The sequence below is a fragment of the Cryobacterium sandaracinum genome (assembly GCF_004403415.1).
Lineage (GTDB): Bacteria > Actinomycetota > Actinomycetes > Actinomycetales > Microbacteriaceae > Cryobacterium > Cryobacterium sandaracinum.
This window is the reverse complement of record NZ_SOGO01000016.1, coordinates 1-114614: the sequence shown is the minus strand read 5'-3', so window position 1 is coordinate 114614 and position 114614 is coordinate 1. Positions and strand designations below refer to the sequence as shown.

Sequence of the window (114614 nt, the reverse complement as noted above, 5' to 3'; positions counted from 1 at the left end):
GTCAGAGCACGCCGCACGCGAGCGCGGCGGACGCCGACCTCACCACCAACACCACCTGGCACCTCGTGTCCGACCTCGAGAAACTGCGCGAGCACCTCGGGATCGAGCGTTGGCTGGTCTGCGGCGGGTCCTGGGGCAGCACCCTCAGCCTCGCGTACGCCGAGACACACCCGGACCGGGTCACCGAACTCGTGTTGCGGGGCATTTTCACGCTGCGCCCGATGGAACTCGACTGGTTCTACGAGGGCGGCGCGTCGGCGATCTACCCGGACCTCTGGGAGAGCTTCATCGCCCCGGTTCCGGTGGAGGAGCGCGGCCACCTGATCAGGGCCTACAAGCGCCTGCTGCACGACCCCGACCAGTACGTGCGCGAGCGGGCCGGCGTGGCCTGGTCCACCTGGGAGTCCTCGACCATCACGCTGCTGCAGCAACCCGACACGATCGCGCGTTTCACCGAGCCGGCGTTCGCGGTGGCCTTCGCCCGGATCGAGAACCACTACTTCACCAACTCCGGCTGGTTCGAACCGAACCAGCTGATCCGCGACGCGGACCGTCTGAAGGACATCCCCGGCGTCATCGTGCAGGGCCGCTATGACATGTGCACCCCCGCCTTCACAGCCTGGGAGCTGCACCAGAACTGGCCGGAGGCCGATTTCAGGCTGATCCCGGATGCCGGTCACTCCTTCGACGAGCCCGGCAACCTGGACGCGATCATCGAGGCCACGGACCGCTTCGCGACCTGAGGCCGGCCGGGAGAATCCCGGCGACAGCAGGCCCAGACCGGTCGGACGGCGGTCCTGAATATGTGCTCGCTCCCGTCGAAATAATCCCTGCCGGTGGTCTGTCCAGGCCCTTGACACTCTCGTCTTATTTGGTAATCGCACTACCCTTCGATAGCATTCGAATATTGCTCAGGTGGCCCCTCTTCGGGGGTCACATCCCTCGCGCTCTCGATCGCGCACAATCTTGAGATGTTGTATGTCTGCTCTTTATGCTGGCCAAAAATCCCCGATCAAATTCCTGAACCGGCACCCCAATGGCAAGCCACGTCTCGCCAAGCTATGGCAACTCACGGCCGTCCTTGCGGCGACAGTGCTGGCCCTATCGGCTGTCGTTCCGTCGCCCGCGTCGGCGGTGACCTCTCCCCAGGCTGTCGCCGCTGCCCCGATCGCAGTGAAAGCGGGGGAGGCCACCTGGACCACTATCCGCGAACCCAGCACACCCCAGAACGCCACGCCGTACGTCAGCGCCACGTCGCTGGCTGACAAGACCTTCCTCAAATTCGACACGGCACAGTACACGGGCATGAGCGTCGTGTCGGCGACATTGGACTTGAAAGTCGCCAGCACCACCTCTACCGCACCTGGCGTGCAGGTCTATCCGGTCTCCTCGGACTGGAGCGCGTCGTCTCTGACTGAGTCGAACCGCCCGGCCCACATCGACACGGAACTGAGTGGGGCATCGGTTCGGGCTCTGACCGGACAGACAATTTCTGTGCCGCTCTCGGGTCTGAACGGTACAGCGTTGTCCGGGTCGACTGCGTTCGAGGTGCGCTTCGCCCAGAAGTTTGTCAGCACCTCGTTCGTAGGCAAAGGGGAGGCGCGCCCCACGCTGAAGCTCGTCCTCGCGGCAACCGGCTCGGCGACCGGCGCGGCGACCGGCTCGGCGACCGGCTCGGCCACCGGCTCGGCGACTGGATCCGACAGCCTGTCATTCGCGGTTCCCGGGTCGAACACCACCGGCAAAAAGGTCTTTGCACACTACTTTCCGCCGTACCCCATCTCCATCGAGAACAAGGCACCCGCATCGGATTACTATGCGATCAACTACCTCACCTCGCAGGGCGAGGGAGGCATCCACGCCAACTACGGCGGATTGCTGCGCGACCGCCCTGAGGCTCGCGCTCCGCGTTCGGGGGATTGGAAACTCACTGATATGAAAGAGGAAGTCACCGACGCGGCAGATGCCGGTATCGATGGCTTCACCGTCGACATCATGAGTCTGTCCGGCCTCAACTGGGAGCGAACACTCGATTTGGTGCAGGGCGCGGAGCAGTCCGGCAGAAACTTCACCATTGTCCCGAACCTGGATATGACGGCCAGCGCCGGAAAGGCCAGCATCGCGACCATCGCGGCGAAACTTGCCGAATTATACAAGTCCCCGGCCACCTATCGTCTGAGTACAGGCGAATTCGTTCTCTCCTCCTTCGCCGCCGAGCGTCAGAACGCGGTCTGGTGGGGGCAGTTGAAGTCGACGTTGGCTTCGCAGTATGGAATCAAGACGGCGTTCATCGCCGTATTCCTTAATGCCAGTGACGAGAACCTGAAGAGTTTTGCACCGATCAGTTATGCGTTGAGCAACTGGGGAACCCGGACGCCGGTGACCATCGAGAACGGTCCCGACTACGCGGCGAAGGCACGAGCACTCGGCGTGAAGTGGATGTCTCCCGTTGTCGTCCAGGACGTCCGGCCCCGAAGCTACCTCTATGACGAAGCCGGCAATACGGAAACCCTGAAGGCGTCCTGGAAACGGGCGCTGTCGAACGGTTCTGAATTGGTGCAACTGGTCACGTGGAACGACTACTCCGAGGGGACGTCGTTTGCTCCTTCGGCAGCGCACGGCGAGGCCTTCCTGGATATCAACGCGTACTACCTGAGCCAGTTCAAGAAGGGCTCGGCGCCGGCTATCGTCAACGACTCGATCTACTTGACGCACCGGATTCAGCCCTATGCAGCGACGCCGACCACGCCGCAGCAGCTCATGTCGCCCACGTTGAGCGGAACAGCCATGAAGCCTCGGGATACCGTCGGAGTGCTCACATTCCTCACGGCACCGGCGACGGTCACGGTCTCAATCGGAGGAAAAAAGACATCGTTCGAGGCGCCGGCAGGAGAATCAAGCAGGACGTTCCCGCTGGCGCTGGGCACGGTCGGTGCGAGTGCAGACCGGAACGGGGCGCAGATCGCCGCGGTCACCTCTCCGTACACAGTCGTTGCGCGCCCTGTCGTGCAGGATCTGCAGTATTACGCCGCAAGCAGCAGGACCCAGTAACCAGGATCACCGGAACATAGCCGGGTGCTGCCGAACTGCCTGCGGGTCGGCAGCACCCTTTTGTGTCGAGTAGATCGTGTGACATCGCTACCGTTTGCGGAGTGCGACTTCTTCCTCGTGGCTGCGGACGGGTTGTTCCTGACGTGACGGCTCCTGCTCCGCCGCCGTGTGCGGCATGTAATACCTGCCTCGATTTCGACCGAGAAGCCGAGCGGGTGCCAGGTTCAGGATCGCGCCGAGCACCGGAGTCCCTGCCGTTTTGAGGCTCTCGACGGCTTTCCGGAGTTCCCGCGTTTCGACCTTTCCCGACCCGACGACGAGAACTGCCCCGCCGAAATACCTTCCGAGGATAGCTGCGTCAGTCACGGGCAGGAGAGGCGGGCAGTCGATGACGACGACGTTGAACCGGTCGCGCAGCGAGGCGAAAACCTGTTGGGCGTGTGTGGAGGAAAGCAGTTCGCTCGGGTTCGGGGGAACCTGCCCTGACAACAGGATCTGGAGGCCGTCCGGCCCCCAGGGTTGGAGGACATCATCCACGTCGGCGTCGTGGGCCAGAATAGTCGAAAGACCGACCGATCCCTCGAGGCCGAAATAGTCGGCCAGGGACGGTCTCCGCAGGTCCGCTTCGACCAGACACACCAGGCTGCCGGAGGCCGCGAGTGTGATGGCGAGGTTCGCCGCCGTGACGGATTTTCCTTCGCCGGGAATGGACGAGGTGACGACGAACACCTTGTGGCGCTCATTCGCCTGGAGGAAATGCAGGTTCGTTCTGACCTGCTTGAATTCCTCGGCCCGAATGGGGCTGAAGCCTCGTTGCGGGACCAGCGGGTTGTTGACACTCCCGCGGTCGTACACAATCGTCCCGAGAAGTGTCAGACCGAACTGCCTGAGCTGTTCCGCGGTTCTCACTTTTGCGCTCGTCAGCTCCCGCAGGAGAATGAAGCCGAGCCCGGCAACGAAGCCGCCCAGCAATCCGGATGCCAGTGCGATCGACGGGCTGGGGGCGGAAGGCGCGGTGGGTGTCGTCGCACTCTGCACGGACTCGAGGCGTAGTGGTGTAGTGCCGTCGCTCCTTTTCGGGACCAGACGGATCACCGTATTGACCAGACTCGTCGCCACCGCGTCGGCAGTGGCGGCGGCGCGGTCCGGCGAGGTATCCGTGACAGCGATCGAAATGAGAGACGTGTTCAGTGGCACCGAGGCAGATACCCGATCACCAAGTTCACCGACAGTGGTTTTCAATCCAAGCGCGGTTATCACAGGGTCCAAGACGATCTGGCGGGTCGCCATGATGCTGTAATTGCGGGCCTGCTGTTGTGAATAATTGCTGCCCTGCGCGAGGTCACTGGTGCTATCGCTACCGATTGCCGAAACGAATAACTCCGCTTCCGCGGAGTACTCAGGCTCGGTGGTCAGCACGTAAACCGAAGCGGCGATGACGCCAAGAATGGTGAATGTGACGAGCGCAACCCATCGAGATCGCAAGAGGTTCCAGAATCCACGTTGATCCACGCGTTCGCCCTTCACCGTGTCGAGCGGCACCGGATTGACCAGCCAATACTGAGACTCTATCAAGAACCTCATTATCACAGCGACCCACGTAGGGGGGGCATATGCGTGCCACTATGAGCACATGATAGCCCGACGTCTCATGCGGCCTCGGTGGTGGAAATTTCTCGTCGTCGCCGTGCTTTTCGTGGGTGCCATCGGGCTTGCACTCCTCGCGCTGCAACCGGTCGGCACGGAAGACGCAGGAGCGCCGAAAGACCCATACCCCACCATCACCGCCGTTCCACGTGCTCCTACGGCCGTGTTCCTCGGTGGGGCATCAACCTCGGGAGCCGGAGTCAGCGGCCAGGCCACCCGTTGGTCGACTGGGCTCGCTGCAGACAAGGGCTGGCAAGAGGTCAATCTCGCGACAAAAGAAGGTGACATCGCGTTTGGAGTCACACCCGGAACCTGTGGGCCCTCGACGTGTCCGAGCTACCAGGACTTGGTGGCCAAGACCGTCGGCCTGAATCCCTCCGTCGTCGTGGTGGCGGCGGAGCGGGCCGGCACGAATGTGGATCTGCCTGAAGCAGTGGCAACCATCAATGCCGCACTTGCCGCCCTGCGCGTCGGAGTGCCCGATGCTACTCTGGTCGTAGTCGGCCCGGCGGCGCTCAACGGTATGGACGATAGTCGGGCAGCCGAATTGGACAGTGAGGTTCGCGCCGCCGCGGCGCGCGTCGGCGCCACGTACGTTAGTCTGCTCGAACCGAATGTTCTCGATCCATCGATGGTCGCAAGTGACGGTGTCAGTGTGAACGAAGCAGGTCATGCCGCAATTGCAGTTCGTGTGAAAACTGCGCTTTCGTGACGGAACCTGGACCCGGCGCAACCGTCGGGACGTCGGGGTCGGCAACGACTTTTCGCACCGTCCTCGGGGTCACCGTTCTCGGTGCAATCCTTGCCGCTGTCGTGCCGCTGGCTCTCCTGGTACAGGTGCCAGACGTCGGCAGAGGACAGGCGTGGATTCTGACTCTGATCCTCGTCGTGTGGGCGGGTCTGCGACTCGCCCTCATCATCGTTGTCGGCCGTCCGATGCTGTTCGACTTCTTCTTCTGGATGTTCGTCTACGTCTTCATGGGGATTGCTCCAACCGTCCAGATCCGAAGTGGTCTCATCTCGCGGACGACGCAAGGTATCGACGAGTCGCTCGAGCTCCCCACGGCCGCCTTGGTCTGTCTCGGCGTCGCCTGCTATGAAATCGGGCGATTGGGTGCCTACGGGCATGAGCGCAGCAAGCTGACGACCGGGATTCGAGAACGGGGGAGTGCCCCCGTTCGGGTGGTGACCCAGGTGCGAACCTGGCCGACCCTGGTGCTCGTCGGCGCGGGCATCGTACTCAGCTTGTATTTCATCTCCAGGGTCGGTGCGGGATCGCTTTTCGGTAGCAGGGATCAAGCCTTTGCCGCGCGTTCAGCGGCGTGGACGGACCCCGCGGTGCGCTCGATCATGTACGCCGGTGCTATCTATCCGTTGTTGGTGGGCATCGGTGCGCTCGTGCAGCTGAGGCGGAGGACGACGGGGCCGCTGTCGATGGCCTATCGCGGCCTGATCGTTGTCGGGATTGCACTCCTTCTCACCGTCGTGAATCCGGTCAGCAGCGCACGCTACAGCCTGGGCACTGTCCTCTTCGCCCTCGCCGTTTTCGCGGGAGCCCTGCTCACCGTCGCGCGTGTTCGAGCGACCCTGACTGCAGCACTCGTCGGATTGATTTTTCTGTTCCCTCTGGCGGATGCCTTCCGGCGCCCGGAAGTCAACTTGGTGCGCAACGGTTTCTTCGGGGAGTACGAGGGGAACCCTGACTATGACGCATTCTGGCAAGTCGCCAACGCATTTTCGTACGGTCTTGACGGGCTGATTGAGCCGGGGCGCCAGGCGCTCGGCAGTGTTCTCTTCTGGGTGCCCCGAGGCGTCTGGCCGGACAAGCCTGTGGACACGGGAATTCTGCTCGCCCAATATCGCGGCTACAGTTTTCAGAACCTCTCTGCCCCGCTCTGGGCGGAATTCCTGGTCAATGGAGGTATCGGCGTCCTTATCGTGGGTTTTCTCCTGCTGGGCTACTCCCTGCGTGTCATGGACAGTCGACTTCTCCCCGCGTTCAATGCCGCGGGCTATTGGGCCATTGTCGGCGCGATCTTTCCGGTCTATATGACAATTCTCTTGCGCGGTTCACTGCTCCAGGCGACGGGAGTGGTGGCGGTCGCGTTGGCGTGTCTGCTTTTCGTCCGACAGTCGGGCAGGCCCCCCGGAAGTGACTCGCTCAGCGGTACGAAGTGGCCAGAGCTTCAGCGATCGCCTGCATCCCGAACCGGTTCCGGCTAGCCAGCGCGCCGGCGCGGCCCATGCTGTGAGTCAGAACGTCGTCGCGTAGAACCGTTGCAACGGCGCCGACGAGAGCCTCGAGAGTGTCATCCACCACAATTCCGCATCCGATCTCAGTGACCGCCGGAGCGAGTCCGCAGCTATCCGTGATGACCACCGGCACGCCGAGTGACATGGCTTCGAGAACTGACATCGGATACGGTTCATCGATGGAAGGCAGAACGTATACGGCGGCCCGCGACAACCGTTCGTTGGTTGCACCCGGGGCCAGGGGTCCCTCCCAGGACAGTATGCCTTTACTATCGGCCGCGTCGATGAGGCGCTGTACCGCTGGCCCCTCTCCCTCATCGGGACCGACCAGGGTGAACGACACCGTCGGGAATTCATCAGCGAGTGCGAGCGCCATTTTCACGAAGAGCTGCGGGCGTTTCCGGCGGGCGAGTCGGGCTAGATAGAGAACTTCCGTGCCCGCAGCGGGACCGTTCGCGCTCCCCGGCGCCGGTACGCCATTGGCGAGATGCTTCAGATTGAGCGCCGTGCCCGCAACGGCACTGAGATCATTCCGTTCCTGGTCGGTGAGGTAGAACACCACCTTCGCCCCCCTCAGAGCCGGTCGGGTGACGAACGCGTCCAGAGGAATCGCCAATGGACTGTCTGAAGGGTCGATCATTCCGTGAGTCTGCACCACGTACGGTATCCCGGCCTTGCGCAACCAGCGCGCCGCAGGGAGCGTGACGAGGTCACGGGCGGCATGAATGTGCACAACGTCGAACGAGCGCGCGGCCTGCTTGAGCCAGTGCTGCAGGGCGGGTGCGCACAGGCCGGCGAAACCGATACCTGGGATGATCGTTCGGGCGGGGAACAGACGGAGCGGCACCCCGTCGAATTCATGGGGGGCCGCTTCGCCGAATCCGCGGGCGCCGCCGGCTACCACTACGTCGTGGCCTGCTTCACGGAGGGCTTTGGCCTGGTTCAACGCGACGCGAACGGGACCTCCATACTCACCGTTGGGACTGACGAGCGTCACGATGGAGAGCACACGCATTCAGGTCTGGTCCCGGTCCTGAGAGAGTGCTGGTCGTTCCGCGCGCGGAGCTCGCAGAAGTGCCCGGGCGGGCACGGTCCCGGAGACGAGAGCCGTCGCGCCGATAACGCTGTCGTGGCCGATCCGGCTTCCTCGGAGAACTGTTGCCCTGGCCGCGATCCAGGCGCCGTCTTCCACGATAATCGGCGCATTGTCGAATTCGAATGTCTGCGAGGTGCGGTCATGGCTGCCCGTGCACAGCATGACACCCTGGGAAATGCACACGTCACTGCCAATGATCACCGGCTCGAGATTCAGAATCCAGACCTCTTCACCGATCCACGAGTTGTCACCGACGACCAGTTTCCATGGCCAGTGGATGCGCACGCGATGGCGGATCAAAACATTGTCACCGATCGTGGCGCCGAAAAGCCGAAGGAGCGCCACGCGGAGACGGGGCGGGCACCACCACCGGACAACAACGAGTCCGGAGAGGAGAAGCCAGGCGATCTGCCAGAGCGAATTCCGCCCCCGTTCGTAGCCTGCGCCGGAGAATCCGGCCAGGTTCCGGCGAGGGAGACCTGACGGTTGGGCCATCGGTGGTCTCGCGTCGCTGACTGACATGACGGTCAGTGTACGCAGACAACCGATCAGCGGCTAGATATCCCGTTGAACCATGTTGCTGCTAGCTTGTTCGCATGCAACCCCGTCGAACTGAGCGTGGGCAGGCGAGATGAGGGTCCGATGAAGGCAGGTGCGCCGAGGGGTAGACGGCTGAGGCGCGTTCGCGCCAGCATGAACACCATCGTCGGATACTCGATTTCGATGGTGCTCCTGGCTGTCGTCTCGCTTGCGGTCATCCCCTCAATGGTCATGGCAAGCGGCGCGGCAGCGTGGGGAATGATTGCGGCAGGCCAGTCCATCGGCGGCGTGGGTGCGGTTATCGTGGCTTACGGCTGGGGTCTCTCCGGGCCGGCCTCCGTGGCGAGGGCAGACGCGAACATGCGACTCACCGCATATGCGGAGTCGGTTATCTGCAAGCTGCTGATCATTGTGCCCGTCGGCCTTCTTGTTTTTTCGGTGGCCTGGGGTGTCGGTCGCGACTACGCCATCTTCGCCGGAGTCGGTGCCCTGTCCACGGCGACCGTGGGACTGACCGCGAACTGGTGGTTCGTCGGTCTCATGCAACCGTACCGACTCTTGGTTTTCGAAACCGTCCCGCGGGTTCTCGGGACCGGCATCGGCATTTTCTACATGACTCACGGGTCGAGTGCTCTCGTGGGTGTGCTCTGGCAGCTGATCGGTATGGTGACGGCATTCGTGGCCTCAACCATATGGATCCTGCAACCGTGGAGACTCCGTCGACTCCGGTCGCTTCCGCGCAGGCGGATAGGGATGGTGCTTTCTTCGCAGCGGCTGGGTGTCACCTCGACCGTGCTTTCCTCGCTGTATACCTCGACCCCGATTGTCATTGTGTCGTTGATCGCCCCGGGCGCGCAGCCGGTTTACGCCGTTGTCGAGAAGGTGCAGCGCCAGGTGATCGTGGGACTCGGCCCATTCGTCACGATCCTCCAGGGCTGGGTGCCCAAAGCTCGAAGGCAGGACCTCGTCCGCCGAGTCAGGACGGGGCTGGTCGCCGCCGTGGTGTTCGCGGTTGCGCTCGCCGGTCTCATGCTGGCCGTAGCCCCGGAACTGGTGCGTTGGCTCGGCGGCGGCCAGATCAAACCGTCCTTTGTCACCTTGATACTGATGGCGCTGATCACCGGAGTGAGCCTGATCGAGGCGGTCGTCAGCAAGGCCTGCCTGGCGGCATTGCGCAGACTCGATGTGGTGACCGGGGCGACGGCCATCGGAACTCTGGTCGGTCTACCCTGCGTCGCGATCGGAGCCGTGTCCTGGGGGGCAGAGGGGGCGCTCTGTGGTATCTTCGCTGGGCTTTCGCTCAGGCTTCTGCTTGAACTCATGGGCATGCGCCGCGCAATCGCCCAGCACAGCGAGGATGCGCTCGACGTGACAATGGTTCCGGAAATCGGGGTGAGCGGCTCTTGAGTCAGATCAAAGACGCGATGAGGGCGCTGGCTTGGGCGCTGCCGGCGAGCACGGCTAAGAACCGGCTCCTTCGCTCGATCGGCCACGACATTCATCCGACCGCAATGGCGCGATCCTGTCTCGTCCTTCGGGTCACACAGGTCTCGATGGGAGCGAACAGCCGGATAGGCCGATGGAACCTGCTCAAGAACATGCGCCGGGTGTCAATCGGTGATCACGCAACCATCGGCCGCTTGAACGTTTTTTCATCCCACCCCGTGTACAAGCGGCTCTACCCGGACGGCGCGGCACTGGAAATGGGGCCTCATTCAAAAATTACGAGCCGGCATCAGTTCGATTGCTCCGGCTCCATAGTGATCGGCGAGTACTCCAGTGTCGCCGGGCACGAAACCAAGATTGTGACGCACAGCATCGACGTTCGACGAAATGCTCAGGCGGCATATCCGGTGCGAATTGGAGCCCGGAGTTTCGTCGGAGCGCGCTGTCTGCTCTTCGGCGGCGCTATCTTGCCGGATCGGTCGGTCCTGGCGGGAGGATCGGTGCTCGCCCGTGCGAGATCGGGCGGGTTGCCCGGACTATGGGCGGGTGTTCCGGCCGCGCTCCGCGGGCCGATCGACGGTGAGTGGTTCGAGCGTTCGACCACGGGAACCAGTCGGGTCTTCATCCCGGCTACGGGAGAAACGGTGGAAGACGCGCTTTAGCCGCGGGCAGACAGTGCCCGGAACCATTTGCCGAGCAGTAACGCCATGATCAGCGCGTTGGCGGCCAAGAGAAGGCTGTAGACCACCACGAAAGCACCGGGCCAGCCAGTGAGGATGAAGCTGAGCGAGAGGATCCCGTAGTCGGCCGGCAGCAGAGCAATGGCCCTGGCTCTCGAGGGGCGACGAGCCCCGCCCTCGCCGATGGCCGAGGTCGTGGAGGTTGCGTTGGCTGAACGGCGCAGGAGCAGCTCAGTCAGCAGGCCACCCACGAAGGTGACAACGGACACGACCTGGAATGCGAGGGGCACGAGATACCAGATCGGCTCCGTGGACCAGAAGCGGTACGCCGTGATGAGGATCGCTGCGTGGACGGCGACGATCTTGCCGGCGTCCACGACGTGGTCGAGCCACTCGCCAGCGGGGGAACCGCGGCCGGTCAGGCGCGCGACCTGACCGTCTGCCGAATCCAGCGCAAAGCCGAGAACGAGGAGGACCGCAACGCCGACGGCTCGGATCGGGCTTGGTTCTCCGCTGACCAGGAGAACAAGACCCGCCCCGGTCGCAAGGGCCGACAGCCCGGTCACCTGATTGGGCGTCATCCTGAGCCCAAAACACACCGAGGCCAGCACGCGCCCCAACGGTCGATTGACGTATCGCGTGTACAGCGACACCCCGGTCTGTGCCTTCTGCGCACTCGCAAGCTGTGCGTGAGCTTCACGAAACTGTGTCATCACGGGCCATCCTCGGATTGATTGAGCGTGGGCAGCGTGCCCCGTCCTCGGCACATGTTAGCCCCTCGTCGGACGTCACTCCTCCGGGGCATTGCGGGTGTGGCGCACAGGGCGTACGTTTCCGCCGATCCCACTTTTCGCTAAACGTGAGCAATGCTTTCTTACCCAAAGCGCTCCAAGGCCGCGTGAGGCTGGATTCCATAGTTCATTCGCGGTCATCAGAGCTTTTCGGCGATGAGGCTGTTCACCCGAGGGATAGGTAGCTATGCGTAAGCTTGCCGCAATTTTCACGACCGTGGCTGTCGTGGCCGGACTCGTCATAGCGAGTCCCGTGCCACAACCGGCGTCGGCGCTCTCCGGCGGCGTCGCCTTCAGTGCGGACAACCTGTCGACCTGGCAGACGAACGGCGTTGTCTACGGAGTCGGAACGGTGCACGGAAAAGTCGTGGCGGGCGGAACATTTTCTCAGATCAGGCCGCCCAGCGGCGGTGCGGGAGTGCCGAGGAACCAGGGAACGCTTGCGATTTTCAACGCGGAGACAGGAGCCCCTGACAGCTGTCAGTTCGCCATGACCCTTAATGGGGCCACGCCGACCGTGCGGTCGGTGGTTGCCTCACCCGACGGCAACACCATCTACATCGGGGGCAATTTCTCCTCCGTCGGCGGGGTGAACGCCGCGCGGGTAGCCGCGATCGACCCGGTCGCCTGCACCGTCAAGCCGTTCCGGGTGGCGGGGGTGTCTTCCCTCGTCCGCGGCATGGCTGCCACCTCGTCCACCCTGTACCTGGCTGGGGAGTTCCAGACCGTCGGCGGCCAGGCGCGCAAGCGCTTTGCAGCGGTGGACGCGACGTCGGGCGCGCTTCTGCCCTGGGCCCCGGCGGCTGACACTGTCGGGCGGGCCGTGGCCGTCTCTCCCGACCGCAGCAGGGTAGCCATCGGTGGGGACTTTTTCACGGTCAATGACCAGGATTCCCACTCCATCGCGGTCGTCGATGCGACCACCGGCGCAAACGTGCGTAATTACCCCCTCGGCTTCATCCCGCGTACCTCGGTGACCAAGACCCTGTGGTCGGACGGCACGGCGTTCTACGGGGGCAACGAAGGAACGGGGGGCGGAGTCTTCGACGGTCGCTTCGCCGTCAATTGGAGCACACTCGACCAGACTTGGCGGGACAACTGCCTGGGCGCAACGCAGGCGGTGCTCGAATACCAGGGCACCCTGTATTCCGCGAGTCACGCGCACGACTGCTCATCGAACAACGCCTTTCCTGACGGGAGACGGATGTTTTTGATGGCACAGAACACCTCGGACGCGGCTTTGCTGGGCTGGTTCCCGACTTCCAATGACGGTACGGGCGAAGGAATCGGCCCGCGTGCTCTCACCATTGCCACCGGCGCCACAACGGGAAAGAAGTACCTCTGGTACGGCGGTGAGTTCACTGTCATCAACGGCGTCGTCCAACAGGGACTCACACGCTTCGGTCCGGATGACGTCGGTGCGCCGCCCACCCCGGTCGTTGCAGCCGAGGCGCTCACTTCGGGCGCCAATCAGATTCGCTTCCGCACCGTGGTCGACCCTGACGACAGTGCCTTGACGTACAACGTCTACCGGAACGGCGGAGCGACCCCAATCTGGACCGGCTCTGCCAGTTCCCTGTGGTGGACCCGTCCCCAGGTGACCGTCGTTGACACGAATGTCGCCGCGGGCACGAATTACACCTACCGGGTGACGGCGAATGACGGGGTCAACACCAGTCCGCTGTCGGCGTCAGTAGCAGCCCGCGCCGTCACCAAGGGGGTTGACTATCCCACTCAGGTGATCCAGGACGGAGCCAGGCTGTATTGGCGTCTGGATGAGGTTTCCGGTCCCTGGGCACAGGACAAGTCCGGTGCGACGGTCACCGGCCTGAACGGCCTATACAAGAACGGCGTCACCTACCGGGCGCCTGGCGCGATCGTCGGTGACACCAACACCTCCGCTACGTTCAATGGGACTGATGGCTACATCTGGAGCGACCAGCAGAAACCGGCACCCACCACTTACTCGATCGAAACCTGGATCAAGACGACATCCACCCAAGGGGGGAAGATCATCGGATTCGGGGATGGTCGGCCGAGCACCGGGACTGGCAACACGAACCTGAGCGGGAATTACGATAAACACATCTACATGGATAACCAGGGTCGCCTGACCTTCGGTGTCTACATCGGTCGCACCGAAACGATCAAGACGGCCTCGTCGTACAATGATGATAAGTGGCACCACATCGTGGCAACCCAGAGCGGGTCCGGAATGAAGTTGTTCGTGGACGGCGTCCGGGTGGGCCAGAACGCCACCAGCACCAGCCAGCAATACAGCGGTAACTGGCATGTCGGTGGCGACAACCTGAATGGCTGGCCCAGCCAGCCGTCTAGCGCTTTCTTCGGCGGCCAGATAGACGACACCGCGGTCTATGCATCCGCCCTGAGCGCCGCGCAGATCGCCCAGCACTACACTCTCGCTGGGGGAACCCTCGCCGTTCCGCCGACCCCGACAGACGCGTATGGAGCCAGGATCTACACGGACGAGCCTGATGTGTACTGGCGCCTCGACGAAACCTCTGGAAGCACGGCGAAAGACTCATCGTCCGACGCCCAGAGCGAAGGAGATTACGGCGCTGCAGTCCAGCTGCAGCAGCCGAAGGCGATCAAGGTCGGGACTGCCGTGCAGACCAGCGGAACTCAGGACGGCGGCATTGCGACCAAGACCGCACGCTCATCGGTTGCCCAGTTCTCCACGGAAGCTTGGTTCAAGACGGACACGACATCCGGCGGGAAGATCGTCGGCTTTGAGAACGTCGCGACCGGGCAGGGTTCGAATTACGACAAGCAGATCTACATGACCAATTCCGGGAGCATCATCTTCGGCGTGTACGTCGGGGGCTTCCAACTCATCGAATCGCCGGCGGGATTCAACAACAACGCCTGGCATCACGTAGTGGGCACGCAGGGACCCGATGGGATGAAGCTCTACCTGGATGGCACAGAGGTCGGCTCGAACCCTACCAACTTCAACCAGGCGTTTGACGGCTACTGGCGTGCCGGTGGTGGCAACCTCAACAGCTGGCCCTCGCAGCCCGCGAGTCCCTACTTTGCGGGCACGCTCGACGAGATGGCGGTCTATCCGTCGGCCCTGAGCGCGGCGGCCGTCGCGGCTCACTATGAGCTGGGCTCCAACACCGCTCCCGACGTCATGGCGCCGAGCGCTCCCTCCGGCCTGACGTCAACCGTCTCAAACGGCTCCGTCGCGTTGGCCTGGATTCCGTCAACAGACAATGTCGGCGTCACCGGCTACGCGGTGCACCGCGGGTCTGCATCCGGCTTCGTCGCTGACGCCACCAACAAGATCGCCGACGTGACAGCTTCGTCCTATACGGATCCTGGGCTCGCCGACGGTACGTATCATTACGTCGTGATCGCCTACGACGCCAGAGGCAACGCCAGTCCGGCTTCCGCGTCGGTTCCCGCGACGGTGGCGACCCCCGACACTGTCGCACCAAGCGTTCCGACTGGTCTGACGGCGTCGGTGTCGGGGAGTGCGGTTTCGGTGGCCTGGACGGCGTCGACAGACAATGTCACGGTGACGGGTTACTCGGTGTACCGAGGGACTACGGCCGAGCTCGTCGCTGATGCGTCAAGCAAGATCGCGGATGTCTCGGGTGCGTCGTATTCGGATCCCGGTCTGGCTGCGGGGGTTTACTTCTACAAGGTGGTGGCGCGTGATGCCGCCGGCAATGTGAGTGCCGCCTCTGGTGCCGCGGAGGCGACGGTTCAGGCTGCCCCTGTGGGACCGGTGGTCCTTACGACCGGTGCCAGCGAAGACTCGACGACGTACCAGGTGCTTCCCACGACCAACTTCGGGTCCAGTAACCAGTTGTCGTCCCGGGGGGCGGGCACGTCGCTGATCGAGTCGTACCTAAAGTTTGCAGTCCCGGCTGCGCCGGTGGGCACTGTGCTCAGCGGGGCGACCCTGCGGATTCGAACCTCGACCGACTCGACCGCCGCCTCGGTGGATGCCCAGACATTTAAGCTGCTGAGTGGGAATTGGACAGAGGGCACGGTGAACTGGAACAACCGACCCACCGGTCTGGGAGCGGATCTGGGGAGTCTCACCGGCGCATCGGCGACGAACACGGCTTACTCGGTCCCGCTCGATGCGGGGCAGCTGAGCGCTCTCTCTGGTTCTACGGTGTCCGTCGCGCTGGTCAGTGCCGGCCCGGACAACCTCCGGCTGTGGTCGACCAACAGCACCAACGTCACCTATCGCCCGCTGCTCACCCTGACCTACACAGCGAGCTGAATGTCCAGCGGTACCGACGTGCAGAGCACGGCTGACATCAGCCGCGCTCCGTTCCTGCCGCCAATAAACCGAAGACAGTTCCTCCTGGCCGGCGCCTCAACACTGCTGCTGTCGGCTTGCCAAGCCACGCCCGCTCCCCCGGTCTCCGTACTCCCGACTGCTGCGGCACGATATGCAATCGGAGATCTCCTCGGAACGACACCGTTCTACATAGCTCACCGTGGCTCCGGAGACAACTGGGTCGAGCACAGCTTCGATTCGTACAGCCGCGTGATCGACAGCGGGGCCAAAGCGATCGAAGTCTCGGTCAGCGCCACCTCAGACGGCGTGTTGGTGTGCCATCACGATCTGACGACCAAGCGGATGACGGGTGTCGACCTCCCGATCGCGGAAGTCACCTGGGAGGAACTGTCGCAACTTCGCAGCGACGCGAGAGCCTGGCTCGGCCCTGCGGCAGAACGGGAGCCGCTGCCGTTGCTCGCCGACGTACTGGATGCCTTCGCCACAACGCACGTGATCTTTCTCGAAGACAAGCAAGGCACGAATACGGAAGCCCTGCTCAAGGTCATGGACAGCTACTCGCACTCCACGGAGCATTTCGTCTGGAAACAATGGGCAGGTGCAACGCAATACACACTGGTCGACGGGCACGGTTACACAACCTGGGGATACTTCACTCCGGAACTTTTCGAGCGTGCAAATGAACTCGCGCCTCGTTTCGATTTGCTCGGGGTGTCACACAGGGCGACGGATGTGCAGGTGGCCGTGTTGGTGGGCTTCGGCAAACCGGTTATCGCGTGGGAGGTGCACTATCGCTCGATGCGTGACCGGATGAGCGACCTCGGCGTGGCCGGGATGATGTGCTCTAATCTGCCCTACGTGACCGGGACGACCGCTGGGAGTCAGGGTGACGCCTTCGGAACCGGGCTGCGGGCCGCCGGCGACCTGCCCTGGACCATTGACGAGGGCACTCTGGTGCAGCCCCTGATCGACGCGGGCGCCGCATCCGTGGCACTGGACCACCGGGACGTGCAGAGCTACTTGATGGGCTCAATGTGCCCGGTGGGTCCCGGATCATACCGGATCACGTGCGAGCTCCGTTGGCCGGAATCGCTTCCAAGGGAGGAGCAGCACGCCGGGCTCGCCTTCGGTGCCGCCGACGACCGCCCTTACCGAGTCAGGGTGGCCAGCGATGTGTCCGGGTACCACATGATTCTCCGGGCGAACGGCTCCCTTGAATTATTCAGCCGGGTCGCGGGGACGACCGAGGGCACGCGATTGAGAGCGGTGCTGACCGCCCCACCACGGGCTTCGGAGTGGGTGCGTCTCCAGATCGAAGTCCTCGCAAACAGTATTCGGATCCTGCGACTTGACGGTGACGGCTGGTCGATGGACATCGATGATGCGAGCTACCGGGGAGGCTATTTCTGGCTATGCAAGAACTACCAGGATGGACCGCCGGTCGAATTCAGGTCAATCCTCGTCAGTTGATGTCCATTCGTTCCGGGCTGTCCATTTCCGCTTCACTTCGGTTCGATTGCATCCGTCGCCCCGGTCAGAATCGGCCTCGCCAACCGATTTCTCTCGACACCGCCGTCAACGGCTCCCTTCTCCAGAATTCGCCGAATCCGGCCGATTGCAGCGTCTGAGGACAGGAAGTCGGCCGAGAACTTCCGCCCGGCCGCCCCGTACGCGGCCGAAGACTCCGCATCGCCACCGAGCATCTCGGCCGCGTCCACAAGGTCGCCGGGGACCGCGGCGTTGATTCTGATTCCGCCGCCGGCCAACGCCAGCTCATCGGCGGTGACACTGGATTCATCAGTTGCCGCGATGACGGGTAACCCCGTGTTGAAGTACGTCGTGAGTTTGCTCGGTACGCACATTTCCGTCAAGCCAGGCCGCTCATTGACGAGCAGGATGTCTGCGGCTGAGAGGGTCGCCTGGAACGCTTCTTCGGGTAGGGGATCGATGAATTCGAGACGGCGGTTTCCGCCCATGGCTTCGAGTTGATGCCGCTTGTTTCCGTCGCCGAGGAGAACGAATCTCACTCTCGATCCCCGCTTCTCTGCGATCTCTGAAGCGTGGACAACGTTCTCGAGAGCCTGTTTGGCACCCATGTTCCCCGCGTGGAGAACGACGATATCATCCGATTTCCAGCCTCGAGTGGTGCGCACATCTTCCCGACGGTGGCCGTTCGGGTAGTCGGTGTGACACCAATTGCGAATGACCTCTACGGAGTCGGCGTCGATGGCCAGCTCCTCAACCAGATAGCGCTTGAACCGCTCGTGGATCACGACGACTGTGTTCGCACTGCGGAGGATGGACCGCTCGATCCCGCGGAGCAACCAGGTGGCCAGGCGGCCCCCTGTTCCACTCTCGGACACTCCGAGGCTATAAATGTCCTGCACCCAAATACAGGTGTTGGTATGGACCAGGCGCGCGCGCAGCATTGCCGCGCCCACGGAGAATAAGGCTGGTGTAACCAGCACGGCGACGTCGGGCTTGTCCCACTTGCTGAACACTGCCCGAATCCCGAAGCTGAGTTCCATACCCAGGCGGTTCCACAGGCGCGGTTTCGACGGCACACCGTGAGGGGCCCTGGTGACATTGACACCTCTGATTCTTTCGTGCGCATGCTCGCGCCCGTGTACGCGGTTGTGGCCGTCGTAGCCGTCGTAGATCCGCCATTGCGGGTAATGCGGATTGCCGGTGATCACAGTGACCGGGTGACCGGTCGCGGCCAGTGCTTCCGAGAGCCCAGCGGTGTAGACGGCGATGCCGGTCGGCTCGGGGGAATAGTTGAGTCCAATGATGGTGACCCTCATCTGCCCGCTCACCGCCCGCGAAAATCTGCTTGATGGGAAACAAACCAGGCGTAAGCGTCTTCGAGGCCGTCCTCGAGATCGATCGTCGGCTTCCAGCCCAGCGCCTGGATGCGGGTAACGTCCATCAACTTGCGAGGAGCACCATCGGGCTTGCTGTTGTCGAAGGTCAGACGGCCGGTGAAGCGGGTGACTTTGGCGACCGCCGATGCCAGGTCGTTGATGCTGCAGTCAGAGCCGGTCCCGACGTTGACGTGCGACAGCATCGGCGTAGTGCTGGCCTGGTACACCTCCCGGTCCAGTTCCATGATGTGCACGCTGGCCGCCGCCATATCGTCTACATGAAGGAATTCCCGTCGCGGGCTGCCGCTGCCCCAGATGACGACCTTATCCTCCCCGCCTTCTCGTGCGTCGTGGAAACGCCTGAGTAAACCGGGGATGACATGGCTGAAGGATGCGTGATAGTTGTCTCCGGGACCATAGAGATTCGTGGGCATCACGCTTCGGTAGTCCCGCCCGTACTGGCGATTGAAGCTCTCGCACAGTTTGATTCCGGCGATCTTGGCGATGGCGTACGGTTCGTTGGTGGCTTCGAGCGTGCCGGTCAGGAGCGCGTCTTCGGCCATCGGTTGGTGGGCAAACTTGGGATAGATGCAGGACGAGCCGAGGAATAGGAGCCTCGGAACGCCGAAGTCGTGCGCGGACTTGATGATGTTGGCCTCGATCAGGAGGTTGTCGTAGATGAAATCCGCCGGCGAGGAGTCGTTGGCTTCAATCCCGCCGACTTTCGCGGCAGCGAGATAGGCCTGATCGATGTGATTGCCCTCGAAGAAGGCCCGAACGGCTCGCTGGTCGACGAGGTCGAGTTCCGAATGACTGGCGGTCACGATGTTGACGTAACCCAACGACGTGAGTCTGCGCACGATCGCCGAGCCCACCATCCCGTTGTGTCCCGCGACGTAGACAGCAGCGCCGGTGTTGCGGTTCACCAGCTTTCCAGGGACACGAGGGAGGGAAAACCGTGACTTTTCAGGAGGGCGGTTTTCTGCGCGATCATCAGGTCGGAGGCGACCATCTCCGCGCACATCTCCCGCACGCTGATCTCCGGCAGCCAGCCAAGCTTCAGGCGCGCGCGTGTCGAGTCGCCGAGCAGAGTGTCGACTTCGGCTGGCCTGAAGTACCGGGGATCGACTCGCACGATGACGTCTCCCGGGCGAACGGCAGGGGAGAGTTCTCCGACGACGCTGTCGACGATGCCGATCTCATTCAGGCCCTCACCCTCGAATCTCAAGGTGATGCCGAGCTCGCTCGCCGACCATTCGACGAATTCGCGCACAGAATATTGGACTCCCGTGGCGATCACGAAGTCTTCCGGTGCGTCCTGCTGGAGCATCATCCATTGGAGCCGAACGTAGTCGCGTGCATGGCCCCAGTCGCGGAGAGAGTTTAGGTTTCCGAGGAACAGGCCGGACTCGAGACCCTGGGCGATGTTAGCGAGGGCCCGAGTGATTTTCCTAGTCACGAACGTCTCACCGCGACGCGGGGATTCGTGATTGAAAAGAATCCCGTTGCAGGCGTACATCCCGTAAGACTCTCGGTAATTCACGGTCATCCAGTAGGCGTACAGCTTGGCGACCGCATACGGAGAACGGGGATGGAAGGGCGTGATCTCACTCTGGGGTGTCTCCCTGACCAGTCCGTACAGTTCAGATGTCGAGGCCTGGTAGAACCTCACCCGGTCCGTCATTCCCAGCAATCGCACCGCCTCAAGCAGGCGCAGGGTGCCTAGGGCATCGATGTCAGCGGTGTATTCGGGCATTTCGAAGCTCACGGCCACATGGGATTGTGCACCCAGGTTGTAGATCTCGTCCGGCTGCACCTCCTGAATGATGCGGGTGAGGTTCGATGAGTCGGAGAGATCCCCGAAATGGAGGAAGAAGCGCGCGTTGCGCTCGTGCGGATCCTGATAAATGTGATCGATTCGCTGTGTGTTGAGCTGCGATGAGCGGCGTTTGAGTCCGTGCACCTCGTAGCCCATCGACAGGAGGAACTCGGCCAGGTAGGAGCCGTCCTGGCCGGTTACACCGGTGATGAGTGCCCGTTTCGGAATCATGGTTGTCCTATCGCTCGCTGTTGCTGAAGTCATGAACCGGTTGGTTGTCGGGCGCGTTGGTGGACATGGCCGTCAGCGCAAGGCGAAGGGCCGTGCTCGAGGTCGAGATGGTGTACGGGAAAAAGATGACTTCTACGCCCACCTCGGCGAATTGGCGCTCAAGACGGCGACCTTTCTCGGTGCCCTTCCAGTCGTCGCCTTTGAAATAGACGTCAAAGCGAAGAGAGCGCCAGGTATCCATCTTGTTGTCGGCGATTTCAGCTACCGCTTCATTGACAAAGGCGATGTGGCGAACGATCTCAAGCCTCTCGGCCAACGGCACGACGGGTAGTGAACCCTTGGTCACCAGGAGCATCTCGTCAGACATCACGCCGGCGATCAAATAGTCGCATTGGCTCTTCGCGTTTCTAAGGATGTTGAGGTGACCGATGTGGAAGAGGTCGAAAGCCCCGCCAGCGTAGCCGACTGTCCTTGTCACGGTGATTCCTCCGTTGATCGGTTTTTCGCATTCTTCATCAGTACGCACCCACCGGGCGCATGACGGTTTTGAAGGTGCGCCAGATGATGATCAGGTCACCGGCCAGCGACCAGTTCTCGACGTAGTAGAGGTCGAGCCGCACGCTGTCCTCCCAGCTCAGATTCGACCGGCCGTTGATCTGCCACATCCCCGTCAGACCCGGCTTGATATATAGACGCCGGTGCACGTGGATCTCGTAGGCTTCGACCTCCACCGGAAGCGGCGGTCGCGGACCCACGAGGCTCATGTTCCCGACCAGGATGTTCCAGAGCTGGGGAAGCTCGTCGAGCGAGTACTTGCGGAGCACACGTCCCACCCGGGTGATGCGCGGATCATTGCGAATCTTGAAGAGCGCTCCGGATGCCTCGTTCTGATCGAGCAGGCCTGCCAGGTCGTCCTCGGCCGTCTGCACCATGGAGCGGAATTTGACCATTTGAAAGGTGCGCTCATTGCGCCCGCACCGCTCCTGGTGGAAGAGGACGGGACCCGGGGAGTCGAGCTTCACCGCAATCGCGATGGCCACCAGGAGCGGCCAGAAGACAAGGAGTGCGATCCCGGACACGCCGATGTCCAGGAAGCGTTTGAGGACGTGCTTTGTCCCCTCGAATTGTGGGATCTCAACGTGGATCAGGGGCAAGCCTTCGACCGGCCGGAAATGGATGCGCGGACCGGCGACATCCGTGAGTTGGTTGGACAGCACCAGGTCTGCGGATGTCCCCTCCAACTGCCAGCCGAGGGTGCGGATGTACTCGCTCCCCCAGCTGGGCTGGCCGGCGACGATCACGGTATCGACGGCAAGATCGGCGGCCGCGATGGCGACGTGTGCCGGGTCGGAAACCACCGGAATCGTTCGGCTTTCGGTTTTCACCGGGGACTTCGAGTCGCTCGCGAGTGCCACCCCCACCACGTAGTAGGTGGCGCCGGCATTCTCAATCTGGCCGACCACGTATTCGACGTCGGCTCGATTTCCGACCACGATGACTCGCGCGAGGTAGTGGCCGAAAAGCCTCTGGCGCAGCAACCACCGGCGCCAGAGCCAGCGTTCCAGCACAAGGCCGCACATGCCGAGGGGGAGTGCGAGCACGAAGAAGCCGCGTGCGACGTCGACCTGGAATGCCAGGAAACCGATTGCGAGGAGGCCAAACGTGATCGCGCTCGCGTTGATCACCTGTTTGTACTCGGTGGCCCCGATCCCGATGACGCGGGAGTCCCGAGTGTGGAAGACCCCCAGGGTCGCGATCCAGCTGAGCATGATGAGCAGGGCGACCAACCAGTAGTCGGCCCGATATCCGCCGACGGATGCTTGGGCACCCTCACCGCCGAACCTGACGATCAGGGCCGTCGCGACCGCGGTCGTGACGATGCCCACGTCGCTCATCAGGAGTTTCATCCGAAACTGTTTGGCCCAGACCAGGCCGGACGACTTCGCGTCGACGCTGACTGGGTTCTTCAGCGCCGGTGCCGGCACCAGGGCGAGCTTCGGCTGGGCGGTGGGAAGGCGCCCCGCGAAGGGCAGGCGCGGTTGAGGGTCCGTCACCGTCTGCTCACCCCGCCAGCAAGGGGCGGTGGAGCGCTCGGCGCTCGGCCTGGGTGGGGCCGGTGAATATTGGTCGACGAATAGGTCGACACGTCGCGGACGTCTTCACGTGAATCCTCTGCATTTCGGGTGTACAGAGCGGGATGGGATTCGCCCGGGAAAGCCTGTCTAGGGAACGAGACAACCCGACCAAACAAACAAGTGATAAATCTTCAACTGCTTGCGAGCTGACCATACCCCCGAACGCCCAAGTCGGCTCGGACCCCGAATGGGGGACGGGCGGAGCTCACTCATCTCGGTGGGCGGGCACATCGTGCGCAGGGCACCTAATGTTCCATTAGCGAGCTCGACAACCCGGACGCCATCATCGCGGCAGCGGACCACTTCGACGGGTAGCTTTTTCTCATGACATTCAACGACAACGCGAACATCGGCGGCGGCCGGGTCAGCAAAAGGGGCCGCACCGCGGGAATCGCAGTGGGCGGCGGCGTGGGTGCGATCGCCCTCTTTCTGCTCTCACAGCTCCTGGGTGTCGACCTGAGCAGCCTGGCCGGCGGCGGCACGCAGCCCGTCGACAGCGGCAGCGTGTCGAATCTGTCCGAGTGCACGACCGGCGCCCAGGCGAACGAAGACGTCGAGTGCCGGATCAAGGGCGCGGCGGCGTCTCTCGACGTATTCTGGGCTGAGGAGCTGCCCGCCCGCGGAGCCGAATACCAGCGGCCGCCGGTTGCGCTGTTCACCGACAGCGTCGGAACCGGGTGCGGCGGGGCCACCAGCGCCACCGGGCCATTCTACTGCCCGCCGGATGCGACCATCTACATCGACACCGCGTTCTTCGGCGACCTGCGCACCCGCTTTGGCTCGTCGGGCGGCCCGCTCGCCGAAATGTACGTCGTGGCGCACGAATGGGGCCACCACATCCAGAATCTCGATGGAACCCTCGCGGCCTCCCAGGATGGACAGACCGGGGCCGGCTCCAACGCGGTGCGCGTCGAACTTCAGGCCGATTGTTTCGCCGGCGCCTGGGCCGGGGCCGCCTCCGACACCCGCGACACCGGCGGAGTGCCCTTCCTGAAGCCCATCACCCCGGCACAGATTCAAGATGCGCTCAGTGCGGCATCCGCAATCGGCGACGACCGCATCCAGGAGTCCATGCAGGGCCAGGTCAACCCGGAGGCCTGGACCCACGGCTCCAGCGAACAGCGCCAGCGGTGGTTCCAGACCGGCTTCGACGACGGCGCCGGTAGCTGCGACACGTTCGCGCCGGCCGACGCGGTGCTGTAGAGCGGGCGGGTCAGTTGCGCGTGAGTATGCCGTCGTGTTCGGTGTAATCTTCGCCGGTGACCGGACACACAAAGCGGTTGTCTCCCTCGGCCCGCAGGGGCAGGCCGCTGCGTCCGACCCAGCCGGTGCGCCGAGCCGGCACGCCGACCACCAGGGCGTAGTCGGGGACATTCTCGGTGACGACCGCACCGGCTGCCACCATGGCCCACCGTCCGATCGTGAGCGGGGCGATGCAGACCGCGTGGGCGCCGATCGACGCGCCGGTACGCACGGTCACCCCCACGAGGTCGCGGTCGTCGGTGGCCCTGAGCGTTCCGTCGGGATTCACGGCCCGAGGATGCGTGTCATTGGTGAAGACCGCCGCGGCGCCCACGAAAACCCCGTCCTCCAATAGGGAAGGCTCGTAGATGACCGCGTAGTCCTGGATCGTACAGTGCCGCCCAACCACGACGCCGGGTCCGATATAGGCGCCGCGGGCGAGAACGCACTCGGGGCCGAGCCGCGCGTATTCGCGCACCTGCACGAGCGGGCGGATCGTGCAACCGGGGCCGATGACGGCGCTTGGATCGATCTCGGCCGACGCCGCGACTCCCATCACGGCCCCTCGGGTGGCAGGAAAAGGGTCGGGTGCTCCGCGAGGGGGCGGAGGAATCGACGATAAAGAAGCGTATTCACGGTGATTCCCTGCAGTTCGGGTTACAGGTCGGAGAAGTCCTGCCGCGGTGGTTGCCGCGTGCGCCGCTGCCGGGAATCCTCGCACGACATCTGCGAACAATCTGACGTTTTCTCAGCGTGTCACAGCACGGAATGTACCCCCGTTCGGACGCGAGCTACTAGGACCTCTTCGGGGGGGGGGGGGGCTTGGTTCGGGAGGTGAACGCGCTGCGAGCCGGAGTCTTCCCCGGGCGGCCTACGGATACCGGGCTGCGAGGCAAAAAAAAAAAGAAGGCCACCCCAGTAGAAGCCTGGGAATGACCTTCAGTGGCCCCGACCGGCGTCGATCCGGTGACCTTTCGATTTTCAGTCGAACGCTCTACCAACTGAGCTACAGGGCCAGAAGTGGCTTCGAGAAGCCGCTTCAAGGAAAAAAACCCTCTCTGTCGAAAGGGCTTGTTGCCTGTGCGACCCTGACCGGACTTGAACCGGCGACCTCCGCCGTGACAGGGCGGCGCGCTAACCAACTGCGCTACAGGGCCTCGTAAGAAGAACTAACGAGAGTCGAACTTTGTCTAGCTGTTTTCGTACTTGCTTATTCTTGCACATCCCAGACCTGCAGGATGCGTAGCCCCAACGGGATTCGAACCCGTGTTAACGCCGTGAAAGGGCGCCGTCCTAGGCCGCTAAACGATGGGGCCGAGACGCCATAAACCTCATGGCTTCCGACGCATAAGCATACGGTCTACCGCCCGGGAATCTCAAATCGAGAGCAAAAAGTGTTCCTTCCGGGGGTGTCGCAGGCATTGAGCCCGTGAATTTCCCAGGTTTCGCTTGACGGGCCGCTAGATTCAAGGGGGGTGTTTTTACCCTGTTGTTGTTACTCTGAGCCGGTCTCAAGCAGTAGCAGATGTGTGTAACGAGCCCGATCGGGGAGTAATGAAGCGCACGGCAGTTCTCTTCAGCCGGGAAGCACGAGCGGAAAAGGGGGGTGACGGATCCGCGGGCAGCAGGCGCAGTCGCCGCCACCGTGTCAGCCTGGCGACCGGTTTCGTCGCTGCGCTCTCCCTCTTTGTTTCCCTCATCGGTCCGGCCGGCCCGGCCCAGGCCATCGACTATCCAACGTGGCAGGACGTGCAGAACGCCAAGTCCAACACGGCCGCCGCCTCGGCGCAGGTCAGCCAGATCCAGGGTCTGATCGCCGACCTGCAGACCCAGGTGGAGCAGACCCAAGCCGAATCCGAGGCACGCGGAGCGGAACTGCAGGCGGCGCAAGAGAAGTTCGACGAGGCCAGCCGGCGCGCCGCCGACCTCGAGGCGCAGTCCGCCGCGAGCTCCGCGGTGGCGGCGACCGCGACTCGCCAGGCCGGCCAACTTGCCGCCCAGCTCTACCGCACCGGCGGCACCGACCTGAGCGTGAACCTCTTTCTCGACGGCGAGGGGCGCGGCGAAGACGCCGATGCGCTCCTGTCCAAGCTGGGCAGCATGAGTAAGCTCGTCGAACGCAGCAGCAGCGTCTACGAGCAGGCGCAGACCGCCACCAACGTGGCCGAGTCTCTGGGTGACCAGGCCAAGGTCGCCCAAGCCGAGCGCGAGAAGCTCCGCATCGCGGCCGAGGAAGCGCTCGTCGCTGCGCAGGCCGCCGCGCAGGCGGCCGCCAGTGCCCTAGCCGAGTCGGAGGCGAAGAGAGTCGAACTCGACGCCCAGCTGGCGTTCATGCAGGATGCGCAGGCCACTACGTCGGCCGGCTACGAGGCCGGAGTGGCCGAGCGGGCGCGACTGGCCGCCATCGAAGCGGAACGGGTGCGCGTCGAGCGCGCTGCGGCCAGCGCGCGGGCGGCCGCAGCGGCCGCAGCTGCAGCGGCCGCGAGGCCGAGCAACGGGGGAGGCTCGTCCAGCAGCTCCGGCAGCTCCGGCGGCTCAGTCGGCGGCGGTGGCTGGGCGGTTCCATCCGGCGGGCGCATCACGGACGGCTACGGCCCGCGTGCGCAGATCTGCGGCAACGAGGGCTGCAGCAAGGGCTTCCACAGCGGCACGGACCTCGGCGCCGGCTGCGGCTCGGGAATCTACGCGGCCAGCAGCGGCACCGTCGTCTACGCCGGTCTCTACGGAACCTACGGCAACTTCGTTTTGATCCAGCACGCCAACGGCATCTCCACCGGGTATGCCCACATCCGCTCGGGCGGCATCTTCGTCTCCAACGGCGAGAGCGTCTCCGCGGGGGAGAACATCGCCAGCGTTGGGGAGACCGGTGCGGCCAGCGGCTGCCACCTCCACTTCGAGGTGCGCACCAACGGCAGCCAGATCAACCCGGTTCCGTTCATGTCGGACCGGGGCGCTTCCCTTGGCTAGGGACACCGACCGACGGGGGTGGCGCAAGAAGCCCTCCCGTCTGTTCGCGGCGGTCGCCCTCGGAGCTGTCTCGGCATCCGTGGGCGTCGCGGCGCCGGCGGCGTTCGCCGTGCCCGGCTACCCCAGTTGGGACGACGTGGCGAAGGCCAAGCTCAGCGAGGCCACCAAGCAGGCCGAGATCGAATCGATTACCGAGCTGCTCCAGGGCCTGCAGATCTCGGCGGCGGCGGCCACCAAAGCCTCGCTGATCGTGGCGGAGGCCTACCGGGTCGCGCTGGACGACCTCGAAGCGGCCACGGCCCGTGAAGCGAGCCTGGCGAGGCAGGCCCAGACGGCGGAGGCCCGTGCCGCGACCTCGAAGCTGCGGGCTGGCCTGATCGCAGCCCACCTGGCGAAGACCGGCGCCCAGGATCTGTCGCTGAGCCTGTTTCTCAACGGCGACAACTCCGATGAGTTGCTTGGACGGCTCGGCACCGCGAGCAAGCTGAGTGAGCAGTCGGACACGATCTACCGCGAAGCACTGCAGGATAAGAACACCTCCGAGTCGCTCGGGAAGCAGGCGGCATCCGCTGCCGAGGAACGCACCCGGCTCAGCGCGGAATCGCTGGCCAGGTACGAGGCGGCGAATGTGGCCGCGCAGGCCGCCGAGACGGCCTACGAGACCGAGCAGCGGCGCTCCACTGAGCTGTTCGCGCAGCTGGCCCTGTTGAAGGACACCACGGCCGAGGCCGAACGCGCCTACCAAGCCGGTCAAGATGCCGAGGCGGCGACGGCGGCCCTCGCCCGGGCGCAGGCGGCGGCCGCCCAAAAGACCGCAGCCGACGCCCAGAAGGCCGCGGGCGGCAAGAGCACGCCCCGGCAGCCGGCGGCCCAGCCCGCGCCCCAGCCCGCAGCACAGCAGCCCGCTTCACGGCCGGTCACCCCGGCCCAGGCGGCCCAGCCCGCTGCCGCGGCAGCTCCTGCGGCTCCGGCCCCGGCAGCTCCTGCGGCTCCTGCGACTCCGGCCCCGGCGGCTCCGACCACCGCGGCCCGGGCCCCGAGCGCCGGAGCGGTCGACACGGCGCTGTCATTCGCCACCCAGCAGCTCGGCGACCGCTACGTGCTCGGCGGCTCCGGGCCGAACGTCTGGGACTGCTCGGGGCTGACCAAGGCCGCCTACGCGGCGGCGGGCATCTACATTGGCTCGCACTCGGCCACCAACCAGTACCGCACCATGGCCAACGAGGGTCGCCTGGTGCCCTTCAATCAAGCTCAGCGCGGCGACCTCGTATTCTGGGGCGGGGGTGGCGACTACTACCATGTGGCTATCTACGTGGGCGGCGGCAAAATCCTCGAGGCTCCGAACCCGTCCTCGCCCGTGCGCATCCACGGCATCTGGTCTGCGGGCGACGTGGCTCCCTACGTGGGACGACCCGGCTGACCGGCGAAACGGATCACCGGGTTGTCGGGTGCGCGGGCATCCGGGGCGTGTCTGCGAATTCGTGTCACCACACCACGATGGCGCTCAGGACGGCCCCGCCCCGGTAAGTGAGGGCGGGTTTGTCGTGGCGAGTGGCAAGTCCGCGCCACAGCTTGCGGGTGTGGCAACCCGGCGTCGCCGCTCGGGGAGCGCGGGGACGAACGAGGCGGCAGCACGTGTGGGGTCGCCACTTCACTGGTTGCAGTAGTCGCACCATTCTGGGGCTGCCAGTGCGTGATTTCGTGGTGGTCGGATCTGGTGAGTGCACCGGCCGCAACCGTGGATATCGGCTGTGATGGCCTGGGTTGCCGATCCGCAGAAGGAGCAGGGCAGGCCGTGTTCGACGTTGACGTGGCCAAACCCGGGCGCCCGGGAGGCCGGACACTCGGTTGAGAGACGCTGGGCCATTTTCTCGCACAGTGCTCGGATGGCTGCGGCGCGGGATGGTGTCTTGTGGGCGCGGTAGTCCGGAAGTATCGCAACGGATTGGTGCTGTTTCAGAAGTGCTTCAGCGGTGTCGCCGAGGATCTCGAATTGGGTGATGTTTTTGTGGATGACCGTGTAGTTCTTCTGTGTGCCGTGCAGGATCACGCCTTGGTTCAGGAAGCCGATAGCCGACGCGAACGTGATGGCTTCGCTGGCGCGAATGATGTGTCGTCTTCCGGCCACTGGCGAGGAGCTGACGCTGCCTTCGGCGATCTTCAGGCCCAAGGTGGTTCATGTCCCGCCGGGCAACTGCTTCCCGGCGGGTACGCGGGCCCGGTATGGCTGGACATCGGCGGGATCATTCCTGGTCTGCGCGTGATCCAGGCCCGGGACGAGCCCCGGCAGCCTGACCTCACTCACGCCCGCCCTCACAGCAGTACGAGTCACGAATCGATTCTGCCGACAATCCTCACCGGACTGCAGGAGACGCGTCCTAGTGGCCCTCTTCCGCCAGTTTCGTGAGGCCGTCGCGCACGATCTGGTCGGCCTCCGCGGCGTCGCCCCAGCCCTCGGTCTTGACCCATTTGCCGGGTTCGAGGTCCTTGTAGTGCTCGAAGAAGTGCTCGATCTCCTTGCGGGTGTACTCCGGGATGTCGGTGACGTCCTGGATATAGTCCCAGCGCGGGTCGCCCGCGGGAACCGCGATGACCTTTGCGTCTGAGCCGCCGTCATCCGTCATATTGAACACGCCGACCGGGCGAACCGACAGGCCGACCCCTGGGAAAAGGGGAAACTCGATCAGGACCAGGACGTCGACCGGGTCGCCGTCGAGTCCCAGGGTGTTCTCGAAGAAGCCGTAGTCGGTCGGGTACACGAAGCTCGTGTAGAGAACCCGGTCCAGGTACACCCGCCCGGTCTCATGATCGACTTCGTACTTGTTGCGGCTCCCGCGAGGGATTTCGATTACTGCGTCGTATGCGGCCATGGCCTGGTCTCTCCCTTGTTCACAGTCTGTCGATAACGTTACTGGATGGAGTCCCCACGCCGCCCGAGGCTCACCCCGGCGATCGCCGATGTGCGCCGCCATGTACGCACCCTGCTCACCGAGGCCGGCCCGGCCCGCGGCGGCGGCCTGGTGCTGGTCGGCCTCAGCGGGGGAGCCGACTCGCTCGCCCTGGCCGCAGCCACCGCTTTCGAGGCGCCGCGCGCGGGCCTGCGCGCCGGGGCGGTCATCGTCGACCACGCCCTGCAAGCCGGCTCGGCCGGCGTCGCGGCGGCCGCGGCCGGGCAGGCGCGGGAACTCGGCCTCGACCCGGTTCTCGTTCTTCGGGTCACGGTCGACCACGGCACGGATGCCGGCGGTCCGGAGGCCTCCGCCCGCACCGCTCGGTACGCGGCCTTCGACCAGGCGCGGCGGGAGACCGGCGCGAGCCACATCCTCCTCGGGCACACACTCGACGATCAGGCCGAGACCGTGCTACTCGGCCTTGCCCGGGGATCGGGCCCAACAAGCCTGCAGGGAATGAAGCCGGTCGGCGGGCCAATTCTGCGGCCGCTGCTGGGCATCCGTCGCGCCCGGACCCGGCAATTCTGCGTGGATGCCGGCCTGCACCCCTGGCAGGACCCGCACAACGACGACCCCCGCTTCCAGCGGGTGCGGGTACGCCAGACCGTGCTCCCCGTACTCGAGCGGGAGCTGGGGCCCGGCGTGGCCGAAGCACTCGTGCGCACGGCCGGGCAGCTGCGCGAGGACTCGAGCGCGCTCGACGACCTGGCCCGTGGTCTCAGCGAGCAGCTGAGTGAACCGCTCAGCGACTCTGCCGACGGCGCCGGAATCCGGCTGGACGCGAGCCGGCTCGAGACGAATCCGCCCGCGGTGCGCCAGCGGATCATCCGATTCTCGGTCGAACGGGAGTTCGGGGTGTCCCTGGAACGCGTGCACACGCTGGCCGTGCTGCGCCTGGTCACCGACTGGCACGGGCAGAAGCCGCTTGACCTGCCAGGCGTTAGGGTTATACGGCAGGACGGCTGGCTGATATTGACCGCGCCTGGACACGCCCCGAGTAAAGGACCCTCCCGCTCCCATGGAACCCCGCGACATTGAAGGCGACCTCACCGAGATTCTGATCGAGGAGGAGCAGATCCGCACCCGGCTCGCAGAGCTGTGCCGCCTGATTGAGACGGACTATGCCGGCAGGGACCTGTTGCTGGTCGGCGTGCTCAAAGGAGCGGTCATGGTCATGGCCGATCTGGCGCGCGAACTCGTGCACCCGATCACGATGGACTGGATGGCGGTCAGCTCCTACGGGTCCGGCACGCAGTCCAGCGGCGTCGTGCGCATCCTGAAGGATCTCGACACCGACCTGCTCGGCCGCAACGTGCTCATCGTCGAGGACATCATCGACTCCGGTCTGACGCTCTCGTGGCTGCTGTCCAACCTGAAGTCTCGCGGCCCGGAATCCGTTGAAATCTGCGCCCTGCTGCGCAAGCCGGATGCCGCTCGCGTCGACATCGACGTGAAATACCTCGGTTTCGACATTCCGAACCAGTTTGTCGTGGGCTACGGTCTCGACTTCGACGAACGCTACCGCAACCTGCGCTCGGTGGGCGTTCTCGCCCCGCACATCTACAGCTGAGCCTGGTAGCGCTTTGGGCGAACACACGGTCTTCGTCCAGCGCGGTCACGGTAGCCTGTCACCACGATGAACGTCAAGAAGCTACTGCGCGGGCCGCTCCTCTACATTCTCCTGGCGATTGTTGCTGTGTGGGTAGGGTCGAGTCTCATTACCATGTCGGGATTCAAAGAGATTCCGACCCAACAGGGACTGGAGTTCCTGAAAGACGGGAAGGTTTCCGAGGCCACGATCGTCGACGGCGAGCAGCGCGTCGACCTCACCCTGACCAAGGCGGATAAAGACCTCGGTAGCGAGGTCCAGTTCTACTACGTCGCCCCGCGTGGCGAAGAGGTCATCACGGCCGTCACCACTGCCAATCCGGCCGACGGCTTCACCGACGAGGTGCCGAAGTCCAGCTGGATCCTGTCGCTGCTCGGCATCATGCTGCCCCTGCTCCTGATCGGCGCTTTCTTCTGGTTCATGCTCGCCGGCATGCAGGGTGGCGGCAACAAGGTGATGCAGTTCGGCAAGTCGAAGGCCAAGCTGGTATCCAAGGAGAGCCCCCAGGTGACGTTCGCGGATGTCGCGGGCGCCGACGAGGCCATCGAGGAGCTCGAGGAGATCAAAGATTTCCTCAAGGAGCCGGCGAAGTTCCAGGCCGTCGGGGCGCGCATCCCCAAGGGCGTTCTGCTCTACGGCCCTCCCGGAACCGGTAAGACCCTCCTCGCCCGGGCCGTGGCCGGCGAGGCCAACGTGCCGTTCTACGCGATCTCGGGCTCCGACTTCGTGGAAATGTTCGTCGGCGTCGGCGCGAGCCGCGTGCGCGACCTGTTCCAGCAGGCCAAGGAAAACGCCCCGGCCATCATCTTCATCGATGAGATCGACGCCGTTGGCCGTCACCGCGGCGCCGGCATGGGCGGCGGGCACGACGAGCGCGAGCAGACCCTCAACCAGCTGCTGGTCGAGATGGACGGCTTCGACGTCAAGGCGAACGTCATTCTCATCGCGGCCACCAACCGGCCCGACATCCTCGACCCGGCGCTGCTACGCCCCGGTCGCTTCGACCGTCAGATCGGCGTGGACGCGCCCGACATGCTCGGTCGCAAGCGCATCCTGGAGGTGCACTCCAAGGGCAAGCCGATGGCTCCCGGCGTCGACCTCGAGGTGCTGGCGCGCAAGACGCCCGGCTTCACCGGCGCCGATTTGGCCAACGTTCTCAACGAGGCCGCGCTGCTCACCGCGCGTTCCAACGCGCAGCTGATCGACAACCGCGCCCTCGACGAGGCAGTCGACCGCGTGATGGCCGGTCCGCAGCGCCGCAGCCGTGTCATGCGTGACAAAGAGAAGCTGATCACCGCGTACCACGAGGGCGGCCACGCGCTCGTGGCGACCGCAATGCGCAACACCGACCCGGTCACCAAGATCACGATCCTGCCCCGCGGCCGCGCCCTCGGCTACACGATGGTTATGCCGGTCGAAGACCGCTACTCCGTCACCCGCAACGAACTACTCGACCAGCTCGCCTACGCAATGGGCGGTCGGGTGGCCGAGGAGATCATCTTCCACGACCCGACCACCGGCGCCTCGAACGACATCGAGAAGGCCACCTCGACCGCGCGCAAGATGGTGACCGAGTTCGGCATGAGCTCGGCTGTCGGCCCGCTCAAGCTCGGGCAGGGTTCCGGTGAGGTTTTCCTCGGCCGCGACATGGGCCACCAGCGGGACTACTCCGAGCGGGTCGCCGAAAGCGTCGACGCCGAAGTGCGCCAGCTGCTTGAAGACGCGCACGACGAGGCTTACCAGGTGCTGATCACGAACCGGGCCATCCTCGATGAACTGGCCGCCGAGCTGCTCGAGCACGAGACGCTCGACCAGCACGCGCTGGCCGGGCTCTTCACGGGCGTCGTCAAGCTGCCCCCGCGGCCGCAGTGGCTGTCCAGTGACAAGCGTCCGGTCTCCGACCTGCCGCCCATCGCGATGCCGACCCCCAAGGCCCTCATCGAGAGCGGAGTCGCCGATGGCAGTACCGCTGGCGAGACCGCCGCGCGCACTCCGGCCCGCGCGCCGGCCCGTACCCCTCGTCCTGCCACCGCGTAGGCCCCCGGGTGGCAGTGGACAGGGTTCGGATCGAAGCCGCGGTCGCCGAGATCCTCGCCGCAATCGGTGAAGATCCCGCCCGTCCGGGCCTCAGGGCGACCCCTCGCCGGGTGGCCGAATCCTACGGTGAGCTCTTCGCCGGGCTGGCGGTGGACCCGGTCGACCACCTGCGTGACACGATCCCGGTGGGCCCGCACACGGGTGAACTGGTGCTCCTGCGCGACATCGCCTTCCGCTCCGTCTGCGAACATCACCTGCTGCCCTTCCTCGGCATCGCCCACCTTGCCTACGTGCCGAACGAACGGGTCGTGGGTCTGGGCAAGCTGCCGGCTGTCGTCGACACGATCGCCGCCCGGCCCCAGATGCAGGAACGCCTCACCGAGGAGATCGCCGAGGCGCTCCAAATCGGGCTCGCACCGCTCGGCGTACTGGTCGTGCTCGACGCCGTGCACGGCTGCGTGACCGCCCGCGGTTCGCGCCAGACCGCCAGCTCGACCGTCACGATGGCCAGCCGCGGGTCCCTCGCCGAACCCGTGAAGCGCGCCGAGATCATGGCCCTGATCGGCTCCGGCCGGTGACCCGGCCGCGCACCCTGATCATGGGGGTGCTCAACGTCACACCGGATTCCTTCAGCGACGGCGGCCGGTGGGCGTCGACGGATGCCGCGATCATCCACGCTCTCGACCTGCAGTCCCAGGGAGCCGACCTGATCGACGTGGGCGGCGAGTCCACGCGCCCCGGCGCCGGCCGGGTCGCGCCCGCCGAGGAGCAGTCCCGGGTGATCCCGGTGATCAGCGAACTCGCCCGGCAGGGGCTTTCGATCAGTGTCGACACCCTCAATTCGAGCACCGCGGCCGCCGCGGCCGCCGCCGGGGCGCAGATCATCAACGACGTCTCCGGCGGCCTGGCGGACCCGCAGATGGCATCCATCGCCGCACGCAGTGGGCTGACCTACGTCGCCATGCACTGGCGGGCGCACGCCCCGAAGATGGACGACCTCGCTGTCTATGGCGACGTCGTCGCCGAGGTGCGGGCCGAGCTGGTTTCGCGGGTCGACATGCTCACCGCGGCTGGCCTGCCGCCGGAGAAGATCGTGCTCGACCCAGGGCTCGGCTTCTCGAAGCTGCCCGATCACAACTGGCGTTTGCTGGCCCACCTGGACGCCTTCGCCGACCTGGGGTTCCCGGTCATGGTCGGTGCCTCTCGCAAGCGGTTCCTCGCCGGGGTGCTCCCGGCCGACGCGGGCGTGCTGGAACGCGATCTGCCGACCGCCGTGGTCAGCGTGCTGGCCGCGCAGGCCGGCGCCTGGGCGGTGCGCGTGCACGACGTCGCGGCGACGCGAACGGCGCTGAATGTGCTGGCACTGGCGGATTCCGCCAGAATGGGACCATGAGAAGCGACTCCATCACGCTCACCGGCCTGCGGGTCAACGCGCACCACGGCGTCTACGACTTCGAGCGGGAAAACGGACAGGACTTCGTCATCGACGTAACGGTTTGGCTCGACCTGCGGCGTGCCGCCGCGAGCGACGATGTGACGCAGACCATCCACTACGGCGAGCTCGCCGTGGAAGTGACGGATGCTGCCCGGCACAACCCGGTCGACCTGATCGAAACCGTCGCCGAGCGCATCGCCGTTGCGGTGCTGGCGCACGACGCCGCCGACACGGTGCAGGTGACGGTGCACAAACCACAGGCACCGATCTCCGTACCGTTCACGGATGTCGCGGTGCAGATCGTGCGGACGCGCGCATGACCGACGCGACCCCGGCGCTGCTCGCCCTGGGCAGCAATCTCGGCGACCGCATGGCCACCCTCACCGCGGCGATCGACGCGCTGGAGCAGGTGCCCGGGCTCGAGCTGACCGGCGTCTCCCCGGTCTACGAGTCCGCCGCGGTGAAGGTCGGCGGCGTCGACGACGAGGCACCGCGCTATCTGAACCTGGTGGTCGGCATCCGTTACACCGGGCACCCGCACACCCTGCTCGACGCGGTGAACGCCATCGAGAACGACCACGGTCGGGTGCGGGTCGAACGCTGGGGCGACCGCACCCTCGACATCGATATCATCGTCTTCGGAACGGCCTCGCTGCACGACGAGCGCCTGACCATCCCGCACCAGCGGGCCGCCGAGCGCGACTTCGTGCTGGCCCCGTGGTTGGACCTCGACCCGGCCGCAGTGCTGCCGGGCCGCGGCCCGGTGCGCGCGCTGCTCGGCGCGATCAACACCACCGTGCAGCGGTACCCCGCACTGCCGTCCGCGGGCGGCAACCGGTGAAACGTACGCAGCCGTCGGCGCTGATCGCCCTGGGTCTGGCCGGCCTGGTCGTCGTGTTCCTGCTCGAGCTGGCCGCCGCGGCCGGCGGCTCGGCGATGTTCCTGCCCCCGGCCACCCTGCCGATCGCGTTGATCGCGATCGGGATCGGCGTCCTGGCGCTGGCCTGGCCGATCCGTCAGGCCATTCGCGGCACGGTGCGGAAACACGTCAACCCGTTCCTGGCCATCCGGGTGGCGCTGCTGGCGAAGGCGTCGGCGCTGAGCGGGGCGCTGCTTCTCGGCGGCGGACTGGGAATCGTGCTCTACATCCTGACCCGCTCGGTCGTGCCGGCGGTAACATCGTTATGGCCTGCAATCGGGACGGCGGTAGGCGCCGGGATCCTTCTGACCCTGGGGCTCGTGGCCGAGCACTTCTGCACGCTTCCCCCCGATGACGACGATCAAGAGCAGGGAGAAGTGCGTGCCTGACGCGGCTGTAGGACTGGACCTCCCCGACGTGGAGGAGTGGAAGCGCGTCTCCCCGCGTTATGTGGTGGTGGAGACGGTCGGCACGATCGTCTTCGGACTGGTGCTCACGGCCATGGCCGCGGCGGTGTGGCTGCTTCTCGACGTGCAGTGGGCGCTCTACGTGATCGGCGCGATCGTGTTGATCACCGGGGCCAGTGTCGCCTTCGAACCGCGCCGGGTGCGGGCCATCGGCTATCAACTGCGACGCGACGACCTGCTCTTCCGCCGGGGCATCATGTTCACCCGGTTCGTGTCCGTCCCTTACGGGCGGATGCAGCTGGTCGATATCACGCGCGGCCCGATCGCGCGCTGGCTGGGTCTGGCCGACCTCAAATTCGTGACCGCGGCGGCCTCGTCGGGGGTGCTCATCCCGGGGCTCGCCGAGGCCGACGCGGAGAGCCTGCGCGACCGGCTCGTGGAGCTGGCCGAGAGTCGCCGGGCCGGGCTGTGACCACGCTCGCCGACGGGGAATGGCACCGGCTGCATCCGGCCAGCCCACTGCTGCGCGGCGGCATCTTCATCGTCGCCGTGCTCGGCTTCATCATCGCCAACCTCCGCGAGCGGTTGATCGACGTCTTCTTCGGGGTGCCGAGATACGGCGGCGACCCGATCGACGCGATCCTCGAGCGCGGCGTCGTCGGCTGGGCGCTGCTCGCGGTCGCGGTCGTGCTTGTGCTGATCCTGGCGGTCTTCTACCTGTCCTGGCGCATGCACACCTTCCGGGTCACCGGGGAGGTCGTCGAGGTGCGTAGCGGAATGCTCTTCCGCAGCAACCGCCGGGCCCGCCTCGACCGCATCCAGGGTGTCAACATCGTGCGCCCGTTCATCCCTCGCCTGATCGGCGCCGCGAAGCTCGAAGTCAGCGTGGCCGGTCAGGACGCCAATGTGCAACTGGCCTACCTGGGTTCGACCCTGGCCGACCAGCTGCGACGGGACATCCTTCGCCTCGCGTCCGGACTGCGGCATCAGGCCGTTCCCGCCCCGGATGCCGCGCTGGCCCAGACCTCCCGTCTCGGTCTCGCTCCCGCGTCACCCCTCTCTCCCGCGACCGCCGCCGCCGACCGGGCCCGGGATCTCTTCGCGCCCGAGCTGGACCCCGACGCCGCCCCGCCGGAATCGGTGGTGCGGATTCCGCCCGGGCGGCTGATCGGATCCGTCGTGTTCAGCGGCTTCACGGTTTTCGTCGTGCTCGCCGGAATCGCCCTGATCGTCGGCGTGACCGCCGGCGGCAGCGACTGGCTGCTCGTAGCCTTCATCCCTACCCTGATCGCCAGCGTCAGCTTCTATTTCACCAGGGTCATCAAGTCGCTGCGCTACAGCATCGCCGGCACCCCCGACGGCGTGCGGGTCGGCTTCGGGCTGCTCACTACTAGCAACGAGACCCTGCCGCCAGGCCGGGTCCACGCGATCGGCGTCTCGCAGCCGTTGCTCTGGCGCCCGTTCGGCTGGTGGCAGGTGCGCATCAACACGGCCGGCCACTCCAGCACCCAGGGTGCCGCCGGCGAGGCCAACACCACAACCCTCCCGGTGGGCACGCTCGCCGACGTCGCCCGGGTGCTCGAATTGATCCTGCCCGGGTTCGACTCGGCGGAGCAGCAGGCCCTGATCGAACGGGGCCTCCGCTCGAAGGGCGGCGACGACGGCTTCACGAACGCGCCGCGCCGGGCGGCCTGGCTGCATCCGTTCTCGTGGCGCCGCACCGGCTACACCGTCGTGGGCGGCATCGCTCTGCTCCGGCGCGGCGTGATCTCGCGGGAGCTGGTGCTGGTGCCGCTGGCCCGGTTGCAGAGCGTCGCCATCTCGCAGGGCCCCGTGACTCGGATGCTGCGCCTCGCCTCCGCCCGGCTGCACACCGTCGCCGGGCCGGTCTCCGCCTACCTCGGGGTGGTGGCCGCCGCAGAGGCCCTGGTTTTCTTTGACCGGATCGCCTCCGGGGCCATCTCGTCGGCCCAGTCCGACACCAGCCACCACTGGAACCAGCCGATCCAGGACCAGCCGACCGCGGCCCAACCCACCTGGAAGCAACCGAACGGAGTCATCGAATGACGCCGCGTCCCGGACGCCTCGGAATCGGCATCATCGGTGCCGGCCGGGTCGGCCCCATCCTCGGCGCCGCCCTCGCCGGCGCGGGCCACGCGATCGTCGGGATCTCCGCCATCTCGCAGTCCAGCCGCGACCGGGCCGAGGCGATTCTTCCGGGCGCGCCCATCCTCACCGTTCCCGAGATCGTCGAGCGCAGCGAACTGGTCATCATCGCCGTGCCCGACGCCCAGCTCGAGAGCCTCGTCAGCGGGCTCGCGGCCGCCGGAACCTGGCAGGCCGGCCAGCTTGTGTTGCACACCTCGGCCCGGTATGGCACCTCGGTGCTGGCCCCGGCGCTGGCCGGTGGCGCAATCCCGCTGGCCATCCACCCGGCCATGAGCTTCACCGGCACCAGCATCGACCTGGCCCGCCTCGCCGACAGCTACTTCGCGGTGACGGCGCCCACGCCAGTGCTGCCGATCGGGCAGGCGCTGGTCGTGGAGATGGGCGGCGAGCCCGTGATCGTCGCGGAGGCCGACCGGGCTGCCTATGCCGAGGCCGTTGACACCGCCACGGCGTTCTCCACCTCGATCGTGGAGCAGGCCACCGGGCTGCTGGCCGGCATCGGCATCGAGCACCCCGGAGCGGTGATCGCGCCGCTGATGCGGTCCGCCATGGAGAACGCGCTGGCCCGAACCAGCCCCGACCGTCTCGACCTCTCCCAGCTCGACGCGCTGGACGCGCTCGACACCCGCGACCAGGACGGTTTCGACGAATGACACAACCGCAACACACCGGAGGACGAGTGAACGTGCTCACCAAACCAGCAGTCATCGGCAGCATCGAGGAACTGCGGAGCCGCCTGACCGACGCGCAGAGCCGCATCGAGAGCGCGCGCGCCGGGCGCGGCGAGGCCGGGCTCGGGCGACCACGCATCGTGCTGGTCCCGACCATGGGGGCCCTGCACGCCGGGCACCTGACCCTGGTTCGCCGGGCCCGCAGCCTCGGCGACATCGTCGTGGTGTCGATCTTCGTCAACCCGCTGCAATTCGGGGTCGGGGAAGATCTCGGCAGCTACCCGCGCATGCTCGAGGCCGATGTCGCGGCTCTGGCCGCGGAGGGCGTGCCGTTCGTATTCGCGCCAACCAGCCAGCTGATGTACCCGGACGGCGCCGCTTCCACCCGGGTTGTCGCCGGCGCGGTCGGCAGCCTCTTCGAGGGCGCTGCGCGCCCCGGGCATTTCGACGGCATGCTGACGGTGGTTGCGAAGCTGTTCAACATCGTCGGCCCCGACGTGGCCGTGTTCGGCCAGAAAGACGCGCAGCAGGTCTTCCTGGTCGAACGGATGCTGGCCGACCTCAACTTCCGCACCCGCATCGAGGTCGTCCCGATCGTGCGCGAAGACGGCGGCCTCGCCCTCTCCAGCCGCAACCGCGCGCTCGAACCGGCGCAGCGCGCCGCCGCCCGGGCGCTGTCCGCGGGGCTCGAGGCCGCAGCATCCGTCGCCGCCCAGGGGGTCGGCGCCGCACTGCAGGCCGCCCACGCGCGGATCGACGTGCAGCCGCTGGTTAAACTGGACTATCTCGTTGTCGTCGACCCGCGGACCTTCCTTCCGGTCGGGGGCGAGCATCACGGCCCGGCCCGCATGCTGGTCGCCGCGCTGGTCGGTCACACCCGGCTGATCGACAACGTGGCCCTGGACCTTCCCTAGGCCGCACCACCCGCACGACCGTCACCAGCCAGACCCTCACCAGCCCGACCTTTCATCAACACGTCGTCACATCAATGAGCACGCGCGGGAGCGCCGGGCATCGCCCGGCCGCCACCTGCCACGGAGAACCGCATGAGCGAGCAGAACCCAGCACCGACCGAGGCTGAAATCGTGGCCGCCGCAGCGGCGGAGGCCGAGACCAACGAGCAGAAGGTCGTGCGCCTGGCCAAGCGTGACCGGTTGAACGCCGCCGCGACCAGTCCCGCCGGCGGCGCCTACCCGGTGTCCGTGCCCGTCACCGACACGATCCCCGCCGTGCGTGCGCAGTTCGGCGACCTCGAAGCGGATGCCGTCACCGGCGTCATCGTCGGCCTCGCCGGCCGCGTCGTGCACCTGCGCAATACCGGCAAGCTCTGTTTCGCGAGCCTGCAGTCCGGGGACGGCAGCCGCATCCAGGCCATGATCTCCCTGGGGGCGGTGGGGGAGGAATCCCTCGCCGATTGGAAAGACCTCGTCGACCTCGGCGACCACCTCTTCGTCTCCGGCGAGGTCATCTCCTCCCGCCGCGGCGAGCTCTCCGTCATGGCGTCGGAGTGGCAGGTCGCCGCCAAGGCGCTGCTGCCGCTGCCGAACCTGCACACCGCGCTCAGCGAGGAGACCCGCGTGCGCAGTCGGTACCTCGACCTGATCATTCGCGAGCAGGCCCGCCGCAGCGTGATCCAGCGCTCGCAGACCGTCGCTAGCCTGCGCCGCACCTTCACGGAGCTGGGCTTCATCGAGATTGAGACGCCGATGCTGCAGGTCATGCACGGTGGCGCATCCGCTCGCCCGTTCACGACCCACAGCAATGCGTTCGACACCGACCTCTTCCTGCGGATCGCGCCGGAGCTGTTCCTCAAGCGCGCCGTGGTCGGCGGCATCGACCGGGTCTACGAGATCAACCGCAACTTCCGCAACGAGGGCGCCGACTCCACCCACTCGCCGGAGTTCGCGATGCTGGAGGCCTACGAGGCTTACGGCGACTACAACTCGATCGCCGACCTCACCCAGAAACTGATTCAGGATGCCGCGTTCGCCATCGCCGGCTCGCACGTGGTGACCTGGGCCGACGGCACCGAATTCGACCTGGGCGGCGACTGGGACCGCATCGGCATGTACGACAGCCTGTCCGCGGCCGTGGGCTACGTGATCTCGCCGGCCACCCCGCTCGCCGACTTGAAGGTGCTCGCCGACACGGAGGGGCTCGATATCGACCACCCCATCCACGGCAAGTACGTCGAGGAGCTGTGGGAGCACTTCGTGAAGGGCGGCCTGACCCGCCCCACGTTCGTGCTGGACTTCCCGATCGACACCAGCCCGCTCGTGCGCGGCCACCGCGGTGTGGCCGGGGTGGTCGAGAAGTGGGACCTGTACGTGCGCGGCTTCGAGCTGGCCACCGGCTACTCCGAGCTCGTCGACCCGGTCGTGCAGCGTGAGCGCTTCGTCGAACAGGCGCGCCTCGCCGCCGGCGGCGACCCCGAGGCCATGCGCCTCGACGAGGAATTCCTGCGGGCCCTCGAGCACGGGATGCCGCCGACCGGCGGCATGGGCATGGGCATCGACCGTTTGCTGATGGCGCTGTCCGGGCTGGGAATCCGGGAGACCATCCTGTTCCCACTGGTGAAATGATCATCCGATGAGGTCGAATCCGCCTCGCGAGCCTGTGCCCGGCGAGCCTGTGCCCGGCCAACCGATCCCGCGCGTCCGTCGTCGTCCGTCCCTGCTCGAAATCTCGATCTGGGTCGGCGTCGGGGGAACCGGGATCTACGCAATCGGAACCGGTATCGCAGGGCTGCTGAACACGTAAACGCCGCGCGCCTGCCCGCCGTTTTCCCGTATCGTTGGAGACATCATGGATAACTTCTGGGTCAGCGCTTTCTGGGCGCTCCTGCCCACCGTCGCCGTCGGGCTGATCTTTTGGATCGTGATGCGTTCCATCGTGCGGGCGGACCGCACGGAGCGTAAGGTCTACGCCCGGATCGAGGCGGAAGAGCGCGCCAAGCTCGGGCTCGATAAACCGGTTACGTAGCACCGAATGTTCGGCATCGACATCTCGACCATCATCCTCGTGATCGCCCTGGTGGTCGATTTCTCCATTCGCGTGGTGGCAATCGTCGTCGTTCCTCGCAACCGTCGGCCGACATCGGGCATGGCGTGGCTGCTAACGATCTTCTTCCTGCCCTTCATCGGCGCCTTACTCTTCCTGCTCATCGGCTACCGAACCCTGCCGAAAAAGCGACTGGAAATGCAGGAGGAGATCAACCAGTTCATCCTCGACAGCACCGAGGGAATCGATCAGGTGCGTCGCGATCATCCGTGGCCGCTCTGGCTCGACTCGGTCGTCGAACTCAACCGCAATCTGGGGGCGATGCCGCTGGTCGGCGGCAACGAGGCCCGCCTGCTCGGCGACTATGAGGGCACGTTCGCCGAGATGGTCACGGACATCGATCGGGCCCTTAATTTCGTGCACGTCGAGTTCTACATTCTTTCCCTGGATCCGACCACGGCACCATTCTTCGACGCCCTCGAAAACGCCGTCAAGCGCGGCGTGACCGTGCGCGTGTTGATGGATCATATCCAGTCGATGCGCAAGCTCGGCTACCGCGAGACGCTGCGCCGGCTCACCGACTCCGGCGTGAAGTGGGAGCTCCTGCTGCCGCTGCAGCCGCTCAAGGGAAAGTGGCAACGGCCGGATCTGCGCAACCACCGTAAGGTGCTGATCATCGACGGCACGGTCGGTTACATGGGGTCGCAGAACGTCATCGACCGCACGTACAACATGCCGGGGAACATCCGTCGCGGCCTGAAGTGGAAAGACCTGATGACGCGGGTCGAGGGACCGATCGTGTCGGGTCTCAACGCGATTTTCATCACCGACTGGTACAGCGAGACCAACGACCTTCTGACCCGGGACATCCAGCCGGTGTCAACCGAGGTTGTGCCGCACTCCCTGGACTGCCAGATCGTGCCCAGCGGACCCGGCTTCGAGGGCGAGAACAACCTGCGTCTGTTCCTCGCTCTGCTCTACTATGCACAGGAGCGCATCATCATCACGAGCCCGTACTTCGTGCCAGACGAGTCGATCATGTACGCCATCACGACGGCCACTCAGCGCGGGCTGCGGGTGGAGCTGTTCGTTTCCGAGGTCGGCGACCAGGCCCTCGTCTACCACGCGCAGCGCTCCTACTATGAGGAGCTGCTTCGGGCGGGCGTGAAGATCTACCTGTACAAGGCTCCCTACGTGCTGCACGCCAAGCATTTCACGATCGACGACGAGGTGGCCGTGATCGGGTCGAGCAACATGGACATGCGCTCGTTCAGCCTCAACTTCGAGGTATCGATGATGGTGCGCGGACGCTCCTTCGTGCAGCAGTTGCGGGCGGTGGAAGACGGCTACCGGGAGGACAGCCGTGAACTCACCCTGGCGGAATGGATGAAGCAGCCGCTGCGCTCCACGGTGCTCGACAATCTCGCCCGGCTGACCTCCGCGGTGCAGTAGCGGCGTCCGGCTCGGCTCCGAGCCCCGGCACCTCGCCTCACCCAATTCGGCGGTGGTCGAGGGGGCACTCCCTCGACGATGCGCGACGTGCCCAACAGGCGTTCACGAGCCGGAGACCGCACGACCAGGAGCTCGGTTCGGTGGTGAACCAATTCGACGGAGATTTTGGGAAAGAGGGAAATTTTTCAAGCTAACCTAACCGCTTTTGCCAAAATCTCCGTCGAATTCGTTCGGGGGCGCGGGTGAAACGTGTTTTTGGCCGGTGCCCGTGCAGAGGCGTGTGTGCATAGTACGCTTGCGCTCATTCTCGCCACGTTCATGTTCTTGCTCACGGTGCTGCGGAGCATCCGTTCTGACGGCGTGATCGCTCTGGTTTTCTTCCTGGCTCACCTGGCGACGCAGATCCGGGTCGAGGTGATCGCACAAATCTTTCTCCCGCACAGGGGTTTTATGCCGGTCGACTTGGCTGGTTCCGAACCCGGGGCGCGCGGTTCGAAAGCGCCGTCTCCGGGTTCCTGCTGGACATCGTCGCCACGGCCGCCTGTGCGGCCGTCGTCGGACTCGCTGAAGCTCGAGCAGAGGCACAACTCCACGCCCGATCTCAATACCTGCGTGCACTCACTGAGACCGAGTGCGTGGAGCCGGTCGCAGGTGTCCTCAGCCGGTGGCTGGGTGCAGGCTCGACGCAGCGACCCGCGCCACCCGGGGAAGGGGTGCGTTCTCCCCGGATACGATGCTGCGAATGACGGCGATCGGCAGTTTGGGCTCCCGGTTCGCGTCGGTCAGGCCGTTGGTCTCCTGCATTGTGTCCGTCAGCTGGGTGTAACAAAAGCCCGAGAGGATCGGGTTGTCCCGAAGGCTTCCCACGAGACCTGATACACGATTTTCGAAGTCCTCATGGCTTGTCGCTGTCGTGTAGCCCCACGAGTCATCGGCAGCATCGGGCGCGAAGCTGACCCCGCCGAATTCAGTGACCATGATCGACTGGCCATCGACCTCGCGGGGGATGAGCTGCAGGCGACGCCCTGCCGGACCCATACCCGCAACGAGGGATCGGATGGCGTCGATGTCCTTGTAATTGGCGTCGAGCTGCTCGGCCGTGCCCGCATAGTCGTGGATTGTGAGGATGTCAGATATGGCGTGTTCCCAGCCGTCATTGGAGATGACGGGGCGGCTCGGATCGAGCGCGCGAGTCAGGTGGTAGAGCGACTGGGCGAAGCTCAACTGGGCGTCGTCGTGTGCGATCTGTTGAACACCCCAACTCTCGTTGAGGGGAACCCAGGTGACGATTGACGGATGCGATCGGTCGCGGCGCACTACTTCGGTCCATTCGCGGGTGACTCGCGATACTGCCTCCGAAGAGAACTCGTAGGTGCTGCCCATTTCACCCCAAATGAGCAAGCCGAGCCGGTCCGCCCAATAGAGGAATCGAGGGTCCTCGACCTTTTCATGGATTCTCGCGGCGTTGAACCCGAGGGCCTTGATGAGTTCCACTTCGGCTCGCAGAGCTTCGGCCGAGGGCGCAGCGAGGTGCGACTGCGGCCAGTAGCCCTGCTCCAGCACCGATCGTACGAAGTACGGTCGGTCATTGAGCAGGAACCTGCCGCCCGCGACACCGACGCTGCGAAGCCCGAAATAGGAGAAGGACTCGTCGAGAATGCTTCCGTCGTCAGCAATGATCGAGACATGCGCGTCAATCAGTCGTGGGTTTTCCGGTGACCAGAGGAGAGCTTCACAGGCCTGACCGTTCGCCTGCCGAGAAATCTGAATGGTTGCCTGTGATCGCGGCTCAACGGCCAAGAAAGACTGCCGGGCGAGAATTTCGCCCGCGACGGACAGTTCCACCTGAACAGTAACGCTCGGCGCCGGTCGCCGCGTCAGCTCCACCTCGATCGCGACGTCCCCAGCCGGCACGTTTGGAATCCAACGCAGTGCCGTGATGCGCTGATCCGGCACAGACTCGAGCCAGACCGGTTGCCAAATCCCCGTAGTGCGGTGGTACCAAATGACGTGCGCATCCTCAAGCCAATCCTGTTTGCCCCGCGGCTGAGCTACGTCGTGGGGGTCATCCTCGGCACGAACCACGAGCACGCAGTCCTCTTGGGGCGACAGAGCTTCGGTGATGTCAAAGGAGAATGGCGTCTGGCCGCCCTCGTGAGACCCGATGAACTGGCCATCGATCCACACAGATGCGCGGTAGTCGACCGCCCCAAAATGCAACACCACTCGGTCTTGCCCGCGGGACAGTCCGCTCGCGGCCACGTCTTCGGGGCTGATGATGCGGGAATACCAGACAACGGGATGGAAGCCCGGCTCGGCGATTCCTGACATCTCCGACTCAGGCGGAAACGGAACAGTGATGACCCGGCCAAGGTGTGCAGGGTTTGCGAACCACTTCTCGCTTCTGCCGATGTCGTGATCGTCGTGTTCGAATGCCCACTCGCCGGCGAGATCGTGCCAATTCGGGCGGACAAGTTGCGGGCGGGGATACACGCCACCCTGGGCACTGGCAGAAATCGGGAGAGAACGCGACATACCGCAATCATGCCGCCAAATTACAGCGCTGTAAAGTCTGAGTGTCGGTCGAGGCGTCAAGGAGCAAATGGAGCGCTCTCGCGCACCTCGAGTGAATGCCCCACGATCCTGTGGCGGCCAACCCCCCGGTATCCAGCGATTCGTTCCTCGAGGAGATCGAAAGCAGCCGCGGCGATAGCGGTCTTCCTCGGCGCCACGGAGGTGAGTGTCGGGGACGTGTACGCGGCCAGGAAGGTGTTGTCCCAACCGACCACGGCCACATCTGCGGGTACCGATCGCCCGGAATCATGGAGGGCTTTCAATGCTCCGATCGCAAACCGGTCGTCGCGGCTGACCACGCCGTCAAAACACACCCCGCGCTCAATCGCCTCGGCAACCGAACGAAGGCCTGCTTCAGCCGTGAATTCCAAGGCCGTGAATACCAGCTCAGGATCCAGCTGGACCCCGGCCTCCAGGAGACCCTGTTGGTAGCCGAGAAGGCGCTGATTCGTCGAACCAGTGATGTCCGCCGCTATGACACCGAGAAAAGCGATGCGTCGACATCCTCTCGCTAAGAGGTGCCGCGTGGCATCGAGAGCGGCCGAGATGTTGTCGATCATCACGTGGTCTGTCATGACAGGCATGGCCGCCTCGCCGAGCAAGACCAGCGGAGTGCCAGGATCGAGCTTCGCAATGTCGAGCGATTCCATGCGGACGGGGTGAAAGATCACGCCGTCGACCAGCCCAGCCTCCCGATCGCTGAGTACCGCCCGTTCCGCGACGGGATCGCTCAAGGTCTGCTCGATGATGACTCGGTATCCTCGTCGAGTTGCTTCTTCGGCAATGTGACGGGAGAGTTCCGAAAAGTACGGGTGGTCGATTTCGGGGATTGCCAGGGCGATCATTCCGGTTCTTCCGGTAGCCAGACGCCGCGCCGTAAGGTTGGGTCGGTAGCCGAGCTGGTCAATTGCCGCTTGCACCTTCTCGCGGAGCGCCGGGGCCACGTGAGGATAGTTGTGAACGACGTTTGAGACGGTCTTCATGGATACGCCCGCGAGCTCCGCGACGTCTATTAGTCGAACCCTTGCCATGTTTGTCCCGTCCCGTCCGGTCCATCCTAAGGCGACTGTGGCCAGGCGCTGGAAACGGCGTTTGTCGCGGATCCCCGCAGACTAGACAAACATCTTTCTAGCGCTGTACATTGACGGAAGGCGCTCGTCTGCCGCTCCGATTGGTGTGGGGAATGGGCGGCCCGCTTCGCGCATGAGTCGCGGAGCGATGTTTTCGATGAGGAGGACGAACGATCATGAAGCAGAAAGACTTCCTGGGGCGGCGAGTGATTGGGGCCACAGCTCTCGGTGCCGCACTCATGCTGGTACTGGCCGGATGCTCTGCGGGCGGAACCGGGCAGGCGGCGAGTGAGCCCTTCACCGGTGAATACACCGGACCTGAAGTGGAGCTGTCCTACTGGAACGGCTTCACCGGCGGGGACGGTCCGTTCATGGAGAAGATGGTGTCCGACTTCAATGCTGAGCATGACAACATCACGGTTGTCTCGAACACGATGCAGTGGACCGACTTCTACCAGAGACTGCCCGCAGCGGTGACCGCCGGCGAGGGTCCCGACGTCGGCGTGATGCACCTGGACCAGCTCGCGTCGAATGCCGCGCGAAACGTCATAGTACCGATCGACGATCTCGCTGAGGACTTGGGTCTCACGTCAGATGACTTCAGCGACGAAGTCTGGAATGCCGGCGTCTATAAGGACGCCCGATACGGCATTCCGCTCGATGTGCATTCACTGGCCATGTACTACAACACCGAACATTTCGCCGCCGCTGGGATCGAAGGGGCCCCGACCGACGCGGCTTCCTTCCAGGAGGCGCTCGACAAGCTCAAAGCAGCTGGGTACGAAACTCCATTCTGGATGCCGACGCGGTGGCCGAGCCACCTCATGAACCTCTCCGTGCTGTGGCAGAACGACGGTGAACCATATGGTGACGACGGGGCAACGTTTGATTCAGCAGCCGGGGTAGAGGCACTTGAGTGGCAGCGCTCCATCGTGGACGACGGTTACAGCCCGAGTGACGTCGCCATCGACTCTCAGTACGTCGCCTTCAAGAATGGTGAGACCTCGATCACATGGGACGGCATCTGGCAGATCAACGATCTCGCCGAGTCCGGTCTGCCTTACGCGGTCGCCCCGGTCCCCACAATTGGTGACACGGATGCCGTATGGGCCAACTCCCATAACTTCTTCCTTCCCCGCCAGGCAAACGCGGACCAGAACAAGGTCAACGCATCGAAGGTGTTCATCGCCTGGATGAGCGAGCAGTCCGCCGAGTGGGCAGGCTCGGGCATGATCCCCGCTCGCCAGTCGGTGCGTGATGCGGGTGCCCTCGACGGCCTGCCGCAGGAAGCAATCGCGGCAACGATCGATTCGATGCGTTTCTTGCCGCCCATTCCCGGGATCGGTGGGGTTCAGGCCGAGACCCTCGAAATCGCAGTCGCCGACGGGGTTCAGGGAACGACGACGCCGAGTGACGCGCTCAAAAAAGCCGCCGGCACGGCGACGAAACTCATGGCCGACAACAAAGCCTCGTTCGGGGACTGACCAGTGTCGACGAAGGTCGGTGAGCGCGCCCTCCCCATGGGGAGGGCGCGCCGCCCCTCGGCCTCCGACCCGGAGTCGCAGAAAAATCGTGGAGTGCGAGCGGGCACTCGGCGGCAGGGGATAGCCACCCCCTGGCTATTCCTTGCCCCCTACCTGCTTCTGTTTGGCAGCTTCGTCGTCCTCCCGGCAGTTTTAGGGGTGTGGATCAGTCTTCATTCCTGGGACTACACGTTGCCGAACAAACCCTTTGTCGGCCTCGACAACTACGTCGCCTTGTTCTCACCCGGATCGACGGTTTTTGGCCCGTTCTGGGGGTCCATGCGGGCCACCGGCATCTTCACGGTACTCAGCGTGCCATTGCTCCTGATCGTCCCGCTCGCCGTTGCCTTACTCATGAGCAGGAAGTTTCCCGGACGGGACTTTCTCCGAGCAATCTACTTCGCCCCCTACGTACTCGGCGTCGCCGTCATCTCGGTGCTGTGGCGATACCTGCTCGACAACAACATCGGGCTGGTGAACCACTATCTGGGACTCCTAGGACTTCCGGATGACACCGCTTGGACAACAACGACGCCCGCGGCCTGGGTCGCGCTCGTGGGAGTGACCGTCTGGTGGACGCTCGGATTCAACGCCGTCATTTACCTTGCCGGCCTTCAGGACATCCCGATCGAACTCTACGAAGCCGCACGTGTTGATGGGGCCGGACCGTGGATGCAGTTCCTGCACGTGACGATCCCCGGGCTCAAGCCCATCCTCTCGTTCATCACGATCATCACCCTTCTTGCATCCGCCAATATGTTTGGCCAGTCCTATCTCATGACTCAGGGCGGCCCCGGACGTGAAACGCGCACGGCCATATATCAGATCGCCGACGCGGGTCTGCGCAACTTTCAGATGGGCAGCGCCGCAGCGATGAGTTATGTACTGACCGTATTCCTCATGGCGATCAGTGCTTTTGTCTTCTACATCTTTCGCGAGAAACAGCCCAAGAAGCTCAAGAAGGAGGTGCGCTCGTGAACGCTCTCACGACCAGGATCAGTGCAGGTTCCCGTGCACGCAGTGCACGTCGACGGAGTGGCACAATCACTCGGGTCGTCGTTCTCGGCGCGATCGCAATCGCGTTCATCAGCCCGATCATCTTCATGATCGTGACCAGCTTCAAGACCCGGGCTGACGCAACGGCTATTCCACCGGCGTGGATTCCCAATCCAATTTCCGTACAAGCTTTCGCGTCTATCCTCGCTCCCGGGACTGCGACTCCGGTGCTGCAATGGTTCGCAAACAGCATGGTCGCAGCCGCCCTCAATGCCACGCTCGTCGTCGTCACGGCGTCATTGGCGGCGTATCCGCTCGCACGAATGCAGTTTCGCGGCAAGAATTTCGTCTTCGTCATCATCGTCGCGACATTGCTGGTGCCGCCGGTAATCCTGGTGATTCCCAACTACCTCATCGTGAGCGAACTGGGGTGGCTCAACTCGCTCGTCGCGATCATCATTCCCACGGCGGCGTCCGCATTCGGAGTGTTCTTCATGCGACAGTTCTTCGTCGGCCTGCCGATCGAGTTAGAGGAGGCCGCCCGGCTCGATGGGGCGAACCGATTCGTCATCTTCATGCAAGTGGTTCTGCCGCTCGCCAAACCCGCACTTGCAACACTCGCGCTGCTCGCCTTCCTCGGCAACTGGAACGACTTCCTCTGGCCCGTCTACGTCTTGTTCAGCCCGGAGATACAAACACTGCCAGCTGGACTGTCCACGCTTCAGTCCGCAAATGCGGTGCGCTACGACCTTTTGATGGCCGGCGCGGTTGTCGCGAGCGTGCCCGTGCTGGCGCTGTTCATCTTCCTTCAGCGCTTTATCATCGAGGGCGTTTCTCGCTCCGGAGTGAAGGGATAGCACGTGTTGACCTCTGCTCGCCGCGCAGCGGTAGCGTGTGTGGCTGGAGCCATCATGACCGCCTTCGCGGTGAGTGGCTGCACGGCGGCTCCGGAGCACTCGGCACCTCCGGCGTCTGCCGCAGCAGGCGCTGCGGTACTCAACACGAATTTCGCAGACCCCGACGTGGTGGAGGTCGACGGCACTTATTTCGCGTATGCCACCAACGACAACAACCGCAACGTGCAGGTCGCCTCCTCCACCGATCTCCTCGATTGGGAGGTGTTACCGGACGCGTTGCCGGATCTCCCAAGCTGGATTATTCCGGGAAAGACCTGGGCGCCTGAGGTGACGAGACTCGCCGATGATTCATTCGTCATGTACTTCACGGCGACGAATTTTGCGCCAACGCTGCAGTGCATTGGTGTAGCCACTGCCAGCGACCCGGCCGGACCGTTCATCGTTCAGAGCGACGCCATGATCATCTGTCCAGAAGACGAAGGCGGCGCGATCGATGCAAGCACCGTGCTCATCGACGACGCCTTGTACCTCGTCTGGAAAAATGACGGTAACTGTTGCGACCTCGACACCTGGATTCAGGCGGCCACGCTCTCTCCCGACGGGCTCAGCATCACGGGCGATCCCATCAGGATCCTGAAGCAAACCGAGGAATGGGAGGACAACCTTATCGAGGCTCCCACCATTGTGGTCCGAGGTACAGGACTCCTGATGCTCTACTCCGCTAACTCTTACGGAGACGACCGATATGCGGTCGGTGCTGCAACGGCTGCCTCAATCGATGGCCCGTGGACGAAGGAAACGGGTCCGATCCTCTCGACCGAAGGGTCGGGGGGCCTATATCGCGGCCCTGGTGGCCAAGACCTGGTCTTTGGTCTGAATGGCAAGGACTATCTCGTCTTCCACGGGTGGGACACGGACTACACGTACCGCGCACTTCACGTTGCCGAGACCGAATGGGACGCCGACATTCCTCGGGTCCTGACCCCCGAGTAACCCAATTGGGGTGCGACCTTTCTTTCGCGGCGCCATCCTGGCGCCGTGGCCGAACCGAGTCGTGGATGGAAAGTACACATTCGGTGGTGTCGAGCAACAGCTCAGCATCACCGAGCCGTCGAGGGGTCACGCTCTCCATGGACTCGTGTCCTGGTTGAACTTTGCAGTGGTCAGGCAGGCGGCCGATCGGCTCGTCCTCGCGGCAACCGTCGAAGCGCAGCCTGGATACCCCCACCGGGTGACGCTGGAGGTGGATTTTGCGCTTGACGCCGGTTGCCTTCGAACGGCAGTTACGGCAGTGAATGCCGGTCCAAATGCCGCCCCTTTTGGCGTCGCTCCGCACCCGTACCTTGTTGCCGGCGATGGCCGCGTCAACGACTGGACGCTGGAGCTCGCAGCCCAGCGAATCCTGACCGTGACTCATGACCGCCTCATTCCCCTTCACCTCTGTGATCTCGATGCTGGTGATCTTGCCGTGTTTGACTTCCGCACGCCGCGGACTATCGATGACACCTTCATCGACCATGCATTCACTGGCTTCGACCGGGACGATGAAGGCATGGCGACACTTCGATTGACGACGACCGCGGGCAGTGGAGTGGAAATGATCTGGGGTCCCGAATGCCCGTGGGTTCAGGTGCATACGGCTGATCAATTAGTACCCTCGATCGACAGAATTGGACTCGCCGTCGAACCAATGACCTGTCCGCCGGATGCGTTCAACTCTGGAATGAACCTGAACGTCCTTGAGCCATCCGGCTCAACGCGCGCCTCCTGGACGGTTCGTGCAATCGACCAGCTATGCAGACCGCTCCGGAATTGACGCGACTCGCGTCGCCGAATGACCAAACCGGCACAATAGCGCTTGACCGACGATTTCACATACGTTCTGACGCGGTGGTCGCTGAACGCCCGATAGCCGAACGGCTAGCGGCCGTTCCGTCGTAAGAGAGAATGCCTCGGTACCCACCTCGGTGCCCACCTCGTGGTGTCGACGAGGCACCCCTGGCGCTGGCAGGGGGCAACGCGCAACCCGAATTCGGTCGCATCCTCGCAGTGGCGGGTCATGTGCGATCGTGATAGATCTGGGACATGCACATTTTCCGCGCAGCCTGAGACTCTGCCCGGACATTCACCGTAAATGCACCGCCGAAAGTGAGGGCGGATCTTCCGTCTTTCATGGTCAAAATTTAGGGAGTGAAAGAAATGAAAGCAGTCGTTTATAAAGGCCCCAACGCGGTCAACGTTGAAGACGTTCCGGATGCCAAGATCGAACGCCCCACTGACGTTCTTGTTCGCATCACAGCGACAAATATTTGCGGTTCCGATTTGCACATGTACGAGGGACGCACCGATTTCGAGGTCGGGCGCACCTTTGGTCACGAGAACATGGGTGAGGTCATCGAGATCGGGAACGGCGTCGACGCCGTCAAGGTCGGCGATCGGGTCGTGCTGCCATTCAATATTTCCTGCGGGTTTTGCAAGAATTGCGAACGCGGTTTCACGAACTACTGCATGACCACTCAACCAAACCCGGTCGGCGCGGGCGCCGCCTACGGCTTCGCTGGCATGGGTCCGTATCCCGGCGGGCAGGCCCAAATGCTGCGTGTGCCCTACGGCGATAACAACTGCTTGCGCCTGGGTGAAGACGCGGTAGAAAAGCAAAACGATTACGTGATGCTGTCGGACATTTTCCCTACCGGTTACCACGCTACCGAGATGGCCGGAGTGATCCCCGGTGACACGGTCGTGATTTACGGTGCGGGTCCAGTCGGACTGATGGCCGCCCTGTCCGCCACGATCAAGGGCGCGAGTAAAGTTTGGGTCGTGGATCGACGCCCTGACCGGCTGGCCCTCGCCGAGCAGATCGGTGCGATCGCCATTGATGACTCGAAGACGGACCCGGTTGAGTTCGTTTTGGACCAGACCAAGGGTATCGGCGCGGACCGGGGATGTGAATGCGTGGGTTATCAGGCCCACGACCCCCAGGGCACCGAAGATCCCGCCATGACTCTGAATCGGCTGATCCAGTCCGTGCGCATCACCGGGGGAATCGGCGTTGTCGGAGTCTTCCTTCCGGCAGATCCCGGCGGCTTCGACGATAACGCCAAGCAGGGCAAACTTGCCATTGATTATGGCCTGCAGTGGCTTAAGGGTCAAAGCATAGGCAGCGGACAATGCCCGGTGAAGAAGTACAATCGGCAGTTGCGCGACCTGATCGCCGCGGGCAAAGCCAAGCCATCCTGGATCGTTTCCCACGAGATCCCCCTCAGCAAAGCCGCGGATGCCTACAAGAACTTTGGCGAACGCACCAACGGTTGGACCAAAGTCATCCTCAAGCCGGAGTAGGCCAACCGATCCTTCGTTGGGTATCCGCGCGTGCGCCGCCGCACGGCTACCCGGGATGAGGGCAGCAGCGCGTTCCGCGATGGCGACGACGGCGGCATCCGTGTTGCCGGACATTGCCGAGGGCATAATCGAGGCGTCTGCGACACGCAGTCCGACGATTCCGTGCACCCGCAATTCCGGGGGGCAGCAGCCCGACCGTCATCGGACCGTCGGTGCCCCGGATCACGGCCCTCCGTCGTCTCACCGCGCCGATCGTGCTTCCATGCTCGGCAACATGGTGCTGATTTGCTCGGCGGTGGACCGGCCGCGGTCATCGACCACGCGACCATCGGCCAGGAGGATGATGCGGTCGGCATAGCTGGCGGCCTGCAGCGCGGCGATGACCTGCGTCTGGCTGAGCCGCAGCGCCTCTTCCCAGGCGGTTGCGATCGGATCCGAGGTCACCACCTGTTCGGCCGACGAGGCCGCCACGTGCGGTCGAGATCGCCCGCCACGTGCGGTCGAGATCGCCCGCCACACCTTCCGAAATCGGCCGAAGGTGACGAGGTCGGAGCCGGTGCGCGACGACATCCGTCACGCCTGCGGCGAACAGAGGCACTCATTTCAGGGTTCGCTCGTTACTCTCGATGTATCGGCGCCACAACTGCCCTGGCGCCAAGGGAGCGATCACATGTTTGAGAGATTTACCGACCGAGCTCGACGCGTCGTTGTTTTGGCCCAGGAAGAGGCCAAAATGCTCAACCACAACTACATCGGTACTGAGCACATCCTGCTCGGCCTGATCCACGAAGGCGAGGGAGTTGCGGCCAAAGCCCTCGAGAGCCTGGGTATTTCCCTCGACGCCGTGCGTGAGCAGGTGCAGGACATCATCGGTCAGGGCCAGCAGCAGCCGACGGGGCACATCCCGTTCACGCCGCGCGCCAAGAAGGTTCTCGAACTGAGCCTGCGCGAAGCACTGCAGCTCGGCCACAACTACATCGGCACCGAGCACATTCTGCTCGGCCTCATCCGCGAGGGTGAAGGCGTTGCCGCCCAGGTGCTCGTCAAGCTCGGCGCCGACCTCAACCGGGTGCGCCAGCAGGTCATCCAGCTCCTCTCTGGTTACCAGGGCAAGGAGCAGGTGCAGGTCGGCGCGAACGAGCAGGCGAGCGGTCCGGCGGGCAGCCAGATTCTCGACCAGTTCGGGCGCAACCTCACGCAGGCCGCCCGCGACAACAAACTCGACCCGGTCATCGGGCGCGAGAAGGAGATCGAGCGGGTCATGCAGATCCTGTCCCGCCGGTCCAAGAACAACCCGGTTCTGATCGGTGAGCCCGGAGTCGGCAAGACCGCCGTCGTCGAGGGTCTCGCCCAGGCCATCGTCAAGGGCGATGTACCCGAGACGCTGAAAGACAAACAGCTCTACTCGCTCGACCTCGGCTCGCTCATCGCCGGAAGCCGCTATCGCGGTGACTTCGAGGAGCGGCTGAAGAAGGTCACCAAGGAGATCCGCACCCGCGGCGACATCATCATCTTCATCGACGAGATCCACACCCTCGTCGGTGCCGGTGCCGCTGAGGGCGCCATCGACGCGGCCAGCATCCTGAAGCCTCTCCTCGCCCGAGGCGAGCTGCAGACCATCGGTGCCACCACGATCGACGAGTACCGCAAGCACTTCGAGAAGGATGCCGCGCTCGAGCGACGCTTCCAGCCGATCCAGGTGGCCGAGCCGTCTCTGCCCCACACCATCAATATCCTCAAGGGGCTGCGCGACCGGTACGAGGCGCACCACAAGGTCTCGATCACCGACGGCGCTCTCGTGGCCGCGGCGAACCTGGCCGACCGCTACGTCTCCGACCGGTTCCTGCCGGACAAGGCCATCGACCTGATCGACGAGGCCGGCGCCCGCCTGCGCCTGTCGATCCTGTCCAGCCCGCCCGAGCTGCGCGAATTCGACGAGAAGATCGCCGTGGTGCGCGCCGCCAAGGAGACCGCCATCGAGGAGCAGGACTTCGAGAAGGCCGCCGGCCTGCGCGACGAGGAGAAGAACCTCCTCGGCGAGCGTTTGCGCCTCGAGAAGAAGTGGAAGTCGGGCGACGTCAAGACGACCGCCGTCGTCGACGAGGGCCTGATCGCCGAGGTTCTGGCCCAGGCCACCGGCATCCCCGTCTTCAAACTCACCGAGGAGGAGTCCTCGCGGCTCGTCTTCATGGAGAAGGCGCTGCACCAGCGCGTCATCGGTCAGGAAGAGGCCATCTCGGCGCTCGCCAAAACCATCCGTCGCACCCGTGCCGGACTGAAGGACCCGAAGCGCCCGAGCGGTTCGTTCATCTTCGCGGGCCCCACCGGCGTCGGAAAGACCGAGCTGGCCAAGGCGCTCGCCGAGTTCCTCTTCGACGACGAGGCCGCCATGATCTCCCTCGACATGAGTGAGTACGGCGAGAAGCACACCGTGTCCCGACTGTTCGGCGCCCCTCCCGGGTTCGTCGGCTTCGAAGAGGGCGGCCAGCTCACCGAGAAGGTGCGCCGCAAGCCGTTCTCCGTGGTGCTGTTCGACGAGATCGAGAAGGCCCACCCTGACATCTTCAACTCGCTCCTGCAGATTCTTGAAGAGGGCCGATTGACGGATGGCCAGGGTCGCGTCGTCGACTTCAAGAACACCGTGATCATCATGACCACGAACCTCGGCACCAAGGACATCAGCGGCGCGCCCGTCGGTTTCCAACTCGAGGGTGACACGTCCACCGGTTACGACCGGATGAGCGGCAAGGTGAAAGAGGAGCTGAAGAAGCACTTCAAGCCCGAGTTCCTCAACCGCGTGGACGAGATCATCGTCTTCCCGCAGCTGACCAAGCCGGAACTGCTCCAGATCGTGGACCTGTTCATCAAGCGCTTGAGCGAGCGCCTGCTCGACCGCGACATGACCGTGGACCTGACCCTCGCCGTGAAGGAGCACTTGATCGAGGTCGGCTTCGACCCCGCACTCGGTGCCCGTCCGTTGCGCCGTGCGATCCAGCGCGAGGTGGAGGACCGCCTGTCGGAAAAGATCCTGCAGGGCGAGCTCAACGCCGGCGACCACGTGCACGTGGATTACGTGGGTGGGGAGTACATCTTCACCACGACGGTGCGCGCCTCCGCCGTAGCCGTCGGCGTCAACACCACGGCCGCAATCGGCACGGGGCCGGGCTCACCCGACCTCGCGGTGACCAGCGAGTAGCGGTAACCCGTTGGACAGGGCCCGGCGGAAACATCCGCCGGGCCCTGTCTCGTGCTCGCCCGGCCCCGACTCCCTGACGAATTCGGCGGAGATTTTGCTCCTGCGGGCCTGTTTCAGGCTCAAAACGGGCAGGTTCGGCAAAATCTCCGTCGAATTCGCTCCCCCCACAGCTGCCTAGACTGAGCTGGTTGGTTCGCGTGAGTGAACCGAGAGAGATCGGTGGACAGCGAATGCAGGAGTTTTTGGTGCGCCGGGCACGCACCACCGATGTGCCCCGAATCCAGGCGCTCGTGGCGCCGCTGGTGCAGGAGCGCATTCTGCTCGGCAAGGAAAGCGTCGTCTTCTATGAGGCGGTGCAGGAATTCCGGGTGGTCGAGGATGCCGACGGCACTCTGATCGGCTGCGGCGCCCTGCACGTGATGTGGGAGGACCTGGGCGAGGTGCGCACCCTCGCCGTGACCGCCGACCGGCTCGGCCACGGCGTCGGCCACGCGCTGATGGACCGGCTCGAAGCGGATGCTCGCGAGCTCGGGCTCAGCCGCCTCTTCTGCCTGACCTTCGAGGTGCCATTTTTCGCCCGGCACGGCTTCACCGACATGGGCTCCGAAACGGTCGACCCGCAAGTGTACGCCGAGCTCGTGCGCTCGCACGATGAGGGTGTCGCCGAGTTCCTCGACCTGGCCCGGGTCAAGCCGAACACGCTCGGCAACACCCGGATGGTCAAGCGGCTCGACTGACCGTCTGAAAGCTGACCGCAGTGGGCAGAAGACAGCGAGAGACTACCCGTTCAGGTGCCGCTCAGGTGAGGGTAGTTCTGGAGATTTCTGCTCATCCGAGCGAAACGCTCAAATTCACTGATTGTTACTTCGCAGGTAGCGCACTGGCAACACCGCGTCCGTAGCATGGCGATCACTGTCGATCGTTAATAGCTGAGGAAAACTATGTCGCCTGCACCGAACAGCCGTCTGAAACTGGCTTTTTCTGCTCTACTCGGAGTGGGGCTGGTCGCCAGCCCCCTGGTGGCCCTGCCCGCCTTCGCCGACGTCGGCGGCACCGGGGTCGTGATCAACGAGGCCTACCTGAACGGCGGCAGCACGGGAGCGACCTACCTCAACAAGTTCGTCGAGCTCTACAACCCCACGGACGCTGCCGTCTCCCTCGACGGCACCTCGCTGCAGTATCGGTCGGCCACAGGCGCGGCGAACCCGTCCGGCACGCTTGCACTGAGCGGCTCGATCCCCGCCAAGGGGTACTACCTGGTGCAGGGAACGGCCAACTCGACCAGCGGCGCGGCGCTGCCCACCCCCAACGCCACCCTCGGCTTCTCTTTCGGCGGCGGAGGCGGAACCCTCTTCCTCGCCAGCCAGGCCACGCAGCTGACGGCCCCGGCCACGGGATCCCTCCTCAATGCCCCGGGCGTCATCGACCTACTCGGCTACGGCACGTCGCTCACGTTCGAGACCACGGTGGCGTCCGCCGCATCCGTCACCACCGCGCTCACCCGCGCCACGGGCCTCGACACTGACGTCAACTCGGCCGACTTCATCGTCGCGGCTCCCACCCCGACGAACGCCGCAGGCGAGGCCGCGGCGACCCCGGTCGACCCGACCGCGACGCCCACCCCGACGCCCACCGCGACGACTCCGCCCGTGCCTGCCGCCGCCCTTGCGATCAACGAGATCCAGGGCTCCACGGATGCCGGCGCCCAGACCGGCAAGGTCGTCACGACGACCGGCGTCGTCACCGCCACATATCCCACGGGCGGTTTCAAAGGCTTTTACTTGCAGACCCCCGGCACCGGTGGCGCGGTCGACCTGACCACGCACACCGCGTCCGACGGCCTCTTCGTCTACACGAACGCACTGGCCGCCCCGGTCACGGCAGGCGACTACGTCTCCGTCACCGGCACCGCGAGCGAGTTCTTCGGCCTCACCCAGATCACGATCACCGCGCTCAGCGACGTGACCGCGTTGGACAAGGCCGGGATCGTCGGCCCGGTGCCGGCCACGGTCGGCCTCCCGTCAACGGATGCCGCACGTGAGTCTCTCGAGGGCATGCTCGTCTCCCCGCAGGGCGACTTCACCGTCACCAACAACTACGCGACCAACCAGTACGGCGAGATCGGCCTCGCGGCCGGAACCACCCCGCTCGTCGGCCCGACCGTCACCGCCCGCCCGGGAACGGACGCGTACACCGCGGCCGTCGCCGGCAATAAGGCGCGCGCGGTCACCCTCGACGACGGCGCCACCACCAACTTCTTGTCCAGCATCAACAAGGACAAGCCCGTCCCCTACCTTTCGACGACCAGCCCGGTGCGCATCGGCGCGGCCGTCACGTTCGCGACGCCGGTCATCCTCGACTTCCGCAACAGTGCCTGGAAGTTCCAGCCGACCACCGAACTGGTGCCTGCGACCGCCGCAGCCGTGCAGCCCGCAACCTTCGCCGACACCCGCACCGCGGCACCTCGATCGGTGGGCGGCGACATCCGTCTGGCCACCTTCAACGTGCTCAACTACTTCGCCACCACCGGGGACTCGATCACCGGCTGCAGCTACTACACCGACCGGGCCGGCACGCCGATCACGGTCAACAGCGGATGCGACGCCCGCGGCGCGGCCACCCAGGTCAGCTTCGAGCGCCAGCAGGCAAAGATCGTCTCGGCGATCAACGCCCTCGACGCCCACGTCATCACGCTGGAAGAGATCGAGAACTCGGCCCGCTTCGGCAAGGACCGCGACTTCGCCCTCGCCAACCTCGTCACCGCCCTGAACACCGACGCGGGCAGCCCGGTTTGGGCGTTCGTACCCTCACCGGCCGCCCTCCCCGCCAGCGAAGATGTCATCCGCACCGCATTCATCTACAAGACCGCCGCGGTCGAAACCGTCGGCGGATCGACCATCTTCGACGACGCCGCGTTCGTGAACGCCCGCCAGCCGCTCGCCCAGGCGTTCCAGTTGGTCGGCGACGCCGGCAGCAGCTTCCTCGCGATCGTCAACCACTTCAAGTCGAAGGGTTCCGGAACCGGCGCCGACGCCAACACCGGCGACGGCCAGGGAGCCTCGAACCTGTCCCGCGTGAACCAGGCGACCGCGCTCGTCAAGTTCGCCGACACGCTGAAGACCAGTACCGGCATCGCGCGCGTCTTCCTCACCGGTGACTTCAACGCCTACGACCAGGAAGACCCGATCAAGGTCATCACCGACGCGGGCTACCTCAGCCAGGAGGCCAAGACCGGCGAGTACACCTACGCGTTCGGTGGCACCGTCGGCTCGCTCGACCACGTGTTCGCGTCACCCGAGGCAAATGCCGCGGTCACCGATGTGGACGTCTGGAACATCAACTCGGTCGAGTCCGTTGCGCTCGAGTACAGCCGCTACAACAACAACGTCACCGACTTCTACGTGGCCGACGCGTTCCGCTCGTCGGACCACGACCCGGCGATCGTCGGGTTGGACCTCGCCAGCCCCACCGACGTCGACATCAACCTGCTCAACATCAACGACTTCCACGGGCGCATCGACGGCAACACGGTGAAGTTCGCCGGAACGATCGAGCAGCTCCGCGCGGAATACGGAGACGCGTCCACTTTGTTCCTCTCCGACGGTGACAACATCGGCGCCTCCCTGTTCGCCTCGGCGTCGCAGGGCGACAGGCCCACCATAGACGTGCTGAACGCGCTCGGCCTCAAGACCTCGGCCGTGGGCAACCACGAGTTCGACCAGGGCTTCGCCGACCTCACCGGGCGCGTCGCCGACGCCGCCGACTTCGACTACCTCGGCGCGAACGTCTACCTGCTCGGAACGACGACCCCGGCGATGCAGGAATATGCGATCTTCGACGTCGACGGCGTCTCGGTCGGTGTGATCGGCGCCGTCACCAAGGAGACCCCGGCGCTGGTGTCGCCGAACGGGATCGCCAGCCTGAGCTTCGGTGACCCGGTAGCCGCGGTCAACCGGGTCTCGGCCCAGCTCACCGACGGTGACCCGGCCAACGGCGAAGCCGACGTGCTGATCGCCGAGTACCACGAGGGTGCCAGCGCCGGAACGCCGGACAACGCGACCCTCGAGCAGGAACTCGCCCTCACCGACAGTGCGTTCGCAGTGATCGTCACGCAGACCTCAGCCGAAGTCGACGCGATCTTCACCGGCCACACGCACAAGCAATACGCGTGGAACGCACAGCTGCCCGGTGCGCCCGCCGGCATCACCCGCCCGGTGCTTCAGACCGGCAACTACGGTGAGAACATCGGCCAGGTCGTGCTGAACTACGACATTGCCTCCGGTGACACCACGACCGTGAAGAACCAGAACGTCAAGCGCTCGGTCACCGCCGACGCCACCCTGGTCGCCGCCTACCCGCGGGTCGCCTTGGTGAAGACAATCACGGATGCCGCGCTCGCCCAGGCGGCCGTCATCGGCAACCAGCCGATCGGCTCCGTCACCGCCGACATCACCCGCGCCTGCCTCGGTGGCACCGCACCGTGCGCGGAGAACCGGGCCGCACCATCGGCGATGGGCACCTTGGTGGCCAACTCGCTGCGCGAATCGCTGGCTGACCCGCTCAAGGGCGGCGCCGAAATCGGCGTGGTCAACCCCGGCGGCATGCGCGCCGAGCTGCTACTCGCACCGGACGGCGTCGTCACCTACGCCGAGGCCAACGCGGTGCTGCCGTTCCTGAACAACCTGTGGACGACCAGCCTCACCGGGGCCCAGTTCAAGACGGTTCTGGAGCAGCAGTGGCAGCGTGACGCGGCCGGCAACATTCCGAGCCGTCCATACCTGCAGCTGGGCCTCTCCGACAACGTCAACTACACGTTCGACGCGAGCCGGACCGAGGGTGACCGCATTACGGGCATCTGGATCAACGGCTCGGCAATCGACCCGGCGCGCTCCTACCGGGTGGGCTCGTTCAACTTCTTGCTCACCGGAGGCGACAACTTTCGGGAGTTCAAGAACGGAACGGGCACGCGCGACTCCGGTCTCGTCGACCGGGACGCGTGGATCTCCTACATCACGGCCAAGAGCCCGCTGACGCCGTCGTTCGCCACCCGCCAGGCCAGTGTCACGGGTGTCCCGACCGTGGCGGTCGAGCGCGGCGCCTCGGTCACGTTCACCGTGGGCAACCTGAACCTGAGCTCGCTCGGCGCGCCGAAGAACACGGCAATGTCGTTGGTCTGGGCCGGCAGCAGTGCCGGACTGGGAACGGCAGCCGTTGACGCAACGGGTGCGGCGACGGTCACCGTCACGGTGCCGCAGGATGCCGCGGCGAACAGCGTGCTCGAACTCACCACCACGGAGTCAGGCACGATCGTGCGGGTGCCGATCACGGTCGTTGTGCCGGTTCCGCCGACGACTGAACCGGTCGCCGCCAGCCCGAAGGCGCTGACCAAGGCACTCAAGAACGCGATCGTCACGGACGCGGCCACGTATGCCGCGGGTGCCCCGGTCACGGTCGACGTCGGAGTGGCGCGTGCCGGTGAGTTCGTCTCCGTATCGCTGCAGTCCAAGCCAGTGGAGAACCTGGGCGGCTGGCTGCTGGTGAACGCGCAGGGTGAGGTCAGAACGACCCTGCCGGCCGACACCCGTGCGGGCAAGTACAAGCTGGTCGTGCAGGACGAGAATGATAACGTGCTCGGCTGGACCGAGATCAGGGTCGACAAGGCGCCGCGCGGCCGGTAGTACCGCCCGGAGCAAACCGGACCGGCGCGGAACCGAGCCTCTCGAGGTCGGCCGCGCCGGTTCGGCGTTTCCCGCCCGACACGCGCATGACACGCACAGCATTGCCGGCGGCGCCGGTATACCTCGCTAGCCTTGGGTAATGTCGACGATCAAACATCCGGTCGGCCCCCAGTCCAGCAAGGTGTACTGGCGCCGTCGTCTCGTGGTGGGCCTCGGCCTGCTCATCGTGCTCGCCCTCCTCATCCTGGTCATCTCGTCCATCGTGCGCCCGGCCGCCGGCACCGGTGTGCCCGACAGCACTCCGGCGCCCGCGGCCGAGGCGGCCGGAGCGGAGGTCTCCGCCTCCGACCCGGCGGCCGACCCGGCCGCGTGCGACCCCGCATCCGTGCAGATCGAAGCGACCACCGACGCGGTCAGCTACGAACCGGGGGCGCAGCCGATGCTCTCGCTCAGCGTCACCAACATCGGCGACGTGCCGTGCGTGCTGAACGCGGGCACGGCGACGCAGGTGTTCACGGTGTCGAGCGGCACGGATGTCTACTGGACGTCGACCGACTGCCAGCAGGAGCCAGGCGACGCCGACGTCAGCCTGCAGCCGGGTGAACCCGTGAGTTCCGGCGAAGCGATCGCCTGGGACCGCACCCGTTCGAACCCGGACACCTGCGGCGAAGCCAGCCGCGATGCCGCGCCGGCCGGCGGAGCGGCCTACAACCTGACCGTGAGCGTCGACGGCATCGAGTCGGTGAACCCGAAGCAGTTCTTCCTCTCCTGATACCGGCCCGGCCGCCGTTCGCTCGTGGCGTGCCCCCCAAGGGTCGGATTCGGCGTGTCACTACCGCGCCAACTGGTTGAATGGAAGCCGTGACTGACGCTACTCCACCGACGCATTCCCCTGCCCTCGCTGCCGCTCTGGCCGCCCAGGATGTGGTCGCTGTGGCCTATGCCCTGCGCAACGATGTGATGATCGTGCCGCAGCTGGTCGTCAACGGGCAGGCGGAACAGGTGCGGGTCTTCGGCCGTGAAGGCACCGACCGCCGGATGCTGCTGCTCTTCTCCTCCGCCGAGAACTACGCCCGCATGGTTCCCGACGAGATCGATCCGCAGATCATGGTCGGTGACGCACAGTGGCTTCGCGAATTCCTCACCGTGCACCAGCAGGTGCTCGAGATGGTGTTCTTCGACGTCGCCGGTCCCCATGTCATGCAGGCCGCACCGGCGGACCTGATGCGCGCCCTCGGCCCGCTGCCCGGCGAGGAAGAAACCGGCACGAGCGAACCCGGCGGGTAGCGCCCGACTGACCCCCTCAGGCTGGGGGTCCCCAGACCCCCGGCCGCGGAGTCGGCCCGCGCTAGGCTGGCGCTAGACAGTGTTCGGCCCGCTCCCGAAGCGGAATCCGACGGACTTTTCACGGTCAGCATTCAGCCTGTCAGGGAGCAGGTCAATGTGGTGGGGACCGAACAGGGTCTGACCGACGCCCGCCTCGCGGGCGTCGAGCGACAGTACTGGATCGACCGCAATGTCGCCCTCCAGGACGCCGAGGCCTGGCTCGCCGAGTTCGGCGACGGGGAGCACGGAGCGACTGCGCGACGGCTGCAGGTTGTCGTCGCGGCTGTGCGCATCCGTCGCGGCGACCCGAGTCAGAGCGCCGTTGACGTGCAACAGATCCTGAGCTGGGCGGAGCAGCACGGCGAGCTCGCCCTGCAGTCGCGCTGTCACGACGTGCTCGGTTCCGTGTTCGAGATGGTGGGCGACCGCGCCCTGGCCCTGGAACACGCCGTCGCCGCGAACGACCTGCTCGAGGAGTCGGAGGTTCCACTCATGCGTGCAGCCGCCCGCAAGTGCCTGGCCGACGCGCTCGGCTCGGCCGGGTCCCTCGACGAGGCGCGCCGCCGCTACGACGATGCCCTCCGCCTCGTGATCGATGACCCCGAGACCATCATCCGCTACAACATCCTGAACAATCTCGCCTACACCGAATACCTGGCCCACAACCAGGTCGAGGCCCTCGCGGCCGTGGAACAGCTGATCGGCCTGTCCGAGGTGGGCGACCGACAGATCGGCATGTACGCCCTCGACACGGTCGCGCGCGTCTACCTGACGGCGGGGCGGCTGGACGAGGCGGAAGCGAAGCTGCTGCCGGCTATGGACCCGGCCGTGGGCAACCTGCATCCCGACGGGTCCGCAGTGGCCCTGGTCACGCTGGCCGAGATCTATCGCACGCAGGGCAATCTGGCCCGAGCGCAGACCGTCATCGACCGGTGCCGCGAGCTGTCCCAGCGGTTCGGGCTCACCCGCTGGTCGACGGAAGCGGCAAGGGAGCAGGCCGAGATCCATGCGGCCAACGGCGATTTTCGCGCCGCGTTCGAGGCGTACCGGCACTTCCACGAACAGTCCGAGGCGCTCGGTGCGAGCGAGAACGAGTCGCGCGGGCGCATCCTCGAGGCCATGTTCCAGACCGCGGAGTCCCGCCGAGAGAGCGAGCGGTACCGAGAGCTGGCTGAGCGCGATCCGCTCACCGGGCTGCACAACCGCCGGTTCGTCGACGAACACCTCAGCGCCGCGCTGATGCGCCTGCGCGAGGGTGGGCCGAGCGTGGCCATCGCCATGGTCGACCTCGATCACTTCAAGCGCATCAACGACACGCTGTCGCATGAGGTCGGCGACACTGTGCTCCGCGAGGTGGGCAGCATCCTGATCGCCGCTGCGGCATCCGCGGCCGACGGCATCGCCGCACGCCTGGGCGGCGAGGAATTCCTGCTGATCATGCCGGGGATTGACGCCACCGAGGCGCACCGGCGTTTCGAGGCGGTCTGCCGCTCGATCGCTGATCACGACTGGTCGCCGATCACCGGCGCCCTGCCGGTGACCGCGAGTCTCGGGATTGCCCTGGCGCCTGCCGACGGCCAGCAGAGCTCGGACCTGCTGCGCGCCGCCGATGTGCGTCTGTACGTGGCCAAACGCGACGGTCGCAATCGGGTCGTTCACGCCGCCATCGTCTCCACGTCGACCCCGGAGGCGGAACTGCTCGAGGCCCGATGATCACGGTGGGTCGGGCTTCCCGCTGGTCGAGCGCCCGGTGGTTGAGCTTGTCGAGACCCCGGTGACCCGAACCTGCCGCTCGCCCGGGACATCCGTGGCGGTCCGCGCCGGATGCTCCCTGCTAGAACGCGCGGTCGAGCTCGGCGTCCCGTGCGGACTGGCCGGTCGCGATCGCCGCAGCGACCGCGGTGCCGATCGCGCCGGCCTCGGCATCGAGTCGGATGGTGAAGCCGAGCCGGGCGGCCTCGGCTGCGCGCAGCTTGGCCGCTGACACCGGTCGCACCTCGCCGGCGAGGCTGATCTCGCCGAACGCCACGGCCCCTTGAGCGATCGGCTTGTCCTTGAACGCGGACGCGATGGCGAGGGCGATGGCGAGGTCGGCGGCCGGTTCGGTGAGACGGATGCCGCCTACGGTCGACACGTAGACATCCATGCTGCCCAGCCCCGACAGGCTCGCCCGGCGCTCGAGCACCGCGAGGAGCATCGCCACCCGTGAGGAGTCCACCCCGTTGGTGACGCGGCGGGGGTTCGGGGCCTGGGTCTTGATCACCAGAGCCTGCACTTCGACCGGCATCGCCCGGCGGCCCTCGAGTGCCACCGTGACGCAGGTGCCGGACACGGGGGTGGAGCCGCGGCTGAGGAACAGCGCGCTCGGGTCGGGCACCTCGGCGATGCCGTCGCCGGTCATCTCGAAGCAGCCCACCTCGTCGGTCGAGCCGAACCGGTTCTTGAGCGCCCGCACGAAGCGCAGCGCGCTCTGCCGGTCGCCCTCGAACTGGCACACTACGTCGACAAGGTGTTCGAGCAGGCGGGGACCGGCGATCGAGCCGTCTTTGGTGACGTGCCCGACGAGCAGGATGGGCAGGTTGCGGTCTTTGGCCACCCGGATCAGCGTGGAGGCCACCTCCCGCACCTGGCTGGGCATGCCCGCGAGGCCGTCGGAGAGCGAGCTGGCCACCGTCTGCACCGAGTCGACGATGACGAGGTTGGGTTGAATGGCGTCGATCTGGCCGAGGATGGTGGCCAGGTCGGTCTCGGCGGCGATGTACAGCTCGGGTTGCAGCGCCCCGGTGCGCTCGGCGCGCAACCGCACCTGGCTGACCGATTCCTCGGCGCTGACGTAGAGCACGCGGGACTTGGCGGCCGCTGCCTTGGAGGCCACCTCGAGCAGCAGTGTCGACTTGCCGACGCCGGGCTCGCCGCTGAGCAGGATGACCGAGCCAGGCACGATGCCGCCACCCAGCACCCGGTCGAACTCGGCGATGCCGGTAGGCCAGTGCGAGACGGCCGTGGTGTCGACGTGAGTGATCGGGCGGGCGACGCCCGCGCCGGTGACGCTGGCCGGCTTGAGCGCGCGGGCCAGGCTCGCCTTCTCGGTGGTGTCCACCACGGTGCCCCACTGCTGGCATTCGCCGCAGCGGCCTGCCCACTTCAGGGTGGTCCAGCCACACTCGGTGCAACGGAAGGAGGAAACGGGTCTGGCCATTCTGCGAGCCTAGCTCGGGCCGCTGACACCACCCGATTCCGAAGTGTTCGCCACCGGAGTCGACGCGGGTTCCGGCGTGGGGGAGGGCCGGCTGGCCGGCACGGCCGAGGGCAGGCCGGCAGGCGCGTTGGGGGCATTCGGCCCGGCCAGGTCGGCAGGCCGGATGCCCCGCACCAGATGAGCGCTCAGCGCCGGAACGAACGCCTCGGCCCAGGCCCGGTAGCCGCGGTTATTGGGGTGGAACAGGTCGCCCGCGACGTGCGTGGCGACGCTGCGCAGCCCGAGCCGCTTCGTCGTGGCGTGGAGCGGCACCACGCGTAGCTGGTACTCCGCGGCCACCTGGCGGATGATGCGGTTGGCGACGGCGACCATCCGTTCGTTGCGGGGCAGGTGGAAGCAGGGCAGGTCGGCGACCAGGGCGTGCGGGGGCAGCGCCGCGCAGACCTGCCGGATGCCGGCCTCGAAGACGGCGGTGTCCCAGAGGGCGATGTCGTTGGCGCCGATCGCGACCGTGACGATGTCCGGGGTGAGCTTCGCGAACGTGGGCAGCTGGTCGCGCACAGCCATTTCGACGGTGGCGCCCGACACGCTCAGGTTCACCACGCGCACCGAGCGGCCGGTGGAGAGACGGATGTGGTCGGTCAGGATTCCGACATAGCCGCGGTGCGGGGAACTCGCCCCGATCCCCTGCGCGGCACTGTCTCCGATGACGGCGTAGATCAGCTCGCCCTTGTCTTTCGCGCGGGCGCGCCACCAGAGAGAGTGCACCGGCAGGGTCTCATTGAGAATCACCGAGCTCTCGGCGATGCGACGCTGGAAGCCCCGGTAATTGACCACGGCGGCGGCGCCGAGGCCGGCCGCTGTGGCCAGGGTTCCGGCAGTGAGGGCAAGGGAACGGAGCCTGTGGTTCACGGTGATCACCCGGTGAGAATACCGCTTCGTGCTGGGTTCTCGTCGTTCAGGGCCGTTCGGGGCCGTTCAGGGCCGTTCAGACACGGATGTTCGCCGCCGCGATTCGCGCAAGGCCCCCGATTTCAACTAAACTCTCCCTCGGTACCGTGTCCGAGCGGCCGAAGGTGCAACTCTCGAAAAGTTGTGTGGGGGAGACTCCACCGTGGGTTCAAATCCCACCGGTACCGCCACAGGGGTTATTCTTGGAACTGGTTGATTCTGTTCCTAGAACTCGTCCCAAAACGAATGGCCTCCGAGATTTCGGAGGTCATTTGTCGTTTCCGGCGTGGGTGGCGCGTGGTTTCCCGCTCATGCGGGCTGGTGGGCGCGGATTAAATGACAACGCACGGCCAGGGATGCCCGAGAGGCCGTTTTTCGGCGCTGCGGATTGTCCTGGTCGTGCGGTGGAGTGATGAGTGGCGGCGTCGGTGTGCGCGGTTAGGTTCGGAGCGGCGGGTCGAGTTCCTCGCCGGCCGGGGCGCCGGGGAGCACCTTGAGTGGCCACTTCGCTTTGTAGTTGGATATGCCTTCGCGGTCACGGCGGCGCGTCTTCCGCAGGGGCCCCAAGTTCTGACCGGTCGTGTTGCTCTTGGACGTTCGGGTTTCGCGGTCAGTGAGGAAGGTAACGATTTTTCTGATGTTGGCCGACACGAGCAGCATGGTCGCCATGATCTGGTGTGCGGCGAATCCGCGGATTCGGCGGCGTGCTGGAGTGTCAACTGCTTCGTGTCCGACGTCTTTCACGTAGGCGTGGTAGCTCTCGTCGGTGTTGCGGCCGATGCGGTACGCGTCGCTCCATTCCTTCGACTGGTACCGGAAGAGTTGTGCGTCGCGGATGCCGTCTTCGGGTCCAAAGTCCACCGAGGTCTGCGTGCAGATTAAATCGGGGGCCTCTGGAACATTGCCCTTAAGAACGGCGATGCGGATTTTATCGGTCGCGTTGCGGTGGAGTTCGCGTAGGGGGCATTCCAAGGTCGCGTTCGGACCGACGGCGGGGCACATCATCGGTGTGTGCCCCCGTGCGTCAGGTTTCTCCTTGGGGCGGAGCTCGAAGGCCGTTCGTTCGTCGAGCCGTTTCCGGTAGGTGTCGTCGTCTATCGTGTGGGCTTCTGCATCGACCGAGGCGTTGAGGAGATCCTCTGGGGTCCCGGCGCAGTAGTGGCGGCCTTCGACCTGCTTGGCACCGGCTTTGCCTCCCTTGACTCCCAACCCGGTCTTCTTGTAGTCGGTGATGACAGACCACCCCATTTCCTTGACTGGGATGTGCAGGGATTCGGGTGAGAGGGTCGCGAAGTAGAGGCGGTCGGCGACGACGGTTCCGGGGGTGTGGCCACGGTCAGCAATGGACTGGAGGACCCGCACGGTTTCACTGGCGACGTGCTGAGTGCCCGGCAGACTCATTGAGAATCCGAGGGCGATGTTGGGGAATTCGGCCTGGTTGACGGGGCGATTGGGTACCAGAACGGCGATGCTGGCAGCCCGACCCCACACGAAGTCCTTGTCTGGTTTGCTTGCCGGACCTGACTCCTCGCGTCTTTCCGCGTTAATCGGGTACCAGCCGGAGTCCTGTTCGAGGACGAGCTTGTCCGAGTAGTTCTTGCCGGTTTTTGGGTTGACCCTCAGCTCCAGGCCGGTTTCCTTGTCGACAGGGGAGCGCCCCCGCGGGCTGGCTGCGACCATGGGAGTCTGGTCAATTCCGACAGTGGTGTGCTGATTGATGAGCCTCCGCACATCGCGCGGTAGGAGCCGAAACGTCATTTCCAGGAGCGAGTCGGAAAACCAGTTGAGCCGTTCCCGTCCCTGCGCGACGACCTCCGGGTCGCGCAGCTCGACGATTCGGTCACGCTGAGATCGGTTGGTGAGTCTGTAGAGCGGGGTATCGGGGTAAGGGTCCATGAGAGCTTTCATGCGGTGGAATGCGTTCCACGCGGTGTTGTACCAGCGCCTCGCCTCCGTGCGTCCTCTCGCCGTCCCGGACAAGTTGGCGGGGAGACCAAGGAAGACACGCGCTTCCTTGGTCAGGCGACGATGCAGGACGGCTCCCATCTCCGTGGCCCAAAGGGGGGTGTGCTCGCGTGCGAGGAGGAGCAGGACGATGAGGATGACGCGGTCATCAATCTTCGGGGGGCGTCCGCCGGGATGCCTGCCTTGGCGGGCTTCCTGACGCCACGTGGCGAGTTGCTCCAGCATCTTGGAACCGTCGATCATCGTGGCGGCTCGGCGTACGTCATCGAGGTCAAACTTGGATGTCCGGCCCGAGGTGGTCCCAATGGCGTCGTCGAGGAGATGCTCGAACGCGGTGCTCTCCTGCACCTCGTCGTGCACCTCGAGGGCGCCGTCCGTGATGCCGCTCATCGAGTCGGCTCCGCTCCGGAGATGAGGTGGCGGACTTCGACCATGTCATCTGGAGTCATGGCCCGCACGTAGGGCGCGAGCGAGGTTGGACTTGCCAGTCCGGCTAGCTCCAGCAGGATGTCTAGTCTGAGGCCGGCGTTGAGGTGCCGCACAATCCAGGTGGCGCGGAGCCTGGTCGCTGATGGCGTGGGTTCATCTGGGGCATCGATGCCGAACTGGTGGATCACGCGGGCCGGGTATTCGGGCAGACGGTAGCCGGCGAACAGCCACTCGCCGGGCTCGCGGCCATTGATGCCCGTAGCGAGGGCGCGGCGCCACTCGACGCGGAGCGGGACCGTGCGAGGGTGGTTGCCGCGCACGCTGACCAAAAGGTCGTCGCCGTCGGTGCTGACGTCGCTGACGCGTGCGAGGGCGATCTCTTCGGCACGCATGCCGGCTCCGGCGCCGAGCGCGAGGAGGACGTGTGCGTTCATTCGTCGCTCCTCGTTCGTGCGTCGCGCGGCAGAGCTTCGGAAGGTGATGAGATCCCGGTTGGCGTAGGGGCGCACCGAGGCTGGGTGCTTCCGGGTCTGACGGTCGGGCGTGGCGGCGGTGAAGTGCGTGACGAGGCTGTTGAGACGTTGCGCGGTCTGCTGCTGGTAGGTCTCGGCACGGGCAGGCATGACCTCGTGCACGAATCGGCGAATGAGCGCGGGCCGGAAGGCGGCTGCGGGATCCAGGTTCGCTGCCGCTGTCTGCCACAGCCAGTGGGCAAACTTCGCGGTCGCTGCAAGATAGTTCCGTGCAACACCACGAGTTTGGAGCCCGAGGCTCGTCACACTGTCGCGAACGAAGGATTCAATCGCCGTCCAGTGCGCGGCCGGCATCACGGCCACGTAATTGTCGATGACGCGCTGCACCGCCGGCGGGCTGACGGCGTTCATGCTTGGCCACCGCAGGGCTGAGCGCTGGACGGGAGGCCGCCGGATGGTCGGGTGACGGGGAATGTGTGCTGGGGGATGCTCATACAGGTTGGACATGCGGAGAATCTGGGCCGTCTCACCAGTGGATGCCCTTTTAGGGCACGGCGCCCGGTAGCGTAGACGTCCGTGACCAACCCACGTTTTCTCCCGCGAGCCTCCTGTGAGCCGACGACGAACTTCGGCACAGCGCGCCCCTTGAAGTGGAAGAGTCCTCGAGGGATGTCGGAGAGTGCGCTTGACCAGCTGGGGACGGCCATACGTCAGCACGCGCATGCCCTGCAGGTCCGAGCCGCCCTCGCAGCGGACGGTGTGACCATCGCGTCCTATGCGAAAGAGAACGGCCTCGACGAAACCCGCTTGGGGCGGATCCTTCGAGGCGACGTGATCATGAGGGTTGAAGACATGGTCAACGCGGAACGCAACCTCAAGCTGCGGGAACGACGCGCTGGCGCCGGAGAAAGTCCGGCCCAGCGCTGACGCGTCAACGCGGCGTGGCGACCGCATCTCGGAGCACGTTCCGGCAGTACCGGACCTCGGGTTCCCGGACAAACTTGAAGAACCGGTCCAGGGCTTCGGGCGAGTGCAGCCCGGCTGCTCGCATCAACGGAACGAGCGGGGTGCCGGCTTCCAGGTGCTGCACGATCCAGGTCGCGTGCATCCTCCGGGCCTGCAACTGGATCTTGCCTTCCGCCCGTGAGACGAAGTCCGTGATCAGATTCCGGTTGCCACCGGCGTGCTGCTCGCGGAACGCCCACGCCTCGTCCTGACATGCGCCCACTCGTTCAACGAGGGCCCGTTCCCATTCACGCAGCACGGGAACCACGCGGGCTCGCTCGCCACGCACCGTGATGAGTACGCCGTCGTCGTCGGCTCTGATGTCTCCAATCGTGAGGTTGACGATCTCTCGTCCTGCCAGGCCGGCGCCGAGTCCGAGGGCGAGTAGCGCCTCCGCGTTCGACCTCCTTTCGGCAGTGCTCTGGGCGATTGCCCAACTCTTTAGGGTCACCACCTCCCTGGCGGTGTACGGCGCCGACGGATCCGATCCGCCCAGCGGTCGCAAGACCGGTGGTGCCGCCGGGTCGAGCAGCGCCGCCGAGATCCGGAGGAGCCGGGAGCGCAGGGTGTTTCGGCTTGCCTTGCTCCCGTATTGCGTCAGGCCGACGGCAATGAAGCGCTCGATTGTGCGAACGGCAAATATCACGTTGCGTTCGAGGGGCATGGCGGCCGTCTGCCACGCCCACAAGGTCAGCGGGGTCGCCGCAGCGTACAGTTCCCTCTCGGAGTAGACCGTCCCCGGTGCGGCGTCAACGACAGCGGCGCGCACAAAATCCCCGATGTGGTGCCAATACCCTGCGTCTATCTGGGGCAAGTAGGCCTGTTCGCCTTCGTGGGTCATCGGGCACCCTTCCTCGTGCAGCCGATTTGCTGCAGCACACCTGGTTCACGTGCACCGTGGACTGACTGCTGCTTCTGAGCGGCGGTTTGAGGCTCTCTGAACCTCGCGGGGTCGACCTTCGTGGGCCCAGCCTCAGTCAGGCACGACACCGCCGGCTCCGGGAAGATCAGCACGGCTTATAGCTTCTATCGCGGCCACGATTGACGTGTTGGCCCAGAAGTAGTCGATCACTTCGTCCCACCCGTCGGTGTACATCGTCCATCGGCCGCGGTCACCGACCCGGAGAGCGTCGATCGACCGTAGCGGTCTGGCCCGGTCGTTGATCGTCGGTGGGGCGTTCACACCGGGGACACGCGTCACCGTACCGAGGTCCAGGTCAAAATAATGGCGACTGTCCCGCGTTACGACGCGCCACGCGCCACCTTCATCTCCGCGGAGTTCGTTCACGCGGATTGGTTCACTTTCCGGGTCGGCCATCATCAGTCCTTTCTGGTGCGCGGGTTTCAGGCTCGGCGGGAGCGCCGTTCCGGTAGAGGAATTCGAGCTCGAGGGTGGAAGCATTCAGGATCGCCAAGTCCACGCGGCAGGGGCCGTTCATGTCGAGCACCACCACTCGGGTTGGGTGGGTCTCCCCGGGCAGGGTGAGCTGTTGGTCGCAGAACCGGTGGTAGTGCCCTCCGAGGGTCAGTCGGGGTCGGGTTTGCAGGACCGCACTTCGAAACATGACCCGGCTTGCCCTTGCGTAGGCGATGTCGTTCGGCGAGAAGCCCAGTTCCTGGGCTCGTCTGTCCAGATCGGCCTCGTCCATCAGCGGCGCTTCATGACCGACGAGGATGTCAACACGCTCGGAGCCCAGTCGTCGGAGGTCTGATTCGGTGATCTGCTCTTCGGGCCACCAACTCACGCCCGCCTCACGGAACCGACGATCGATGCTGTTGGCGCCGCCCAGAGCAGCGAGCGTGAACTTCCCGCCGACCTCGGTGCGGTAGCCGCGGGGCAGGTGGCCGACGTTGGCTGCGAGCCACTGGATGCCGTCGGCATCGATGGGATATTCCGAGAGCTTGGGGTGCCAGTCGTGATTGCCGGCCAGGAAGAACATGGTCGACTGGTGCCTAGCGAGAGCTCGGGAGATCTTGTTGAGGTCGATCTGCCAGTTTCTTCCAGGCCACAGGATGCCCCAATCACCCAACTGCAAGATGACGTGCACGCCGCGGTCCGCGAACGTGCGGAAAGCCTGCAGGGCGTGCTCGATGTCCCCGTGCAGGTCGCCCATGACTCCGATCTGGGACGCCATGGACAGGGTCTGCACTTCGTAGGGCGGATACGAGGAGCTGGGGGCCGGGCGGTGCACACGTAGCTGCGGCGTCAAATCGTCGCGCGGGTCGTCATTCGGCGGGGGTGCCTCGCCGGCGTTCATAGCTCTAGCCGGATGCGCGGGATCAGACCGTAGTTGATGTAGCCGCCGACAAATCGCACCGTCTCGATCTCGGCGGCGCTGAGCTCCCGCGGCGGCCGCACCGGTTCGATGGTCACGATGGGAGAGCTGACGTAGCGGCCAGCGATTTGGCTGGCAGACAGCACCGTCACGCGTCTGCCGATCTCGACCGGGCCCATATCGGTGAACCTCAGCCACTGCTGATCACCGGGTAACAGCCGACCAAGCGGGCCAGGCATCCGCTGGTAGGCGCGCAGCCCCCAGTCCACGAGCAGGATCGAGCCGTGCTGGGTGGTCAGCCGGGTGATACCTGACGAGCCCGGCTCCATTGCGGACGGCTCATGTCCGGTGATCATGATTCACCCTTGCCTTCGAGATCGGCGGTTACCCGCTCAATCGCGGTCACGGCGGTGGATCGACGCGTCGTCGCATCCACACCCGGCACGGCCAGATCAATCAGCAACTGCATCGAGCATCCGACCGTGCACTCAACAATCCTCAGCAACCGGACAGCGCACCCATCACGCCGCAGACCGTGTTCCCGCTCGGGATCATCCGCGGCCGGGATCCGGCACATCTCGCACAGGTCTAGATCCAGGAGGTACGTCGAGCCGGACTCAGTGCGAACGGTGAACCGTCCGGTGACCTCGTCCATCAAGGTCCTCATCGAGAGCATGAGCCAACCTCCGTACAGCCGACCCGTCGGGCTTGAGGAGCACGAACCGACCTGGCGGCGGCGGGCGCGGTCGCCACTGGTCTTCGCGCCACGCGAGGGCCCGGAATGCAGTGCGGCTTCTCTGGTTGATCGGGCATTCGCGGGCCTCCGGCTCCTCGCGACAGCTCAGGGTGAACGGTCGGTGTAGGGACGCTAACCGCGTTTCCCCGGCCCGTGAGTCCGTGCAGGAACACACCTTCCGGTACCCCGCGAGACCGGTCCCGCGCATGACCCCTCCGACACCGCACGCCGTGCGGGTCGGAAAGGCGAACCATGCCCGCACAGAACCCCGTGGAGCTGCTCCACGCCGAATACGCGGAGCTTCACCGCCAGCCCGCCTCAACTCTTACTCCGGATCAGCGGCGATCGTTGGTCTTTTTCGGCAGTGAACTGGCGTCCCGTGGCGGCGTCCACATTCCCGCCACCGTGCCTCGGGATGTCGCCGGCTGGATCCGCAACCTCTTCGCTTTGGAGGCCTTTGTTCGCTGTGAGGGCCGTTTGCCGCGTGAAAACCGCCGCCTCCCCGATGGTGTGATCTCCGCCAACGAGAGGCAGCGGGCCAACAGTGTCCGTTCGCAGCGACGCGCATTCGTCGCGGGGCGCCTCTGCGCGTACCAGATGCGTCGGCTCCTCTGCGTCCCCGGCCTCAGCTTCCAGCCACTGGAGCGCGCCTGGCGGGCGAACTTCACCGCGTATGCCCTATTCACGGCAAGCCACGGCGACGCACCGAAACTCCGCAGCACACACGCGACTGAACGAGCCCTCGCCCGATGGGCCGCCAAAGCGCGCCTGGCCTATCGGGCCAACACCCTGTCCCCGGAGCGCGTCAGGACCCTGAACGGTCTGGACTTCTGGACCTGGGGCGCCCCGCGCCGCCGGGACTGAGCACCCCGTGCGGGAATACACTTCCCCCGTTCGCACCCGGCCGGCGGCGAGCAGTGCAGGATCAGACCATGACGGACAACATCGCCAATGACGGGCGCGACGCGAGCGGGACCCAGCGCCGTTCGGACGGAACTCGCTCCGGGGCTACGTCGGAGGGGGCTGGCTCCGCTGCCGGGGCGCCCGATACCTCGCCCCAGCTCGCCCGAGCACGGCGAGCCACAGCGGAGGCCTGGCGGCGTTTGGAGGAGCAGTATGGCCTCCTGACCAGCGATGAAGTAGCCGAGCGACTACGACTCAACCCGCAGAATCGAAACGTGGTGTCCTCGCTGAGGAAGGCCCGCAAGATCATCGGCGTGCGCCGCGGAAGCTCGTACCGCTATCCCGGATTCCAGCTCGACGACCAGTCGATCCTCCCGGTCATCGAGCCGCTTCTCGAGGTCGCGGACACCAACGCCTGGACGAGCGACGATTTGTGCTTGTGGATGCTCGGTCCCAACACTTATTTCGACAGGGAAGACAGACCGGTCGATCACCTTGCAGAACCGGAAGCGGTACTGGCCGCCGCGAAGCTGGCCATGGAGGCCAGGTGGTGACAAGCAGCGGCCAGTCCCATGAGGCGGCCGAGCCCTCGGATCCCGCTCCCGAAGCAGCCGGTCTCGAGAAAGCGAAATCAGGGCCGCATTCCTCCTTGATGGACCGGCATGATCCGGCGACATGGGCATCCCCGGTCGGCCCCTTCTACGACGATGGCGGCGTCATGCACCTGCTCGACCTGTCGCGGGAGGAGTTGGATCAATTGTCATAAGCCGGAGGGATACTTCGAGCGCGAACGCCGGATGGCGCCGCTGTCTACCCGAGGTTTCAATTCGGAGCCGTCCCCGCCCTCCTCAATGACCCATCCCACATAGGCGTAAGCCGGCCGTCTACGGACGCAGATCCGGCGCGAGTCAACCGTGGTTCCAAAGTCTCGGGGGGTTTGGGAACCCTCTTCGGGTCGGCGGGGATCGGCTCACGGGCATGCGGTGGCCCGGCCCTGTCGCCGCGACAAATATAGGCGGCGATCAGGGTAGAGGTCACCGAAGAGAATTCCGTCTGGGGCGGCGATCCCGACCGGACGTTCTGACCGCGCGGTGTGGCCTCCTCTAGGCTTCGCAGAAAGAACGCTCTGGGTCCACGGCCCGGAGGAAACGATGGGGAGAGCTGATGGATGCCAGTGGCCGCATTGACCGGAGCGATGTAGGGGCGAAGGCGTCACGATGAGATCGTCGAATTCGCAAGCACGTCGCGCGGCACACGCAGCGAAAGTTATCGCACGCAGCGCGCAGAGTTCCGGCACGGTCAAGTGCTATGTCGCGCCGTTCGAACACGCCGACGGAACGCCTGACTTCTGTCTCCGAGAGAAGGTGACACGGCGAAGGGTGAGGGTTGTCACCGACCAACAAATGCTTCAGCCCCTCGGGCCAATGGCGAACCTGCTGCAAGACTGTTACGCCCACGGCGGCGGGCTCATCGAGCCTCGAAGCCGTAAGGAGCACATAGCCATCGCTGGCACGATCGTCACTCAAAACCCTCGGGAAATACACGCATGGTTGGACGGCGAGTTTTCCGTGACGGTCGACATCCTGAACGCGGACATCGCCTCTCCACCTGTCTCAGTCTGGTGCTATGTCGAGGAGTACGACGTCGAGGACGAAAAAGTCACCGGCCGAAAGGTCGAGATGTACGGGAAGACCAAAGATCACTTGATCAAGTTCCTTGCCAGCCCGAGCTTCACCGGCGCAGACAAGCACATGCCCAACCTCTACGAGAAGGGCGGTTACCGCGATTACGTGCTCGTTTCTGGCGGGACCACCGTGGACTCGTATGACGTGCTTCTCTTCGAGGACGACGACCAGCTCACCTACCTGCTCGGCCCGACACCGGATACCGCGTATCGGGACGCCTTCCGGATTCTAGAAGAGGAGTCTGCGGCCGCGATGCACGCGCGTACCGCGCGGACCCACTTCGAGGGAGGCCGATACCGCGAGGCCGTGCTCTCGGCCCGTCTCGCAGTAGAAATGGCCTGCGGCGGCGGTGGTCCCGCTGTGAAGCGTCGGCTGGCTGATGCTCCCCAAGCCGTCTCTGCCGCCGCTGAGGCCCTTTACACAACGCGACACGTCGCCGTGCACGAGGGTGGTACACGCGTCGAACAGCCGGACGCGCTGCAAGCGATCAACGCGATGAAACGCATCCGTGACCACCTGGACTCAGAGAGTTCTGCTTGACCGGCCGCTGCGCGGCCGCGGAAGCTAGCGGCCAGCTATCAGGTTCGCGATGGACTGATCCAGGTGAGGGTTCTTTGGATCGAGGCCACTGGAAAACTGCTTCCCCTGCTCTCCCACAAGGCCGTGCTGCCATCCCCGGAAAAGAGTGTGCCACCAGCGCATCACGCTGAGGAGCATCCGCCGGCGACTCGCGACGAGGGTCTCTTCCGTCAGATTCGCCCATCCACCGCATTCCGTGACCGCGCGATGCTCGGCTTCATCCCAGGATGCCCACGGCGGATCGCCCTGAGCCTCCCGACCTCGCAACGCATCGAGATCGCGATACCTGCCCGAAGTTGCTGACCACCGATCCAGCGCGAGCAGAATGTCTCCCCAGTAGGGGTCGGTGAGAACCTCGTCGACGAGACCTCGCACGTAAGGCGCTGCTGTCTGGGACTCGACCAAGCAAATATCGAGTACTCTCGCGTTCAATTCACCAAGCGCGTGCCCAGAAGCTCCTGATCCGAATTTCGGGTCTACCTCTCGATCGTGGCTCTCTTCGTTTAGCCAGAACGTGACCTTGAGGACACGCTCTACCCCTTGTGACAGCTGCGTGAAGGCGCCACCGGGCTGCCGGGCCTGCCACTTCGGGCTCGCAACTTGGTTAAGGCCGAGGGCAAGCAGTTCCGTCGCTGTGGTGAGCTCGCTCGCAAGATGCAGCGCACGCATCACCTGGTCGCTGGGGCGGTTCACCATATGAGCAGACTATCTGCGAAGACCCCTCGCTCGGAGCTTGGCCGCAGATCAATCTGCGGAAGCCGATGGATCACTTGGTAGCGGGAAGGGTCCGTCCAATAACTACATTCACCAGGGCTGCGGAGATCACGAGGGCGAGTTGTTCGACGGCGCGCGCTGATCCGCGAGGCGACCTGACTGGTCGAGAAGCATGTGCAGGACGGTAACGACGCGACCGGTGAAGTAGTCGTACGCGTCCTCAGGTCGTTCGGCGATATGAGTCTCGTGGTGGCGGACGCGGAACCCTCTCTGGGCCAACTGAACTCGGGGCAGTCCTGTTACGCCGGAGGCGTCGTCGGTGATTGTTAGGCCGTAATTCTCACCACGGATGCTTCGCTGTTTGCAGGATTTCGGACGAAGCGACTGGCAGATGGCCCTCTAGAATCGGCCGTATGGCACTCATACATCAGGCCGAGCTGCGGCCGTCGAAGATCGAGCTCATCGAAGGATGGGTGCCGACCCAGCCGTGGTTTGAAGGCGACGCTGGCTCAAGGTTTGTGGGCGTTGGCTCGTTCCGCTTCGATGATCCCGATGGCGAGGTTGGCATCGAAACAATACTCGTCAGGGTCGGTGAGGGGCCGGTACTACAGGTCCCTCTGACCTACCGGGGCGCGCCGCTCGCGGGCGGCGATGCCTGGCTCATCGGCACCATGCAGCATTCCGTTCTGGGCCGACGATGGGTCTACGACGCTATTGGAGATCCCGCTTATCTGGCGGCGGCTGCAACGGCTGCGCTCACGGGTGGCGGCCAAGCCGAGCAGTACATCGAAATAGACGGGGTGAGAGTCCTCCGTGAGTCGACGGTCGACGTCGCTGGTAGCGGCAAGACCGATGGGCCCGCACCGTCGCTACCGCCGGCTGGCACGGTGTCCACACGGTACGAGTTCGGCGCTTCCGCCATAGAAGTGGGTGCCCTGCGAATCGTCGTGGTGCGGCGTCTGGCCTCTCAAGGACCTCAGCTGCACGGCTCGAATGGGCTCGACGCTTTGAACCACCATGGGAAGGCGCACATACTCACTGGCACTTGGACAAACCAGCCGAATCCGCAGACGCTCGTTCAGGCCGAGGCTCTCTGATCACATGCGGCGAGAATGAGCGCGGCCCGCCCGCTCAGGGGCATGATGAGCTGGCTTATTTCATCGATCTGACCACGACGCTGATTTCAGCCCGCACTGAGGGGGAAGGCGGTTTCAAGTGGTCGTTGCAACGATGGGCTGTGCTGGGTTTGAGAGTAGTCGTTGCATGGCTTGGGCGGGGGTGATTCCGCCGAGTGTTTTGCGGGGCCGGTTGTTGAGTTCGGCGGCAACTTCGCGCAGCCGATCGGGTGAGTGCTCGGAGAGGTCGGTGCCTTTCGGGAAGTACTGGCGGAGCAGCCCGTTGGTATTCTCGTTGGTTCCTCGTTGCCAGGGTGAGTGCGGGTCGCAGAAGTAGATGGCCATCTGAGTGGCCAACGTGATCTGGCGGTGCTGGGCGAGCTCGGTTCCCTGGTCCCAGGTCAGAGTTTTGGCCAGCTGCACGGGGAGCGTCTTGATGGCTGCCAGCAGGCCATCGCGGACCGTGATCGCACTGTGGTCGCCGGGGAGGTGGACCAGCATCGTGAATCGGGTTTGACGCTCGATCAGGGTAGCGATCGCGGACCGGCAGTTGGATCCCAAGATCAGATCTCCTTCCCAGTGACCAGGCACGGCCCGGTCGGCGACCTCCGCGGGTCGCTCGCTGATCATGATCATGTCCGGGATCTTGCCCGAGTTCTTCGCGGCCGGTCGTCTCGGACGTCGGATGGCACGGCCGGTTCGCAAGTGTTGGTGCAGGTCAGCGCGCAGGTGGCCGCGGCCTTGCACATGGAGGGCCTGGTAGATCGTCTCGGGGCTCACCCGCATCTCCTGCCGTTCCGGGAACGCCGAAGCCAAGTGATCGCTGATTTGCTCCGGGCTCCATTTCACACACAATTTGGCTTGGACCAAGGATGCCAGTTCCGGATGGTCGAACTTGCTGGCCTTGGGGCGGCGGCCGCGCAGCTCGGCCTGCTTCTGGGCCGCATAGGGCGCATACCTGGTCCGGGCCCGCGGCCCGGACTTGGATCCGCCTCGGGCCAGCTCGCGACTGATCGTCGCAGCCGACCGGCCGACCTGGCCGGCGATGACCCGGATGCTGGCGCCGGTCACGTGCAAATCCGCGATCCGGAGCCGCTCCTCCAGACTCAGGTATCGACCTGACAATTCCGGCTTGGGACGTGGAGCCCGCCCTCCGGATGCTTGGCGCCAACGCCGTCCAGTTCGTCGATTCACCCCCACAGCATCACATGCTGCAGTCAGGGTGAGACCCTGGGCCATCAACACCCAGAATCGCGCCTGCATTTCAACCAACTCATGCTTCAACCACATGGACAACACCTCACAACAAATTGGGTGTTGCAACGACCGGTTGAGCCCGCCGAACCCTTTGCGGGCAATCAGCCTCTCGGCGGCGCCGATTTGGACGGCTGCTCGAGGAACGCGTCGATCGCTCCCCGGAAGGCAGCCGGCTGTTCGACCCACGGGTAGTGACCGCTCCCTTCGATGACCACGCATTCACCTGCGGGGAAGAGGCGTGCCAGCGCGGCCACCGGCAATAATCCGGTGAGGCAGTCCTCGGCTCCGGCAATCACCAACACGGGGGCCAGCACCTGCCCCAGCCGCTCAGCGAGGTCGCGCGGTGGGGGAACACTGAAATACGCCTTCGTGGCGGGCAGACTCCAACGCCCGATGGTCGCATGGGATCGCTCTGTTGCGTCCCAGTTGAAGTATCCGGCCGGCGCTGACTCCTGTTGCCAGGCGTTGAACCCGTCGTCGTCAATCGTCTGGGGCCCCGCTTCCAAAGCTGCGAAAGCGGCTTCGAAAATCGAATCCCCCCGCCGCTTCTCGCTGAGCACGTGGGCATCGGATGGCTCATCGACGAGATAGGCCGCCGGAGGAGTGATCAGCACCAACCTGGCTACGCGGAGCGCGAACTGCGCCGCGTAGGCAATGGCCAATCTCGTTCCCGCCGAGTGAGCCACCAGCACGACGCGATCGAGGCCGAGATGGACACGCAGGTGCTCGATGTCGTCGGCTTGAGCCCAGAACGACCCCCGCTCTTCCTGGTCGGGCGCGGCCGTGAGCCCGACACCTCGTAGGTGGGGCACGATGAGGCGGTGTCGATCGCTGAGCCCGGCCAGATCACCAAGGTAGCTGGGGTGGCGGGCCGCTCCTCCGGCAAGGAGAATAACCGGGCATTTGTCGCCGTCGCTGCCCTTGCGGCGCACGTCATCGTAGTGAAGTGCTGAACCGTCGTAGCTTTCGTAGCTTGGCATCACTCGACGGTACACGGCACACGAAAGGGAACACTCAGTGCGTCATTTTGGGTACCCGGTTACACGTTGCTTCGCCAACTCGTGACCGCAGCCCTGTTGGCTTCGTTGAGCTCCGGGGATGCGAGGAGCGTGACGAGGCCGAGGAGTGCTGAGCGGAATGCGCCCTCTGTTGTCGTGCCGTAGGTCTGGCACAGCGCCTCAATCTCGGGTTCGGCGTTGTTCCGTTTCGATGTTGCTGCCCGAAGATCCGCGAGTCTGACTGTTTCTAGATAGTCGTCCACGATCGCGTCTGGCTCAGTATCAATGGCAGCCAGAAGCAGCATTGCGATGAGTCCGGTTCTATCTCGTCCTCCCATGCAATGAAAGAGAACTCCGCCTTCTGGCGCGCTGGCCAAGGCAGACAGGACTGCGACGCTACGCTCGGGCATCGCGTGGAGGTGCGGCAAGAAGTACAGTGCCGTGCCGCTGAGCCCGTTGCTCCAGAAGTCCTTCCAGAAGTCGGCATCATCGAGGCCGTCCAGATCGACTGTGACAGTGGTCAGCCAGTCGGCTGGGTGTCCTGCGCCTGTTCTCCTGCCTGGCGGAGGTCGATGATGGTGCGGATGCCGGCTTCACGCATCTGGTCCCATCCCGCCGGAGTAACCCAGTCAACATTCTCGGAACGGAAGAAAACGCCCCTGGGAGTCAGTGTTCCATTTTGACGGGGAAGGCCACCGAGATCGCGTGCGTTCACCAAACCTTCGACCCGAAGAGCCCGGCCTTCACGTTCCGCCTCGTTGACCATGGGGTCAGTTTAGGAGCCGAGAGGACGCTCGAGTTATCGCGCAACAGTCATTGCGCAATAACTGTTGTTCTTATAGTGTCAGCGGTATGACCCCTCGCGACGCCTCACGCACCACGCTCAACTCGGCCGCCTCCATGCGGGTCCTCGCGCATCCGACCCGGCTGCGTCTACTCGGCCTGCTGCGCGAACGCGGCCCGCTGACCGCTGCCCAGCTCGGCGACGTCGTCGATGAGGCTCCCGGCACCATCAGCTACCACCTTGGCAAGCTTGCCTCCATCGCCCTGATCGAACCCGCCGAGGCTCAGAGCACCGACCACCGCGAACGCTGGTGGAAGGCCACGACCCTGCTGACCAGCTGGGAGCCCGCCGATCTGCTCGACGACCCCGACAAACTCGCGGCGTCATCCGTTCTACAGAAGTCGATTGCCCAGGCCTACGCCGCCCGGTATACCGACTACATCGACGCGACGCCTGCCCTGCCCCGCGAGTGGGTCGCAGCGGGCGCGAGTGGTGACCGCAGCCTGCGCCTCACCGTCGAGGAACTGGGCACCATGCGGGCCGAGCTCGAAGCACTGGTCAACCAGTGGATCGACGCCAGCGCCGCCCACGACCCGGCCACGGCCGATGGCGCCGAGCCCGTGGTACTCGTCTACCAGGCCTATCGCCGCCCCTGAGTCAGACCGCCGATGAGGAAGAACATGACGGAGACGCTGCCTCGCGACCGCCGCGCAACCGGCGCCCTCTCGGCCCTCCTGGCTGCGCACGCGATCTCGCAAACGGGGAATGTGATCACAGCGTTCGCCATCCCCTTCTACGTCCTCGGCATCGGTGGGTCGGGCGTCGAGGTGGGAATCGCGGCATTCTTCGCCACCGCCCCGGTTGTGGTCGGCGGGGCGCTCGGCGGGGTCGTCGTGGACCGGGTGGGTCACCGCAGAGCGGCGATCGTTGCGGACCTCGTGAGTGGTGCCACCGTGCTGGCCATGCCGGTACTGGCGCTGACCGTCGGGCTGCCATTCTGGGCCCTGCTCATCCTGGTATTCGCGGGTGGTCTGCTCGACACCCCCGGGCAGACTGCGCGGCGCGTCATGCTGCCCGGGTTGACCGTAAGGGCCGGCGTGCGGATCGAGCAGAGTGTCGGGCTGTTGGATGGTTCTGAGCGCTTCGCCAAGCTGATCGGCGCATCGATCGCCGGCCTGCTCGTCGCGCTCCTGGGGCCGATCGCAGCCCTATTCGTCAACGCGGCCACGTTCGCGGTCTCAGCCCTGCTGACCTGGGCGTTCGTGGCAGCCGTTCCTGCCACCGTCAGGCTGAGGGGCGACAGTGTCGACACTCCCCGTTCCTCCTATTGGGCCGACCTGGCCGAAGGCTTCCGCTTCGTCATCCATGACCCGTTGATGCGGTTGGTCGTCGGCCTCGTCCTGGTCACGAATCTGCTCGACGCCGCGCGCGGCTCGACCCTGATGCCCCTCTACGCGAACGATCGTCTGGGGGGCGCGGCCGCTCTCGGTCTGCTGGTGGCGGTCATGGGCGGATGCGCCCTGGTGGGAAACGTGGCCTTCGGCTTCGTCGCTCACCGGGTGCCCCGCCGTGTGACCCTGGCGGTTTGCTTCGCCCTGGCTGGCGGCCCGTCGAGCGCTACCTTCGCCGTCGGTGCGCCGCTTCCCGTGCTCGTTGCGATGACCGCGCTCTCGGGCCTGGCGGCTGGGGCGATCAATCCGATCCTCGGCACGGTGGAGCTTGAACGCGTTCCCGAACACATGCGCGGCCGGGTGTTCGGCCTGATCAACGCCGGTGCGTGGGCGGGTGTGCCGTTCGGCGCCCTGCTCGGCGGCATCGCCGCCGACACGATCGGCCTGTCGCTCGCCTTCGGAATCATCGCGGTCGTCTACACGCTCGTCACGCTGAGCCCACTGTCCGGAGGAGCCTGGCGGGCAATGGAGCGGCGTCCGGTCGTGGTGGCCGCGAACTGAATGGCCCGAACGCTCGCCCGTCCACGCTGACAACCTGAGCACCGATAGTTCGGCGCGTCCACCAACCGGAAGCGGAACCCTCTGTGCGCTCTGTCACATCGTGGAACCGGTACGTCATCTAGCATGACCACATGGGCGAGATACAGGCTGGGCAAGGCGGAGTTTTCAACTCAAGTCTCTGGCGTCGGGTGAGCGTATCCATGGTCGTGCTCGGCACCGTGGCTGCCGTCATTGGACTCGTGCTCCTTCTCGTGCCGAGTGACCAAGCGAGCTTCGGCTGGTTTGCCTACGCGCCGCTCAGCAACACGACGTTCTCTCCAATAGGCCTACAACTCTCGCCACGGAGTCAGATCGGGATCGCGTTGTTCATTGTCGGTCTGGCTGTGCTCGCATTCGGTGCCGGTTGGATGCTCGGGCAACGTCAAGCAACGAGCCAGAGTCGATTGCCCGATCCGGGCATTTCAGGCAACTGAAAGTCCCCCTGCTTCGCCCGCGAGCCCAACCGGCAACGGGCGGGGCTGACATGCAAGCCGGACGAGGTGAAACGTGCCGTCATGAACGAGTGGCTCAGCCCACGGCGGTGTGGCGCCGGAATCTGATGGCGCTGAAGATTGCCAACACGATGCCCGCGCTGAACGCAATCCCGCCCAAACTCAGGAGCGCTTTCTCGGCTGCGAACATCTGGCTCAGTTGGAGATAGAGGTCGTTGTCGATGCTGCCGATGAGTGAGTCGACTTGTGAGTAGCGAATGAAGTAGGAAAAGAGAGCGGTGAAAACGAACCCGACGCCGAGCAGGGCGAGTGCGCCCCCGACCGCATAGATCCGCCGTGCCGAGGAGTTCTTCATTCCCGGACCGTCCCGGTGAGCGCGTCGGCGCTGAGATAGACGCGGGTCGGGGTGCTTGTCTGCTCCATGGCGCCGAGGTTAGCAAGAGGTCTTCGAATCGGCTGGGGCGTCGTCCCTGGCAGCAGAACGTGTCGCGGGAGACAGGACCGCGTCCGAAAGCGTCGATACGACTCTCAGAATGACCACCTGGGTGCCTGGCGCTGCGCGGTGGGTGCGCATAATCGCGAACCATGAGCTCGGGTTGCTGCAGATTCACTCACGATAAGGGCCGTGCCCGTAAGTCGAACGCCTTACGGCTCAGGGTCGCGAGCCTCGGGACCTAAAATCGCCTCATGGCTAACCACGGCGAATTCCAGATTGCTGAGTTCGGTTTTCCGGGCCCGCTTCGGGATCGGGTGGTCGGCGCCATCCTGGCCGGCAGGAAGACCTCCACCAGCTCGACACTCGTGGAGTACTCGATAGAGGACGAACCGCTGCCGATCATCGGGAACATGCAAACGGTCGTGGACTCAAACGTTGCCGCGGTGGCGACTATCCAGACGGTTTCGGTCGAGATTGTCCGACTTGCTGACGTCGGCCTCGGGCATGCGCGCGAAGAGGGCGAAGGATTCGACTCCGTGGCCGCCTGGCGGCGCGGTCACGAAGCCTTCTGGCATAGCGCGGAGATGCGTGACTTCCTCAACAACCCAGACTTCACGGTCGATGACGAAACGCTCGTCGTGCTGGAGCGGTTCCAATTGCTTGAGGTGCTCAGCCAGGCAGACCGATAGCCCTCGTGCCGCCAGCCGAACGTCCTACGGGACGAATTGTGATTGTCTTCTAACCCGAAGCGATGCTGTCGTAGTAGCGACAGTGGAAGTTGATTGCCCGGATGTTCGGCGCTGCGCAGTGGCGGCGGCTCCCCTGTTACGGATCGAATTGTGGCTTACCTGCCAACAGCTTTTCTCGGTGTCTTACGAACAAGGGTGAGCGAATAATCAGCACTTCCCAGGGAATCGTAATTTCGCCGAGAAGTGCTCCGCGCGCAGACGATTCCGGTAACGCTGAGTAGCTCAACACGAGGCCGTCCATCGTGAGCTCGAAATACAAGCTAGCTTCGAGCAGTTTGCTTGTGCTCCCGGGCCCGTCTGAGCCGCCGCCGGACCACTCGATGCGTCCGATCTGCCCACTAGCTATAGTCAGGCCGAAGTTTCGCGTCGCCCACATGCTTCCCACAACGACGTCGAGATTGACTCCTTCGAAGGTAATTCGAGGGAAGCGGCTGTCTTCAATCATCAAACCGCTTGTGAACCGGGACTGAGCCCTGGGGGCGTAAAGGGTTAGCGAGTACCAAGGCTCGACGACCTCATAAATGCCGACATACAGGTCGTCCTTGGTCACGCCGTAGATTCTTCGGAGGAATCCGATAGGCGCCGACTCCAGTCTCATAGCATCGACGGACGTGCGCACGACAGAGGACGGTTCTCGCTCGAGTTCTTGTGAGAGTGCCTTCCAGTAGCTGCCGAACCGGGCAACGGATGTGATGGCGTCCAGTTCGAATTCAACGTCGACACGACCGGGCACCTCGTCATCCACTAGCCACGGGTCTTCGAGTTTGTCGAAGCTGTAGATCGGAGGCAGGGAACGCAGCGCAGCGGATATGTGAACCGTCAACGCGCCTTCTGCGTAGGTCACCGATCCTCGCCAGTCCGAAAGGCCTTGGCGGATTCGATTGGCCTCTGACGCGGTTGATAGTTGCCCGGCGGCATCGAGCGCGAAGGTGATCGGATTGGCCGGATAGCTCTGTGCTAGCGCCGTGATCAGAAGAGACTCGAGGCCCTGCGGGACGACTATTCGAGGCCCAGTTATGTCGGGGGCGAGATAACCGGTGTCTGGGTCGCGAATCGCGCGAGATGATGTGAACGAAAGAAGTGAGCGGCTGAAGGCTATCTTCACCTGGACCAGATCTCCCACCCGGGTGCTGAATGACCCGTCGGGGCTGGGTGGATAGGTGATCCGACCCTCGCCGTAGATGTTGCCGTCGGCGTCGATCATCGCGTTCCGTAAGTGCATCGTTCCCCCGGCGCCGAAGAATACTTCTACAGCTCGACCCTAACGTGGCCATGCTTTATGTGAGGCGCTTCTCTATGCCCTTATCTTGCTCCCACTTCCGGCTGGCGAGCTGAGGCGCCCGTTGGGATGACTTCAGTCGATCACGGACAGATCTGGGCCATCGCCTCAGTAGTGAATCGTCACGTCGAGTTTCGGATGACCCTCTCCGGCGAGAAGGTACCGGCGACCTGGGACGTTGTGCACCCTGCATTCACCGTCTTCAACCCCGAGCGAGAGACGTTCGCCAACGTCTGGTCTCCCTCCCACGCTGACTTCTCGATCTTCCACGAGCATACGGTCGACGTCTTGGCTAGATGCCGCACTGCCACGTCGTTTCAGCCGCAGCCGGATATGCCCGCAAATGTGTTTGACGTATCGAGCGTCCCGTGGACGTCATTCACTGGGTTCAGTTTGCAGATACGCGACGGCTGGAAGCATCTCTTGCCAATATTCACCCTGGGTCGGTACCGGGAGACTGGGGGGGCGAACCGTGATGCCTGTCTCCATTCAGGTGCACCATGCGGCGGCTGACGGTTTCCATACGGCTCGCCTTGTTCAAGAGTTGCAAGCGCTCTGTTCGGACCCGTCGTGGCTCTCCAATTAGCGCTTTATGGGCACAGAATTCGCCGCCAGGGCTTCGAGTCGCCCTTGAATTGCTGGGTGGCATTTGGGAACGTTCTTGGGGCCCTCGGTGTTTGTTAGGACCCACCGGGTCTCGCCATCTTTCTCGGTAGAGGTGGGGCGTAGCGCTTGATTTCGAGCGACGCCCATCGAGGCCTGGTGCTCCGGATGGATATGTGCAGTGAAGCTGTGAACCTCGTGTGCTCTCAGCCATCCGATCATCATCTGGGTAGCTTCGGAGGCTATGCCTTGGCCTTGGCGCCTCGGCGAAATGACCCAGGCGATCTCAGCAACGAGTGTTGAACCGTCGCACTCGACGGTTGCCTGCACGAAACCGGCTACCTCACCGGTGTCTCTGTTGGTGACTATCCAGTTCAGCCACCATTGGGAACCGTCATCAGACTGCCCCACGGTCTGTGCGGCATATCTGCTGTGGAGCAGGTCTAATGACGGGGCTTCGCCGCCGGTGTACTCGTACAACGACGGGTCGGCCAGAACGTCGACCATCGAAGCCGCATGGTCCACCGCGAGTGGTTCAAGCAGGAGCCGCTCAGAGCGGACGGGTTCAGGTTGAGGCCAAGCCATCTCCCGAGAATGGCACAGGCGCGGTTGGACGGATCACATGGGCCATTGCCTCACCCAAGAGTTCATGCTTTCGTGCCTGTCTGCGCCCTGCCCTCGGAATCCGTCGGTGCAACTCGACGGTCGGCCTGAAAGAATTGAGAGATGACCGTAACCCTTCAGCGAATCCTCGCCAGCGACTTCCCGACGTGGATTGAGCAAAGCAGCTTGGAGTACGTCGGTGACTTACTTGCCCAGGGTCGATCACACGAGGAAGCTCGCTGCATAGCGGTCGAGAGCATGGCTCGTTCGTTCCCGGAGGGCACTCAGAGCCCCGGCAATGAGGTCTTTCACGTCACGAACGAGGTTGGTACGGCAGTGGGATATCTGTGGATCGGGCAGGATGTCACCACCGACCCGGGGGCGTGGTGGGTCTGGGACGTTTTCATCAACGCCGACCAGCGTGGCCAGGGTCATGGGAGAACAGCGATGCTGCTCGGCGAGGAATATGCACGCTCACACGGTGCGCGCTCTCTCGGCCTCAGCGTCTTCGGGTTCAACACCGGCGCCAGGCGACTTTACGATTCCCTCAGCTATGAGACAACTTCGGTGAAGATGCTCAAGAAGCTCGGCTGAGCCTTCTCTTCGCTATCGCTGGTTGGTGTCACTGCAGGGCAGCGCGGAGATGGACAGCCGTAGGTGGAACCTTCATCGGGACGGTCTGGGTCTGATTCTTCAGAGCGATGGGTGCCCAGGATCCATTGCGGGACGTTCAATCGCTGTTGGCGAGGTTCCAGGCGGTTTCGACTGCTTTGAGGACTTCTGCGAGGGCTACTTTGTCGCGGGGAATTGTTCTTACGAATTCGGCCGTTGCTTGGTCGAGGTCGAACGCTTCGATCTGGTCGTGGCGGACGAGGGTTCCTTGGGAGCGTCGAGTTTCGACGAGACCGGCCTCTTCGAGCTCGCGGTATGCGCGCGCCGCTGTTCCAACTGCCACGTGTAGGTCGCCGGCGAGTTGGCGTACGGTGGGCAATCTGTGACCGCCCGCGAGTCTGCCCGAGGTAATTTCCGCTGCTAGCGCCGCTCGGATTTGTTCGAAGGGCGGCGTCGGATCATCCGCGTCGACGGTGATCATCCCGCGAGTTCCGACCGCGGACCAGCGAAGGCCGTCCGAGGCAGTTTGATCGCCCCGATGACGGCGAGAAAGGCGAGTGAGAAGCCGTAGACGAGGGCTACGGCTGCAGTCCCAAACAGAACCATTCCGATCGTGTGCAACGTCGCGGCTGCGTTCACGTCGAGGCCCGTCTCGAGAAGGGGCGCGTTGATCAGCGGCAGGGATGCCATTCCGAGTAGAAGGCCGAGGGTGATTGCCAACGGTGCGCTCGCGACGCGAAAGACCAGCCGGACGCCGCTTCGACGCAGGGCTGCGTCAGCGTCGCTGAGTTCCGCCCAGGCAGTGGCCGGGGCATCAATAACGCGGCGCAGAGCCTGAACAGTGGCGAGAACCAGAACGCCAGTGAGTACCAGCACCGGGAGCGCAAACATCCACCCGGGGAAGAGGTAAGGCCCGCCCGCTTTGCACTCGGCCGGAAATAGGGCGGTGCACAGAGACCGACCATCCGGCGCGGCTTTCGACAACAACCCTGCGGCTACGGCCGCCAGTACCGTTGTTCCGACGATGACCCCGAACCTCGCCCGTTGACCTGACGACGAATAGTCGCTCAGGGTGCGCGGCTTGACGCTACTAGTTCGTCGTCGGAGTGCGCCATCGATTGTTGGCGCGGGCATTAACGTGAACGCGATGAGGCCGGCCGCGGCTGCCGCGAGTGGTCCGAGGAAGAACGGGACCAGCTCAAGAACCGGATTGGCGATATGGACCAGGATCGCCCCAGCGAAAACCGTTAGTGCCGTTGAGACCGCAACCGCGGACCGCAGCGCGCTCACACGCCGCGCACGCACGAGCGGCTGTGGCTGTCCGCGCTGTCCAACCATCGCTACGCCGGCGAACACCCCTGTTAGGACGAACAAGAGACCGACCAGTCCTAATGACATCTCGGCAATTCCGATGTTCTGCACATGACCCCCTTGTGTCGACTTGACGATACAAGCAGATCGCCGTTTGTGTCAAGTGATTGTGACAAGCCTTCTCGCTTGTGCACGGCGGGGCCCATCAGTGATGGAGACAGAGGATCACTCCATTCCCTTACGGAACCTTGAATGGCATTCCTGCCAGGGCAAGCTGTCTGCTCGAGAGGCACCCGGCCGTCCCGTGGTGACCGACTATCGAGCTACCCAACGATCGAAGGCGCCGCCCTGTCAGCGGCCGCTTTCTCCTCGGCTAACCAATCGAAGCCCAATGGCAGCAAGTCGGCGATTGAGACGTTACGGGCGCCCACCGGAGTGGGAACAATGACTCGAATGTTGGGGTGGTAATCGGCAAGAACCTGACGATCGCGACCACACGGGGCTTTCACGCCGCGACCGCTGTCGCCCACGGCCACAATTGCCGTCAGCTCGCGTGCTCCGGAAGTTCGCGCCGTTCCCAGCGCGACAAGCTCAGCGCAGGGACCACCCGTGAAGTGATAAACGTTGACGCCCACGTGAATCCGTCCCGTGGCATCCCGAACAGCAGCTCCGACTGTGTGCATGCCACCTTCAACGTCCGCGTTGGCATCAATGGCTTCCTCCGCTCTCGCAATGAGTTCCAGGTCGTTATCGGTGAGCTGGCGCATATCCATGTCGTTGAGCGTATTGCCCAATGCGCACGTTGCGCGCCGAAACGAACGCCAACGAACGATTCGGTCTCGGTGGTCCAGATTGAGGGCGAGCGTGGCAAGCTACCTCTACCCTTGCGGCATGTCGACAGAGCCGCGGGGCGCAGTTCGTCATGCTGCGAGCCACACCAAGATGGCCGTTGCAATCACACTGGAGTAGATGGCAGGGGCAATTAGACGCAGACGCCAATTCTTTGTCCAAGGTGAGAGCATCAACACAGCGGCGGAGAGCACCGCGCCGATTAAGAGCGCCGCCAGGGTGTCAAAGACCAACGGTTCGTTCAAAGCCGATCTGAGACCGTGACAATCCCTGAGCCCGCACCAAGCGATTCGCGCAGTCACGAAGGCGTAGTACTGGATGAACGCAGCAACGGGGAGTGCCCAGAGCAGGTTGAGTACTCGCATTGCTTCGATCCTCCCGTGAGCACGCCGTTATTTGCCTAGTGTGGACGTTCGCCAGCCAGGAACGCTTCACGAGGCCATCGACACGAGAAGTCCGAATCCGAGTCCCGCGAAAGCGACTGCGATCACGAGTGCCACAACGGCCCTGACCCAGCGGTGGGGCGACCAGGGAACGAGGAAGATGGGCAGTCCGATCAGAAATGGGATTGGCAGAAGGTTGCCGATCGTGCCGCCGACATCCCGGCTGATTCCAAATCCGCCACCCGTGCATCCGTTGATTCCGCAGAAGTCCCAAAGCGCGCTGATCAGAAGGACCGAGCTGACAACCACTGGAATCGGAAGAGTCCAGAGCAGGTGGAGCCAAGTGGGATGCTTCTGCGCAGTTTCAGACATCTGGGGCCTTCTACGCACGATCATGGCATTCATGGCGGTGCCATCAGCCTGGTGTGACCACGTTCGCATACGCCACGCGTGTTGCACCACTGCTGGCGAGACAGACACAGTGAATCGCAGGTTCAGAATCCCTGGACACAGATTCGGAGCCAACCCGTCGAAGTTCCGAAGTCCCGGGGGAGTGGCATTGGGGAACCCCGTGCGGGCGCAGTTACTCTGCGGGGGTGCTCAGTGTTGATAGGAGCGCTGCGGGAGTCTCCGGGGAGTTGAGGGAGATCGCGAACTGTTTGCCGTTGGTGAGGTTGATGACGATCCCAGGTCCTATGCGCAGGATGATCGCCGACCGGCCGGGCATGAACCGGTAGCCCCAGCCGCCCCATTGCATGGGTCCCAGGGCGTCGGTGCACACGGACTCGATCTCGCTGAGCGGAATTGATTTCAGTGGGATGCCCAGGATCCTGGTCACGACTTTCAGCCCGCGCCAGTCCACGCTGATCCGAAGTCGAGCGAACGCCAGCATGGGGACAACCAGAACAAGTAAGACCACTGCACCAATGAGGTCTGCTCCGACCACGTCTTCACGGGCCGTGTAAATGAGGATTGTCGCTGCGGCGGCGACCATCGTAGGCTCACTTTCGCGAACAACGGGACCGTGACGCTTGTGATCCAGACACCGGTCTCTGTCGGGGCTAGTACGGCCATCGGGGGCGCGCCTGCTCACCCGTCTTGTACTCGAAGGCCTGCGGCCGAGCATAGTAATTTCGCGGCACCGGAAGTACGGTCAAAAGATGCGCATCATGACGGATCTTGGTTGGCTCGACGCCCGGATCGTTTCGGGGCCGCCCCGGGTGGCCGTGCTGTGGCACAGCATGTTCACCGATTCGCGCAGCTGGAACCGCGTGGTGGAAGACCTTCGCGAGAGTCGCACGTTGGTTCTGGTCGATGGGTGGTCCTTCGGGAAGAGCGCAGATCTCGGCCAGGTGGTGGACGACTTCATCGACCGCTGTGTACAGGGAGCCAGCGCCGTTGTCTCCCAGGTCCAGGACGAGCTGGCCCCGGGTCCGGTCGACTGGTTGGGCAGCGCGTGGGGAGGCCACGTGGGGTTGCAGCTGGCCGCAGTCCAACCAGACCTGGTGCGCAGCCTGATAACAGTCAGCACTCCGATCCCGGCAGCGAGTGCGGCGATGCGAAGGCAAGTGAAAATGTTGCTCCCCGTCTATCGTGCCATCGGCATGCGAGGGCCCGTGCGTCAAGGACTGCTCGGCGGGATGCTCACCGATCGCACTCGGCAGAGTGACCCCGAGGCCATTGACGCGCTGGTCGCCCCCATGTCCCGACCCAACCGCGGGGCCATCGCGCGGACCGTCCATTCCGGCGTCCTCAACAGGAAGGACCTCGCCTGGGCGGCCGCACTCGTCACATGCCCCACCCTGATGATCGCCACAGACGACCGGGGCGAGTGGAGTCCCTCCGAGTGCGCCAAAATCACGTCGGCGATGAAGGATGCTCGCAGTGCTGTCCTCACGGGAACTCGCGCCCTGCCCTCGCTCGAATGCCCCGGCGAGCTTGCTGCCCTCGTCATTGACTTCTGGGCAGGCGCAGGCAGCAGAAACCCCTAGCGCCGGCGGCTTGAAGCACGAGCATTCTTCCTCTATGGGGCGGAGCCCTGGCCTACACGACCGCAACGGGAACCCTTGACGGAACGAAGGCAATTCCGCTCCGTCACGGTCGGAACGGTTTGTCTAGTCTCGTTGGCCCGGCATGATGCCAAAGAATGGCAGGCAGGGTGAGAGGCCGGTCATCGTCACCGAGAGATGCTTCTTTTCCTCCCACATTTCACGTGTCAGGCGCAGTCGGTCCGACGTGACTGCGCGGCCGTCGAGCACATCACGGGAGATGCCATCGTGCTGGTACCCAAGCTTTCGCGACACACCTTGGGACGCCAGATTATCTTGAAAGACCTCTGAGATTGCAGCGCCGGCTCCGAGTCCATCGAAGGCGAGGTGCAGGAGCGCGGCCCGTGCTTCGGTCCCCAGACCCTTCCCGTGATGTTCGAGGCCGAGCCAGGATTCTGTTTTCACTTCACGAAGGACTGGGAAGTCACGCCCTCGGAGAGCAACCATGCCGATAGGTCGTTGCTCGTGAAAGACAGCAAGTTCCAGAGCCCAAGCGTCCGAGCTCCAATCGCCTCGACGGTTCCAATGCTGCTTCATGACGTGAAGGATTCGTTCGGGCGGCGGTAAGTCCGTCCAGGGCGTCAGGTAAGGCCGCTCATCCGGCTCGTGGACGCCCCCGGAGGAGACCACCGCGACTTCGGTCAACTCAGCATCAGTCGGTACTCGAAGCTCAAGGCGATCCGTGGTCAGGCCCAAGCCAACGAACGGCCAATGATCAATGAGCATGAGAACAGTCTGGCCACTTCGCTCCACAGACGCCAGTGCGGCCCGATGGTCGACTGCCCGGCGCCAAGGGGAACCCTGTGCGGGCTGGCTTGCCCACAACGCCGTCCTGTTTCTCCGGAATGCCCGAGGCTGTTGACAAGTTCGCTGTCGCGGGACGAGCCTGTGAAGGTGATGACACCTGAGAGAAGTCCTACGGCTCTTGTGCCCTATGGGACGGGTGATGACGACCTCGAGGTCGTTGCCTGGGGCGGTCCTACCGGGGAATGGCTCGAAACCACCGTGGCGGTTCGACCGAGCCCCAGCCTCGAATACTTCATTCGCACTATGCACCGTGAGGGGATGCGGCCGATGGGGCACGGGGTCGGTGTCTCTCTGGATGGCGGTATTCAAGGTGCTGCCCGAACGGCGGTGATGGACTTGTTTCTGTCGGCGATCCCGCCGGAAGAACCTGGGCCCGAGTCGATCGCTGTCGTCGAGGAGGCTATGGGCCGCGCAGACGAACTCGGCGATCAAGTTCTCAACCGGGACGTGTGGTCTCTGGATCGGCTGGATGTTGACGATCGAGTCTTTGCTCTGCTCGTACTGCGCGTTCCCGAAGGATTCGCTGCGGTTTCCGATATCGGTCCGTGCTTCGTCGGAGCCTACGGTCGATCGCAGCCACCAGCGTGGCGTTGGACCTTCCGGCGAGCCGCAGAACTGCACTCCTCCCTGTAAATGCGAGTTCGATCTGACTCGCGGGGGAACGTCTAACGGCCAACTTGATACGGTGTCCACGTGAAGGCAGGCATTCAGATAGAAACGCCGGTCAGGGACTGGCTGATCATCGACGCCACGATCGACAACACGATCGCGAAGGAAGCCATTGGTGGCGACAGCCACACGATAGAGCTCGGACAACACATCCGCGAGGTGGGCTGGGTGCAAACTCGTCAACACCCCAGAAGGGCCGACGGGTGGGGCGGCTGGCCCCCTGTCGACGAGCGCCTCGAAATTACGTTGGAACCGAGCGCATGGAGATTCATCGCGGAACAGCTGCGCCGATGGTCGGCCGTGGGCGAGCGGGTCGCCGACGACCCGAGGTGGGGCGAGGATGAGCGAAAAGCGAGACGCGACGGGGACAAACGGGCAAGACAGATTGCCGATTGGATTGCTCAGATTTTGACCGAGACCGCCGAGTAGGGACGGGCTCGCGAATCGGATGCCCGACCTCGAGGGACCGGATTCGGTGCCAGTCCGCCAAGAGCCGACGTTGCGGGGGAGTGGCATTTGGGAAACGGTGAGCGGCGCAGAGCCACGCCTGAAAAAGGTCTCAGCTAGAAATCAATCCAATGACCATCTGGAGCCTGCGAAACCGCTTTCACGGAACTACTTGGTGGGTGCCTCTCCGCATGGGAAACCAATACCGCGGCAGCAATCGCCGCCACGACCGCCAGCACGAAAGCAATCCCGACGATGACCACCAACCAGGAGGCGGATCCTTGCACCGAATCCACTATCCCTGCAAGGGATCCCAAGAGCATGGTTCCCGCAGCTGCCCCAACGGCGGCCAACGAAACGCGCATGCTGGGCCGTCTCTCAAACCGCCGGTCAAATAGCGCTACGGAGGCCCAACCTCCAACGACGGCTGCCGCCGCGACGAGCAATCCAATCAACCCATACGAGACCGTCGATCTCAGGACATCCTCAACAGCTAGGTAACCACGCCAATCCGGGTTCCCAGAGACGGCCATCATGCCGAAGAGCGCAGCACCCAGGAAAAAGCCGACCCCCAGCCCAATGACCGCGACACGCCAATACCGCTTGACCATGCCTCGAGCATATGCGCGCACGGCGCGCAAACTCGGTATCGATCGGAGTCTGTGCGATGCCCGGCCCCTTCATCGGCGCCGTCGCCCGTAAGACGGACGCTAAGCGGTCATCGGCGCGCAGCGAGGCAAGCGAGCGCCCCACTGGCGCGCAGTGCCCGTATGCCCCGCCCGGCCGGAGTCTTCTCACGGGTGCGCGAACTGCGACTCAGGAGGTGCCAGAATCCAGATGTGCTCGGCCGCCGGCAGTGCAGCCGTGGCGTGCACTCTCACGTAACGGGGACTTATCGGCGCCCAGCCGTTACAGCGTCTGAATCTTCACCAGCTCGTGGGCGGTCCAATGCTTCGTGGAGCTGAGCGATCTGCCGCGAGAGGGCTTTGATCTCTCCTCGCGTGGCTGACTGGGAATCCTCTTCCTGCTTCGCAACTCGCTCGACGATCCAGGATGCTAGCGTCGCGGTGACCACGCCCAGTAGCGCAATACCCCCGAGCATCAGGCCGACGGCAATCAACCGGCCCAGGTCGGTGACAGGTGAGAAGTCGCCGTATCCGACGGTGCTGATGGTGACGAACGCCCACCACATGGAGTCCGGGAAGGTGACGATGGTTGCGCCCGGCGCTGACCTTTCGCTGTCCAGTACCGCCAGCGCGCTCAGGAACACCAGGAGCGTGGCTGCGCCAGCGACGTAGACGATCACCCGGCTCCGCAAGGCCGCGCCGGCAGTTCGATGCAGCACGTTCAGGAGCGTCAGAAGTCGGAGAAGCCTCAGTGGACGAAGCATCGGCAAGACGACGATCAGTAGGTCGAGGATATGAGTGCGGAACCAGAACCACCGTGGCTGGGCAAGAACCAAGTTGATGATGTAGTCCGCGAGAAAGACTGCCCACGTCGCCCAGATGACGGCCTCAGCGACGGTGGCGCGTGGCCCGTCGAGATCGCCGATGACTTCGAACGAGTACGCGGCCAAGAAGACGATGGCTGCCAAAGTTAGGGGCCAGTCAGCGATCTTCTGCCAGCGTGCTTGTTTCATGAGCAAACCCTATTGGACCCGACGGGCTATGCCGGGCCAGCGATGCGATCAGTCGACATGCAGTCTGAGTCTCGCTCCGTGCCATCGTCGGTTCCGGAGCGACCACAGTGGACTTGAGCTGGTCCATTCTGGAGAGAAGGGCAGCGGTGCTTTGCGAACCAGTCGCTGGCCACTGGTGGACGGACCCCGCGCCCCGCGCCCCGTCAACGGGGGCTACACCGGTGCCGTCGAGATTGGCCATTTCCGCAGAAGATGCTCGACGACTGCAGGCGTCGCCGCCAGAACGTCGATGTTGGATCCATACTCGCCCGGCGACTGCCCGGCGAGCGAGATCGCCCTGAGCGGAGCACCGGACTCAATGAGCTTCGACAACCCAGCAGCCATCCCCTTATTGATGTAACCGGCCGGATGGTCATCGTCCGCCGAGCACACTGCGACCGCATTCTTGTCGTAAGCGTTGTCAGGCTCCCGCAACAGACGGACGGGTGCTCCTGGTTGAAATGCCCCATTCCGAACGGCTACCTTGTGGTAGCCGACACCCCGCACCCTGGCCGTCCAGATCCCCATGCGGCGCAGTCGCCTGTTGCCGACGCTCACGAGGAGACCCGTCGATGGTTCCGTTAGCCACAGCCGTCCGTCGTGCATCTGGAGGAAAAGCGTGGGCAGTCCCTGGTCGGTCGTGACCAGGAGTTCGTCCCACTTCTCGCTGGGGAGGTAGATGCTGGCCTCGGCCTGGCTGCGGCTGACTGCCATCTGGGGAGGAAGGTGTTCGACGTTCTTCTTGACGTAGCTGGTTCCCGATCGGGTTCCGGCATTCGGCGCGGATGGCGGGTGCGTTTTCTCGTTTGGCGGCGGCGGAGACAGCAGGTTTGTGGCCCATTTCAGCACGAAGATGGCCAGTGCCACAACGGCCACCAGGACGAACAATAACTCCATCGAATACCCCCACGCCAAACCTCTCACAGAAACGTCGAGGTGGGCTATACCCACTTCAGTGGAGGGAGAGCTTCGACTCAAAGGCTATTCGGGCGAATGTCATATGGGGTGTTATCGGCCATTCGAGAATCCCAGCCAGAACTCTCGGCGCCCAAACCGAATAATTCCCTGTATGTCAACGCCGGCCTCGATCTCCGCTAGGTGCGGAACGCTAAAGGCGGGCTGTTCGTTACCATCTCGAGCGGCATTATGAGTAGTATAGAGTGTATCCGCTGTGCATAACTATGTGAATAACCTTGTGGAGAACCTGTGAATAAGCGCTTGGGGGGCGAGATGTCAGGGACTATTACCGTTCCAGCCGCGACTGTCGCCGCCAAGTTCCTCGAACTTTCAAATGAGGATGGCGTTCCTGTCTCCAATCTGAAGCTCCAGAAATTGGTGTGCCTTACTCAGAGCCTGAGCCTCTTTCGGCTTGGCAGACCCGCGTTCCGAGAGGACGTTCAAGCGTGGGTTAACGGCCCCGTGGTGAAACCCTTGTATGGCCTGTACAAGAAGTATGGAGATGGGCCGATCATTGTGGCAGACAGGGGCCGATTCAGCCACCAGCCGGTATCCTCGCACCTGCTTGATTCAATCGATGAGGTGTGGCGAATCGCTGGACCGCTATCCGCGGCTAGCCTTTGGACAGTCACTCATTCCGTTGGACCGTGGGAGGCATTCTTCAAGCCGCGTGTATCGAATATCGTCATTCCCACACAGGACATTGCCGTCGCCTGGCCGCAATACAAGCGCAAGGCGAAACAGCTTCGTGGCCTACGTGAACGTGCTTTGTCGCTTGAGGATGCATACGAAATGATCGTCTCCAACGGGACAGATGCAAATACAGACCCCGCAGACGCGCCCGTTATCGGCTCGGGTCAGCTCGGATATCGCACGGCCGCGGATTATGAATACGCAATGACGACCTTCACGCCGACGCGCGCGCGCGCCAAAGGTGCCTAGTCCGGATACGAATCAGGACCCCGGCAGGATCCTGATCGTATTCGACGTTAACATCTATCTGGATGCGGCTCGGGTGCTGGGCGAACCGTTCTCATGGGAGAAGCTCATCGCATTCGCCGTTGAGGCCGCCAAGTCGCCAGTTCCGCACCCTTCGGACCCCGCTTTTGACAGCGTCCGCGCACTGGTCAGCGTAACTCCCGGCGTGCATCCCGATGGGCGCAGGCTAGAAGTATGGACAAGCGATCATGTCGACCGACTCGTAGGGTTCAAAGCGAGCCAGCCGAACAACAGGCACCTAGACAATGAGTCCCGCGGGCTTGGCTGGTCCGTTGCGAGCGCCCAAGACCTGTTGGAGGACCTTGTTGGAGACTTGGTTTGGGACAAGACCGAAGGTGGAACCGTCGGAGATGTGCAAATTTCATACGGAACTCCTCCACTCAGCCACGAGGACGGATGCGTATACGCCACAGTCCGCGACGCCGGTGTCGAAGGCCAGTATTACGAACGATTCTGTATCACCAGGGACAAGGAATTCCTCAGCTCGGCATTGCCTGGCGACATCTCGGTCCAACACCCTGCAACCTGGTTGGCGTCGATCCGGAGGGCTAGCCGAACTCGGCTGATGCCCGTGCCCCGCTTTGCCGAGGATCCAGAAGTGTCCGCAGTCGGTATGTGACTCCAGGTCTTTGAGATCAAGGGAAGTGCTGCCGAGGTCAAGCGCTCCGGCGCCCTTGCGAGAAGTCAGTCCATATTTACGTCATGATGCGTATGCATCATCGGCGGCGGCAGTGAAGCGGCCGGCGTTACCGGTCTGGGCTTCGTGAATGGCACGGGCGACGGATTCCGGGTCGAACGGGACAGGGCAGCCACTCTCGACCCAGCCCCAATACGGGTGCTTGTCCAAGAAGGCGTCCACTTTTCCAATCGTTCCCAGGATCACATGCGCATCCCCCAACGCCAGCCCCGATTTCCACAGGTAGTGGTCCCCGCTGAGTCGCCCGTCTCGCGTGACAAGGCTGAAGCGGCCAGGTGCCCACTCGGCCAAGATGCCGTCCTCAGGGCGACTGCCGTGCAATAGCGGGTTGCGGTAGTCGTTGGCGAGGCGCTTCAAATCGGAGAGAATTTGATTTGTCTCTGGCTCGGTGACGTCGTTGTACGCGATGGAGAATTGATCTGCCCATCGTGAGCCAAGCAGGTTAACCAACCGGAATTCCGGTTCGAGCGCTTTTCGCGAGAATCCACTCAGCAGAATAAGGACATGCTGTAAGTAGGAAAAATAGCCGGCGACGAGTGCGGTGGCCAGGTAGGCGATTTCGTGTTCGCGTCGCTGTGTCTGTCCGGCCGCCGCCATGAGCCTCTCGATCAAGACGATCGCGGATTCGGCGCTTCCACCTCCGGTCGGCGTAGTCGGGGAATCGGTAGACACTTCAGCGTGTGCGACGAGTGCATCGTCCAGTTTGCTTGTGAAGTAGTTAACCATTCCTCGGTAGCGCTCGTACTGGTTTTGGACACGCGCCGCGCCTCTGTCGATCTGCGCCGTGATTGCGGGGGCAACGACCTTGCTATTGAGAAAATGGACAGCTTTCGTCAACCTTTCCTCGATTCTCGCGCCTAGCTCGTCGGTGTCGGCGCCCTCTTGGGAGTGCATATCGATACGGACTCCGAGGTTTGTGTGGCGCATCCGGCAGTCGACACCGTCAAATGAGAAAGAAACTGACCAACGCGTTTTTTCGAACCAAGGATCGGCGATCCCGCCGGCGGCCAGGAGGACAATCTCTGCAAGCTCTGACACGTCGACGAGCGGACTGGAAGGGCGGAACATTGGCGATGAGTACGGCACGTCACCAATCGGGCCTGCGAAGTCACGGAGGAGTGTCTGATTGAGCCGTTTCACCGCCGCCCCGAGCGCTGTCACTAGCGTGTTATCGGCATTGGGAGCGCCGGCAGGCGATAGTCCGGAATTCATACCGTTGAGCTTAGGTCGCTGTCGCGTCTGGCATGTGGACAGGGGAATGAGTAACCCAGCGATCGAGCGAAAACTCTGTGTCCGACGTCTTAGCCGATCGAATTCGTCTGCGCACGATGTTTGGGGAAATCGATAGTCATCTGGGTTGAGGCCCCGATGGAAGTTCACACACGGGGCGCAAGGGCGCATCTGGCCTACTCGAACTGACATCCCAGCGGCCGTAGCGTGCTTGGCCTCGTGTGCCTGCCGGCGAGTCGTCGACGGGCGCGAGCGATTCCGCCACGGTGACCCGGCTCATAGCCCTGCGACTGCTAGGCTCGCGCACACGTGAGATCGACGGGGGAATGTGAATGGCCAGATGGGCCGACTATCAGATGATCACGACGATCGCAGCCAAGATCGGCGGACCGAGAATTCTGGCCCTGGCCGTGGCTGGAACGGGAGCCCTCCTTTACAAGGGCGGGGAGGTTGGCGTCAAGTTCACCGTCAGGAAGGCCAAGGAAGCAAAGAAGAAATTCGATGCCCGTGCCCAGGAAGCAGCCGAGAGCCACCTCTTCAGTGTCACCGCAGACGTCCAAGCAGGCGGCGGGCTGACGCTCCGCGCAGGCGATGAGTTCCGCGTCCTTGCCCGAGACGCCGACGCGATCCTGATTCGGGTCCTCGGCGATGCCACGACCCCCTACTATATGTCGGGCGAACTCCTGGCGTCGGTGTCGGACTTCTCGTTCGACGGCGAGTAGTCAGCGAGCTTCCGGTGCCAACCCTCGAGTGGGCTACCCCCGTCGTCGGTATGCCCGATAATCGGGCGATGACGCTGATCATATCCATGGGCCTTTTCCTCCGAGGCTCGTCGTCGCGTGCGCACGACCGGGTTCGTGAGAGCGCTCAGGTAGCCCTGTGAATTTGGACGAGCATGCACTCGCCAGCTTGACTCGCGTGACCCGACTTGTGACCTTGATGCAACCTCTCAACTACTTCGTTCTGTACGACGACGCAACTTCGACGAGTCAAGGTCCCGCGCGGTACTCGTCTCTAGACGAACATCTGGAACCGGCATTGGTCGGGCTGTTGTTCGCTTTGCATTTGCCTCGGCATCGGCAGGACCCAATCGATACGTCTCTCGAGGAGCTTTCGAAAGCCCGAGGACTGGAACAGCGTCCCAACATCTACATATGCTCGGTTCGTGAATTCGAGGAAGGTGCCCTACCAGTCGACAACAGAACACTAGCGATTTGCCCTCCGGAGCACCTCGAGGACGTCAAAGAGCGCTGCTCAACAATGCAGTTCCTGCTTCCGCCGCTTTCCTTTACTGAATTGACGACCGACGTGCTGAGGACCGTGTGGGACCAGATCGCGAGTCTCACCGTGCCGACTGAGAATCTGCGGACGGCAAACCAGCAGTTCGTGCCCTTCGATCTATCCGCTATCGAGGTGCCCAACGGTTTCCTCCGTTACCAGTTGACGGATCAATCGGTGGAAACAACCGACAGAACGGCGGTAGAACGCATCGAAGACTCACTGCACCTGCGTGCACTAATCTCGAGCCTGGGCGCGCTTGAGTCGGCTGGAGCCACAGAGGAATCCGCTGCTCGCGATCTTCCCAAGGAGTACAGAAAACGAGCGCAGAGCCTACGCCTGCCGGTGGCAATGGCAGCTCCGGGTGTGTCCCCTTCGGAGATCGGCGCGGTCGCAAGTCGACTGGGGTGTTCTCGCTAAGCACTGCGAGGTCTGGACCGTCGCCGCGAGAGTGAGCGTCAAGCCGTCGAGGTGCTCGTGACAAGCGCGGCCACGCGACGGAGCGGTGTTGGAATTGCCCTCAGCGAGATTCCGACTGAGGCGTTCGTAGCTCTCTCCAATCTGGAACGACATTGGTCGACCGGGGCACAGCCAGCAAAGGTGCGACGGCTAATGCAAACCCTTAACAATGCCGCCTCGGGCATCTGGACCGATGATGTCAAACTGGCGGTCTCTAAGGCGTCCGCGTTGATTACCTTTTCCAACTTTCCCGTTGGCCTTCTGACACTTCCGGGTGACACGTCGCCGCTCGTATATCGCCTACCTGTTACGCACCGTCCACTCGCGCCACTCACCGCGGCGTTGCGCTTCGAGTTCGGGCCGACCCCAAGAATCGATCTCTCCAGCGGGTTTCGAGTTCTCGTCGCCGAGTGTGTGGGCCCCGACGATCCTGTCGGTCGACTCTCTCGATCAGGTTGGGATATGGCAGAGGAAATGCTGAAGTCGTCACCATCGAAGGTCATCATGACCAGAGTTGACGTCGCCTCCGCAGCCGACCTGAACGCGGCGATCGACAGTCACGAGCCGGACGTGCTTGTGATCAGTGCCCACGGCGCCGAGGTCGATGGTGTGGCCGGCTTGCGCGTAGGAAAGGACTTCTACGCTGGAAGTGGTCAGCGACTTTGGCCGCCGGTAGTCATCTTGAGCGCTTGCCGTGTGGCGCCGAGAGGGGCGGGCGGTCCGAACATCGCGGACAGGATTCTTGAACAGGGCGCCGTGGCGGTTCTCGCGACCCACGTGGAAGTGGATGTCAGGCACAATGCCCTGCTCTGTCTTCGGCTGTTCTTGTATATGGCCCTCGCCGTCGAGGGCGCAGAACCGGAAGAGGACTTACTCTCAGTCTGGCATCGCGTACAGGGATCCAGCCCGATTGCGGACGTGATGAACGGCATCGGGCCACTCGAGCGTTGGATGCAAACCGTTGGTGCGGAGGGTGTGCCGCGTTTTGTGCAGTTCATGACGGAAGCGAATCGCGGTCGCCTCCGCCGGACTCATGCGTTCGACGATACTGAGCGCTTTCTTATCGAGTTGGCCGCTGAGACTGGCGACAGTGCCTCACTGCAGCAGTGGCTGTCGAGTCCGGGCTATCTGCCCGAGTCGGCCTTCTACTCGATGGCTGGGCTCCCTGAGAACGTGCTCTTCAAGAGGAGACCGGTTCTTTCGCTACCCCCTTTGCCGCGGTCACGAGCCGTTGTTAGCGGCCGCGCTTGAGCGCGCTTTCTGGCCAGGCGGTGGCTGATTAGATGGCGCTGTTTTGTCGTGCGGAGGATTATTCGCACACGGGCGGAGGATGTGCTGGAATCGGCTGGTTAGGCGCCCAGTCAGGTCAAGGGCTTCCGAGTTCTAGGAACAACCCGCCACAGAAAACCCTCTGCAGCCCTGTGTTTCACTGGGACTCAGGGGGTTTTTTCTCGCCGGGATTTCCCCAGCGGTAACGCAGCGGTAACGGAACATCTGTGAGCGGGTGTGAGCAAGTGCGAGTTGAGGCATGCGGTGGATGGTGACGCACGTGACTGCCGGGTGGCCCGCACCTTCCTGGCGACGATCTCCATGGTGCGCTGTGGCGGCTCGAGAGCAGTCGAATCGACGTCCTCGCATCGGTCACGGCGAGCCCGGTGCGCTGCCGGTGAGCGCGGGGGGATACGCGTCCTCGACACGCCCGACGTGTCTGGGAATAAGCTGTGTGGCCGCTATCTCCGAAATGCACATATACACATTCACCCTCGCCGGTACGTGTACGTGTACGTGTCCGGAAGCGGTGCGACCCATACGAGACAGGGGAGCGGGCATATCCAGCTTCAACGGTCGTACACATTCTCGCGGCGACAACCCAAGTTCAGGACCCCCCCCCGGGCGCGCACAGATTCAAGGGAGTTGGGAGGAGAGTGCACATCTGTACACATACTTATCGTGGGCGCGAGCAGAGTCGCTAGGATTGTCGATCCGGCGGTACAAACGGCAGAAGCGGTCCGTCCACCCGAGATCCGCGTAAATCCGCGGAGGTTAAGGGAAATTCGCAGGGTTTTCGATTTTTCAAAAGCGGTACATCGCCGGTGCTTTTCCGGAGGGCTCGCGCCTGACGCACGACGACCGCCACGTCTGAACGCATGATGTGCTAACAAACTGCTCTTAAGGCAGGGAGCCGGAGCCACCGGAACTTAGTCGCACTATCAGAGGCGAGTGCCGTCGTTCTTGTTCCAATCTGGAGGCCACTCCTCGCGCGCAGCGTCCACCCACTCCGGTGACCTGTCTGGCCAACCTGTCGGCAGTGTGTCCCTTTGAACGTAGTAATGGCTTCGGTGCTCCGCGCCGCCCGTCCCCAGCACAGCTCCCCCAGGAGTGCGGCGCCAGGCGCGCCATACTTGTCCTCGCTCGGCGGTCTCGACCACGAATCGAAGATCAAGTCCGCCAAAAAGCACTTCGCCGCGATCGGCATCGACGACTACGCAAAGTCGAGCCCGGAGAATTGGAATCTGTGATGCATATGCGCCGGCGTCGATCGATTTGAAGGGTGATTCCCCGCTAGCTGTTTGCATAGTCATTGCCGGTTTGCTGCCCGAGTAACCAGAGACGGGCCTCCGCGAATTTCCCTGTTCTGATGTGCTCAAGACTCGTTGCCAGAATCAAACGTTGCCAGCGGAGCGCTACCGGGATTGAAGCTCAGGTTGGGCGATCCTCATGCCAATCTGGGTACACCCCAACGGGACGTCAGGTGCACCTTCCGATGCCGTCCGGATAGGGTCTGATTCGCGATGGTTGGCAGCCCTGATCGCTCGGTCTAAGAGGTGGTTGTTTTTCTGCGTGGCCTAGCGGCCGAGTAATCGGTTCCTGGGAGCCCGCGATTGCAGGCGAGTCGGGTTGTGGGCGTCGCGAGAATCCATCGATCTGGCGGATGCCGCATTGGACTGGGTCGTGTCGTCGACGCGCTTAGATGAGTACGATCTCGAGCGGCGTGCGCGCACAGGGCACCCGCTCGGCGTTGCGATACCCGTCACTGCGTAGCGATTCCCCGGTTGCTAGGCGGCGGTTCGACGACACCACGACTCGGCCGGCGCTATTGATGATGGTGATGGCGGAACCGAGCGCTGCGAGTTGGGGCGTGAGATCGCGCTCGACGGTGTCGATGAGTAGGTCGAGTCCACTGACGCCGACGAATTCGTCGTCGATTCGCACCGGTGCGGCCACAGTGATCGTGTACTCATCGCTGCACAGGTAGTCGACATAGGGCCCCGCGACGTGGGCTTGGTTGGTGAGCATGGGAACCCGATACCACTCGAGTTCGCTGTAGTCGATGTTGCCCTTGTTGATCGCCTGGTTGGCTAGGGTCAGTCGGGCACGCTGTGGTCCCTGCCACCAGGCGAGGTGGCTGGGAGCGTCGGCGAGTGAGTCGTGGGCGGCGATGAAGCCCGCGCCGTAGACGGAGATGCCGGGAGTGTCGAGGGTTTGGCGGGCGTAGGGCGCCACTAACTCGTCGAGTCGCGATGTGGTGATCGGCCCGGTGCGCCGCGCCGCGGCGATGTCGACCGCAATGTCGAGCTGCCAAGCCTCCAGTGCATCGAGGGCGTCGGCGAAGTAGTCATCGACGGCTGCGACCGCTCGGGATGCGACCGTGGTGACTTCTGCCGTCATGGCAACCTCCTCGTTGCGAGTCGCGCCAGGGTGCGGATCCTGGGCGACTGGGTTATACAGTACCGGGGGAGAGCCCGCGCAGTCACGACCTGGCCAGTTCCGCCTGGCGGTCGATCAGTCGGTCCATGGCATCCGCGATCGATTCACGCACTTGGCGGGTCGCAGTAGCGGAGTCCGCGGCGGAGACGGCGTCGAGGACAGCGAGGAGTTGGCTGCGGCTGCGATCGCGATCGGCTTCGGATGCGTCGACGAGTGCGAGGAACGGCGAGAACTCCGCCTGCAGGCGCATTTGCTCGCGGGTGAGCCTGGCCGACTGGCTGAGCGCTGAGATCTCGAGGTGTGCGTCGTCGGCCAGTCGCCGCCATGTGAGCGGGTCGTTGCCGGTGTAGCGATCGAGCCGGCTGCGGATGCGCAAGACCTCGCTCGGATCGGCCCGTTGGGCGGCTAGGCCAACGCAGGCGCCCGTGACAGCGAGGTAGTGGGCGGCGAGGTCGCGGAGAGCGACCCGTGACATATCGCGAAGGGCTCGCAGGGCGAATTCGGCGGCGTCGGCAGTTTCGACGACGAAACTGCCGCCATTGCGTCCGCGTCGGGTGACGACGAGGTGACGTTCGCGCAGGGACTGTAGCGCCTCGCGAGCGGTTACCGGCGCGACGCCGAACAGTTTGGCCAACTCGGACTCGGCTGGGAGTTTCGTGCCGGGGGCCAGGACTCCGCCGGTGATCGCTTCGGCGATGCGGCGCTCCACCAGCGCCGCTCGCCCCGCGTCGCCGATGGGCTGGAACACGGCGCTCTGCAGACGTGAGGGCTCGCCCCGTCGGGAGGGCGTCGTCGTGGATGCGGGCACGGCCTCATTCTCCCTCACGCCGTGGGTGCCGCGACGGATGCGCCGCAAAGCAAAGTTAATCTGCTTGAAAAAAAACCTATGGAACTATAGGTTTATTCTCAACCTCTGAGACCACCGTCGTTCCAAGGAGTCATCGACCAATGACACAGTCTGGCCGCGCATTGCTGGAAGCAGCATCAGCGGCTTCCCCCACCCCCAAAGGCGTCAGCCTGCACGCCGTCACCAAGGTGTTCGGGGATGTCGTCGCCGTCGCAGAGCTCGACCTGGACGTTCACGCCGGGGAGTTCTTCTCCATGCTCGGGCCCTCCGGGTCAGGCAAGACCACGGTGCTGCGCATGATCGCCGGCTTCGAGGACGCCACGAGCGGCACCATCGAACTCGACGGCGTCGACGTCACCCGCATGGCCCCGTTCGACCGCAATGTGAACACGGTCTTCCAGGACTACGCGCTGTTCCCCCACCTGACGATCGCCGAGAATGTCGGCTATGGGCTGCGGGTGCGCAAGATGGGCAAGTCCGAAACGGCGGAACGGGTCGAGCGGGCCCTGCAGCAGGTACGTCTCGCGCACACCGCCGACCGCCTGCCCCACCAGCTCTCCGGCGGGCAGCGGCAGCGCATCGCGCTGGCCCGCGCACTCATCCTGCAACCCAGCGTGCTCCTGCTGGACGAGCCGCTCGGCGCTCTCGACAAGCAGCTGCGCGAAGAGATGCAGGTCGAGCTCAAGCAGATCCAGCGCGAGGTTGGTATCACCTTCATCTTCGTCACTCACGATCAGGAAGAGGCCCTCACCCTGAGCGACCGCGTCGCCGTGTTTAACAACGGCCGCATCGAACAGGTCGGTACGCCCAACGAGGTCTACGAATTTCCTCAGACCGCGTTCGTGGCCGGATTCCTGGGGATCTCGAACCTCATCGCCCCGGCCCACGCCAGCGTCATCAGCGGAATCGACAAGCTCATCAGCGTGCGCCCGGAACGGGTTCGACTCGCCGATGTGGCATCCGTCGTCGCCGCCGACGAGACCTCCGTGCTCGGCACCGTCTACGAAACCGTCTACACCGGCCCGGCAACGCGGTACATCGTCGAGACCGCCTCCGGCCTGCGCCTCACCGCCGAACGCCACAACGACCACCACCCCACAGCGGCGGCCGCCTTCGGCCGCGGAGACGCCGTGCGGGCCATTTGGAAGACCGACCACGTGTCCATCGTCCCCTGAGCCGACTACGACCCTCACGACGCACCATCCCTGCACCACGAATCACTAGGAGAGTTCCATGAAGAAGAAGTACATGCTGCTTCCCGCGATGGTGGCAGCGGCAACGCTGGTGCTCGTCGGCTGTAGCGGCACCGGCGACACGGCGACCGGCGACACGTCGGCCGGCGGCCTCAGTATCGACGTTCCCAACGTGCCCATGATGGACAAGCTCGGTAAGGCCGAGGGCGAGGTGAACATCGTCGCGTGGAGCGGATTCGTTGAGCCGGCATGGTCCGACGAGTTCACCGCAGAGACCGGATGCGTCGTCAACCGTCGTGTCGCCGGCACGAGCGACGAGATGGTCACGCTCATGCGCACCGGAGACTACGACCTCGTGTCGGCCTCCGGCGACGCGAGCCTGCGTCTGATCGCCGGTGGGGACGTCGCGCCGATCAACGTCGACCTGATCCCCAACTTCGGCGATGACATCGTCGAGGGAATGCAGGGCCAGATCTACGACACGATCAACGGCAAGAGCTACGGCGTTCCGATCGGCCGCGGTGCGAACATTCTGCAGTACAACAGCGAGATCGTCACCGAAGCGCCCACCAGCTGGGACGTCGTCTGGGAGGAAGACAGCCCCTATGCCGGCGAGATCATCGCCTATGACGCCCCGATCTACATCGCCGACGCAGCCGTCTACCTGATGACGCACGAACCCGATCTGGGCATCACCAACCCGTACGCGCTCGACCAGAAGCAGCTTGACGCCGCCATCGAGCTGCTCAAGACGCAGAACGGAATCGTCAGCGAGTACTGGGCCGACCCGGTCGCCCAGATCACCTCGTACGCCGGTGGAACGTCAGTCGTGGGCACCTCGTGGGAGATCCTGCGCAAGCTCACCGAGGACGAGAAGTTCAAGAGCGTGCTGCCCGAAGAGGGCTCCACCGGCTGGTCGGACGCCTGGATGATCTCCGCCGAGTCGAAGAACCCCAACTGCGGCTACCTGTGGATGGACTACACCAGCTCCGCCGAGGTCAACGGCGCGATCGCGATGGGCTTCGGCATGGCCCCGGCCAATGGCGCCTTCTGCGAGACCAGCGATGAGGCCGCAGCGCACTGCGAGTACTTCCACGCCACCGACGAGGAGTACTTCGAGAACGTCTGGTTCTGGACCACTCCACTCGAGCAGTGCATCGACGGACGCACCGACGTCATCTGCACCAACTTCCAGCAGTGGACGGATGCCTGGCTCACCGTCAAGAGCTAGTCACCTTCCGGTGGGGTCCCGACCGGGGCCCCACCGGCCCCCATCCGCATCCGCAAGCATCTAAGGAATCACCGTGACCAGCACAGTGCCCCGCGTCACGCCAGCCGAGCCAGGCCGCGTCCCGACACCCGGCCCGGGCCGGGTCCAGCCCGCCGGCAGCAAGCCCCTCTCGACCCGGCTCCACCGCAGCCCCCGGCTCCGGCTTCTCGGGCTGCTGGCCCTGCCCCTGACCTGGCTCGTCGGCGTCTACATCTTCTCCCTCGTGATGCTCCTGATCACCGCGTTCTGGCGCACCGACCCGTTCACCTCCAAGGTCATCCCGGGTTTCACCCTCGACAACTTCTTCCGGCTGGTCGAAAACCCCGCCTACCTCTCGACCTCGCTGCGAACACTGTCGATCGCGCTGCTGGTGACCCTGCTCAGCGTCGTATTCTCCATCCCGCTGGGCATCTTCATGGCCAAGGTGGCCTCGCCTTGGCTGCGTGCCTTCCTGGCCGTCGCCATCACTCTTCCACTCTGGGCGGGCTACCTGGTGAAGATCCTCGCCATGCGCATCACGTTCACCGAGAACGGCTTCTTCAACTCGGCCCTCGAACCCTTCGGCATCAGCGGTCCCGGATTCAGCTACACGACCGTGGTCCTCACCCTCACCTACCTCTGGTTCCCCTACATGGCGCTGCCTGTCTATACGGCGGTGCGCCAGATCCCGGCAAACCTCTTCGACGCCTCGGCCGATCTGGGCGCCCGAAGCTGGACCACCATCCGCACGGTCGTCGTTCCCCTTCTCAAGCCCGCCATTATCGCCGGCTCGATCTTCACCTTCTCGCTCAGCCTCGGCGACTATATCGCTGCGAAGTTCGTGGGCGGGACTACCCAGATGATAGGCAGCGTCATCGCCTCGAACATCAACCTCAACCCGCCAATCGCGGCCGCCTTCTCGGTCGTTCCCATCGTTTTCGTGCTGGTCTACCTGTTCGCCGTTCGCAAGTCCGGCGCACTGGACCGGATGTAGGAACCCGCCATGCTGAGACTCACCCGCGGAGCCAAGATCGGCCTCGGCGCCATCGTCGCCGTCGTGCTCGTGTTCATGTACATCCCCCTTTCCCTCGTCGTACTCAACTCGTTCAACGTCGCCCGGATCGCCACCTGGCCGGTGACGGACTTCTCGCTCAACTGGTGGGTGATCGCCTTCACCAGCGAGCCCATCCGTGCAGCCCTGCTCAACTCTGTCGTTGTCGGCCTCGGCGCCACCGCGATGGCACTGGTGCTCGGCACGCTCACCGCATTCGCGCTGCAGCGCTACAGCTTCTTCGGCAAGCAGACTGTCAACCTGCTCGTCGTGCTCCCCATCGCACTGCCCGGAATCGTCACCGGTGTGGCCCTGAGCAACACCTACAACAACCTCCTCGAACCCATCGGCATCCAGATCGGGTACTTCGGCATGATCGTGGCCCACGCCACCTTCTGCATGGTCATGGTCTTCAACAACGTACTCGCCCGACTGCGGCGAATGAGCCCGAACCTGCAGGAGGCCTCGATGGACCTCGGGGCCGGGCTCTGGCAGACCTTCAGAATCATCACCTTCCCCCAATTTCGCACCGCCTTCGTCGCCGGCGGCCTATTGGCGTTCGCCCTCAGTTTCGACGAGGTCGTGGTGACCATCTTCACGGCACCGCCGGGAGTAGACACGCTGCCGCTGTGGATCATGAACCAGATGGCCCGCCCCAACGAGGCCAGCGTTGTCAACGTTGTCGCCACCGTCATAATCCTTGCTTCGTTCATCCCCGTCTACGTGTCGCAGCGGCTCTCGCGCGCTGAAGAAGAAGACTGACCCCTCGACCCGGTCCAGAGCCGTTTCTTCCCGGCGCTCTGTGGCGGCGTTCCGTGATCGCTATTTGGTGGCGTCGCTTGTCAGGGTCTGGTCGGCGGATTGATCTGACAGTAATCCCAGGGCGCGCGCGGCGGTAGAAGGTCGCTCGGGACATTCCGTGGTCGAGCGCAACCTGCGCCGTTGTCTCGCCACCTTCTATAAGTCGGCGGGCGTTGCGAATTTGGCTGTCAGTGATGAGCTGCGGGCGGCCGCCCAGATCCTTGCCGGCGTCGCGGCGCTTGTTGATCGAGTCGACCACACGCTCTCGCTTGATTTCGTGTTCCATCTGACCGAGTGCCGCCATCATGGATCCCATCGGTGTGGCCGTATCGACATCGCCGCCGCCCAAGTTCAGTACGCGAAGGCCGGCACCTCGCCCGCGGAGCTCTTCGGCGAAAGCGAGCATGGTCTGCGTCGATCGGCCCAGCCGGTCCAGAGTCGTGATGACGAGCGTGTCGCCGACCTCGAGAGCGTCGCGCGCACGGTCGAAGTGGGGCCGTGATACTCGAGCGCCGGAGACCCCGTGGTCGACGTAGAGGTCGTCACGCCGGACGCTCGCCGCCAAGATGTCGACCTGTTGCCGGTCGGTGGATTGTTGGCGCGTCGATACTCGCGCGTAGCCGATCAGCTTCGTCACTCTGCTCCTGGTTGTTCATAACTAACGGTGAGTACCGTCATTCAATCAAGAGGTTATGCGACGTAGTTATGAGAATCGCCGCGCCGCGAGATTCCGGTGATCTGCAGAGACCCAAGAGGGGAGTCGTGAGACGTCCAATATCCCTAGGGATATAAGACACAACAGACCGTGCTCGAGCTCGTGCGTATGACGCCCCGTCCTCGGGGCCTAATATTGGGCGACTCGAACGGGCGCCGGCATATTCAGGCAGTGTCAGAATCGCCTGACTCCGATAGCTCGCGCATTGAAGGTCCGTCTCTCGACACCTAGAAGACTTAGGTCCAACACATACGTCTGCGTCGGACAAGCGTTCTCCATGTCTCGTGTTTTCCACCCGTTTCGATGATCGTTCCGCTCCCGGTTATTGGACGCGCTGTTCATATCGATGTTCAGGTTTTCAGTGGTGGAATGGCGAGCGCTTGGGTCGTTCATTTCACGGCGATCACGGCCGGGCGCCGCTCCATGTGCCGCCAAGCTCCTCTTGACAGTGGACTCAACGTGACGAGCGTGTAGACAAACGCGACGATTCCAAATGCAAGCGATAGGCCGATCGTGTCGGCGGCGAGGCCGCCGAGCAGGGCGCCAAATGGTACGCCCGCCCAGGCACCGGCGTTGATCAGGCCGAACACCCTGCCGCGCATGTGTTCGGGTACGCGCTCGAGTTCCACCGCGCCGAGAATTGGGTTGATCGCCCCAGCCGCCAGGCCTGAGAGCACGGTCATTGCGACGAGCACGGGCAGCGGCGCACCGATAGCGAAGGCAGCGCTCGACGGGCCGCCGGCCAAGGCGAAACAGACCGCCAGGGTCACGCGGCGGGGCACACGGTGAGCGACGAATCCGAAGGCCACGTTGCCCACCAGAGCGCAACCGCCCATGACCGCCACCAGCAGACCGAGAGCGGCCGCGCCTCCCAGACGATCGTTCGCGTAGAGGGGCATCAGGGTCGAGCCGCGGGCGGCGTCGAGCAGGTTCGTGACCAATACGAGGCCCACGACCAAACGCATCAACGGGTCGTGGATGACGAAGCGGAATCCTTCAGCCAGGTCGGCCCAATAGGAGGAACGGGGAGCGCTGTCGCCGCTCAGCCTGACGGTGGCAGGGACGGCTGCCACGAACGTCCAGGTCAGCAGTGCTGAGACCGCGAACGTTGCCGCGTTGACGAAGAGGGCTGCGATCGGCCCCAGGAGCGCGACGAGCAGGCCGGCGATCGAGGCGCCGACCAGCTTA

At 64.2% G+C, this 114614-nt stretch carries 109 protein-coding genes, 4 tRNA genes and 2 pseudogenes (1 of these 115 running past the window's edge); 63 read left to right on the top strand and 52 right to left on the bottom strand.

All coding sequences use genetic code 11. The annotated features are described in order from the left end of the window. Both pip and E3T25_RS05210 read left to right on the top strand, forming a co-directional pair. A protein-coding gene (pip, locus tag E3T25_RS05215; protein ID WP_134372771.1) for a prolyl aminopeptidase crosses the window boundary here: on the top strand, window positions 1-743 show its 3' portion. 214 nt of this gene lie to the left of the window's left edge; 743 of the gene's 957 nt are visible here — the last part of the coding sequence; its start codon lies beyond the left edge, outside the window; its stop codon occupies window positions 741-743. Between the two features lie 235 nt (window positions 744-978). Next, entirely contained in the window at window positions 979-3051 is a 2073-nt protein-coding gene (locus tag E3T25_RS05210; protein WP_134372768.1) for a glycoside hydrolase family 71 protein, read from the top strand. 87 nt (window positions 3052-3138) lie between these two features. On the opposite strand, the gene E3T25_RS05205 is transcribed toward E3T25_RS05210, so the two are convergent. After that, on the bottom strand, window positions 3139-4593 hold the full coding sequence (locus E3T25_RS05205) for a tyrosine-protein kinase domain-containing protein (RefSeq protein WP_166785950.1): 1455 nt from the start codon (window positions 4591-4593) through the stop codon (window positions 3139-3141). A 454-nt stretch (window positions 4594-5047) separates the two neighbouring features. Between E3T25_RS05205 and E3T25_RS05200 the strand changes: the two genes are divergently transcribed. Together E3T25_RS05200 and E3T25_RS05195 are read left to right on the top strand one after the other, a co-directional pair. Beyond that, entirely contained in the window at window positions 5048-5410 is a 363-nt protein-coding gene (locus tag E3T25_RS05200) for a hypothetical protein (protein ID WP_104102512.1), read from the top strand. A gap of 101 nt (window positions 5411-5511) precedes the next feature. Further along, window positions 5512-6921 (top strand): hypothetical protein, encoded by a 1410-nt coding sequence (locus tag E3T25_RS05195; protein ID WP_134372762.1) that lies wholly within the window; start codon window positions 5512-5514, stop codon window positions 6919-6921. Here the strand turns inward: E3T25_RS05195 and E3T25_RS05190 are convergent. Further along, the gene (locus E3T25_RS05190) at window positions 6860-7966 is read right to left on the bottom strand and encodes a glycosyltransferase (RefSeq protein ID WP_134372759.1); all 1107 of its coding nucleotides are present in this window, start codon (window positions 7964-7966) and stop codon (window positions 6860-6862) included. The two genes, E3T25_RS05195 and E3T25_RS05190, sit on opposite strands and share 62 nt — an antisense overlap. Then, window positions 7967-8569 (bottom strand): LbetaH domain-containing protein, encoded by a 603-nt coding sequence (locus tag E3T25_RS05185; RefSeq protein ID WP_233191495.1) that lies wholly within the window; start codon window positions 8567-8569, stop codon window positions 7967-7969. Window positions 8570-8740: 171 nt separating this feature from the next. Here E3T25_RS05185 and E3T25_RS05180 point away from each other — a divergent pair, with 171 nt between their 5' ends. Next, complete coding sequence (locus tag E3T25_RS05180) at window positions 8741-9994, top strand: polysaccharide biosynthesis protein (RefSeq protein WP_134372756.1); 1254 nt, start codon at window positions 8741-8743, stop codon at window positions 9992-9994. Continuing rightward, window positions 9991-10695, top strand: a complete 705-nt coding sequence (locus E3T25_RS05175) for an acyltransferase (protein WP_104102499.1) — start codon at window positions 9991-9993, stop codon at window positions 10693-10695. Before E3T25_RS05180 ends, E3T25_RS05175 begins: the two co-directional genes overlap by 4 nt. On the opposite strand, the gene E3T25_RS05170 is transcribed toward E3T25_RS05175, so the two are convergent. Further along, the gene (locus tag E3T25_RS05170; RefSeq protein WP_104102497.1) at window positions 10692-11426 is read right to left on the bottom strand and encodes a CDP-alcohol phosphatidyltransferase family protein; all 735 of its coding nucleotides are present in this window, start codon (window positions 11424-11426) and stop codon (window positions 10692-10694) included. The two genes, E3T25_RS05175 and E3T25_RS05170, sit on opposite strands and share 4 nt — an antisense overlap. 265 nt (window positions 11427-11691) lie before the next feature. Here E3T25_RS05170 and E3T25_RS05165 point away from each other — a divergent pair, with 265 nt between their 5' ends. Both E3T25_RS05165 and E3T25_RS05160 read left to right on the top strand, forming a co-directional pair. Then, window positions 11692-15765, top strand: a complete 4074-nt coding sequence (locus E3T25_RS05165; RefSeq protein ID WP_134372753.1) for a LamG-like jellyroll fold domain-containing protein — start codon at window positions 11692-11694, stop codon at window positions 15763-15765. Continuing rightward, window positions 15766-17256, top strand: coding sequence for a glycerophosphodiester phosphodiesterase (locus tag E3T25_RS05160; RefSeq protein WP_134372750.1), 1491 nt, complete (start codon window positions 15766-15768; stop codon window positions 17254-17256). 32 nt (window positions 17257-17288) lie between these two features. On the opposite strand, the gene E3T25_RS05155 is transcribed toward E3T25_RS05160, so the two are convergent. The 5 genes from E3T25_RS05155 to E3T25_RS05135 are packed head-to-tail and all read right to left on the bottom strand — an operon-like array spanning window position 17289 to window position 22754. Beyond that, complete coding sequence (locus E3T25_RS05155) at window positions 17289-18590, bottom strand: glycosyltransferase (protein ID WP_134343213.1); 1302 nt, start codon at window positions 18588-18590, stop codon at window positions 17289-17291. An 8-nt stretch (window positions 18591-18598) separates the two neighbouring features. Further along, entirely contained in the window at window positions 18599-19576 is a 978-nt protein-coding gene (fcl, locus tag E3T25_RS05150) for a GDP-L-fucose synthase (protein WP_104102488.1), read from the bottom strand. Further along, on the bottom strand, window positions 19573-20697 hold the full coding sequence (gene gmd, locus E3T25_RS05145) for a GDP-mannose 4,6-dehydratase (RefSeq protein WP_241976914.1): 1125 nt from the start codon (window positions 20695-20697) through the stop codon (window positions 19573-19575). The genes fcl and gmd overlap by 4 nt, the downstream gene beginning before the upstream one ends. 10 nt (window positions 20698-20707) lie before the next feature. Continuing rightward, window positions 20708-21178, bottom strand: coding sequence for an FAD synthase family protein (locus E3T25_RS05140; protein WP_104102482.1), 471 nt, complete (start codon window positions 21176-21178; stop codon window positions 20708-20710). Between the two features lie 37 nt (window positions 21179-21215). Further along, on the bottom strand, window positions 21216-22754 hold the full coding sequence (locus E3T25_RS05135) for a sugar transferase (RefSeq protein ID WP_233191492.1): 1539 nt from the start codon (window positions 22752-22754) through the stop codon (window positions 21216-21218). 405 nt (window positions 22755-23159) lie between these two features. On the opposite strand from E3T25_RS05135, the gene ypfJ reads away from it, so the two are divergent. Beyond that, entirely contained in the window at window positions 23160-24038 is an 879-nt protein-coding gene (gene ypfJ / locus E3T25_RS05130; protein ID WP_134372747.1) for a KPN_02809 family neutral zinc metallopeptidase, read from the top strand. Between the two features lie 10 nt (window positions 24039-24048). Here ypfJ and E3T25_RS05125 read toward each other — a convergent pair whose 3' ends face one another. From E3T25_RS05125 to E3T25_RS05110, 4 genes are all read right to left on the bottom strand, one after another. Beyond that, the gene (locus E3T25_RS05125) at window positions 24049-24633 is read right to left on the bottom strand and encodes an acyltransferase (RefSeq protein ID WP_104102715.1); all 585 of its coding nucleotides are present in this window, start codon (window positions 24631-24633) and stop codon (window positions 24049-24051) included. Between the two features lie 387 nt (window positions 24634-25020). Further along, a tRNA-Phe gene (locus tag E3T25_RS05120) sits at window positions 25021-25093 on the bottom strand. Window positions 25094-25160: 67 nt separating this feature from the next. Beyond that, window positions 25161-25234 (bottom strand) — tRNA-Asp (locus tag E3T25_RS05115). A gap of 86 nt (window positions 25235-25320) precedes the next feature. Then, window positions 25321-25393, bottom strand: a tRNA-Glu gene (locus E3T25_RS05110). Between the two features lie 238 nt (window positions 25394-25631). On the opposite strand from E3T25_RS05110, the gene E3T25_RS05105 reads away from it, so the two are divergent. Both E3T25_RS05105 and E3T25_RS17740 read left to right on the top strand, forming a co-directional pair. Beyond that, complete coding sequence (locus E3T25_RS05105) at window positions 25632-27044, top strand: M23 family metallopeptidase (protein WP_134372744.1); 1413 nt, start codon at window positions 25632-25634, stop codon at window positions 27042-27044. Next, window positions 27037-28464: a C40 family peptidase gene (locus E3T25_RS17740; protein ID WP_134372741.1), complete on the top strand. Its 1428-nt coding sequence runs from the start codon at window positions 27037-27039 to the stop codon at window positions 28462-28464. Before E3T25_RS05105 ends, E3T25_RS17740 begins: the two co-directional genes overlap by 8 nt. 231 nt (window positions 28465-28695) lie before the next feature. Here E3T25_RS17740 and E3T25_RS05090 read toward each other — a convergent pair whose 3' ends face one another. After that, a complete protein-coding gene (locus tag E3T25_RS05090; RefSeq protein WP_134372738.1) occupies window positions 28696-29214 on the bottom strand; it encodes a DUF6671 family protein in 519 nt (172 codons plus the stop codon). A gap of 208 nt (window positions 29215-29422) precedes the next feature. Then, window positions 29423-29914: an inorganic diphosphatase gene (locus tag E3T25_RS05085; protein WP_104102469.1), complete on the bottom strand. Its 492-nt coding sequence runs from the start codon at window positions 29912-29914 to the stop codon at window positions 29423-29425. Between the two features lie 45 nt (window positions 29915-29959). Here E3T25_RS05085 and tilS point away from each other — a divergent pair, with 45 nt between their 5' ends. The 15 genes from tilS to cls all read left to right on the top strand — a co-directional run bounded on the left by tilS (window position 29960) and on the right by cls (window position 43694). Further along, a complete protein-coding gene (gene tilS, locus E3T25_RS05080; RefSeq protein ID WP_134372735.1) occupies window positions 29960-31033 on the top strand; it encodes a tRNA lysidine(34) synthetase TilS in 1074 nt (357 codons plus the stop codon). Further along, window positions 31014-31565: a hypoxanthine phosphoribosyltransferase gene (gene hpt, locus E3T25_RS05075; protein WP_134372732.1), complete on the top strand. Its 552-nt coding sequence runs from the start codon at window positions 31014-31016 to the stop codon at window positions 31563-31565. The genes tilS and hpt overlap by 20 nt, the downstream gene beginning before the upstream one ends. Window positions 31566-31631: 66 nt before the next feature. Continuing rightward, on the top strand, window positions 31632-33641 hold the full coding sequence (gene ftsH, locus E3T25_RS05070) for an ATP-dependent zinc metalloprotease FtsH (protein WP_134343456.1): 2010 nt from the start codon (window positions 31632-31634) through the stop codon (window positions 33639-33641). 8 nt (window positions 33642-33649) lie between these two features. Then, window positions 33650-34219, top strand: a complete 570-nt coding sequence (gene folE, locus E3T25_RS05065) for a GTP cyclohydrolase I FolE (protein WP_134343455.1) — start codon at window positions 33650-33652, stop codon at window positions 34217-34219. A 20-nt stretch (window positions 34220-34239) separates the two neighbouring features. Beyond that, complete coding sequence (gene folP / locus E3T25_RS05060; RefSeq protein ID WP_104102712.1) at window positions 34240-35034, top strand: dihydropteroate synthase; 795 nt, start codon at window positions 34240-34242, stop codon at window positions 35032-35034. Further along, window positions 35031-35396 carry a dihydroneopterin aldolase gene (gene folB, locus E3T25_RS05055; RefSeq protein WP_104102455.1) on the top strand — a complete coding sequence of 122 codons (366 nt, stop codon included), beginning with the start codon at window positions 35031-35033 and terminating at the stop codon, window positions 35394-35396. Before folP ends, folB begins: the two co-directional genes overlap by 4 nt. After that, the gene (gene folK / locus E3T25_RS05050) at window positions 35393-35917 is read left to right on the top strand and encodes a 2-amino-4-hydroxy-6-hydroxymethyldihydropteridine diphosphokinase (RefSeq protein ID WP_104102453.1); all 525 of its coding nucleotides are present in this window, start codon (window positions 35393-35395) and stop codon (window positions 35915-35917) included. Before folB ends, folK begins: the two co-directional genes overlap by 4 nt. Beyond that, window positions 35914-36384 (top strand): DUF3180 domain-containing protein, encoded by a 471-nt coding sequence (locus E3T25_RS05045; RefSeq protein ID WP_104102450.1) that lies wholly within the window; start codon window positions 35914-35916, stop codon window positions 36382-36384. Before folK ends, E3T25_RS05045 begins: the two co-directional genes overlap by 4 nt. Continuing rightward, on the top strand, window positions 36347-36874 hold the full coding sequence (locus E3T25_RS05040) for a PH domain-containing protein (protein WP_104102447.1): 528 nt from the start codon (window positions 36347-36349) through the stop codon (window positions 36872-36874). The genes E3T25_RS05045 and E3T25_RS05040 overlap by 38 nt, the downstream gene beginning before the upstream one ends. Further along, window positions 36871-38469: a PH domain-containing protein gene (locus tag E3T25_RS05035; protein WP_134372729.1), complete on the top strand. Its 1599-nt coding sequence runs from the start codon at window positions 36871-36873 to the stop codon at window positions 38467-38469. The genes E3T25_RS05040 and E3T25_RS05035 overlap by 4 nt, the downstream gene beginning before the upstream one ends. Beyond that, window positions 38466-39224: a Rossmann-like and DUF2520 domain-containing protein gene (locus E3T25_RS05030; RefSeq protein ID WP_104102442.1), complete on the top strand. Its 759-nt coding sequence runs from the start codon at window positions 38466-38468 to the stop codon at window positions 39222-39224. Before E3T25_RS05035 ends, E3T25_RS05030 begins: the two co-directional genes overlap by 4 nt. A 32-nt stretch (window positions 39225-39256) precedes the next feature. Further along, window positions 39257-40156 (top strand): pantoate--beta-alanine ligase, encoded by a 900-nt coding sequence (panC, locus tag E3T25_RS05025; RefSeq protein ID WP_233191489.1) that lies wholly within the window; start codon window positions 39257-39259, stop codon window positions 40154-40156. Window positions 40157-40288: 132 nt separating this feature from the next. Further along, complete coding sequence (gene lysS / locus E3T25_RS05020; RefSeq protein WP_104102437.1) at window positions 40289-41824, top strand: lysine--tRNA ligase; 1536 nt, start codon at window positions 40289-40291, stop codon at window positions 41822-41824. A gap of 223 nt (window positions 41825-42047) precedes the next feature. Beyond that, a complete protein-coding gene (locus E3T25_RS16670; protein WP_166784554.1) occupies window positions 42048-42224 on the top strand; it encodes a hypothetical protein in 177 nt (58 codons plus the stop codon). Window positions 42225-42230: 6 nt separating this feature from the next. Then, window positions 42231-43694 carry a cardiolipin synthase gene (gene cls / locus E3T25_RS05015; protein ID WP_134372726.1) on the top strand — a complete coding sequence of 488 codons (1464 nt, stop codon included), beginning with the start codon at window positions 42231-42233 and terminating at the stop codon, window positions 43692-43694. Between the two features lie 195 nt (window positions 43695-43889). Here cls and E3T25_RS05010 read toward each other — a convergent pair whose 3' ends face one another. The 3 genes from E3T25_RS05010 to E3T25_RS05000 form a co-directional block, all read right to left on the bottom strand. Then, window positions 43890-44135 (bottom strand): hypothetical protein, encoded by a 246-nt coding sequence (locus E3T25_RS05010; protein WP_134372723.1) that lies wholly within the window; start codon window positions 44133-44135, stop codon window positions 43890-43892. 216 nt (window positions 44136-44351) lie between these two features. After that, on the bottom strand, window positions 44352-46289 hold the full coding sequence (locus E3T25_RS05005) for a glycoside hydrolase family 2 protein (RefSeq protein ID WP_338145467.1): 1938 nt from the start codon (window positions 46287-46289) through the stop codon (window positions 44352-44354). Beyond that, entirely contained in the window at window positions 46286-47299 is a 1014-nt protein-coding gene (locus tag E3T25_RS05000) for a LacI family DNA-binding transcriptional regulator (protein ID WP_104102425.1), read from the bottom strand. Before E3T25_RS05000 ends, E3T25_RS05005 begins: the two co-directional genes overlap by 4 nt. A gap of 215 nt (window positions 47300-47514) precedes the next feature. Between E3T25_RS05000 and E3T25_RS04995 the strand changes: the two genes are divergently transcribed. From E3T25_RS04995 to E3T25_RS04970, 6 genes are all read left to right on the top strand, one after another. Beyond that, the gene (locus E3T25_RS04995; protein WP_104102422.1) at window positions 47515-48822 is read left to right on the top strand and encodes an ABC transporter substrate-binding protein; all 1308 of its coding nucleotides are present in this window, start codon (window positions 47515-47517) and stop codon (window positions 48820-48822) included. A 3-nt stretch (window positions 48823-48825) separates the two neighbouring features. After that, window positions 48826-49839 (top strand): carbohydrate ABC transporter permease, encoded by a 1014-nt coding sequence (locus tag E3T25_RS04990; protein WP_233191485.1) that lies wholly within the window; start codon window positions 48826-48828, stop codon window positions 49837-49839. Beyond that, complete coding sequence (locus tag E3T25_RS04985; RefSeq protein ID WP_233191484.1) at window positions 49836-50714, top strand: carbohydrate ABC transporter permease; 879 nt, start codon at window positions 49836-49838, stop codon at window positions 50712-50714. The genes E3T25_RS04990 and E3T25_RS04985 overlap by 4 nt, the downstream gene beginning before the upstream one ends. A gap of 54 nt (window positions 50715-50768) precedes the next feature. Next, a complete protein-coding gene (locus E3T25_RS04980; RefSeq protein ID WP_134372719.1) occupies window positions 50769-51707 on the top strand; it encodes a glycoside hydrolase family 43 protein in 939 nt (312 codons plus the stop codon). Between the two features lie 10 nt (window positions 51708-51717). After that, entirely contained in the window at window positions 51718-52530 is an 813-nt protein-coding gene (locus E3T25_RS04975) for an aldose 1-epimerase family protein (RefSeq protein ID WP_255572972.1), read from the top strand. 383 nt (window positions 52531-52913) lie between these two features. Beyond that, window positions 52914-54056: a glutathione-independent formaldehyde dehydrogenase gene (locus E3T25_RS04970; RefSeq protein ID WP_104102415.1), complete on the top strand. Its 1143-nt coding sequence runs from the start codon at window positions 52914-52916 to the stop codon at window positions 54054-54056. Window positions 54057-54143: 87 nt separating this feature from the next. Here E3T25_RS04970 and E3T25_RS17650 read toward each other — a convergent pair. Beyond that, window positions 54144-54236: pseudogene (locus E3T25_RS17650) on the bottom strand (GMC oxidoreductase); the annotation flags it as partial. A 60-nt stretch (window positions 54237-54296) separates the two neighbouring features. Next, entirely contained in the window at window positions 54297-54626 is a 330-nt protein-coding gene (locus E3T25_RS04960) for a hypothetical protein (RefSeq protein ID WP_134372713.1), read from the bottom strand. Window positions 54627-54726: 100 nt separating this feature from the next. Here E3T25_RS04960 and E3T25_RS04955 point away from each other — a divergent pair, with 100 nt between their 5' ends. The 6 genes from E3T25_RS04955 (at window position 54727) to E3T25_RS04930 (ending at window position 65969) form a co-directional block, all read left to right on the top strand. Next, window positions 54727-57252, top strand: a complete 2526-nt coding sequence (locus tag E3T25_RS04955) for an ATP-dependent Clp protease ATP-binding subunit (RefSeq protein ID WP_104102410.1) — start codon at window positions 54727-54729, stop codon at window positions 57250-57252. A gap of 230 nt (window positions 57253-57482) precedes the next feature. Further along, window positions 57483-57989, top strand: a complete 507-nt coding sequence (locus E3T25_RS04950) for an amino-acid N-acetyltransferase (RefSeq protein WP_104102407.1) — start codon at window positions 57483-57485, stop codon at window positions 57987-57989. A 204-nt stretch (window positions 57990-58193) separates the two neighbouring features. Further along, complete coding sequence (locus E3T25_RS04945) at window positions 58194-62930, top strand: ExeM/NucH family extracellular endonuclease (protein ID WP_134372710.1); 4737 nt, start codon at window positions 58194-58196, stop codon at window positions 62928-62930. 139 nt (window positions 62931-63069) lie between these two features. Continuing rightward, window positions 63070-63702 carry a hypothetical protein gene (locus E3T25_RS04940; protein WP_134372708.1) on the top strand — a complete coding sequence of 211 codons (633 nt, stop codon included), beginning with the start codon at window positions 63070-63072 and terminating at the stop codon, window positions 63700-63702. Window positions 63703-63791: 89 nt separating this feature from the next. Continuing rightward, window positions 63792-64217, top strand: coding sequence for a dehydrogenase (locus tag E3T25_RS04935; RefSeq protein ID WP_241973065.1), 426 nt, complete (start codon window positions 63792-63794; stop codon window positions 64215-64217). 156 nt (window positions 64218-64373) lie between these two features. Then, window positions 64374-65969 (top strand): tetratricopeptide repeat-containing diguanylate cyclase, encoded by a 1596-nt coding sequence (locus E3T25_RS04930; RefSeq protein WP_134372702.1) that lies wholly within the window; start codon window positions 64374-64376, stop codon window positions 65967-65969. Between the two features lie 121 nt (window positions 65970-66090). Here E3T25_RS04930 and radA read toward each other — a convergent pair whose 3' ends face one another. After that, the gene (radA, locus tag E3T25_RS04925; RefSeq protein WP_104102393.1) at window positions 66091-67455 is read right to left on the bottom strand and encodes a DNA repair protein RadA; all 1365 of its coding nucleotides are present in this window, start codon (window positions 67453-67455) and stop codon (window positions 66091-66093) included. 9 nt (window positions 67456-67464) lie between these two features. Next, entirely contained in the window at window positions 67465-68376 is a 912-nt protein-coding gene (locus E3T25_RS04920) for an SGNH/GDSL hydrolase family protein (protein ID WP_241980634.1), read from the bottom strand. Between the two features lie 131 nt (window positions 68377-68507). Here E3T25_RS04920 and E3T25_RS04915 point away from each other — a divergent pair. Then, a tRNA-Ser gene (locus E3T25_RS04915) sits at window positions 68508-68597 on the top strand. Window positions 68598-68844: 247 nt separating this feature from the next. On the opposite strand, the gene E3T25_RS04910 is transcribed toward E3T25_RS04915, so the two are convergent. Together E3T25_RS04910 and E3T25_RS16665 are read right to left on the bottom strand one after the other, a co-directional pair. Further along, window positions 68845-70761 carry a hypothetical protein gene (locus tag E3T25_RS04910; RefSeq protein ID WP_134372699.1) on the bottom strand — a complete coding sequence of 639 codons (1917 nt, stop codon included), beginning with the start codon at window positions 70759-70761 and terminating at the stop codon, window positions 68845-68847. After that, complete coding sequence (locus E3T25_RS16665) at window positions 70758-71684, bottom strand: tyrosine-type recombinase/integrase (RefSeq protein ID WP_166785949.1); 927 nt, start codon at window positions 71682-71684, stop codon at window positions 70758-70760. The genes E3T25_RS04910 and E3T25_RS16665 overlap by 4 nt, the downstream gene beginning before the upstream one ends. A 258-nt stretch (window positions 71685-71942) precedes the next feature. Here E3T25_RS16665 and E3T25_RS16660 point away from each other — a divergent pair, with 258 nt between their 5' ends. Continuing rightward, window positions 71943-72200 carry a helix-turn-helix domain-containing protein gene (locus tag E3T25_RS16660; RefSeq protein WP_166785948.1) on the top strand — a complete coding sequence of 86 codons (258 nt, stop codon included), beginning with the start codon at window positions 71943-71945 and terminating at the stop codon, window positions 72198-72200. Window positions 72201-72204: 4 nt separating this feature from the next. Here the strand turns inward: E3T25_RS16660 and E3T25_RS04900 are convergent, their stop codons facing one another. The 5 genes from E3T25_RS04900 to E3T25_RS04880 form a co-directional block, all read right to left on the bottom strand. Further along, window positions 72205-73119, bottom strand: coding sequence for a site-specific integrase (locus E3T25_RS04900; protein ID WP_134372693.1), 915 nt, complete (start codon window positions 73117-73119; stop codon window positions 72205-72207). 132 nt (window positions 73120-73251) lie between these two features. After that, window positions 73252-73596 (bottom strand): hypothetical protein, encoded by a 345-nt coding sequence (locus E3T25_RS04895; RefSeq protein ID WP_134372690.1) that lies wholly within the window; start codon window positions 73594-73596, stop codon window positions 73252-73254. After that, complete coding sequence (locus tag E3T25_RS04890; protein ID WP_134372687.1) at window positions 73577-74536, bottom strand: metallophosphoesterase family protein; 960 nt, start codon at window positions 74534-74536, stop codon at window positions 73577-73579. Before E3T25_RS04890 ends, E3T25_RS04895 begins: the two co-directional genes overlap by 20 nt. Then, window positions 74533-74910 (bottom strand): hypothetical protein, encoded by a 378-nt coding sequence (locus E3T25_RS04885; RefSeq protein ID WP_134372684.1) that lies wholly within the window; start codon window positions 74908-74910, stop codon window positions 74533-74535. Before E3T25_RS04885 ends, E3T25_RS04890 begins: the two co-directional genes overlap by 4 nt. Continuing rightward, the gene (locus E3T25_RS04880; RefSeq protein ID WP_134372681.1) at window positions 74907-75209 is read right to left on the bottom strand and encodes a hypothetical protein; all 303 of its coding nucleotides are present in this window, start codon (window positions 75207-75209) and stop codon (window positions 74907-74909) included. The genes E3T25_RS04885 and E3T25_RS04880 overlap by 4 nt, the downstream gene beginning before the upstream one ends. 333 nt (window positions 75210-75542) lie before the next feature. Between E3T25_RS04880 and E3T25_RS04875 the strand changes: the two genes are divergently transcribed. The 4 genes from E3T25_RS04875 to E3T25_RS04860 all read left to right on the top strand — a co-directional run bounded on the left by E3T25_RS04875 (window position 75543) and on the right by E3T25_RS04860 (window position 78418). Beyond that, a complete protein-coding gene (locus E3T25_RS04875) occupies window positions 75543-76154 on the top strand; it encodes a helicase associated domain-containing protein (RefSeq protein ID WP_134372678.1) in 612 nt (203 codons plus the stop codon). A gap of 68 nt (window positions 76155-76222) precedes the next feature. Then, the gene (locus tag E3T25_RS04870) at window positions 76223-76747 is read left to right on the top strand and encodes a helix-turn-helix domain-containing protein (RefSeq protein WP_134372675.1); all 525 of its coding nucleotides are present in this window, start codon (window positions 76223-76225) and stop codon (window positions 76745-76747) included. After that, window positions 76741-76959, top strand: a complete 219-nt coding sequence (locus E3T25_RS04865; RefSeq protein WP_134372672.1) for a hypothetical protein — start codon at window positions 76741-76743, stop codon at window positions 76957-76959. The genes E3T25_RS04870 and E3T25_RS04865 overlap by 7 nt, the downstream gene beginning before the upstream one ends. Before the next feature lie 658 nt (window positions 76960-77617). After that, window positions 77618-78418: a hypothetical protein gene (locus E3T25_RS04860; protein ID WP_134372669.1), complete on the top strand. Its 801-nt coding sequence runs from the start codon at window positions 77618-77620 to the stop codon at window positions 78416-78418. 24 nt (window positions 78419-78442) lie between these two features. Here E3T25_RS04860 and E3T25_RS04855 read toward each other — a convergent pair whose 3' ends face one another. Then, window positions 78443-79153 carry a hypothetical protein gene (locus E3T25_RS04855; RefSeq protein WP_134372666.1) on the bottom strand — a complete coding sequence of 237 codons (711 nt, stop codon included), beginning with the start codon at window positions 79151-79153 and terminating at the stop codon, window positions 78443-78445. A gap of 431 nt (window positions 79154-79584) precedes the next feature. Between E3T25_RS04855 and E3T25_RS04850 the strand changes: the two genes are divergently transcribed. Then, window positions 79585-80268, top strand: a complete 684-nt coding sequence (locus E3T25_RS04850) for a CG0192-related protein (protein WP_166785947.1) — start codon at window positions 79585-79587, stop codon at window positions 80266-80268. Between the two features lie 114 nt (window positions 80269-80382). Here the strand turns inward: E3T25_RS04850 and E3T25_RS04845 are convergent, their stop codons facing one another. From E3T25_RS04845 to E3T25_RS17640, 4 genes are all read right to left on the bottom strand, one after another. Beyond that, on the bottom strand, window positions 80383-81549 hold the full coding sequence (locus E3T25_RS04845; protein WP_420898228.1) for an IS30 family transposase: 1167 nt from the start codon (window positions 81547-81549) through the stop codon (window positions 80383-80385). Window positions 81550-81644: 95 nt separating this feature from the next. Further along, window positions 81645-82523: an alpha/beta fold hydrolase gene (locus E3T25_RS04840; protein WP_134372660.1), complete on the bottom strand. Its 879-nt coding sequence runs from the start codon at window positions 82521-82523 to the stop codon at window positions 81645-81647. Window positions 82524-82582: 59 nt separating this feature from the next. Further along, window positions 82583-82951 (bottom strand): tyrosine-protein phosphatase, encoded by a 369-nt coding sequence (locus tag E3T25_RS17645; RefSeq protein ID WP_255572971.1) that lies wholly within the window; start codon window positions 82949-82951, stop codon window positions 82583-82585. 110 nt (window positions 82952-83061) lie between these two features. Continuing rightward, window positions 83062-83307, bottom strand: coding sequence for a tyrosine-protein phosphatase (locus E3T25_RS17640; RefSeq protein WP_255572970.1), 246 nt, complete (start codon window positions 83305-83307; stop codon window positions 83062-83064). 86 nt (window positions 83308-83393) lie between these two features. Between E3T25_RS17640 and E3T25_RS04830 the strand changes: the two genes are divergently transcribed. The 3 genes from E3T25_RS04830 to E3T25_RS04820 all read left to right on the top strand — a co-directional run bounded on the left by E3T25_RS04830 (window position 83394) and on the right by E3T25_RS04820 (window position 85750). Next, window positions 83394-83981 (top strand): helix-turn-helix domain-containing protein, encoded by a 588-nt coding sequence (locus tag E3T25_RS04830; RefSeq protein ID WP_134372657.1) that lies wholly within the window; start codon window positions 83394-83396, stop codon window positions 83979-83981. Window positions 83982-84005: 24 nt separating this feature from the next. Beyond that, on the top strand, window positions 84006-85277 hold the full coding sequence (locus tag E3T25_RS04825; protein WP_174843929.1) for an MFS transporter: 1272 nt from the start codon (window positions 84006-84008) through the stop codon (window positions 85275-85277). Window positions 85278-85408: 131 nt separating this feature from the next. Continuing rightward, window positions 85409-85750, top strand: coding sequence for a hypothetical protein (locus E3T25_RS04820; RefSeq protein WP_134372654.1), 342 nt, complete (start codon window positions 85409-85411; stop codon window positions 85748-85750). Between the two features lie 94 nt (window positions 85751-85844). Here the strand turns inward: E3T25_RS04820 and E3T25_RS04815 are convergent, their stop codons facing one another. Further along, window positions 85845-86123, bottom strand: a complete 279-nt coding sequence (locus E3T25_RS04815) for a hypothetical protein (RefSeq protein WP_134372651.1) — start codon at window positions 86121-86123, stop codon at window positions 85845-85847. Between the two features lie 332 nt (window positions 86124-86455). Here E3T25_RS04815 and E3T25_RS04810 point away from each other — a divergent pair, with 332 nt between their 5' ends. Further along, the gene (locus E3T25_RS04810) at window positions 86456-86893 is read left to right on the top strand and encodes an ASCH domain-containing protein (protein WP_134372648.1); all 438 of its coding nucleotides are present in this window, start codon (window positions 86456-86458) and stop codon (window positions 86891-86893) included. A 136-nt stretch (window positions 86894-87029) separates the two neighbouring features. Here the strand turns inward: E3T25_RS04810 and E3T25_RS04805 are convergent, their stop codons facing one another. After that, the gene (locus E3T25_RS04805) at window positions 87030-88157 is read right to left on the bottom strand and encodes a hypothetical protein (RefSeq protein ID WP_134372645.1); all 1128 of its coding nucleotides are present in this window, start codon (window positions 88155-88157) and stop codon (window positions 87030-87032) included. Window positions 88158-88301: 144 nt separating this feature from the next. Here E3T25_RS04805 and E3T25_RS17885 point away from each other — a divergent pair, with 144 nt between their 5' ends. After that, window positions 88302-88745: a CatA-like O-acetyltransferase gene (locus E3T25_RS17885; protein ID WP_420898226.1), complete on the top strand. Its 444-nt coding sequence runs from the start codon at window positions 88302-88304 to the stop codon at window positions 88743-88745. After that, window positions 88708-88818, top strand: coding sequence for a CatA-like O-acetyltransferase (locus E3T25_RS17880; protein WP_420898225.1), 111 nt, complete (start codon window positions 88708-88710; stop codon window positions 88816-88818). The genes E3T25_RS17885 and E3T25_RS17880 overlap by 38 nt, the downstream gene beginning before the upstream one ends. Here E3T25_RS17880 and E3T25_RS04795 read toward each other — a convergent pair. Further along, entirely contained in the window at window positions 88815-89420 is a 606-nt protein-coding gene (locus E3T25_RS04795) for a GNAT family N-acetyltransferase (protein WP_134372642.1), read from the bottom strand. The genes E3T25_RS17880 and E3T25_RS04795 overlap by 4 nt on opposite strands. A gap of 141 nt (window positions 89421-89561) precedes the next feature. Here E3T25_RS04795 and E3T25_RS04790 point away from each other — a divergent pair, with 141 nt between their 5' ends. Then, a complete protein-coding gene (locus E3T25_RS04790; RefSeq protein ID WP_134372639.1) occupies window positions 89562-90032 on the top strand; it encodes a GNAT family N-acetyltransferase in 471 nt (156 codons plus the stop codon). 136 nt (window positions 90033-90168) lie between these two features. Here the strand turns inward: E3T25_RS04790 and E3T25_RS04785 are convergent, their stop codons facing one another. The 6 genes from E3T25_RS04785 to E3T25_RS04760 all read right to left on the bottom strand — a co-directional run bounded on the left by E3T25_RS04785 (window position 90169) and on the right by E3T25_RS04760 (window position 93587). Then, window positions 90169-90531, bottom strand: coding sequence for a GntR family transcriptional regulator (locus E3T25_RS04785; protein WP_134372636.1), 363 nt, complete (start codon window positions 90529-90531; stop codon window positions 90169-90171). Next, complete coding sequence (locus E3T25_RS04780; RefSeq protein ID WP_134372633.1) at window positions 90528-91472, bottom strand: hypothetical protein; 945 nt, start codon at window positions 91470-91472, stop codon at window positions 90528-90530. Before E3T25_RS04780 ends, E3T25_RS04785 begins: the two co-directional genes overlap by 4 nt. A 212-nt stretch (window positions 91473-91684) precedes the next feature. Next, complete coding sequence (locus tag E3T25_RS04775) at window positions 91685-92134, bottom strand: cytidine deaminase family protein (protein ID WP_198415639.1); 450 nt, start codon at window positions 92132-92134, stop codon at window positions 91685-91687. A gap of 147 nt (window positions 92135-92281) precedes the next feature. Further along, on the bottom strand, window positions 92282-92575 hold the full coding sequence (locus E3T25_RS04770) for a hypothetical protein (protein ID WP_134372630.1): 294 nt from the start codon (window positions 92573-92575) through the stop codon (window positions 92282-92284). Between the two features lie 66 nt (window positions 92576-92641). Then, a complete protein-coding gene (locus tag E3T25_RS04765) occupies window positions 92642-92965 on the bottom strand; it encodes a hypothetical protein (RefSeq protein WP_134372627.1) in 324 nt (107 codons plus the stop codon). A 211-nt stretch (window positions 92966-93176) separates the two neighbouring features. Beyond that, window positions 93177-93587, bottom strand: coding sequence for a hypothetical protein (locus tag E3T25_RS04760; protein WP_134372624.1), 411 nt, complete (start codon window positions 93585-93587; stop codon window positions 93177-93179). 175 nt (window positions 93588-93762) lie between these two features. Here E3T25_RS04760 and E3T25_RS04755 point away from each other — a divergent pair, with 175 nt between their 5' ends. After that, the gene (locus E3T25_RS04755; RefSeq protein WP_166785945.1) at window positions 93763-94584 is read left to right on the top strand and encodes an alpha/beta fold hydrolase; all 822 of its coding nucleotides are present in this window, start codon (window positions 93763-93765) and stop codon (window positions 94582-94584) included. A gap of 123 nt (window positions 94585-94707) precedes the next feature. Here the strand turns inward: E3T25_RS04755 and E3T25_RS04750 are convergent, their stop codons facing one another. Beyond that, window positions 94708-95367, bottom strand: coding sequence for a GNAT family N-acetyltransferase (locus E3T25_RS04750; RefSeq protein ID WP_134372618.1), 660 nt, complete (start codon window positions 95365-95367; stop codon window positions 94708-94710). Window positions 95368-95535: 168 nt separating this feature from the next. On the opposite strand from E3T25_RS04750, the gene E3T25_RS04745 reads away from it, so the two are divergent. Together E3T25_RS04745 and E3T25_RS04740 are read left to right on the top strand one after the other, a co-directional pair. After that, window positions 95536-96081 (top strand): hypothetical protein, encoded by a 546-nt coding sequence (locus E3T25_RS04745; protein WP_134372615.1) that lies wholly within the window; start codon window positions 95536-95538, stop codon window positions 96079-96081. 60 nt (window positions 96082-96141) lie between these two features. Beyond that, window positions 96142-96546 (top strand): hypothetical protein, encoded by a 405-nt coding sequence (locus tag E3T25_RS04740; protein WP_134372612.1) that lies wholly within the window; start codon window positions 96142-96144, stop codon window positions 96544-96546. Between the two features lie 134 nt (window positions 96547-96680). Here E3T25_RS04740 and E3T25_RS04735 read toward each other — a convergent pair whose 3' ends face one another. The 3 genes from E3T25_RS04735 to E3T25_RS04725 form a co-directional block, all read right to left on the bottom strand. Then, window positions 96681-97175, bottom strand: coding sequence for a hypothetical protein (locus tag E3T25_RS04735; protein ID WP_134372609.1), 495 nt, complete (start codon window positions 97173-97175; stop codon window positions 96681-96683). Between the two features lie 281 nt (window positions 97176-97456). Next, a complete protein-coding gene (locus E3T25_RS04730; protein WP_134372606.1) occupies window positions 97457-98203 on the bottom strand; it encodes a potassium channel family protein in 747 nt (248 codons plus the stop codon). Between the two features lie 213 nt (window positions 98204-98416). Continuing rightward, complete coding sequence (locus E3T25_RS04725) at window positions 98417-99118, bottom strand: HIRAN domain-containing protein (protein ID WP_166785944.1); 702 nt, start codon at window positions 99116-99118, stop codon at window positions 98417-98419. A gap of 330 nt (window positions 99119-99448) precedes the next feature. On the opposite strand from E3T25_RS04725, the gene E3T25_RS04720 reads away from it, so the two are divergent. Beyond that, window positions 99449-100141 carry a Panacea domain-containing protein gene (locus tag E3T25_RS04720; RefSeq protein ID WP_134372601.1) on the top strand — a complete coding sequence of 231 codons (693 nt, stop codon included), beginning with the start codon at window positions 99449-99451 and terminating at the stop codon, window positions 100139-100141. 757 nt (window positions 100142-100898) lie between these two features. Here E3T25_RS04720 and E3T25_RS04715 read toward each other — a convergent pair. Beyond that, window positions 100899-102107 (bottom strand): hypothetical protein, encoded by a 1209-nt coding sequence (locus E3T25_RS04715; protein WP_134372598.1) that lies wholly within the window; start codon window positions 102105-102107, stop codon window positions 100899-100901. 350 nt (window positions 102108-102457) lie between these two features. Between E3T25_RS04715 and E3T25_RS04710 the strand changes: the two genes are divergently transcribed. From E3T25_RS04710 to E3T25_RS04700, 3 genes are all read left to right on the top strand, one after another. Then, window positions 102458-102847, top strand: a complete 390-nt coding sequence (locus tag E3T25_RS04710) for a hypothetical protein (protein ID WP_134372595.1) — start codon at window positions 102458-102460, stop codon at window positions 102845-102847. Window positions 102848-103004: 157 nt separating this feature from the next. Continuing rightward, a complete protein-coding gene (locus E3T25_RS04705) occupies window positions 103005-103823 on the top strand; it encodes a hypothetical protein (RefSeq protein WP_134372592.1) in 819 nt (272 codons plus the stop codon). A gap of 192 nt (window positions 103824-104015) precedes the next feature. Next, window positions 104016-105113, top strand: coding sequence for a hypothetical protein (locus E3T25_RS04700; protein WP_134372589.1), 1098 nt, complete (start codon window positions 104016-104018; stop codon window positions 105111-105113). A 1716-nt stretch (window positions 105114-106829) separates the two neighbouring features. Here the strand turns inward: E3T25_RS04700 and E3T25_RS04695 are convergent. Together E3T25_RS04695 and E3T25_RS04690 are read right to left on the bottom strand one after the other, a co-directional pair. Next, complete coding sequence (locus E3T25_RS04695; RefSeq protein ID WP_134372586.1) at window positions 106830-107531, bottom strand: cache domain-containing protein; 702 nt, start codon at window positions 107529-107531, stop codon at window positions 106830-106832. A gap of 82 nt (window positions 107532-107613) precedes the next feature. Further along, window positions 107614-108378: a FadR/GntR family transcriptional regulator gene (locus E3T25_RS04690; RefSeq protein ID WP_241980628.1), complete on the bottom strand. Its 765-nt coding sequence runs from the start codon at window positions 108376-108378 to the stop codon at window positions 107614-107616. A gap of 140 nt (window positions 108379-108518) precedes the next feature. On the opposite strand from E3T25_RS04690, the gene E3T25_RS04685 reads away from it, so the two are divergent. From E3T25_RS04685 to E3T25_RS04670, 4 genes are all read left to right on the top strand, one after another. Beyond that, window positions 108519-109592: an ABC transporter ATP-binding protein gene (locus tag E3T25_RS04685; protein ID WP_134372583.1), complete on the top strand. Its 1074-nt coding sequence runs from the start codon at window positions 108519-108521 to the stop codon at window positions 109590-109592. 58 nt (window positions 109593-109650) lie between these two features. Next, window positions 109651-110841, top strand: a complete 1191-nt coding sequence (locus tag E3T25_RS04680) for an extracellular solute-binding protein (RefSeq protein ID WP_134372580.1) — start codon at window positions 109651-109653, stop codon at window positions 110839-110841. Window positions 110842-110914: 73 nt separating this feature from the next. Then, window positions 110915-111853: an ABC transporter permease gene (locus E3T25_RS04675; protein ID WP_241980626.1), complete on the top strand. Its 939-nt coding sequence runs from the start codon at window positions 110915-110917 to the stop codon at window positions 111851-111853. Window positions 111854-111862: 9 nt separating this feature from the next. Beyond that, window positions 111863-112672 carry an ABC transporter permease gene (locus E3T25_RS04670; protein WP_134372577.1) on the top strand — a complete coding sequence of 270 codons (810 nt, stop codon included), beginning with the start codon at window positions 111863-111865 and terminating at the stop codon, window positions 112670-112672. Between the two features lie 121 nt (window positions 112673-112793). On the opposite strand, the pseudogene E3T25_RS04665 reads toward E3T25_RS04670, so the two are convergent. Both E3T25_RS04665 and E3T25_RS04660 read right to left on the bottom strand, forming a co-directional pair. Next, window positions 112794-113348 (bottom strand): annotated as a pseudogene (locus E3T25_RS04665) (recombinase family protein); the annotation flags it as partial. A 467-nt stretch (window positions 113349-113815) separates the two neighbouring features. Next, window positions 113816-114614, bottom strand: a 799-nt coding sequence (locus E3T25_RS04660) for an MFS transporter (RefSeq protein WP_134372571.1), incomplete at its 5' end; no start/stop codon positions are given.

Bases quoted from the DNA above. Each gene is read 5' to 3' on its own strand.
- E3T25_RS05210 (WP_134372768.1), top strand. From the start codon at position 979: ATGTCTGCTCTTTATGCTGGCCAAAAATCCCCGATCAAATTCCTGAAC.
- E3T25_RS05190 (WP_134372759.1), bottom strand. From the start codon at position 7,966: ATGCGTGTGCTCTCCATCGTGACGCTCGTCAGTCCCAACGGTGAGTAT.
- E3T25_RS05185 (WP_233191495.1), bottom strand. From the start codon at position 8,569: ATGTCAGTCAGCGACGCGAGACCACCGATGGCCCAACCGTCAGGTCTC.
- E3T25_RS05180 (WP_134372756.1), top strand. From the start codon at position 8,741: ATGAACACCATCGTCGGATACTCGATTTCGATGGTGCTCCTGGCTGTC.
- E3T25_RS05170 (WP_104102497.1), bottom strand. From the start codon at position 11,426: ATGACACAGTTTCGTGAAGCTCACGCACAGCTTGCGAGTGCGCAGAAG.
- E3T25_RS05165 (WP_134372753.1), top strand. From the start codon at position 11,692: ATGCGTAAGCTTGCCGCAATTTTCACGACCGTGGCTGTCGTGGCCGGA.
- E3T25_RS05160 (WP_134372750.1), top strand. From the start codon at position 15,766: ATGTCCAGCGGTACCGACGTGCAGAGCACGGCTGACATCAGCCGCGCT.
- E3T25_RS05155 (WP_134343213.1), bottom strand. From the start codon at position 18,590: ATGAGGGTCACCATCATTGGACTCAACTATTCCCCCGAGCCGACCGGC.
- ypfJ (WP_134372747.1), top strand. From the start codon at position 23,160: ATGACATTCAACGACAACGCGAACATCGGCGGCGGCCGGGTCAGCAAA.
- E3T25_RS05125 (WP_104102715.1), bottom strand. From the start codon at position 24,633: ATGGGAGTCGCGGCGTCGGCCGAGATCGATCCAAGCGCCGTCATCGGC.
- E3T25_RS05105 (WP_134372744.1), top strand. From the start codon at position 25,632: ATGAAGCGCACGGCAGTTCTCTTCAGCCGGGAAGCACGAGCGGAAAAG.
- E3T25_RS05085 (WP_104102469.1), bottom strand. From the start codon at position 29,914: ATGGCCGCATACGACGCAGTAATCGAAATCCCTCGCGGGAGCCGCAAC.
- tilS (WP_134372735.1), top strand. From the start codon at position 29,960: ATGGAGTCCCCACGCCGCCCGAGGCTCACCCCGGCGATCGCCGATGTG.
- hpt (WP_134372732.1), top strand. From the start codon at position 31,014: ATGGAACCCCGCGACATTGAAGGCGACCTCACCGAGATTCTGATCGAG.
- ftsH (WP_134343456.1), top strand. From the start codon at position 31,632: ATGAACGTCAAGAAGCTACTGCGCGGGCCGCTCCTCTACATTCTCCTG.
- folP (WP_104102712.1), top strand. From the start codon at position 34,240: ATGGGGGTGCTCAACGTCACACCGGATTCCTTCAGCGACGGCGGCCGG.
- folB (WP_104102455.1), top strand. From the start codon at position 35,031: ATGAGAAGCGACTCCATCACGCTCACCGGCCTGCGGGTCAACGCGCAC.
- folK (WP_104102453.1), top strand. From the start codon at position 35,393: ATGACCGACGCGACCCCGGCGCTGCTCGCCCTGGGCAGCAATCTCGGC.
- E3T25_RS05040 (WP_104102447.1), top strand. From the start codon at position 36,347: ATGACGACGATCAAGAGCAGGGAGAAGTGCGTGCCTGACGCGGCTGTA.
- E3T25_RS05030 (WP_104102442.1), top strand. From the start codon at position 38,466: ATGACGCCGCGTCCCGGACGCCTCGGAATCGGCATCATCGGTGCCGGC.
- lysS (WP_104102437.1), top strand. From the start codon at position 40,289: ATGAGCGAGCAGAACCCAGCACCGACCGAGGCTGAAATCGTGGCCGCC.
- E3T25_RS16670 (WP_166784554.1), top strand. From the start codon at position 42,048: ATGGATAACTTCTGGGTCAGCGCTTTCTGGGCGCTCCTGCCCACCGTC.
- cls (WP_134372726.1), top strand. From the start codon at position 42,231: ATGTTCGGCATCGACATCTCGACCATCATCCTCGTGATCGCCCTGGTG.
- E3T25_RS05000 (WP_104102425.1), bottom strand. From the start codon at position 47,299: ATGGCAAGGGTTCGACTAATAGACGTCGCGGAGCTCGCGGGCGTATCC.
- E3T25_RS04995 (WP_104102422.1), top strand. From the start codon at position 47,515: ATGAAGCAGAAAGACTTCCTGGGGCGGCGAGTGATTGGGGCCACAGCT.
- E3T25_RS04980 (WP_134372719.1), top strand. From the start codon at position 50,769: ATGACCGCCTTCGCGGTGAGTGGCTGCACGGCGGCTCCGGAGCACTCG.
- E3T25_RS04970 (WP_104102415.1), top strand. From the start codon at position 52,914: ATGAAAGCAGTCGTTTATAAAGGCCCCAACGCGGTCAACGTTGAAGAC.
- E3T25_RS04960 (WP_134372713.1), bottom strand. From the start codon at position 54,626: ATGTCGTCGCGCACCGGCTCCGACCTCGTCACCTTCGGCCGATTTCGG.
- E3T25_RS04955 (WP_104102410.1), top strand. From the start codon at position 54,727: ATGTTTGAGAGATTTACCGACCGAGCTCGACGCGTCGTTGTTTTGGCC.
- E3T25_RS04950 (WP_104102407.1), top strand. From the start codon at position 57,483: ATGCAGGAGTTTTTGGTGCGCCGGGCACGCACCACCGATGTGCCCCGA.
- E3T25_RS04945 (WP_134372710.1), top strand. From the start codon at position 58,194: ATGTCGCCTGCACCGAACAGCCGTCTGAAACTGGCTTTTTCTGCTCTA.
- E3T25_RS04940 (WP_134372708.1), top strand. From the start codon at position 63,070: ATGTCGACGATCAAACATCCGGTCGGCCCCCAGTCCAGCAAGGTGTAC.
- radA (WP_104102393.1), bottom strand. From the start codon at position 67,455: ATGGCCAGACCCGTTTCCTCCTTCCGTTGCACCGAGTGTGGCTGGACC.
- E3T25_RS04910 (WP_134372699.1), bottom strand. From the start codon at position 70,761: ATGAGCGGCATCACGGACGGCGCCCTCGAGGTGCACGACGAGGTGCAG.
- E3T25_RS16665 (WP_166785949.1), bottom strand. From the start codon at position 71,684: ATGAACGCCGTCAGCCCGCCGGCGGTGCAGCGCGTCATCGACAATTAC.
- E3T25_RS16660 (WP_166785948.1), top strand. From the start codon at position 71,943: ATGTCGGAGAGTGCGCTTGACCAGCTGGGGACGGCCATACGTCAGCAC.
- E3T25_RS04900 (WP_134372693.1), bottom strand. From the start codon at position 73,119: ATGACCCACGAAGGCGAACAGGCCTACTTGCCCCAGATAGACGCAGGG.
- E3T25_RS04895 (WP_134372690.1), bottom strand. From the start codon at position 73,596: ATGGCCGACCCGGAAAGTGAACCAATCCGCGTGAACGAACTCCGCGGA.
- E3T25_RS04890 (WP_134372687.1), bottom strand. From the start codon at position 74,536: ATGAACGCCGGCGAGGCACCCCCGCCGAATGACGACCCGCGCGACGAT.
- E3T25_RS04885 (WP_134372684.1), bottom strand. From the start codon at position 74,910: ATGATCACCGGACATGAGCCGTCCGCAATGGAGCCGGGCTCGTCAGGT.
- E3T25_RS04880 (WP_134372681.1), bottom strand. From the start codon at position 75,209: ATGGACGAGGTCACCGGACGGTTCACCGTTCGCACTGAGTCCGGCTCG.
- E3T25_RS04875 (WP_134372678.1), top strand. From the start codon at position 75,543: ATGCCCGCACAGAACCCCGTGGAGCTGCTCCACGCCGAATACGCGGAG.
- E3T25_RS04870 (WP_134372675.1), top strand. From the start codon at position 76,223: ATGACGGACAACATCGCCAATGACGGGCGCGACGCGAGCGGGACCCAG.
- E3T25_RS04860 (WP_134372669.1), top strand. From the start codon at position 77,618: ATGGCGAACCTGCTGCAAGACTGTTACGCCCACGGCGGCGGGCTCATC.
- E3T25_RS04855 (WP_134372666.1), bottom strand. From the start codon at position 79,153: ATGGTGAACCGCCCCAGCGACCAGGTGATGCGTGCGCTGCATCTTGCG.
- E3T25_RS04850 (WP_166785947.1), top strand. From the start codon at position 79,585: ATGGCACTCATACATCAGGCCGAGCTGCGGCCGTCGAAGATCGAGCTC.
- E3T25_RS04845 (WP_420898228.1), bottom strand. From the start codon at position 81,549: ATGCAGGCGCGATTCTGGGTGTTGATGGCCCAGGGTCTCACCCTGACT.
- E3T25_RS04840 (WP_134372660.1), bottom strand. From the start codon at position 82,523: ATGCCAAGCTACGAAAGCTACGACGGTTCAGCACTTCACTACGATGAC.
- E3T25_RS17645 (WP_255572971.1), bottom strand. From the start codon at position 82,951: ATGCCCGAGCGTAGCGTCGCAGTCCTGTCTGCCTTGGCCAGCGCGCCA.
- E3T25_RS17640 (WP_255572970.1), bottom strand. From the start codon at position 83,307: ATGGTCAACGAGGCGGAACGTGAAGGCCGGGCTCTTCGGGTCGAAGGT.
- E3T25_RS04830 (WP_134372657.1), top strand. From the start codon at position 83,394: ATGACCCCTCGCGACGCCTCACGCACCACGCTCAACTCGGCCGCCTCC.
- E3T25_RS04825 (WP_174843929.1), top strand. From the start codon at position 84,006: ATGACGGAGACGCTGCCTCGCGACCGCCGCGCAACCGGCGCCCTCTCG.
- E3T25_RS04820 (WP_134372654.1), top strand. From the start codon at position 85,409: ATGGGCGAGATACAGGCTGGGCAAGGCGGAGTTTTCAACTCAAGTCTC.
- E3T25_RS04815 (WP_134372651.1), bottom strand. From the start codon at position 86,123: ATGAAGAACTCCTCGGCACGGCGGATCTATGCGGTCGGGGGCGCACTC.
- E3T25_RS04810 (WP_134372648.1), top strand. From the start codon at position 86,456: ATGGCTAACCACGGCGAATTCCAGATTGCTGAGTTCGGTTTTCCGGGC.
- E3T25_RS04805 (WP_134372645.1), bottom strand. From the start codon at position 88,157: ATGATCGACGCCGACGGCAACATCTACGGCGAGGGTCGGATCACCTAT.
- E3T25_RS17885 (WP_420898226.1), top strand. From the start codon at position 88,302: ATGACTTCAGTCGATCACGGACAGATCTGGGCCATCGCCTCAGTAGTG.
- E3T25_RS17880 (WP_420898225.1), top strand. From the start codon at position 88,708: ATGCCTGTCTCCATTCAGGTGCACCATGCGGCGGCTGACGGTTTCCAT.
- E3T25_RS04795 (WP_134372642.1), bottom strand. From the start codon at position 89,420: ATGGCTTGGCCTCAACCTGAACCCGTCCGCTCTGAGCGGCTCCTGCTT.
- E3T25_RS04790 (WP_134372639.1), top strand. From the start codon at position 89,562: ATGACCGTAACCCTTCAGCGAATCCTCGCCAGCGACTTCCCGACGTGG.
- E3T25_RS04785 (WP_134372636.1), bottom strand. From the start codon at position 90,531: ATGATCACCGTCGACGCGGATGATCCGACGCCGCCCTTCGAACAAATC.
- E3T25_RS04775 (WP_198415639.1), bottom strand. From the start codon at position 92,134: ATGGATATGCGCCAGCTCACCGATAACGACCTGGAACTCATTGCGAGA.
- E3T25_RS04770 (WP_134372630.1), bottom strand. From the start codon at position 92,575: ATGCGAGTACTCAACCTGCTCTGGGCACTCCCCGTTGCTGCGTTCATC.
- E3T25_RS04765 (WP_134372627.1), bottom strand. From the start codon at position 92,965: ATGTCTGAAACTGCGCAGAAGCATCCCACTTGGCTCCACCTGCTCTGG.
- E3T25_RS04760 (WP_134372624.1), bottom strand. From the start codon at position 93,587: ATGGTCGCCGCCGCAGCGACAATCCTCATTTACACGGCCCGTGAAGAC.
- E3T25_RS04755 (WP_166785945.1), top strand. From the start codon at position 93,763: ATGACGGATCTTGGTTGGCTCGACGCCCGGATCGTTTCGGGGCCGCCC.
- E3T25_RS04750 (WP_134372618.1), bottom strand. From the start codon at position 95,367: ATGCTCATTGATCATTGGCCGTTCGTTGGCTTGGGCCTGACCACGGAT.
- E3T25_RS04735 (WP_134372609.1), bottom strand. From the start codon at position 97,175: ATGGTCAAGCGGTATTGGCGTGTCGCGGTCATTGGGCTGGGGGTCGGC.
- E3T25_RS04730 (WP_134372606.1), bottom strand. From the start codon at position 98,203: ATGAAACAAGCACGCTGGCAGAAGATCGCTGACTGGCCCCTAACTTTG.
- E3T25_RS04715 (WP_134372598.1), bottom strand. From the start codon at position 102,107: ATGAATTCCGGACTATCGCCTGCCGGCGCTCCCAATGCCGATAACACG.
- E3T25_RS04710 (WP_134372595.1), top strand. From the start codon at position 102,458: ATGGCCAGATGGGCCGACTATCAGATGATCACGACGATCGCAGCCAAG.
- E3T25_RS04700 (WP_134372589.1), top strand. From the start codon at position 104,016: ATGCAAACCCTTAACAATGCCGCCTCGGGCATCTGGACCGATGATGTC.
- E3T25_RS04695 (WP_134372586.1), bottom strand. From the start codon at position 107,531: ATGACGGCAGAAGTCACCACGGTCGCATCCCGAGCGGTCGCAGCCGTC.
- E3T25_RS04685 (WP_134372583.1), top strand. From the start codon at position 108,519: ATGACACAGTCTGGCCGCGCATTGCTGGAAGCAGCATCAGCGGCTTCC.
- E3T25_RS04680 (WP_134372580.1), top strand. From the start codon at position 109,651: ATGAAGAAGAAGTACATGCTGCTTCCCGCGATGGTGGCAGCGGCAACG.
- E3T25_RS04670 (WP_134372577.1), top strand. From the start codon at position 111,863: ATGCTGAGACTCACCCGCGGAGCCAAGATCGGCCTCGGCGCCATCGTC.